The 115,343-nt window shown below is 42.8% G+C and carries 116 protein-coding genes and 2 riboswitches (1 of these 118 running past the window's edge); of the genes, 60 read left to right on the forward strand and 56 right to left on the reverse strand.

All coding sequences use genetic code 11. The features are described 5' to 3' along the window. Positions 1 to 51 precede the first annotated feature (51 nt). On the reverse strand, positions 52 to 441 hold the full coding sequence (locus tag EV146_RS06860) for a CidA/LrgA family protein (protein ID WP_132003809.1): 390 nt from the start codon (positions 439 to 441) through the stop codon (positions 52 to 54). A 251-nt stretch (positions 442 to 692) separates the two neighbouring features. Between EV146_RS06860 and EV146_RS06865 the strand changes: the two genes are divergently transcribed. The 4 genes from EV146_RS06865 to EV146_RS06880 all read left to right on the forward strand — a co-directional run bounded on the left by EV146_RS06865 (position 693) and on the right by EV146_RS06880 (position 4,112). Further along, positions 693 to 1,955, forward strand: a complete 1,263-nt coding sequence (locus tag EV146_RS06865) for a flavin-dependent oxidoreductase (protein ID WP_132003812.1) — start codon at positions 693 to 695, stop codon at positions 1,953 to 1,955. Between the two features lie 93 nt (positions 1,956 to 2,048). Then, entirely contained in the window at positions 2,049 to 2,204 is a 156-nt protein-coding gene (locus tag EV146_RS27815) for a Dabb family protein (RefSeq protein ID WP_132003816.1), read from the forward strand. A 364-nt stretch (positions 2,205 to 2,568) separates the two neighbouring features. Further along, positions 2,569 to 3,336 (forward strand): NAD-dependent protein deacylase, encoded by a 768-nt coding sequence (locus EV146_RS06875; protein WP_132003819.1) that lies wholly within the window; start codon positions 2,569 to 2,571, stop codon positions 3,334 to 3,336. A gap of 131 nt (positions 3,337 to 3,467) precedes the next feature. After that, positions 3,468 to 4,112: an SDR family oxidoreductase gene (locus EV146_RS06880; protein ID WP_132003822.1), complete on the forward strand. Its 645-nt coding sequence runs from the start codon at positions 3,468 to 3,470 to the stop codon at positions 4,110 to 4,112. A gap of 56 nt (positions 4,113 to 4,168) precedes the next feature. On the opposite strand, the gene ade is transcribed toward EV146_RS06880, so the two are convergent. Next, a complete protein-coding gene (gene ade / locus EV146_RS06885) occupies positions 4,169 to 6,142 on the reverse strand; it encodes an adenine deaminase (protein ID WP_132003825.1) in 1,974 nt (657 codons plus the stop codon). 24 nt (positions 6,143 to 6,166) lie between these two features. Beyond that, a complete protein-coding gene (locus EV146_RS06890) occupies positions 6,167 to 6,631 on the reverse strand; it encodes a nucleoside deaminase (protein WP_132003828.1) in 465 nt (154 codons plus the stop codon). A gap of 563 nt (positions 6,632 to 7,194) precedes the next feature. Between EV146_RS06890 and EV146_RS06895 the strand changes: the two genes are divergently transcribed. Next, complete coding sequence (locus EV146_RS06895; RefSeq protein WP_132003831.1) at positions 7,195 to 7,959, forward strand: alpha/beta hydrolase; 765 nt, start codon at positions 7,195 to 7,197, stop codon at positions 7,957 to 7,959. Positions 7,960 to 8,099: 140 nt separating this feature from the next. On the opposite strand, the gene EV146_RS06900 is transcribed toward EV146_RS06895, so the two are convergent. Both EV146_RS06900 and EV146_RS06905 read right to left on the reverse strand, forming a co-directional pair. Beyond that, positions 8,100 to 9,005, reverse strand: a complete 906-nt coding sequence (locus EV146_RS06900) for an AEC family transporter (RefSeq protein WP_132003834.1) — start codon at positions 9,003 to 9,005, stop codon at positions 8,100 to 8,102. 129 nt (positions 9,006 to 9,134) lie between these two features. Further along, positions 9,135 to 9,563 carry a cell wall hydrolase gene (locus tag EV146_RS06905; RefSeq protein WP_121613019.1) on the reverse strand — a complete coding sequence of 143 codons (429 nt, stop codon included), beginning with the start codon at positions 9,561 to 9,563 and terminating at the stop codon, positions 9,135 to 9,137. A gap of 304 nt (positions 9,564 to 9,867) precedes the next feature. Here EV146_RS06905 and EV146_RS06910 point away from each other — a divergent pair, with 304 nt between their 5' ends. From EV146_RS06910 to EV146_RS06930, 5 genes are all read left to right on the forward strand, one after another. Continuing rightward, positions 9,868 to 11,202, forward strand: a complete 1,335-nt coding sequence (locus tag EV146_RS06910) for a sodium-dependent transporter (RefSeq protein WP_132003838.1) — start codon at positions 9,868 to 9,870, stop codon at positions 11,200 to 11,202. Positions 11,203 to 11,426: 224 nt separating this feature from the next. Next, positions 11,427 to 11,846 (forward strand): SRPBCC family protein, encoded by a 420-nt coding sequence (locus tag EV146_RS06915; RefSeq protein WP_121613017.1) that lies wholly within the window; start codon positions 11,427 to 11,429, stop codon positions 11,844 to 11,846. 467 nt (positions 11,847 to 12,313) lie between these two features. Beyond that, on the forward strand, positions 12,314 to 13,345 hold the full coding sequence (gene desA, locus EV146_RS06920; protein WP_132003841.1) for a Delta(5) desaturase DesA: 1,032 nt from the start codon (positions 12,314 to 12,316) through the stop codon (positions 13,343 to 13,345). Positions 13,346 to 13,470: 125 nt separating this feature from the next. Next, complete coding sequence (locus EV146_RS06925; RefSeq protein WP_132003844.1) at positions 13,471 to 14,607, forward strand: sensor histidine kinase; 1,137 nt, start codon at positions 13,471 to 13,473, stop codon at positions 14,605 to 14,607. Beyond that, positions 14,604 to 15,203, forward strand: coding sequence for a response regulator transcription factor (locus tag EV146_RS06930; protein ID WP_121613014.1), 600 nt, complete (start codon positions 14,604 to 14,606; stop codon positions 15,201 to 15,203). Before EV146_RS06925 ends, EV146_RS06930 begins: the two co-directional genes overlap by 4 nt. A 78-nt stretch (positions 15,204 to 15,281) precedes the next feature. On the opposite strand, the gene EV146_RS06935 is transcribed toward EV146_RS06930, so the two are convergent. Continuing rightward, positions 15,282 to 16,124 (reverse strand): SDR family oxidoreductase, encoded by an 843-nt coding sequence (locus EV146_RS06935; protein WP_132004841.1) that lies wholly within the window; start codon positions 16,122 to 16,124, stop codon positions 15,282 to 15,284. A gap of 231 nt (positions 16,125 to 16,355) precedes the next feature. On the opposite strand from EV146_RS06935, the gene EV146_RS06940 reads away from it, so the two are divergent. Further along, positions 16,356 to 16,622: a hypothetical protein gene (locus EV146_RS06940; protein WP_132003847.1), complete on the forward strand. Its 267-nt coding sequence runs from the start codon at positions 16,356 to 16,358 to the stop codon at positions 16,620 to 16,622. Between the two features lie 34 nt (positions 16,623 to 16,656). Here the strand turns inward: EV146_RS06940 and EV146_RS06945 are convergent, their stop codons facing one another. Next, complete coding sequence (locus tag EV146_RS06945) at positions 16,657 to 17,880, reverse strand: ATP-grasp domain-containing protein (RefSeq protein ID WP_132003850.1); 1,224 nt, start codon at positions 17,878 to 17,880, stop codon at positions 16,657 to 16,659. 521 nt (positions 17,881 to 18,401) lie between these two features. Between EV146_RS06945 and EV146_RS06950 the strand changes: the two genes are divergently transcribed. Continuing rightward, on the forward strand, positions 18,402 to 19,040 hold the full coding sequence (locus EV146_RS06950; RefSeq protein WP_241993841.1) for a molybdopterin-dependent oxidoreductase: 639 nt from the start codon (positions 18,402 to 18,404) through the stop codon (positions 19,038 to 19,040). 44 nt (positions 19,041 to 19,084) lie between these two features. On the opposite strand, the gene EV146_RS28365 is transcribed toward EV146_RS06950, so the two are convergent. Continuing rightward, positions 19,085 to 19,285 carry a hypothetical protein gene (locus EV146_RS28365; RefSeq protein WP_158287028.1) on the reverse strand — a complete coding sequence of 67 codons (201 nt, stop codon included), beginning with the start codon at positions 19,283 to 19,285 and terminating at the stop codon, positions 19,085 to 19,087. A 167-nt stretch (positions 19,286 to 19,452) separates the two neighbouring features. Then, positions 19,453 to 19,596: a hypothetical protein gene (locus tag EV146_RS26845; RefSeq protein ID WP_162990330.1), complete on the reverse strand. Its 144-nt coding sequence runs from the start codon at positions 19,594 to 19,596 to the stop codon at positions 19,453 to 19,455. A 230-nt stretch (positions 19,597 to 19,826) separates the two neighbouring features. Between EV146_RS26845 and EV146_RS06955 the strand changes: the two genes are divergently transcribed. The 3 genes from EV146_RS06955 (at position 19,827) to EV146_RS06965 (ending at position 22,568) form a co-directional block, all read left to right on the forward strand. Continuing rightward, on the forward strand, positions 19,827 to 20,945 hold the full coding sequence (locus EV146_RS06955; RefSeq protein ID WP_132003856.1) for a GAF domain-containing sensor histidine kinase: 1,119 nt from the start codon (positions 19,827 to 19,829) through the stop codon (positions 20,943 to 20,945). 12 nt (positions 20,946 to 20,957) lie between these two features. After that, positions 20,958 to 21,599, forward strand: coding sequence for a response regulator (locus EV146_RS06960; RefSeq protein WP_132003859.1), 642 nt, complete (start codon positions 20,958 to 20,960; stop codon positions 21,597 to 21,599). Between the two features lie 165 nt (positions 21,600 to 21,764). Then, positions 21,765 to 22,568, forward strand: a complete 804-nt coding sequence (locus EV146_RS06965; RefSeq protein ID WP_132003862.1) for a thermonuclease family protein — start codon at positions 21,765 to 21,767, stop codon at positions 22,566 to 22,568. Between the two features lie 96 nt (positions 22,569 to 22,664). On the opposite strand, the gene EV146_RS06970 is transcribed toward EV146_RS06965, so the two are convergent. Further along, positions 22,665 to 23,720: a M14 family zinc carboxypeptidase gene (locus EV146_RS06970; protein ID WP_121613007.1), complete on the reverse strand. Its 1,056-nt coding sequence runs from the start codon at positions 23,718 to 23,720 to the stop codon at positions 22,665 to 22,667. Positions 23,721 to 23,944: 224 nt separating this feature from the next. Next, positions 23,945 to 24,109, reverse strand: a complete 165-nt coding sequence (locus EV146_RS26850) for a hypothetical protein (protein ID WP_158287030.1) — start codon at positions 24,107 to 24,109, stop codon at positions 23,945 to 23,947. 419 nt (positions 24,110 to 24,528) lie between these two features. Further along, positions 24,529 to 24,642, forward strand: a riboswitch (TPP riboswitch). A gap of 94 nt (positions 24,643 to 24,736) precedes the next feature. On the opposite strand from EV146_RS26850, the gene thiW reads away from it, so the two are divergent. The 3 genes from thiW to EV146_RS06985 all read left to right on the forward strand — a co-directional run bounded on the left by thiW (position 24,737) and on the right by EV146_RS06985 (position 27,048). After that, entirely contained in the window at positions 24,737 to 25,252 is a 516-nt protein-coding gene (gene thiW / locus EV146_RS06975; RefSeq protein ID WP_132003865.1) for an energy coupling factor transporter S component ThiW, read from the forward strand. 63 nt (positions 25,253 to 25,315) lie between these two features. After that, positions 25,316 to 25,425, forward strand: a riboswitch (SAM riboswitch). A gap of 62 nt (positions 25,426 to 25,487) precedes the next feature. Then, positions 25,488 to 25,682 carry a Fur-regulated basic protein FbpA gene (locus tag EV146_RS06980; protein WP_132003868.1) on the forward strand — a complete coding sequence of 65 codons (195 nt, stop codon included), beginning with the start codon at positions 25,488 to 25,490 and terminating at the stop codon, positions 25,680 to 25,682. Between the two features lie 427 nt (positions 25,683 to 26,109). Continuing rightward, the gene (locus EV146_RS06985) at positions 26,110 to 27,048 is read left to right on the forward strand and encodes a dipeptidase (protein WP_132004844.1); all 939 of its coding nucleotides are present in this window, start codon (positions 26,110 to 26,112) and stop codon (positions 27,046 to 27,048) included. Between the two features lie 277 nt (positions 27,049 to 27,325). Here the strand turns inward: EV146_RS06985 and EV146_RS06990 are convergent, their stop codons facing one another. Beyond that, entirely contained in the window at positions 27,326 to 28,411 is a 1,086-nt protein-coding gene (locus EV146_RS06990; RefSeq protein ID WP_158287031.1) for a MerR family transcriptional regulator, read from the reverse strand. 464 nt (positions 28,412 to 28,875) lie between these two features. On the opposite strand from EV146_RS06990, the gene aspA reads away from it, so the two are divergent. After that, the gene (gene aspA / locus EV146_RS06995) at positions 28,876 to 30,360 is read left to right on the forward strand and encodes an aspartate ammonia-lyase (protein ID WP_132003874.1); all 1,485 of its coding nucleotides are present in this window, start codon (positions 28,876 to 28,878) and stop codon (positions 30,358 to 30,360) included. A gap of 57 nt (positions 30,361 to 30,417) precedes the next feature. Here the strand turns inward: aspA and EV146_RS07000 are convergent, their stop codons facing one another. Beyond that, on the reverse strand, positions 30,418 to 31,206 hold the full coding sequence (locus EV146_RS07000; protein ID WP_132003877.1) for an HAD family hydrolase: 789 nt from the start codon (positions 31,204 to 31,206) through the stop codon (positions 30,418 to 30,420). Between the two features lie 120 nt (positions 31,207 to 31,326). Here EV146_RS07000 and EV146_RS07005 point away from each other — a divergent pair, with 120 nt between their 5' ends. Further along, entirely contained in the window at positions 31,327 to 31,947 is a 621-nt protein-coding gene (locus tag EV146_RS07005) for an NUDIX hydrolase (RefSeq protein WP_121613001.1), read from the forward strand. A gap of 173 nt (positions 31,948 to 32,120) precedes the next feature. Further along, entirely contained in the window at positions 32,121 to 33,482 is a 1,362-nt protein-coding gene (locus EV146_RS07010) for an aspartate kinase (protein ID WP_132003880.1), read from the forward strand. A gap of 59 nt (positions 33,483 to 33,541) precedes the next feature. Here the strand turns inward: EV146_RS07010 and EV146_RS07015 are convergent, their stop codons facing one another. Next, complete coding sequence (locus tag EV146_RS07015; RefSeq protein WP_132003883.1) at positions 33,542 to 33,844, reverse strand: hypothetical protein; 303 nt, start codon at positions 33,842 to 33,844, stop codon at positions 33,542 to 33,544. A gap of 154 nt (positions 33,845 to 33,998) precedes the next feature. Here EV146_RS07015 and EV146_RS07020 point away from each other — a divergent pair, with 154 nt between their 5' ends. From EV146_RS07020 to EV146_RS07035, 5 genes are all read left to right on the forward strand, one after another. Further along, positions 33,999 to 34,925 carry a S66 peptidase family protein gene (locus EV146_RS07020; protein WP_132003886.1) on the forward strand — a complete coding sequence of 309 codons (927 nt, stop codon included), beginning with the start codon at positions 33,999 to 34,001 and terminating at the stop codon, positions 34,923 to 34,925. Positions 34,926 to 35,700: 775 nt separating this feature from the next. Continuing rightward, a complete protein-coding gene (locus EV146_RS26855) occupies positions 35,701 to 35,847 on the forward strand; it encodes a hypothetical protein (RefSeq protein ID WP_158287032.1) in 147 nt (48 codons plus the stop codon). 201 nt (positions 35,848 to 36,048) lie between these two features. Further along, positions 36,049 to 36,921, forward strand: coding sequence for a carbon-nitrogen hydrolase family protein (locus EV146_RS07025; RefSeq protein WP_121612997.1), 873 nt, complete (start codon positions 36,049 to 36,051; stop codon positions 36,919 to 36,921). Between the two features lie 230 nt (positions 36,922 to 37,151). Next, entirely contained in the window at positions 37,152 to 37,868 is a 717-nt protein-coding gene (locus EV146_RS07030) for a 3-ketoacyl-ACP reductase (RefSeq protein WP_132003889.1), read from the forward strand. Between the two features lie 922 nt (positions 37,869 to 38,790). Next, positions 38,791 to 39,327 (forward strand): HD domain-containing protein, encoded by a 537-nt coding sequence (locus EV146_RS07035; RefSeq protein ID WP_121612995.1) that lies wholly within the window; start codon positions 38,791 to 38,793, stop codon positions 39,325 to 39,327. Positions 39,328 to 39,438: 111 nt separating this feature from the next. Here EV146_RS07035 and EV146_RS07040 read toward each other — a convergent pair whose 3' ends face one another. From EV146_RS07040 to EV146_RS07065, 6 genes are all read right to left on the reverse strand, one after another. Then, positions 39,439 to 40,518 (reverse strand): AI-2E family transporter, encoded by a 1,080-nt coding sequence (locus EV146_RS07040; protein WP_132003892.1) that lies wholly within the window; start codon positions 40,516 to 40,518, stop codon positions 39,439 to 39,441. A 111-nt stretch (positions 40,519 to 40,629) separates the two neighbouring features. Continuing rightward, positions 40,630 to 41,466 (reverse strand): PhnE/PtxC family ABC transporter permease, encoded by an 837-nt coding sequence (locus EV146_RS27825; protein WP_132003895.1) that lies wholly within the window; start codon positions 41,464 to 41,466, stop codon positions 40,630 to 40,632. After that, positions 41,463 to 42,251 (reverse strand): PhnE/PtxC family ABC transporter permease, encoded by a 789-nt coding sequence (locus EV146_RS27830; RefSeq protein ID WP_132003898.1) that lies wholly within the window; start codon positions 42,249 to 42,251, stop codon positions 41,463 to 41,465. Before EV146_RS27830 ends, EV146_RS27825 begins: the two co-directional genes overlap by 4 nt. Beyond that, complete coding sequence (gene phnC, locus EV146_RS07055; RefSeq protein ID WP_132003901.1) at positions 42,238 to 43,005, reverse strand: phosphonate ABC transporter ATP-binding protein; 768 nt, start codon at positions 43,003 to 43,005, stop codon at positions 42,238 to 42,240. The genes EV146_RS27830 and phnC overlap by 14 nt, the downstream gene beginning before the upstream one ends. 10 nt (positions 43,006 to 43,015) lie before the next feature. Continuing rightward, positions 43,016 to 43,906, reverse strand: a complete 891-nt coding sequence (locus tag EV146_RS07060; protein ID WP_132003904.1) for a putative selenate ABC transporter substrate-binding protein — start codon at positions 43,904 to 43,906, stop codon at positions 43,016 to 43,018. A gap of 163 nt (positions 43,907 to 44,069) precedes the next feature. Then, positions 44,070 to 45,620 (reverse strand): ABC-F family ATP-binding cassette domain-containing protein, encoded by a 1,551-nt coding sequence (locus EV146_RS07065; RefSeq protein WP_132003907.1) that lies wholly within the window; start codon positions 45,618 to 45,620, stop codon positions 44,070 to 44,072. Between the two features lie 485 nt (positions 45,621 to 46,105). Here EV146_RS07065 and EV146_RS07070 point away from each other — a divergent pair, with 485 nt between their 5' ends. The 5 genes from EV146_RS07070 to EV146_RS07090 all read left to right on the forward strand — a co-directional run bounded on the left by EV146_RS07070 (position 46,106) and on the right by EV146_RS07090 (position 50,635). Further along, positions 46,106 to 46,393: an AbrB/MazE/SpoVT family DNA-binding domain-containing protein gene (locus tag EV146_RS07070; RefSeq protein WP_121612989.1), complete on the forward strand. Its 288-nt coding sequence runs from the start codon at positions 46,106 to 46,108 to the stop codon at positions 46,391 to 46,393. A 212-nt stretch (positions 46,394 to 46,605) separates the two neighbouring features. Continuing rightward, a complete protein-coding gene (gene pssA / locus EV146_RS07075; protein WP_121612988.1) occupies positions 46,606 to 47,349 on the forward strand; it encodes a CDP-diacylglycerol--serine O-phosphatidyltransferase in 744 nt (247 codons plus the stop codon). A gap of 128 nt (positions 47,350 to 47,477) precedes the next feature. Further along, the gene (locus EV146_RS07080; protein WP_132003910.1) at positions 47,478 to 48,671 is read left to right on the forward strand and encodes a glycine C-acetyltransferase; all 1,194 of its coding nucleotides are present in this window, start codon (positions 47,478 to 47,480) and stop codon (positions 48,669 to 48,671) included. Positions 48,672 to 48,750: 79 nt separating this feature from the next. Further along, a complete protein-coding gene (locus EV146_RS07085; protein WP_132003913.1) occupies positions 48,751 to 49,692 on the forward strand; it encodes an NAD-dependent epimerase/dehydratase family protein in 942 nt (313 codons plus the stop codon). Between the two features lie 130 nt (positions 49,693 to 49,822). Further along, entirely contained in the window at positions 49,823 to 50,635 is an 813-nt protein-coding gene (locus EV146_RS07090) for a YitT family protein (RefSeq protein ID WP_132003916.1), read from the forward strand. 53 nt (positions 50,636 to 50,688) lie between these two features. Here EV146_RS07090 and selD read toward each other — a convergent pair whose 3' ends face one another. Further along, complete coding sequence (gene selD / locus EV146_RS07095; protein WP_132003919.1) at positions 50,689 to 51,741, reverse strand: selenide, water dikinase SelD; 1,053 nt, start codon at positions 51,739 to 51,741, stop codon at positions 50,689 to 50,691. Between the two features lie 163 nt (positions 51,742 to 51,904). Between selD and EV146_RS07100 the strand changes: the two genes are divergently transcribed. Further along, positions 51,905 to 52,108 carry a SelT/SelW/SelH family protein gene (locus tag EV146_RS07100; protein ID WP_158287055.1) on the forward strand — a complete coding sequence of 68 codons (204 nt, stop codon included), beginning with the start codon at positions 51,905 to 51,907 and terminating at the stop codon, positions 52,106 to 52,108. Between the two features lie 69 nt (positions 52,109 to 52,177). Here EV146_RS07100 and EV146_RS07105 read toward each other — a convergent pair whose 3' ends face one another. Further along, entirely contained in the window at positions 52,178 to 52,681 is a 504-nt protein-coding gene (locus EV146_RS07105; protein WP_306822077.1) for a DUF3231 family protein, read from the reverse strand. Positions 52,682 to 52,825: 144 nt separating this feature from the next. Then, positions 52,826 to 53,101 carry a YqhV family protein gene (locus tag EV146_RS07110; protein ID WP_121612981.1) on the reverse strand — a complete coding sequence of 92 codons (276 nt, stop codon included), beginning with the start codon at positions 53,099 to 53,101 and terminating at the stop codon, positions 52,826 to 52,828. A 154-nt stretch (positions 53,102 to 53,255) separates the two neighbouring features. Between EV146_RS07110 and selA the strand changes: the two genes are divergently transcribed. Further along, a complete protein-coding gene (gene selA, locus EV146_RS07115) occupies positions 53,256 to 54,671 on the forward strand; it encodes an L-seryl-tRNA(Sec) selenium transferase (protein WP_132003922.1) in 1,416 nt (471 codons plus the stop codon). A 59-nt stretch (positions 54,672 to 54,730) separates the two neighbouring features. Here the strand turns inward: selA and EV146_RS07120 are convergent, their stop codons facing one another. Next, positions 54,731 to 54,868 carry a small acid-soluble spore protein P gene (locus EV146_RS07120; protein WP_121612980.1) on the reverse strand — a complete coding sequence of 46 codons (138 nt, stop codon included), beginning with the start codon at positions 54,866 to 54,868 and terminating at the stop codon, positions 54,731 to 54,733. A 122-nt stretch (positions 54,869 to 54,990) separates the two neighbouring features. Between EV146_RS07120 and EV146_RS07125 the strand changes: the two genes are divergently transcribed. After that, positions 54,991 to 55,248: a hypothetical protein gene (locus tag EV146_RS07125; protein ID WP_121612979.1), complete on the forward strand. Its 258-nt coding sequence runs from the start codon at positions 54,991 to 54,993 to the stop codon at positions 55,246 to 55,248. Between the two features lie 62 nt (positions 55,249 to 55,310). On the opposite strand, the gene sspO is transcribed toward EV146_RS07125, so the two are convergent. Further along, entirely contained in the window at positions 55,311 to 55,460 is a 150-nt protein-coding gene (gene sspO / locus EV146_RS07130; protein ID WP_090740452.1) for a small acid-soluble spore protein O, read from the reverse strand. Between the two features lie 333 nt (positions 55,461 to 55,793). On the opposite strand from sspO, the gene acnA reads away from it, so the two are divergent. Further along, on the forward strand, positions 55,794 to 58,514 hold the full coding sequence (acnA, locus tag EV146_RS07135; RefSeq protein WP_132003925.1) for an aconitate hydratase AcnA: 2,721 nt from the start codon (positions 55,794 to 55,796) through the stop codon (positions 58,512 to 58,514). A 154-nt stretch (positions 58,515 to 58,668) separates the two neighbouring features. Here acnA and EV146_RS07140 read toward each other — a convergent pair whose 3' ends face one another. Further along, complete coding sequence (locus EV146_RS07140; protein ID WP_132003928.1) at positions 58,669 to 59,955, reverse strand: NCS2 family permease; 1,287 nt, start codon at positions 59,953 to 59,955, stop codon at positions 58,669 to 58,671. A 129-nt stretch (positions 59,956 to 60,084) separates the two neighbouring features. On the opposite strand from EV146_RS07140, the gene EV146_RS07145 reads away from it, so the two are divergent. The 9 genes from EV146_RS07145 to EV146_RS07185 all read left to right on the forward strand — a co-directional run bounded on the left by EV146_RS07145 (position 60,085) and on the right by EV146_RS07185 (position 66,006). Next, entirely contained in the window at positions 60,085 to 60,960 is an 876-nt protein-coding gene (locus EV146_RS07145) for a LysR family transcriptional regulator (protein ID WP_132003931.1), read from the forward strand. Positions 60,961 to 60,992: 32 nt separating this feature from the next. Beyond that, the gene (locus tag EV146_RS07150; RefSeq protein WP_132003934.1) at positions 60,993 to 61,409 is read left to right on the forward strand and encodes a hypothetical protein; all 417 of its coding nucleotides are present in this window, start codon (positions 60,993 to 60,995) and stop codon (positions 61,407 to 61,409) included. A gap of 42 nt (positions 61,410 to 61,451) precedes the next feature. Further along, positions 61,452 to 61,961: a redoxin domain-containing protein gene (locus EV146_RS07155; RefSeq protein WP_132003937.1), complete on the forward strand. Its 510-nt coding sequence runs from the start codon at positions 61,452 to 61,454 to the stop codon at positions 61,959 to 61,961. Positions 61,962 to 62,132: 171 nt separating this feature from the next. Continuing rightward, positions 62,133 to 62,264: an FbpB family small basic protein gene (locus EV146_RS07160; RefSeq protein WP_121612973.1), complete on the forward strand. Its 132-nt coding sequence runs from the start codon at positions 62,133 to 62,135 to the stop codon at positions 62,262 to 62,264. A gap of 68 nt (positions 62,265 to 62,332) precedes the next feature. Next, entirely contained in the window at positions 62,333 to 62,476 is a 144-nt protein-coding gene (locus EV146_RS07165; RefSeq protein WP_121612972.1) for an acid-soluble spore protein N, read from the forward strand. 141 nt (positions 62,477 to 62,617) lie between these two features. Further along, positions 62,618 to 62,848: a small acid-soluble spore protein Tlp gene (gene tlp / locus EV146_RS07170; RefSeq protein WP_121612971.1), complete on the forward strand. Its 231-nt coding sequence runs from the start codon at positions 62,618 to 62,620 to the stop codon at positions 62,846 to 62,848. A 101-nt stretch (positions 62,849 to 62,949) separates the two neighbouring features. Next, positions 62,950 to 65,271, forward strand: a complete 2,322-nt coding sequence (locus tag EV146_RS07175) for an AAA family ATPase (RefSeq protein ID WP_132003942.1) — start codon at positions 62,950 to 62,952, stop codon at positions 65,269 to 65,271. After that, on the forward strand, positions 65,271 to 65,708 hold the full coding sequence (locus EV146_RS07180) for an acyl-CoA thioesterase (RefSeq protein WP_132003945.1): 438 nt from the start codon (positions 65,271 to 65,273) through the stop codon (positions 65,706 to 65,708). Before EV146_RS07175 ends, EV146_RS07180 begins: the two co-directional genes overlap by 1 nt. Before the next feature lie 7 nt (positions 65,709 to 65,715). Beyond that, positions 65,716 to 66,006, forward strand: a complete 291-nt coding sequence (locus EV146_RS07185) for a hypothetical protein (RefSeq protein WP_132003948.1) — start codon at positions 65,716 to 65,718, stop codon at positions 66,004 to 66,006. Positions 66,007 to 66,067: 61 nt separating this feature from the next. On the opposite strand, the gene EV146_RS07190 is transcribed toward EV146_RS07185, so the two are convergent. From EV146_RS07190 to plsY, 5 genes are all read right to left on the reverse strand, one after another. Then, positions 66,068 to 66,529: a hypothetical protein gene (locus EV146_RS07190; RefSeq protein ID WP_132003951.1), complete on the reverse strand. Its 462-nt coding sequence runs from the start codon at positions 66,527 to 66,529 to the stop codon at positions 66,068 to 66,070. A 108-nt stretch (positions 66,530 to 66,637) separates the two neighbouring features. Beyond that, positions 66,638 to 66,928: a HesB/YadR/YfhF family protein gene (locus EV146_RS07195; protein WP_132003954.1), complete on the reverse strand. Its 291-nt coding sequence runs from the start codon at positions 66,926 to 66,928 to the stop codon at positions 66,638 to 66,640. Positions 66,929 to 67,033: 105 nt separating this feature from the next. Continuing rightward, positions 67,034 to 68,182, reverse strand: a complete 1,149-nt coding sequence (locus tag EV146_RS07200) for a CapA family protein (RefSeq protein ID WP_132003957.1) — start codon at positions 68,180 to 68,182, stop codon at positions 67,034 to 67,036. Between the two features lie 497 nt (positions 68,183 to 68,679). Continuing rightward, positions 68,680 to 69,456 (reverse strand): two-component system sensor histidine kinase NtrB, encoded by a 777-nt coding sequence (locus EV146_RS07205; RefSeq protein ID WP_158287033.1) that lies wholly within the window; start codon positions 69,454 to 69,456, stop codon positions 68,680 to 68,682. A 181-nt stretch (positions 69,457 to 69,637) separates the two neighbouring features. Next, positions 69,638 to 70,234 (reverse strand): glycerol-3-phosphate 1-O-acyltransferase PlsY, encoded by a 597-nt coding sequence (plsY, locus tag EV146_RS07210; RefSeq protein ID WP_132003963.1) that lies wholly within the window; start codon positions 70,232 to 70,234, stop codon positions 69,638 to 69,640. Between the two features lie 193 nt (positions 70,235 to 70,427). On the opposite strand from plsY, the gene EV146_RS07215 reads away from it, so the two are divergent. The 3 genes from EV146_RS07215 to helD (EV146_RS07225) all read left to right on the forward strand — a co-directional run bounded on the left by EV146_RS07215 (position 70,428) and on the right by helD (EV146_RS07225) (position 74,970). Continuing rightward, complete coding sequence (locus EV146_RS07215; protein WP_309136122.1) at positions 70,428 to 71,861, forward strand: phospholipase D family protein; 1,434 nt, start codon at positions 70,428 to 70,430, stop codon at positions 71,859 to 71,861. 103 nt (positions 71,862 to 71,964) lie between these two features. Further along, positions 71,965 to 72,378: a CoA-binding protein gene (locus tag EV146_RS07220; RefSeq protein WP_132003969.1), complete on the forward strand. Its 414-nt coding sequence runs from the start codon at positions 71,965 to 71,967 to the stop codon at positions 72,376 to 72,378. Between the two features lie 267 nt (positions 72,379 to 72,645). Continuing rightward, positions 72,646 to 74,970, forward strand: a complete 2,325-nt coding sequence (gene helD / locus EV146_RS07225; protein ID WP_132003972.1) for an RNA polymerase recycling motor HelD — start codon at positions 72,646 to 72,648, stop codon at positions 74,968 to 74,970. Positions 74,971 to 75,024: 54 nt separating this feature from the next. Here the strand turns inward: helD (EV146_RS07225) and EV146_RS07230 are convergent, their stop codons facing one another. Further along, positions 75,025 to 76,443: a S8 family peptidase gene (locus EV146_RS07230; protein ID WP_132003975.1), complete on the reverse strand. Its 1,419-nt coding sequence runs from the start codon at positions 76,441 to 76,443 to the stop codon at positions 75,025 to 75,027. Between the two features lie 358 nt (positions 76,444 to 76,801). Here EV146_RS07230 and parE point away from each other — a divergent pair, with 358 nt between their 5' ends. The 6 genes from parE to EV146_RS28100 all read left to right on the forward strand — a co-directional run bounded on the left by parE (position 76,802) and on the right by EV146_RS28100 (position 84,633). Next, a complete protein-coding gene (parE, locus tag EV146_RS07235) occupies positions 76,802 to 78,781 on the forward strand; it encodes a DNA topoisomerase IV subunit B (RefSeq protein WP_132003978.1) in 1,980 nt (659 codons plus the stop codon). Then, positions 78,778 to 81,237 (forward strand): DNA topoisomerase IV subunit A, encoded by a 2,460-nt coding sequence (parC, locus tag EV146_RS07240; RefSeq protein ID WP_132003981.1) that lies wholly within the window; start codon positions 78,778 to 78,780, stop codon positions 81,235 to 81,237. The genes parE and parC overlap by 4 nt, the downstream gene beginning before the upstream one ends. A gap of 240 nt (positions 81,238 to 81,477) precedes the next feature. Further along, on the forward strand, positions 81,478 to 82,914 hold the full coding sequence (locus tag EV146_RS07245) for an alanine/glycine:cation symporter family protein (RefSeq protein ID WP_121612958.1): 1,437 nt from the start codon (positions 81,478 to 81,480) through the stop codon (positions 82,912 to 82,914). A gap of 99 nt (positions 82,915 to 83,013) precedes the next feature. Then, positions 83,014 to 83,778: a hypothetical protein gene (locus tag EV146_RS07250; protein ID WP_132003984.1), complete on the forward strand. Its 765-nt coding sequence runs from the start codon at positions 83,014 to 83,016 to the stop codon at positions 83,776 to 83,778. A gap of 77 nt (positions 83,779 to 83,855) precedes the next feature. Then, the gene (locus EV146_RS07255) at positions 83,856 to 84,347 is read left to right on the forward strand and encodes a staygreen family protein (protein WP_121614039.1); all 492 of its coding nucleotides are present in this window, start codon (positions 83,856 to 83,858) and stop codon (positions 84,345 to 84,347) included. 61 nt (positions 84,348 to 84,408) lie between these two features. Then, positions 84,409 to 84,633 (forward strand): hypothetical protein, encoded by a 225-nt coding sequence (locus tag EV146_RS28100; RefSeq protein ID WP_132003987.1) that lies wholly within the window; start codon positions 84,409 to 84,411, stop codon positions 84,631 to 84,633. A gap of 1,100 nt (positions 84,634 to 85,733) precedes the next feature. Here EV146_RS28100 and EV146_RS07265 read toward each other — a convergent pair. Continuing rightward, positions 85,734 to 86,432: a vanadium-dependent haloperoxidase gene (locus EV146_RS07265; RefSeq protein WP_132003990.1), complete on the reverse strand. Its 699-nt coding sequence runs from the start codon at positions 86,430 to 86,432 to the stop codon at positions 85,734 to 85,736. A gap of 171 nt (positions 86,433 to 86,603) precedes the next feature. Between EV146_RS07265 and EV146_RS07270 the strand changes: the two genes are divergently transcribed. Beyond that, positions 86,604 to 86,768 (forward strand): CsbD family protein, encoded by a 165-nt coding sequence (locus EV146_RS07270; RefSeq protein WP_121612954.1) that lies wholly within the window; start codon positions 86,604 to 86,606, stop codon positions 86,766 to 86,768. 238 nt (positions 86,769 to 87,006) lie between these two features. Here the strand turns inward: EV146_RS07270 and EV146_RS07275 are convergent, their stop codons facing one another. Genes EV146_RS07275 through proC form a run of 3 tightly spaced genes read right to left on the reverse strand, consistent with a single transcriptional unit; the run spans position 87,007 to position 90,302 of the window. Next, complete coding sequence (locus EV146_RS07275; protein WP_132003993.1) at positions 87,007 to 88,269, reverse strand: glutamate-5-semialdehyde dehydrogenase; 1,263 nt, start codon at positions 88,267 to 88,269, stop codon at positions 87,007 to 87,009. A gap of 19 nt (positions 88,270 to 88,288) precedes the next feature. Continuing rightward, entirely contained in the window at positions 88,289 to 89,410 is a 1,122-nt protein-coding gene (gene proB, locus EV146_RS07280) for a glutamate 5-kinase (RefSeq protein WP_132003996.1), read from the reverse strand. A 37-nt stretch (positions 89,411 to 89,447) separates the two neighbouring features. Then, positions 89,448 to 90,302, reverse strand: coding sequence for a pyrroline-5-carboxylate reductase (gene proC, locus EV146_RS07285; RefSeq protein ID WP_132003999.1), 855 nt, complete (start codon positions 90,300 to 90,302; stop codon positions 89,448 to 89,450). 293 nt (positions 90,303 to 90,595) lie between these two features. Here proC and EV146_RS28105 point away from each other — a divergent pair, with 293 nt between their 5' ends. After that, positions 90,596 to 90,724, forward strand: a complete 129-nt coding sequence (locus tag EV146_RS28105; RefSeq protein WP_258235986.1) for a hypothetical protein — start codon at positions 90,596 to 90,598, stop codon at positions 90,722 to 90,724. A 50-nt stretch (positions 90,725 to 90,774) separates the two neighbouring features. Here the strand turns inward: EV146_RS28105 and EV146_RS07290 are convergent, their stop codons facing one another. The 3 genes from EV146_RS07290 to EV146_RS07300 form a co-directional block, all read right to left on the reverse strand. Continuing rightward, complete coding sequence (locus EV146_RS07290; RefSeq protein ID WP_241993843.1) at positions 90,775 to 91,671, reverse strand: deoxyribonuclease IV; 897 nt, start codon at positions 91,669 to 91,671, stop codon at positions 90,775 to 90,777. Between the two features lie 18 nt (positions 91,672 to 91,689). Next, entirely contained in the window at positions 91,690 to 93,036 is a 1,347-nt protein-coding gene (locus tag EV146_RS07295; protein ID WP_132004005.1) for an MATE family efflux transporter, read from the reverse strand. A gap of 209 nt (positions 93,037 to 93,245) precedes the next feature. Further along, complete coding sequence (locus EV146_RS07300; protein WP_132004008.1) at positions 93,246 to 93,431, reverse strand: hypothetical protein; 186 nt, start codon at positions 93,429 to 93,431, stop codon at positions 93,246 to 93,248. Between the two features lie 165 nt (positions 93,432 to 93,596). Here EV146_RS07300 and EV146_RS07305 point away from each other — a divergent pair, with 165 nt between their 5' ends. Then, the gene (locus tag EV146_RS07305; protein WP_132004011.1) at positions 93,597 to 94,085 is read left to right on the forward strand and encodes a DUF2243 domain-containing protein; all 489 of its coding nucleotides are present in this window, start codon (positions 93,597 to 93,599) and stop codon (positions 94,083 to 94,085) included. Further along, positions 94,072 to 94,872 carry a cytochrome c oxidase assembly protein gene (locus tag EV146_RS07310; protein ID WP_132004014.1) on the forward strand — a complete coding sequence of 267 codons (801 nt, stop codon included), beginning with the start codon at positions 94,072 to 94,074 and terminating at the stop codon, positions 94,870 to 94,872. The genes EV146_RS07305 and EV146_RS07310 overlap by 14 nt, the downstream gene beginning before the upstream one ends. Positions 94,873 to 94,904: 32 nt before the next feature. Here EV146_RS07310 and EV146_RS07315 read toward each other — a convergent pair whose 3' ends face one another. The 6 genes from EV146_RS07315 to EV146_RS07330 form a co-directional block, all read right to left on the reverse strand. Next, on the reverse strand, positions 94,905 to 95,108 hold the full coding sequence (locus EV146_RS07315) for an RNA-binding protein (RefSeq protein WP_132004017.1): 204 nt from the start codon (positions 95,106 to 95,108) through the stop codon (positions 94,905 to 94,907). Between the two features lie 55 nt (positions 95,109 to 95,163). Then, positions 95,164 to 95,295, reverse strand: coding sequence for a hypothetical protein (locus EV146_RS28110; protein WP_257535573.1), 132 nt, complete (start codon positions 95,293 to 95,295; stop codon positions 95,164 to 95,166). 18 nt (positions 95,296 to 95,313) lie between these two features. Next, a complete protein-coding gene (locus tag EV146_RS07320; protein WP_132004020.1) occupies positions 95,314 to 95,568 on the reverse strand; it encodes a DUF1292 domain-containing protein in 255 nt (84 codons plus the stop codon). A 74-nt stretch (positions 95,569 to 95,642) separates the two neighbouring features. After that, on the reverse strand, positions 95,643 to 95,801 hold the full coding sequence (locus EV146_RS26860) for a hypothetical protein (RefSeq protein ID WP_158287034.1): 159 nt from the start codon (positions 95,799 to 95,801) through the stop codon (positions 95,643 to 95,645). 98 nt (positions 95,802 to 95,899) lie between these two features. Further along, entirely contained in the window at positions 95,900 to 98,155 is a 2,256-nt protein-coding gene (helD, locus tag EV146_RS07325) for an RNA polymerase recycling motor HelD (protein ID WP_132004023.1), read from the reverse strand. 228 nt (positions 98,156 to 98,383) lie between these two features. Further along, positions 98,384 to 98,731 (reverse strand): rhodanese-like domain-containing protein, encoded by a 348-nt coding sequence (locus tag EV146_RS07330; RefSeq protein ID WP_132004026.1) that lies wholly within the window; start codon positions 98,729 to 98,731, stop codon positions 98,384 to 98,386. Between the two features lie 683 nt (positions 98,732 to 99,414). On the opposite strand from EV146_RS07330, the gene EV146_RS07335 reads away from it, so the two are divergent. Further along, positions 99,415 to 99,684, forward strand: coding sequence for a ferritin family protein (locus EV146_RS07335; RefSeq protein ID WP_132004029.1), 270 nt, complete (start codon positions 99,415 to 99,417; stop codon positions 99,682 to 99,684). A gap of 20 nt (positions 99,685 to 99,704) precedes the next feature. Further along, positions 99,705 to 100,052 carry a spore coat protein gene (locus EV146_RS07340; RefSeq protein WP_121612939.1) on the forward strand — a complete coding sequence of 116 codons (348 nt, stop codon included), beginning with the start codon at positions 99,705 to 99,707 and terminating at the stop codon, positions 100,050 to 100,052. Between the two features lie 123 nt (positions 100,053 to 100,175). Here the strand turns inward: EV146_RS07340 and EV146_RS07345 are convergent, their stop codons facing one another. From EV146_RS07345 to EV146_RS07355, 3 genes are all read right to left on the reverse strand, one after another. Further along, the gene (locus EV146_RS07345; protein ID WP_132004032.1) at positions 100,176 to 100,556 is read right to left on the reverse strand and encodes a hypothetical protein; all 381 of its coding nucleotides are present in this window, start codon (positions 100,554 to 100,556) and stop codon (positions 100,176 to 100,178) included. 49 nt (positions 100,557 to 100,605) lie between these two features. Next, positions 100,606 to 102,855: a DEAD/DEAH box helicase gene (locus EV146_RS07350; RefSeq protein ID WP_132004034.1), complete on the reverse strand. Its 2,250-nt coding sequence runs from the start codon at positions 102,853 to 102,855 to the stop codon at positions 100,606 to 100,608. 363 nt (positions 102,856 to 103,218) lie between these two features. Further along, positions 103,219 to 104,160 (reverse strand): SDR family oxidoreductase, encoded by a 942-nt coding sequence (locus EV146_RS07355; RefSeq protein ID WP_132004037.1) that lies wholly within the window; start codon positions 104,158 to 104,160, stop codon positions 103,219 to 103,221. Between the two features lie 156 nt (positions 104,161 to 104,316). Here EV146_RS07355 and EV146_RS27470 point away from each other — a divergent pair, with 156 nt between their 5' ends. After that, complete coding sequence (locus EV146_RS27470; protein ID WP_181215924.1) at positions 104,317 to 104,481, forward strand: hypothetical protein; 165 nt, start codon at positions 104,317 to 104,319, stop codon at positions 104,479 to 104,481. 73 nt (positions 104,482 to 104,554) lie between these two features. Here EV146_RS27470 and brnQ read toward each other — a convergent pair whose 3' ends face one another. The 8 genes from brnQ to EV146_RS07395 all read right to left on the reverse strand — a co-directional run. Continuing rightward, a complete protein-coding gene (gene brnQ, locus EV146_RS07360) occupies positions 104,555 to 105,922 on the reverse strand; it encodes a branched-chain amino acid transport system II carrier protein (protein ID WP_132004041.1) in 1,368 nt (455 codons plus the stop codon). Between the two features lie 239 nt (positions 105,923 to 106,161). Continuing rightward, the gene (gene ilvD, locus EV146_RS07365; RefSeq protein WP_132004044.1) at positions 106,162 to 107,847 is read right to left on the reverse strand and encodes a dihydroxy-acid dehydratase; all 1,686 of its coding nucleotides are present in this window, start codon (positions 107,845 to 107,847) and stop codon (positions 106,162 to 106,164) included. A gap of 181 nt (positions 107,848 to 108,028) precedes the next feature. Further along, positions 108,029 to 109,903 carry a molecular chaperone HtpG gene (htpG, locus tag EV146_RS07370; RefSeq protein WP_132004047.1) on the reverse strand — a complete coding sequence of 625 codons (1,875 nt, stop codon included), beginning with the start codon at positions 109,901 to 109,903 and terminating at the stop codon, positions 108,029 to 108,031. A gap of 195 nt (positions 109,904 to 110,098) precedes the next feature. Then, positions 110,099 to 110,848, reverse strand: coding sequence for an SDR family NAD(P)-dependent oxidoreductase (locus EV146_RS07375; RefSeq protein ID WP_132004050.1), 750 nt, complete (start codon positions 110,846 to 110,848; stop codon positions 110,099 to 110,101). Positions 110,849 to 110,977: 129 nt separating this feature from the next. Beyond that, positions 110,978 to 111,346: a replication termination protein gene (locus EV146_RS07380; RefSeq protein WP_132004054.1), complete on the reverse strand. Its 369-nt coding sequence runs from the start codon at positions 111,344 to 111,346 to the stop codon at positions 110,978 to 110,980. 429 nt (positions 111,347 to 111,775) lie between these two features. Beyond that, a complete protein-coding gene (locus EV146_RS07385) occupies positions 111,776 to 112,285 on the reverse strand; it encodes a flavin reductase family protein (protein ID WP_132004057.1) in 510 nt (169 codons plus the stop codon). A 197-nt stretch (positions 112,286 to 112,482) separates the two neighbouring features. Next, a complete protein-coding gene (gene fabF / locus EV146_RS07390) occupies positions 112,483 to 113,724 on the reverse strand; it encodes a beta-ketoacyl-ACP synthase II (protein ID WP_181215923.1) in 1,242 nt (413 codons plus the stop codon). A 293-nt stretch (positions 113,725 to 114,017) separates the two neighbouring features. Beyond that, positions 114,018 to 115,343, reverse strand: the 3' portion of a protein-coding gene (locus EV146_RS07395) for an electron transport protein (protein WP_132004064.1). The gene runs 624 nt beyond the window's last position; 1,326 of the gene's 1,950 nt are visible here — the last part of the coding sequence; its start codon lies beyond the right edge, outside the window — the gene reads right to left on this strand; it ends in the stop codon at positions 114,018 to 114,020.

Here is a 115,343-nt window from a genome sequence, read left to right on the forward strand (position 1 = left end):
GTCATTTCGCCACACGATTTGACACCCCGCATCATACCAAGAGGGCTCTTTTTATTTCAAGTCCCCGAAAATCCTTCTAACAGGAATGCTCCTTTTCATTTTTTCATAGAATTCAACCGTGAAGGCTGTGCCAAGCAAGCTGCTGATGCTGCTCACAATGATTATGACCAGGACAGGCCATTGAACTATACCAAGGAAGTTTCTAGAGATAAACAGGCCAACTATGGGCGGAATAAGCAATAAGGTAAGATGTTTTACTTGAAAGGAGGAAACCATCTCTATCCACTCGAGTTTGATCACCCCGGTAACCAGCGTCAATAGCAAAAGGATCATGCCAGCTACGCTTGCAGGAAGCGGGATCTGAAAAATGTTCACGATACCGTATCCTAAAAGGAGGAAGGCTGTTAGAATGAAAAACTGCCGCAGCCAGACAAAGTTCACAAATTTTCCCTCCCTTGGCCTTTATATGTATCAAGCTTAGAGTACAATCACAGTGCTGTCATTTAATTCGTAAGGGGATCTTACGCGAAATTTTAAGTGTATTGCAGAAAGATAAATAGAGGGGAAGTTATAAATTGCCGTCATAATAATGAAATGTATTGCTAAATTTTACTTTTGTGTAATAATTAAAAATGTCGAATTATCTGAATACATATTAGAATTGATTTGATTTAAACAGGGGGGAATATGTTTTGTCTAACATCAAGAGGGCAATAGTCATCGGTGGAGGCATTGGCGGGTTAGTGACCGCTCTTAAACTTCACCGCGTTGGTGTGTCAGTGCGTGTGTTTGAAACAGCAGATAATATTCAGGCTCTGGGAGTGGGAATCAATCTGCTGCCACATGCCGTAAAAGTCCTAACTGAATTGGGGCTGGCGGATGAGCTTGAAAAAGAAGGAATTCTCACTGAAGAACTTTGTTATTTCAACAAATTCGGCCAGAAGATATGGCATGAGCCCAGAGGACGTAAAGCAGGCTATTACTGGCCGCAGTATTCGATACACCGTGGCAGACTCCAGATGCTGCTGTTAAAGGCAGTTAAAAAGGAACTTGGGGAGAACGCAGTCTTTACCGGTCATCATCTGTCATCCTTTCAAATGTTTGGGGACGTGGTCATTGCCCATTTTGAAAACAGAAAAACAGGGATGCGTTTAGGTACCTATCATGCAGATATGATGATAGGGGCGGATGGTATCCATTCGGCTGTCCGCAAATTCTATTATCCAGATGAAGGCTTGCCGAAATTCAGCGGTCGGATGCTGTGGAGGGGGATTACGGAAACGGACCGTTTTTTGACTGGTCGCTCCATGATCATGGCCGGCTTTCAGGATCAAAAGTTTGTTGCCTATCCGGTTTGCCCTGAAGCAGAAAAGAGAGGCGTCTCTCTCGTTAACTGGATTGCAGAGCTCACTGTCAGCGATGAAATGTCTTCACGTGCTGATTGGAATCAAAAAATCGACAAGCAGAAATTTGCATCTAAGTTTGCTTCATGGGATTTCGGCTGGCTGAATGTTCCGAAGCTTATTGAAGAAACGGATTCAGTCTACGAATTTCCCATGGTTGATCGTGACCCGCTTCCGCAATGGACGTTTGGCAGAGTGACATTGCTGGGGGATGCGGCTCATCCAATGTACCCGATTGGCTCGAATGGAGCTTCCCAGGCAATATTGGACGCAGATGCTATTGGAGAGTCAATCAGGAATCAGCACAGTGTGGAACTTGCTCTGCAGGCATATGAAGAGATCCGTTTGGACCCTACTGCAGAGATTATATACAGCAATCGCCAGAATGGTCCTGAACGTGTTATGCAAATTGTGGAGGAGCGCGCTCCCGGTGGTTTTACCACAATCCGTGATATCATCACACAGCAGGAGCTCGAGGACATTGCCAATTCCTACAAACAAATTGCCGGTTTTGACCGCAATCGTCTATATGCCAAAGCAGGTGTGGTGTAGGTGGTTGAGCATATTGTTCTGATAATATTCGCTCCTGGCACAACAGAGGATGAGAAGCAGGAAATCATTTGAAAGACGTATGCCTTAAAAGAGGTGATCCCTGGGATTGTTGACCTGCTGCAGGGCATAAACTTTTCTGAACGGAGCAAGGGATACGAGGTAGGGCTTACAGTGCGATTTGAAGACCGGGATGCACTTGCAAACTACGGGCGTCATCCGAGACACCAGGAAATCGTCAGCTATTTATAGAAAATTGGTGCAGAGGACCATTTGATTGTTGACTTTGATATTAAATAAGTTTAATTTCTGTTATAGCTTCCGGCGCCGTGAAAGGTGTCGTCAGTTTGGGGATTTTCATGCTGGATTCCGGAGGGTGCTGCGAAAAGAGATCGTATCCCGGGAATATGATTAGCGGCTATTTTTAGAGGGAAGCTTCCGGATCATGTCATCATTGACTATTATCTGGCAAAATAATATAAAATCCTTATCGGCCTGTTTGGCTTATAAGGGTTTCTTTGTATTGGCTATAAGCATTAGAGTATGTTATTTAATATACGGGGTTTTAAATAGTATGCATGGGCATAATTTTATGTGGTGAGAGGAGTGTCCCTGAATGGAAAATCAACTAAAAACAACCTGCGGGAGTATCTTGAAAGCCGCAGAAAACATCGTGGTCTTAACAGGGGCGGGAATAAGTACAGAATCGGGAATTAAAGATTTCCGGTCACGAACCGGAATATATCAAATGGCTCCGGAAACCATTCTGTCGCTGGATTATTTTTATCGAAATCCGATGAAGTTTTATGAATTTGCCATTGAGAATCTATACCATCCTGAAGCAATGCCCAATACGGGGCATAACATTTTGGCTAAGTGGGAGAAGGAAGGCCGAATTCAGCAGATTATCACACAGAATATAGATGGCCTCCATGGCAAAGCCGGAAGCAATAAAGTCATTGAGTTTCATGGGACCATGAAAACAGCAACCTGCCAGAATTGCAGGGAGCAATATACCGCAGATCAAATGGTTCAGCGAATGCAGGATTTGAAGGATTTTTATATATGCAGCAGATGTACACCGGAAATGGAGAAAGCTAACTATATAAAGCCAGACGTCGTCCTGTTTGGCGATGCGGGCGATTGGTTTACACAAGAGGGCTTTACTTCTATAATCCGGACGATACAAAAGGCAGATTGCGTGCTTGTCCTTGGAACAAGCCTTCAGGTTACCCCGTTTTCTGCTTTTCCAGGCTACCGAACTGAAGGGACACCATTAATCATAATTAACAAAGGAGATACTCCATACGATCATGCTCCTAATACCTATGTCATTCAAGAACCTATAGGGAGCACCATGAAACAACTGGATGAAAGAGCATGATTGCGTGCCTGACCCCCTTCATTGCGCTAAAGGGGGTCAGGCACCATCTTTGTGATAGCCCGCTTTGTTTGAGATTGTTTTGGAACTTATATTAGAATGGAACCAGACATTCTGAAAGGGGTTGGTGAAGGATGAAGGTTTTAGTAGTAGGTGCCAATGGGCAGATTGGGCGTCACCTCGTGAATCTATTGCAAGATAGCGAGGAGCATACCGTCAGAGCCATGATAAGGAAAGAAGAGCAGCAGGATTACTTCAAAAGCCTGGGAATAGAGGCTGTTTTAGCAAGTCTTGAAGGAACTGTCGAAGAGATTGCCGAAGCAGCCAAAGGATGCGATGCCATCGTCTTTACTGCTGGTTCCGGCGGCCATACGGGTCTGGATAAAACTCTGCTGATCGACCTTGATGGTGCAGTTAAGACCGTAGAGGCTGCAGAGATGGCTGGTATCAAAAGGTTTGTAATGGTCAGCGCTCTGCAGGCCCACCGCCGGGAAAACTGGAATGAAAAAATCAGGCCTTATTATGTGGCTAAGCATTATGCTGACCGTGCCTTGCTTCAAAGTGGTCTAACTTATACCATTGTTCGTCCCGGAGGGCTTATAAATGAGCCGGGTACTGGCAAAATCACTGCCGCGGAAAACCTGGAGAGGGGAACCATACCAAGGGAAGATGTTGCACGGATTGTTTACAAATCACTTACAGAGGAACGCACTTTTAATACCTCTTTTGATGTAATAAGCGGCGAAAGTCCTATTGCCGACGCTTTAAAGACACTATAATTGATCAGCCATCGGAAAGGGGTCCGATGGCTTTTCTCTAGTCAGTGATGGGATTTTTATGACAGGTAGCAGGTGAAAGGCAATCTTGGAAGATCTTTATAAATGCCTATTATCATTACCGGGGATGCCCTTAAAGACTGGCTCAATCTAAAAATGCTATTAAGAGCGGTATTCCCGCATAATAACCAGTAAGCCCGGTTGTGACCGAAAAGATGCGATTTTTTCCTTATCAAACCGATTTGCAAAGAAAAGAGCAGAAGGTGCCGCCTTTTAAGGAAGCACATTATGAGGCATCTTCTGCATCTGTACCTATATGCAAGAAATGTCCCTGCATGGAATAATCCTTGCACTGTCAGTTTTACTTCTGGGATAACCGGCAGGGCAAGGAACGATAGTGTTAAAAATGGATTAAAGTCTTTGTTTGCACCAAGTTGTTCCAATGCTTTGTCGATGACTTTTAGTTTGCTGTACACTTCTTGGTATGAAAGAGGAGACATTAAGCCTGCAATGGGAAGTTCTAGCCTCGCAAGCACGTATCCATTTTTAACCACTATCAAGCCGCCCTGCATCTTCTTGATTTCATTTGCAGCCAAAATCATATCCTGGTCATTTGTACCGCAGAGGACCAAATTATGGGAGTCATGGGCAACAGTTGATGCAATCGCACCTGACTTGAGCCCTAAGCCTTTAACAATACCCAAACCAATATGCCCAGTCATTTTATGCCTTTCAATAAGAGCAACCTTCAGCTGGTCGTTTTCAATGGACGGCTCGAACATTCCGTCCTCATCAACCTCCACTTCTTCTACGATATGATGGGTGACCAGGCTGTTTGGGATAATTCCAATTAAATTGGACTTTCTGCCTTTTAGAGGAAGGTTCAAAAGCGTAGGTTCCAGTTCAGGAAACGAAACTGTTTCGCTCAAATTTGCAAAGTCTGTTGTGGAATCAGCAAGGTGATTGGGTAATAGCCTTCTGTTTGCCACCACCTCTCTTCCACTTTTAAAAACAGTTGAAATCGACATCTCCGTCAGGTTCTCTATCAGAAGCAAATCAGCTTCGTAGCCTGGTGCAACCGCTCCCTTGTTTGTTAATCCATAACATTCGGCAGCATTGAAAGTGGCCATCTGAATGGCTGTGATTGGGCTGATTCCCGATTGAATGGCAAGCTTGACATTAAAATCTATGCTGCCTTCATCCATGATGTCATCAAGATGTTTATCATCTGTGACAAAAAGGCAGCGCCGGGAATTCTGCTGATTTACTACTCCAATCACGTTTTTCAAATCCTTAGCCACTGTTCCTTCGCGGATCATTAAATACATCCCTTTTTGGAGACGTTCCCTGGCTTCCATCACTGTTGTGCATTCATGGTCAGTACGTATTCCGGAGGCCATATAAACATTGAGGTCATCAGCTGACAGGCCGGCTGCATGACCATCGATTCGTTTACCTGCCTTTTTAGCCTCTTTAATTTTGGCGAGCATTTTTTTATCAGCGGTTTTAACACCTGGAAAGTTCATGACCTCTGCCAGACCCAGCACCCTCGGCTCCTGGTAAAATGGCTTTAAGTCTTCGGATTCAAGGGATGCACCTGCGTGCTCAAAATCAGCCGCAGGCACACTGGAGGGGAGCATGATAAAGATATCCACGGGCAAATCTTTAGAGGATTCGAGCATATATTGAATTCCTTTCTTTCCGGCAACATTAGCAATTTCATGAGGGTCCGAAATCACTGATGTAACGCCGTGAATGAGAAGGACTTTGGCAAATTCCTGCGGCGTAACCATGGAGGATTCAATATGGACGTGGCCATCAATCAGACCTGGTGAAATATAACAGCCATCAGCATCGATTTCTCTTTCTCCCGAATATTTGCCAACCCCGGCGATAAAGCCGTCAACAATGGCAACATCGCCATTAATGATATCAGCGTTAAAGACATCAATAATCTTTCCATTTTTGATTACAAGGTCGGCTTTCTTACGGCCAGCAGCCACTTCGATTCTTTTCCCTAGATCAATCTCCATAAGATTCACACCTTCTTTATAAGATTAGTAGTTAATTTTACTCTCGGAAGCAGCCCACTCATTAAATGGAGTGCCAGCTTCTTTGGGATAGAGCCGGATCATCGGAATTTTACGTTCTTTATGCGGGACCTCAAGCTGTTCGTATATAAATTGATCGTCAAACCCAATCTTCGCAGCATCCTCTTTGGTACATGCAAAATAAACGGCTTTTGGCCGAGCCCAAAAAATGGCCCCAAGGCACATCGGACAAGGTTCACAGCTGGAATATATCTCACAGCCATCAAGCTGGAAAGTATTCAAGAGTCTACATGCATCCCGGATGGCCTGGATTTCTGCATGGGCGGTCGGATCCTTTAAACGGGTGACTTGGTTTTGTCCCGTCCCAACAATCTTCCCATCTTTAACAACTACTGCCCCGAAAGGCCCTCCAGTACTTCCTGTTACATTAGCAAGAGCGAGCTGAATTGCCATATCGATAAAATTTTCCATTCTTTTCACTCCAGTCCATTTTTATATAAAATAGAAATAAGAGAGTTTTTTTTGTCAATGTTCCTTCCTAAAAATATATTCAAATATTGCACATCCAACCCTAAAACTAATTTTGACCTTAATCTTAAAGTTAGTATAATTTCCTTTAAGGAAAAATCCTCAATACTTGGAAGGAAACTTTACACGTTTTTTTTGCAAGACAGATAATAGTCCATAATTGGGGACTAGGGAAAAAAGCCCTTTTCTTCGAGCTTCAAACTTGTCAGTAGGTACATGACAGATCCCTATTTTATTAAACATAAAAACTTGTTTGTCTTGCTGCTAGGAGGGTAAGCAAAGATTCTGTAAAAACCTTATCAAAACATATTTATTGGCCAGCAAGTATCCGGATACTTTTCGCTCCAAACAGGGTATTAAGTAAAAAGGTGGAATCCTTATTTTGATTGTGCATGGAAGTGCTTTAATTCACACTTGACAACTCGGAATACTAAGATTAATATGAAAGTAATAAATTTCGTAGCGTGGAACTTAAGTGAAAGATAGGTTTTGAGGAGGACTTAATAGTGGTGGAAAATTACCCTGTCATTGAAGGCGCAGAAGCATTTTTTTATAAAGGAAACGAAGTGGGGATCCTGATTTCCCATGGATTTGTCGGGACGCCGCAAAGTGTGCGATTTATTGGGGAAAGCCTGGCTGGGTACGGGTATACAGTGCTTGCGCCGCGTCTGCCCGGGCATGGAACCCATTACTCTGATTTGGAGTCGGTGACTTATAAAGATTGGTTTGAAGAGCTGGAAAAGAACTATATTCTGTTGGCGGGACAATGCAAAAAGGTTTTTGTGATTGGGCAATCCATGGGTGGAACACTGACCTTAAGGCTGGCTCATAAATATCCTCAAATCCGCGGGATTGCTACTGTAAATGCAGCCTTGACCATCCCTTGCTTTGAAAATCTGAAAGGTGATAACCAGCCGAGATATATAAAAGAAGGTGAACCGGATATTAAAGCCAGGGGTGTACATGAAATCACATACCAGAAAACTCCATTGCATGCGGTTCGGCAGCTGCAGGCTTTGATGGAAGGAACTCCTTCTTTATTTTCGGGCATCACGGTTCCCATCCTATGCATAAAATCTGTCGAGGATCATGTAGTGCCTCCAGCGAACACCGAGTGGATTTACAGCAGTGTAAAATCGGAGAGAAAGGAAATCGTCACCCTTCCAAACTCATATCACGTTGCCTCGATGGACAATGATAAAGAGATGATTGTGGAAAAGTTCGTTCATTTCGTCGAACAGGTAACGGCGGTATCCGTTTCCTCCTGTTAAACCCAGAGCGGCAGGCTGTTCTTTTTGGTCCTGTTCGACGGACGCAGGGATATAATAAAAAAAAGCGAGATTGCAATTAGCCTGCTGGTGTAACGCCAGCAGGCTTTTTAGGGCTAATAAACGGCTAAAGGATATTGGGGTCAGACCACCAGGCTGGCAAATAGATACAATATGAGCATGCTGATCATGATACAGAGATTCGAGATGGTTCCGATTAAAGAAGTTGTTTTAAAATTGAACTCATAGGAATAAGGAATGACAGATAGCCCGATTGGAAGCAGAAATCCAATTAGTATGGTAAACCTGAACATTTCATCATAAGGAAGGATAAAAAATAAAGCAAGCCCAAAAAGCAATCCGAAGCCATAGCGGAACAGTAAATATTTATTGATTGGCCTGATGGAATTCTTATCAAACGAGAAACTGAGATAAAGTCCCAAAAGGATTAGGGATAACGGCATGTTGGCCTTAGAGAGTATGGAAGTGACATCGATGACACCGGCTGGCAAATGAATATTCAGGATGTTTAGGAGGCTCATCACGATATATGTCATAAAAGGTATGGACCTGCCAAATTTTTTTAAAATGCCTATTGGCTTCAGGGCTAACCCCTCCTCTGAATAATAGCTGCCCACGAGATAGGATAGCCCAAAAACAAGGAAGGAGTTTCCGATGTCAAACATCCCGAAATAAAGGAGCCCTTTTGATCCCCAGATAGCCTCAACGAGCGGGTATGCAAATAACCCGACATTGTAGCCGGTTGCCAGCATCATGAGTGTTCCTCTAATATCTTTTTCTTCTTTTCTAAAAACGAAGAATGCTAGAGTAACAGAGACAAATCCAAAGACCATGACTATGGCCGGCAGCAGGAATAAAGAAGGTTCAATCTGCACGGAGTTGAGAGAAACGATGATCAATGCCGGCAGGGTAATATTGAAGATAACCCTGGATATGACTTCTCCATCCCTCTCTTTTAAAATATCAAAGCGCTTAAAAAGGTAGCCGATTCCAATTAATATAATAATGTAGAGAAATTCCTGGTTCATTCCATATCTGTTCTCCTACTGCATGTATTGAAGGGATAAAGCGGTAATCTAAGCCTATCATAACTTATTTCCGTTGAGAACAGACAATTTGCCTGACTTCTTCATTAATAAAAGGGTCAGGCAGATTGTTTAATAAGTTTTATAAATTTCTTCACATTCCTCGCCTGTTGGCTGATAGAAGCAGTGAAGTTTGTATCGTCCGACTAATGGCTGATTGTACCATGTAGGCGGACAGTCGCCCGAAGGTCTGAAGTACCATAGACTGTATTTCGCCGGCCATTGCCTGTGCCCGCGAACGGCTTTGCGTGCTAACCTTTTTTCTGATTCTCTTGCCCTCTGATAAAAATATCCCTTTTGGACTGCCTCAAATGCATGCTCCTGATACACCATTTGAGGGATGGTTCGCAGGCCTCTAAAATCTGAACAATTTCCCCGAATCCGATTTATGCCCACTGCTCCAATATGCATCATGCCAAGCTGTCCTTCGCTTTCACCTTCTGCCCTAAGCAACCTGGCCAGAAGATTAATATCGGCTTCTGTATGCTTTACAACTGCCATAGACTCACCTCCGATTTCCCTTTATCATATTGTTTTTCCCAGCAGATGTTTACTTCTTTCCTTTGATGACCTCAGATTGGCAAAAGGGGTTTGCACAAACAGCTGATCCCAGGAGCAAAAGTGAATTGAGGTTCCAGTTTAAGTGAGGTGAAAAAGTAATGTACTTGTGATAAAAAATTTACTTCTGGCCGAACTCGACATACATTGACAATCTCCGCAGAAAATACTACTATTTTCCCAAAATTCATAGTAACATGGAAAAATGGAAAACCGTCATCGCGAAATATGTTAAGGAGCTATGTAAATGAAGAAACAAGAACAATGGACTTCCAAGCTCGGTTTCATACTGGCGGCAGCCGGATCTGCCATTGGGCTGGGAGCAATATGGAAGTTTCCCTATATGGCCGGAACAAATGGGGGCGGCATCTTTTTCGTTATTTTTCTGCTATTAACCCTCATTGTAGGTGCCCCCATCTTGATTGCCGAATTTATCATTGGCCGGAAAACCCAGAAGGATGCTGTCAGAGCCTATCAGACACTGGCGCCAGGGTCAAAGTGGCATTGGCTTGGCATTGGCGGGGTAATCGCAAGCTTTATCCTGCTCTCTTTTTACGGGGTGGTAGGAGGATGGATTCTTTCCTATCTGGCCAGAAGTTTTACAGGATCTTTGGCTAATGCCGACTATGCCACTCTGTTTGAAGAGATTATTACTGACCCCATCGAGGTAGTCATTAGCCAATTTGTTTTTATGCTTATGACCATCTGGGTAGTTCAGGGCGGGGTACAGAAAGGCATCGAGCGTGCCAGCAAATATATGATGCCCGCTTTATTTATTTTATTTATTGTATTGGCCGTTAGGGCATTAACTCTGGATGGAGCATCTGAAGGAGTTGAGTTTTTATTAAAACCTGACTTTTCCGCGATAACTGGGGAGACGATCCTGTTGGCACTCGGACAATCCTTCTTTGCCTTGAGTGTTGGTATTTCCGTCATGGTTACGTATGCCTCCTATTTGTCAAAAACGGAAAATATAATGAAATCGGCCTTTTCAGTCGTGGGTCTCAATATTTTTATTTCCTTGCTTGCGGGACTTGTTATTTTCCCCGCGGTATTTGCACTTGGATACGAACCAGGGGAGGGTCCTGGACTAGTATTCGTTGTGTTGCCAGCAGTATTTAACGAAATGGCTTTTGGTGGTTTTTTCCTTGCCATTTTCATGGTCCTTCTTTTATTTGCTACCCTGACATCGGCCTTCTCGATTCTTGAAATCGTTGTTGCCGTTTTAGTGAAGGGAAATGCAGGGAAACGTGGCGTTACAGCATGGATCAGCGGTCTGCTGATTTTCCTTGCCGGAGTTCCAAGCGCCCTTTCTTTTGGCGTCTGGTCCAATATCAAAATTGCAGGTAAATCCATATTTGACTTCGCTGATTTCTTGACAAGCAATATTGCTTTGCCTATGGGAGCGCTCTTTATTTCATTGTTTGTTGCCTACAGGCTTCCGCGCCAGCTGGTCAAGGAAGAGCTCTCTAAGGGTGCCAATGGAATCGGTGTCCTGTTCAATGTTTGGTACTTTTCAATTCGTTATATTGTTCCTGTTGGAATTTTATTTGTGTTTCTGCGTTCACTCGGAATTCTGTAATATCACTAAAAAGGGCTGTCTAGTTTGACAGCCCTTTTCATATGAATGAATAATGTGAGCAGCCAGTAGAGATTGAACAAAGCTCACTCCGATTGAAACCTACTTAATTGCCGTTCATCACGCTATCCATAGATTGGTATTTTCAGCCTCAATACATTTGATGTATACGGCTTACTTGTTATGTTTGCTTCTATAAAGTTCAGAACGCTATAGGGGGAATGAACATGGAGAAATCAAAAGCATTAGCTCCCATCGAGTTGAATAGGAGCTACGATGCTCCCATAGAGGAGGTATGGAAAGCTGTTGCCACATCAGAAGGCCTGGCTGGGTGGTTTATGCCAAATGATTTTCAACCTGTCGAAGGGTCTAGATTTGACCTGAATTCAGGTCAATTTGGTATGTCTCCCTGTATCGTAAAAGCTCTAAATCCTCCCAAACACCTTTCTTTTAGCTGGGGAAAGGATTGGGTTCTTTCTTTCGACCTGAAGGGCTTAAATGGGAAAACGGAACTTGCACTTACTCATAGTGGGTGGGATTCCAGTAAATTGACAGAGTTCAATGCTCCTCATCCTGCAGTCCGGGAAAATATGGCGAGAGGCTGGGCGAACCTGTTGGAAAAGCTGCGTGATTATGTGGAAGGATAGGGTACTGAATTTATACTCATATTAATGAGCAATAGAAAAAAATTTAACACAGCCAGTCAAAGCGGGCAGCATTAGCTGCCTGCTTTTTTGCTATTTTAAGGAATGAAAAACAGAAAAACGGGGTAAGCAAACATTAGAATATCCAGCACTCCAATAGACCACAGCACGAAAGCGGGTCAGGCACGCGGCGTTGGTTTAATATGTTAAAGAAAGGAAGCGACATGAAAAAGATGAGTAAGAGTGGGAAAATAAAGGGAAGCGCCATTAGGATTAGGAATCATATCCAGGAAACCATTATGTAGAGGTATTTCTGTTTATTGTTAATAGGGGCAGATAAAAAATTTTAAAATAAAACGGACAAACATGACATTTGTCATATATGTCACATGACACCTGAGACTTCAAAGCCTCATGTGACTCCTCTATAATCAAATTAACAACATTACGGAAGGGGAAATTGTAATATTATGAATGAACGTAACCCTAGAGCATTAAGGAAGCAGGTCGCACCATATGAGAAATCAGATTTGCAGCACAGCGTCATGCAAATCTTTAATACAATATTGCCATTCTTTGTACTCTGGTTCCTGGCATACCAAAGTTTGTCTGTTTCCTACTTGTTAACTTTAGGCATTTCAGTGGTAGCTGCAGGCTTTCTGGTACGAATTTTCATTATATTTCATGATTGTACCCACCATTCTTTCTTTAAGAATCGGAAAGCAAATCGGGTTCTTGGAACCATTACTGGTATTTTGACGTTTTTCCCATATGACCAATGGGGACATGAGCATGCGGTACACCATGCAACATCGAGCAATCTCGACAAGCGGGGAACAGGAGACCTTTGGATGATGACAATTGATGAGTATCTGGAAGCCCCATTCTGGACCAAAGTAGCTTATCGACTCTATCGAAACCCATTTGTAATGTTCATTATTGGACCAATCTACGTCTTTGGGATTACAAATCGTTTTAATCGAAAAGGTGCCAAAAAGAAAGAGAGAATGAACACTTATTTTACCAATGTCATGATTGTCGTAATTATCGCACTGTTATGCTGGGCCATTGGCTGGCAGGCGTTCCTGCTGGTTCAGGTCCCGATTTTTATGATATCTGGTTCCCTTGGAGTCTGGCTGTTTTACATTCAGCATACTTTCGAGGACTCTTACTTTGAAGAAGACGAACATTGGGAATATGTTAAAGCAGCAGTAGAAGGAAGTTCTTATTATAAGCTTCCGAAACTTCTTCAATGGCTGACAGGAAATATCGGATACCACCATGTCCACCATCTAAGCCCAAGAGTTCCAAACTATAAGCTGGAGGAAGTGCACAATAATACAGAACCATTGCAAAATGTTCCAACGATTACTTTGGCTACAAGCTTAAGTTCACTTAAATTCCGCCTTTATGATGAGGAAAACAAGCGGTTTGTCGGCTTTAATTATCTTAAAAAGGCTGCCCGAAAAAATGTCTCTTCCCATGCAAAGCCTGAGGTATAAATATCGAAAACAGCTCCCCTTACGAAGCAGTAAGGGGAGCTGTTTGATTGTTCAGGCAGGAATCCTGATTTTTCCTTAAAATATGTTAAAATAGAGTTACTAATTTAATTCAGAAGGATTCTTATATGATTAAAAAACATTGGAGTACATTAAAGAGCACTGGGATTTCGCCTTATATTTGGACCATTCTTGCAATTTTGCCGTTTTACTTTATTTTCCAGGAGACCTCCACCGTCTTAATCATTGCAGGAATTGTCCTGACGCTCTTATTTTTTTTATTTTATCGTTTTGCTTTTATCTCAACAGGCTGGCCCCTGTATTTGTGGACCATCATTCTAGTTGGGATCTCTATTACTCTGACCACTATGTTCAGTTATGTGTACTTTGCCTTTTTTTTGGCGTACCTCATTGGCAACATTAAGGATAAAATCGCTTTTTTCGTATTGTATTTTATCACGCTGTTCAGTACCTCTCTTATCATAAACTTTGGATTGATTTTGAAGACCGAAGAGTTGATACGGCAGCTGCCCTTTGTCATCATTGTCTGGATCAGTGTGATCCTGCTGCCGTTAAGTATGCGGAATAAAAAGGTGTATGGGGTGCTGGAAGAGAAGCTTGAGGACGCAAACAAGAGAATCGAGGAGCTAGTCAAGATCGAAGAACGGCAGAGAATTGCGAGGGATCTGCATGACACCCTTGGACAAAAGCTGTCTCTCATAGGTCTGAAAAGTGATCTTGCGAGTAGATTAGTTTATAAGGATCCGGAACAGGCCAGGTCTGAACTCAAGGATGTCCAGCAAACAGCCAGAACCGCTTTGAACGAAGTCCGGAAAATGGTTGCCCAAATGCGGGGAATCCGTTTAAAGGAGGAGTTCGAACGTGTTAAACAGATACTGGATGCAGCGGAAATTAACTTTATCTATGATCAAAATATAACCTTGAAAAATGTATCTTTATTGACTGAAAACATATTGAGTATGTGCCTTAAGGAAGCGGTGAACAATGTCGTTAAGCACAGTGATGCCTTTTCCTGCACCGTAAAAGTAGAGCAAAAGCCAAATGAAGTGATACTCAAAGTTAAGGATGATGGAATTGGCAATGTAACCGAAGAGGACTTCTCGAAAGGGAGCGGCCTGAACGGAATGAGGGAACGGCTGGAATTTGTTAATGGCAGCCTTGAAGTGATCAACAAGGATGGAACTATGATAGTTATTAGAGTGCCAAATATTAGAAGGCAGCCTGAAAAGGAGGGACTGGCATGATCAGGATCGTTCTTGCAGAAGACCAGCGAATGCTGCTCGGGGCCTTGGGTTCACTGCTCAGCCTGGAAGAAGATATGGAAGTGATAGGAAAAGCAGGTAACGGAGAAGAAGCGATTGAACTTGTCAAGAAGCATCAGCCCGATATTTGTATTATGGATATTGAAATGCCAGGCAAAACAGGTCTGGAGGCAGCAGAAGAGCTTAAGCAGTGCGATTGCAAAGTAATCATCCTTACCACCTTTGCAAGGTCCGGCTACTTTCAGCGGGCCCTCAAAGCGGGCGTAAAAGGATATTTACTTAAAGACAGCCCAAGTGAAGAACTCGCAAGCTCCATTCGCAGCGTCATGGCAGGAAGGCGGGTTTATGCTCCGGAACTTATGGACGATATCTACAGTGAAGAAAATCCCTTGACAGACAGGGAAATGGAGGTGCTCGGCCTGGTTGCTGACGGCAAAAATACCAAGGATATCGCCAGCGAACTGACACTTTCCGCCGGGACTGTCCGCAATTATATCTCGACCATCCTCGATAAGCTGGAAGTCACGAATCGAATCGAAGCTATCCGTCAATCTAAGGAAAAAGGCTGGTTCAAATAAAAAAAGGGGGATGCGCCCGGTGCTATGATAACGAATCATGGCAACAGGCGTGTCCCCTTTGGTCTGTAAAAAAGCCAATTATTTAGTTTTAATGAGTTTGCCAAGTATTGCTGCTTCAATAACCTTCCATGGAGCCAGGCTTTTTATCAACAGGTTCCGTTTGACTCCCTTGCCAATTGGGTACCTAAGATCTGGGCTGTTAGGCTGCAGGGCAATCCTGGTGACCAGTTTGGCTACATCCTCAGGGTTGCCATGGTCCGCTTTCCCTTTTTCTACTTCCGTTTTTAATGATTCCATAAAAGACCTGTAAGGGGAATCTGCCCGTATAATGATTTCTTCCATACCTGACCATATACTTGTTTGGTAGGAACCGGGCTCGACCAGAACTACATCAATGCCCATTGGCTTCAGTTCGAGTCGAAGGCTTTCGCTATAACCTTCAAGAGCGTGTTTGGAAGAAGCATAAGGTGACAAACCGGGAAACCCGATTCTGCCGCTGATGCTGCTCATATTTATAATTTTGCCGCTCCCTTTTTTACGCATGAAGGGAAGGACCGCCTGTGTCACCCCGATGACACCAAAAAAATTTGTTTCAAATTGCCTTCTGTATTCCTCAACGGAAACCTCCTCGGAGAATCCTCCCATCGCAAATCCGGCATTGTTGACAAGGAGATCGACTGATTCAAGCGTATTTAAATAATTCTTGAATTGGTCAATTGATTCCTTAGAAGTGACATCAAGTGGTTGAATATGTACGGAATTTTCGATATCATGCCTGGCTGCCTCATCAAGAACAGACTTAGCCTTGCCGGTATTTCTCATTGTAGCAATAACCTCAAATCCGGCCTTTGCCAGCTCCAGTACACATAAAAGGCCAAAACCGCTGGAAGACCCTGTTACGATTGCTATTTTTTTATCCATCATTGACTCCCTGTCCGTATTGTTTCTTTTATTTTAATCGCTGTTTGCAGATGAGTCGACCGAAATGAAAGGCTTATTTTAAAACTTGGTATGACATGGTTTGAAAATCGCCAAATTAAAGTTGAACCAGCGTGTTTAGTTTTAAGATGATTTTAAAACCCAAGGGCAGAAGAACAGCTTAGAGCATATTTGATTTACCAGGTAACAAAAATCGGGCCAGGGGGTTCATCAATGACGAAAGAAGAGGTAGTACACCTTTTTGTATTAATTGAAATGGTATATCCCTATTGTGTACCTAAAAGCGAGACCGTTTCACACTGGTTTGACCATTGCAGGCAACTGGACTTTGTAAAGGTGATAGCAAATTTAAAGAGGCACATGAAACGGAGTCCTTATCCACCGGCTTTTATTGAACTGGCAGAGTTTTCATCCAGGGCAGGCACCGAGAACTGCATTGCTTCGTGGATGGAAGAATACGAACCACGGAAAGGTGCCTGACCCCCTTTAGTTTGATAAAGGGGGTCAGGCACGATTATTCACGGAGGCACAGGCCATCCGCAGTCATTTGCTTAAGGATGTGTTCTGCTTCTGCAACAGTGTGGCCTATTACAAGGCCGACTGCTTTGGATATGGATTCTTGGTTAGGCACATAGGCAGCATCCAGCAAGCTGAGCGGGATAAATTGTCCCTTGGCCAGGTATTTTTCAACAAGAGGGATAAGGGAATTAAAATTCCCGGTCCATTCGAGGTTGCAAAGCCTCATGACAGCTTTTCCATATTTATTGCGCACATCAGGATATAATAGGAGGCCGCACGTTGATGCGTTGAATCGAACATTTAAGTCAATAAAATAATACCTGCTGCCACGGATGAGTACATCAAAACCGGCGACTCCCACGTATCCTTTATCGGCGATTTTTTTCATAACCCAGTAGCCTGTTTCGACTATTTTAGCTAGTTGTTCATCAACGTCCACAGAAATCCAGCTTCCGCGGAAGCAGCCATCTTTGTTGACGATTTGTTCTGATTTTCCCAGGAACTTGATTTCCCCTTGTTTATTTACAGAATAATGAACCGAAATGTTTTGGTCGTAAGGAATAAACTCTTCGACAATGAGCTGTGATAAATCACAGAACGTTTCGTCCAATTCATGGAGCTGTTTTTCATTTTCAATGAACATTACTCCACAGCCTCCGGAAGTTGGCTGGCCGTCCCCAGATTTTAACACAACCGGCAGTTCAGGTTTTTCAAGTAATAGTTCTTTTAGGCTCATTGTTCTTCGTAGTGGAACGTTTTGCGGAGGCACTAGATCGGGGATACTCCGTTTATCGCATAAATAGGCCTGTATCTCCGGCTCCACCCATGACAATTGAGGAGGAACATCTTCGGGAGGGTGAGGATATTGAAAAATCAGCTTTTTATTCCGCTGGTGAAGGGTTTCTAGCAGCTGCAGATATTCCGCTTCTGTTCTGTAAGTGTACAGCACTTCAGGTAAATTAAGCCCTGCCTCACGGAGAAGCCGTAAAGCAGGCTCCGTAGCTGCCCCGGCATGGCAGATAACCGGTGCCTCTCCTGCAATGCATAATTCCCTGCCTGTTAAAGCCTCAAGGCTGAGCATGTCATTAGAGAAATGGCTGTAATCACGAGAATAAAGCTTTGGATTGTAAATGAAATTTTCTCCATAGATTTCTTGAATGCTTTGTGAAGGGCGAATAGGGATGCTCAGCTGTTCTTTTAAAAAAGCCAATTCTTCCATTTGTCATTCCTCCTGGTGTTTGTCATCTAATAAAACAACACAATCAGGGTGCCTGAAACTTCCGGCAAACACCCTGCATTAAAACTGGCTCTGTTAATCTTTTTTTATAATGATTTACTAATCTATTAATACACCAATTTAAGCGCTTTCAAACCTTTATCTAAAAGAATAGTCTGTCCAAATCTGTGGATATAGCTCCCTTAATTCAAAGAGAAGCTGAATACAAATCTGAAAGGGAATACCGTGGATAAAAACTACACACAAGGCGAGACGCGAGGTAAAAATCATCAAATGGCATGTTTACTAGTAGTGCAAGCGGCCTTGAAAGAGTATTTGCACCTAGCATTTATGGGATGAGATAAATTATTTTCTGCCCGTAAAAGAGGGGATTAGGTTTTTCTTAAAGATAGGGAAATAATAGTCCTTTACATTTTGTGCTGTCAGGATTTTTCTGACTCCGGTACAGCAGTTTAACTGGAAATAAAGATTGGATTATTTGAAATTTCTTTTATAAAACTACTATGGTGTATGATAGTAGAAGTGCTAGTAACAAGAGAAAGGATGAGATGACGGCAAAGCAGCTGCCGCCTGGCCAGTTCGAAACAGATAAATGGCCGATTCTTCATGTAGGTGATGTTTATGAATTCCATGAGGAGACATGGGATTTCCAGCTTTTTGGAGAAGTGAAAGAAAACGTAACACTTAGTTATGACGAGATTATAAAACTGCCACGTACAATTTCTACGATTGATATGCATTGTGTGACAACCTGGTCCAAGTTTGGAACCAGCTTTGAAGGAATTGCCTTTAGGGAGCTGCTAAAGCTTGTCCAGCTTGAGGAAGATGTGAATTACGTCCAGATCTACGGCTATTACGAAGGTGACAGGTTTGGCTACTGTGCCAATTTGCCGCTGGCTTCTCTCTTAGGGGATAATGCCTTATTTGTCTTTAGATGGAAGGATGAAAAGCATGAGTGGCAGGAACTTGATCCTAAGCATGGATATCCGTTGCGTTTTATTCCGCCGGAAACATTTTATTTGTGGAAAGGAACCAAATGGGTATCTGGCATACGTTTTATGAAAGAGGATGAAGCCGGATTTTGGGAAGAAATGGGTTATTCCATTACAGCAAATCCTTTCAAGGAAGAACGCTACCGGTAAGTGAGAGTACCAGAATCCCTCTTTTTTCTCATAGGAGTGCAGGATTAGCCTGTGATATAATGGACTGGTACAGCAAGTGCAGGGTAGGGCAGCGGCCGCCTCCATTTTCTAAGGAAGGGGGTGGTGCCGCTGGTCGTGACGTATGAAGCGATGAATTTAATGATTAGCTTCGCAACATTGATTGTTGCCGTAATTGCGATAGGTATTTCTGTGAATAAAAAGAAATAACCTACCCTGCACGCCATTGTTAGAGTAGGCTATTTCTATTCAAATATGGGCCGCTGCACTGCTTGCAGCTTGCTGTGCAGGAGAGCTCCCGGTTGCAGCCGGAGCTCTTTTTTACTATATGGAATCATTAATTAGATTATAAATCGAAAATTCCCCTAATGCAAAGGGAATGATTTTTCAGCATTTACTCCATCCGTTCAATACTTAAACTATAGCCTAAAATTGTCAATGAGTATTTCTTTGGATTTGTTTGATAGAGTTTATATGTTTCGACAAAACGCATTTCCCGTTCCTGTTCTTCCTGTCTGCTTCTTGCTAACTTCTCCAAAGTGTATATATTTAAATTCATCGATCAATCCCTCCTTGTATAAGTAAAGTATATTTTATATGGAAGCCAGCCTCATTGATCCTTGGTTTGATTTTTTTTCAAACTTTCTATTCAATATTTTGTTAAAAAAATTACACCTAAAGTCTTAGTCAAAATCAGCATTTTTTTCGAGACCCATTTGACTTTTAGAAGCTATAATGAAGGGATGAAATAAAAACGGGGGAGAAGGCATGCCTAGGAAAGTACGATTGGAAGAAATCAGCATTTTGAAGGAAATAGCGGAGCTTCTAAACGAAGGGACCGAGATGAATGCTGTATTGGCCGAGGTTTTAAAAAAACTGCTTCAACTTACCGGCCTTAAAACTGGCTGGATCTTTTTGATTGATGAAGAAGGAGTTCATCAGCTGGCGGCTTTCGAAGCACTGCCGCCAGCTTTAACTTATGACAGCAATCATAGAATGTGCAAGGGAGAATGCTGGTGTGTAAATCGGTATCGTAATAAGAAGCTGACAAATGCTACTAATATCATTGAGTGCAAGCGGATTGAAGAGGCAATCGCAGCTAAAGCGGGCGACACGTTAGGGCTGACTCACCACGCAACGGTGCCATTGCGTGCAGGAAATGAGCGGTTTGGTCTTTTAAATGTAGGATCGCCAAACAAAACCTATTTTCAACAGGAGGAGCTAGCCCTGCTGGAATCAGTAGCATTCCAAATCGGTACAGCAGTTAAAAGAATCATGCTGAACAAGAGAGAGCAGGAAACCGCCCTCGTTGCTGAGCGAAATCGGCTTGCAAGAGATCTTCATGATTCTGTCAATCAGCTGCTATTTTCCCTTAGCCTGACGGCAAGAGCAGGGACTGAGATGGCAGAAGGTGCTGAAATCGGGCAAACTTTTCATTATATTCAAGACCTTGCCCAGGAGGCACTTGGCGAGATGCGGGCCTTGATTTGGCAGTTAAAACCTCAGGGACTGGAGAATGGGATTCTATGTGCTTTAAAGGGCTATGCTGAAATGCTTGGCCTTTTAATTGAGATAAAAGTTGCTGGAGTTGCTAGCTTTCCGGGCAAAGTGGAAGAAACCTTATGGCGGATTGGGCAGGAAGCTCTTGCTAATTGTAAAAAACATTCCCAATCCTCACATGTTTACCTAAGTTTGGACAGAAACTCCAAATCCGTAACGATGGTCATCAAAGACCATGGCTGCGGGTTCCATTATAGCCAATGCAACGATATTCCTTCCTATGGTTTAAAAAATATGAAGGCACGTACTGAGGCTCTTGATGGAAAGTTCCAATTAACCAGTGCCCCGGGCACCGGAACAGAGATTAAAGTTTACATACCAGTCTAGGGGGAGAGGACATTGGAGATTTCCATAGTCATAGCAGATGACCATCATGTTGTCAGAAGGGGGTTGGTCTTTTTCCTTCATACGCAAAAAGATATTAAGGTCATTGGAGAAGCGGCAAACGGGAAGGAAGCGGTTGAGCTGGCAAAGTCCCTCAAGCCGGACATCATTTTAATGGACCTGGTAATGCCTGTAATGGACGGAATTGAGGCAACAAAGCTTATCAAGCAAGAACTGCCAGAGATCAAAATCTTGATGCTGACCAGTTTTTCGGATCAGGACCATGTAATTCCGGCACTGGAAGCAGGTGCATCAGGATACCAGCTTAAAGATATCCAGCCAGATGACCTTGTCCAATGCATTAAAAATATTATAAAGGGAGAAAATCAGCTGCATCCTAAGGCAACCTCCCATTTGCTTGCTAGTTTGTCAAACAAAAGCCGCCAGGGACCAAATCCGCTTGACAGTCTTACAAAAAGAGAATTAGAGGTTCTAAGAGAAATTGCCAAAGGGAAAAGCAATAAAGAAATCGCTGGAGATTTGTTCATCACCGAAAAAACAGTCAAAACCCATGTGTCCAATCTGCTGGCGAAATTAGAGCTAGCCGATCGGACCCAGGCAGCATTATTTGCCGTTCGAAACAGCCTGGTCGACTAAGTCGCTTTCTTTTGGGAAACACCATAGTGGCTTACTAGTGCGCTAAATAACTAAAGCGTGCTGACCCCCTTTAGTGGGTGAAGTTTTTTTTGTTCTGTGAAGAGGTTTGTATGGTACAATAGCCAACGGGTAAAATACTGAATTACATCAAATAGGGGTGCTTATATGAAAGCCTGTTTGGCTATGATTGCCCTGTTGATTTCCGTTGTTTTTGCCGGTTGTGCGCCGGCAGAGGAGCAGTCCGGCAATAGCCAGGATGTTGAAAATACGGGAGTGGAGGAAACTCAACAGGAACAAGCCTGGACCGGGGACGAGAAATCACCATACAATCAAGATCTTAAAGGGCTTAAGGCAGAAGTACTGTCTGTAATAGATGGGGATACCTTAAAAGTAAGGCTAGAAAACGGGAGAGAGGAAAGAGTCCGGCTGACCCTTATTGATACACCTGAGACGAAACATCCGAAGGTGGGAGTTCAGCCATTTGGAAAGGAAGCCTCCAAATTTACCACAGCTCAGTTAAACGGGAAAAATATCCTCCTTGAAATGGATGTACAGGAAAGGGACCGATACGGGCGAATCCTTGCTTATGTATGGACAGGAGACCAGTTATTTAATGAAATCCTGATTGAAAGAGGGCTGGCCAGGGTGGCGGAATACCCGCCGAACATAAAATACGTGGACCGCTTCCGAAGCATTCAGAAAAAAGCACAAGCCGCAGAAATAGGAATATGGAGCCTTGAAAATTATGCCCAGGAGGACGGCTATAATACAACTGTACCATCGGACCGAAAGGACAGTGAGTCAGCAGAAGAAGCTGCATGCAAAGGGAAAATTAAAGGCAATGAAAACTCTTATATCTATCATCTGCCTGACGGAGACTATTATGATACCGTACACGCAAACAATATCATCTGGTTCTGCACAGAAGAAGAGGCAAAAGCAGCCGGCTTTCGCGCATCAACGAGATAAAGTGGGTCAGGCACCGCTTGCTGTTTTAAACCAATAAAGGGGGTCAGGCACCGTTCAATGCTTTAGCAGAGTGAACGATGCCTGACCCCTTATTCCTTATTCAGATTCTTCTTCGGACGATGGGCGGGTTGTTTGCTCTGCCAGGCTATCCCAGAATGAGATGTCCTGATTTTCGATGGATCCGTCGGCAATGGCACGAACAGCTGCATCGAGTGTGGTGATGGTTTGCTTAATCAAATAACCATTGCTTTTTTGTCCAAGGGCATATGACTCATAGTAGTGGTCAGACATCCCTCGCATTTCAAATAGGAGGGTAGAGATGCCATATTGAACAGCGGCGCCATTGCGGCCGATATTTTCACCTGTTCCCCCGACATATTTGCCCAGATGGCCCCAGCCAGTTGAATCCACAGCATTAAATACTACCGCACCGAGCTTCTTTGAATTCTCCAACACTTCAGGAGCGACATTTGGATTTGTTGGATAGAGAATGGAACCCGAAACCAGTTTTCCATCGCGTTCGCTTTGAGTACCTTGATGATGGAGATCGATCATGTAATCAATCTTATACTTTTTGAAGACATTTTCATGAAGTGCCTGAGTTTCAGGCTGAGCTTTTTCAACATGGTCACGGTTTAAATCTACCTCAACTGCATTATAGCGGGTAAGATGACGTCCCCCATCCGCTACATAGTCTTCCAGTGAAAAGTTCACATCTCCCATCGCACCATCAGCATTCAGCATCGGAAGAATAAGAATGTTTACGTTTTCAAGAACTCCTTTTGTCTTATTCGTTCCAAGGTGCTTAATAAACTCCAAGGCACCTTCTGTCGTGAGCTGTTCATTTCCATGCTGCTGCGTCAAGAAGAGAATTGTCGGATTAGAAGGGTTTGAAATATATTTTACTAGATGGATATCACGGCCTTTGACCGTCTTGCCAATCACTTCAAGCTCCATGGCAGATTGTTTGGCTTCCTGGGTTTTGAGATAGTCAACCATTTCCTCATATGTATGTAATATTGAAGTCTGGATGGATTCGTTTCCTCCATAGTTCGGGCCTTCCCCGACTGCATAAGCTGGCAATGAAACAGAGGTAACAGCTCCCAGGGACATCAGCCCAGTTAAAGATAATGCCAATACTTTCTTTTTCATAGAATCCCTCCATAGTCTGATAGGTTGCAGGAAATAAATAAAGATTCCTACTAAAATCATAGCTGTTTAGAGAATTTCAGTATATAGATAAAAAGACTGATTATTCTAAATTTACCGGAGGCCTTTTTACATATTTTTTGGCTTAAACTGCTACCTATTTAGCTCAACAGGAGAAGAGGCCTGGGAAAATAGTACGATTTACGAAATACCCAAAAAAAAGCCTATCAAACGATAAGCTTTCCGCGAGCGGTGTTCAGCAGCTCCATTAACTCTCGATCGTCCAAGGACAGGATATCGTCATGCGACAGGCCTTCTATTGTATCAAATACGGTTGCTTCCATTTTAAGACGGTCTTTTTCACTTAAGAAATAAGATTTCATTACTAACATTCTCATCCACCCCTAAATTTGATTGCTGTGCAAGTAAGCTGCAAAGCTAATATCACTAAAACAGATGAAAGCCAACTACGTAAAACGCTTACAAAAAGGGTGTAACCATAAATTTCCTTTATTATACTGTATTACCTCGAGCACTTCAATATATTTATATAATTCATGCTAAAATTCTTTAATTTTCCGATAATTAATGCGTGTCTAAGAAGAAGCGTTGTTAAATTAAGAAAATACGTGATCACAGTGTGTTGCGAGGAATAAAAAAAATCTTTATTTAAAATTGTAATAAAAATATATGAAAATAACTTTTTATAAATTCCGGAATCATTTACTAATTATTTGATAGACACTAGGAGAAATTCAAACCTGTTTTTTCTTTTTCAAAAAGACAGCTTATGTTATATTGAAATTAAAAATATGTGCACTGGGGGTGCCGGGAAATGGCCGGCTGAGAGGAAGACCCAACCTGTCTTCGACCCTTTTTACCTGATCTGGTTAATGCCAGCGTAGGGAAGTATTTTTGCTGTGTTTTATGGGAACCCATAAACCTTATGCGTGAGTTGCTGAATCTATAGTATGAGTCACTTCTCTCCTCAGTGCATGTTCACTTAGGAGGAGACTTTTTTGAATTCAACAAAGAGCTTAACATTAACAGCCATGCTTGTGGCAATTGGAACCCTGACAAGTCATTTATTCTACATTCCAATCGGTATGGCAAAGGTATTTCCGACCCAGCACCTGATTAACGTTTTTTCAGCTGTTCTACTAGGACCCTATTATGCGGTGATACAGGCATTTTCTGTTTCTCTGTTGCGAAATTTCATGGGGACTGGCTCCATTTTTGCCTTTCCAGGAAGCGTTTTTGGTGCTTTATTAGCGGCCTTTCTATATAAAAAAACACGCCGGCTTTGGGCTGCTTTTAGCGGGGAGGTAATCGGTACGGGCTTGCTCGGTGCTCTTGCGACTTATCCCATAGCAACTCTTTTCATGGGAAAGGAAGCAGCTCTATTTGGGTTTGTACCTGCCTTTTTCTTAAGCTCCATTACGGGTGCAATGATTGGCTTTGCAATATTGACGTTGCTTTTTAAAAATTCTGCAGTGAAAAGCAGAATTGACAGCCAGTCTCTTATTCATAAATAATCGTCAAATATATTTGACACTTTAGCTAAAGTTCAATACTATAAAATAACAATTACATAATTCTTCTTATCAAGAGAGGTGGAGGGACTTGGCCCTTTGAAGCCTCGGCAGCAGACTCAGCATATGGGAACTGTGCCAATTCCAGCAAGCACTAGTGGCTTGAAAGATAAGAAGGGCATATAACCACACCAGGCCTCTTCTTATTGTATGAAGCACATGATAAGAAGAGGTTTTTATGTTTACGGAGGTGGAAAAATTGGCCGAACAAAAGAAGGCAGCACATAATAATTTAGAACAACTTGAGAAAGACATATTAATTGAGCAATTAATTTCAATGGGTATTTTTAAAAGCGGGAACAGCCAGTTATTTGAACTATCTGTTACCGACTTGAGAAAGGAATATGAACAGTACTCTAAAAACGAGCAATAGGGTGACGAAAGGGGGTTTTTATCGGAAAGGGTAAAGGCTTCTTTTTCGTTCGCTACAATTGCCACCCTAAAAAGGATACATGCTTATAAATGGGCAAAAGTCCAGAAAAACATAAAGAACAAGCAATACAATTTTTCGACCGGTCTTAAAACCTGGTCTGTTTCTATAGATAATTAATGTAAGGCCGCAGGTTTTTTTAGAACCAAAGAATAACTGATGATACTTTGCCGCGTAAGTGTAATACGTTGTCGAAGTTTTCCGCGTATAAGGCATTGGAGCTTTCAACCCCTATAGCCATAAAAAAGTAGGTCTTTTGCATAATTATTAAAGCAAACGAAACAACTTAAGTGTTTTGTTAGAGGGCCGGTACCTAAAAAAATGACCACGGTAAATTTAGGAGAAAACTGTTATGAGAGGAAATTACCAAATGAAAATAATTGATCTGCACTGTGATGTTTTGTTAAAGCTGCAGGAATCAAAAGGAATATTAAGGTTTATGGATGCGCCTGAATTGGATTCTAATAAACTCAGGCTGAAAAAAGGGGGAGTCAGCGCCCAATGTTTTGCGGTTTTTATTGATCCTGATATTAAGCAGGATCAAAAGTTCGATGCTGCACTCGGACAGATAGACCTTTTTTACACGGAAGTGTTAGGTAAGCATCCTGACATCAAACAAATTAAGGAGTGGGAGGACTTTGATCGCCTTCAAGAAGGTGAAATTGGCGCGATGCTCACTCTTGAAGGAGTCGATGCTATTGGGAACGACATTGGGAAACTTGGAATCCTGTATCAGCTTGGTGTCCGTTCCGTTGGTCTTACCTGGAATCATGCAAATCTGGCTGCGGACGGAGCTGGTGAACCAAGAGGGGCAGGCCTAACCCTCTTTGGGAAAGATATCGTAAAATTTAATAATGACTATCAAATTCTCACTGATGTTTCTCATTTATCCGAGAACGCCTTCTGGGATGTGATGGAGATTGCGAGGTACCCTATTGCAAGTCACTCCAATTCAAGACATTTATGCAATCATCCACGCAATTTGACCGGTAATCAAGCTAGGGCACTTTTTCAAAAGGATGGAATGATCCATATTGTTTTTTGCCCGCCATTCGTAAAAGAGGATGGAAGTGCCAATATTTCCGATGTAGTAAGGCATATTGATTATTTCTGTACACTTGGTGGTGTGAAAAATATCGGGCTTGGGTCTGATTTTGACGGGATTGCCACACATGTTGAGGGGCTGGAGCATGCAGGGAGGTACCAGAACCTGATTAATGAACTTCTTAAGCATTTTTCTGCAGAAGAGGTCAGAGGATTTGCCTGTCAAAATTTCCTTGATCATCGTCCTTCTTCCAGGAAACAGTAAGCAACCTGGAACGAGAATATCTACGCCCCTGGTATTTGTATTAATAACAATCAAGACAGTTGTTTAATTCCCTTTCATCAGCCGGAAGCATTTATAACTGCCGCGCAGCGCAAAAATAAGGTATGAGGTAAGAAGCAGATACTTAAGGTATTAAGAAGGAACAAAGTTAAGGAACACAAAGAAGGGGTGGGCACATCGCGTGTAACAAGTGAGGAGTCATGAACGTAGCCGTCAATGGAAGAAGCAGTGGTCTAATTTCCGACCACTGCTTTTATTTTTATTTCCAAAGCTGCCACCACTTTTTTGAATCTTCTTTATCAGCTGCCGCCTGACGGAAGCTCCCGACCAGATCCTTGAAGATTTCATCCCGCTCCCTGATTTCACTTCTAAAATGCTCTCGTTCCAGTTTTATGGATTCAAGAAAATATTCCCTGTCCATAGCAAGCTGCTCATTCATCGTATGAAGTTCAGAATGAGTCATTTCCTTGCTTTCGGATATATAGTCAGTAAAAATTTTAAATTCCTCGGCCGATTCGTCTAACTTTGAGGACAAAGCATGTATTTCTTCGGAAGTCCCTTTCGAAAGGTTCGCAAAGGAACTCGACAAGGTGGAAAGCTCTTTTACAGTGCCTTTTGATAGTTTCGAAACATTTTCTGATAGGGAAGACAAAGTTTTATTTGTTCCTTTCGAAAGTTTCGTAACGTTTTCCGACAGGTTTGTGATTTTCTCTGTTGTTCCCTTGTTGGATTTTGCCACTCGCCGATGCAGAGTTTCGAGCGATTCAGAGGTCTGTTCCGAGGTTTTCACAACCTGCTGGGAAAGCTCATCAAGGTCAGCCTTCATTTTCTCTTTAGAACGGCTGATTGACAGGGAAATGGCCTTGATCGTCTGCAGTGAACCAGAGGCGATATCCTTTTTAACTTCCTCTACAATTTCCGTTCGCAGCCCATTCTGAATTTCTGTTTTCATGTCCTTAAGCAGTCCTTGCTTATAATCTTCCAGTGCATCAAAGAATCCCTGGATATCGAGTTCCGGCTGCTGCTGAGGAGCTGGCTGCTGGTGTTCGTGAACAGCAGGAAGGGTGATTCCGGATTCTTCGGAACTTACTTCCGAGGTGTCCATATGCTTGCGAAGGAGCTCCCGAATCATATCTTTGCTTAAGTTCTTATCCCGCATTTGTTTAATTTTCTTTAGCATTTCAATTTCCTGATCAGTGTAAAACCTTGCACCCTGTCTAGTTCTCGGGATGGAAAGAAGTCCGTCCAGATCCTTTTCCCATTGGCGTATGGTCCCGGATGGAACATTGATGCTCCTGGAAACTTCCTTGATCGTGTACGCTTTTACGAATTGAGATTCCTTCATATTCGCCAGCCCTTTCTGCATTTAAGATAAATTATGACCAAAAATAGAACCATAGGTTTATAATTCATTTCAGCATGATGGCACCCATTTTCCTGCCTAGTGACAAAACCTATCAAAAGAAGTGTGTTTTCACCAGAACCCCTTATAAACCAACACTCAGTTGTTTCATTTGACAAAATACATAAAAAAAGACGCCATTGCGGCGCCTCACTCGATCATTCGCTATCGATGAAACCTTCTTCTTTTACGGCAAAATAATTTAATCCCGCCGCTGTCAAGAAGGCTAGTCCTACAGTCATAAATGTTACGATCATATGTATCCGCTCCTGTCTTTGGTGTTATTGCACTTTTCCCATTTTAATAATCATTTAAACTGCCTTTTGCCTGTAAGTAGCACTTCACTCACCCTTCATTCCACGAGATAGTTGAATAAAAGCAGGAGCAATCATGCAAAATGACATAAAATGCATTTTCGGCTGGACAGCTATCAGCCAATAACGAAACACAAACCAGGAGGGCTTGGTGTGGCAGGGAATTCGGTAAGAATAGAAAGAGACTTTTTAGGAGAAAAGGAAGTGCCTGCAGAGGCCTACTATGGAATCCAGACTATTAGGGCCGTGGAAAATTTTCCTATCACCGGCTACAGGATTCACGGAGACTTAATTACAGCAATGGCAATGGTAAAAAAAGCAGCAGCACTTGCCAATATGGAGATCGGAAGGCTATACAAAGGTCTCGGAGAAGTAATTGTAAAAGCTGCTGATGAAATTATCGGAGGGGAATGGCATGATCAGTTTATTGTCGACCCTATCCAGGGAGGTGCAGGAACCTCCATTAATATGAATACAAATGAAGTGATTGCAAACCGGGGGCTGGAGCTGCTTGGTAAAGAAAAAGGCGACTACTTTACTTTAAGTCCCAATACTCATGTTAATATGGCCCAATCGACAAATGATGCATTTCCCACTGCTATGCATCTTTCGGTTTTATCACTTCTCGACAAATTGCTGGGTACCATGAACAGCATGTATGAAGAATTTGAGCAAAAAGCGAATGAGTTTGATTCAATCATAAAAATGGGACGCACTCACCTTCAGGATGCCGTGCCTATTCGTTTGGGCCAGGAATTTAAGGCTTATAGCAGGGTGATAGCAAGAGATATCAAACGGATAGAACATACTAGAACCCATCTTCACGAAGTCAATATGGGCGCCACTGCAGTCGGAACCGGGTTAAATGCCAACCCAAAGTATATTGTCTCTGTGGTCAAGCATCTTGCTGAAATCAGCGGTTTTCCAGTGATAAATGCCGAACATCTTGTAGATGCCACCCAGAATACCGATGCCTATACAGAAGTATCTGCAGCTTTAAAAGTATGCATGATGAATATGTCCAAGATTGCCAATGATCTTCGTCTAATGGCCTCAGGTCCTCGAGTTGGTTTTAATGAAATATTCCTGCCGCCGCGCCAGCCGGGTTCTTCGATAATGCCAGGGAAGGTTAATCCAGTGATGCCAGAGCTTATAAACCAGGTTGCCTTCCAGGTCATCGGGAACGACCATACTATCTGCCATGCTTCGGAGGCAGGCCAGCTTGAGCTAAATGTAATGGAACCTGTACTTATTTTTAATTTGATCCAATCCATTTCAATTATGAATAATGCCTTTCGCGTATTTACCGAACATTGCGTCTCCGGTATTGAAGCAAATAAGGATAAGCTTCAGCATGATGTTGATCACAGTGTCGGAATTATCACAGCAGTCAATCCTCATCTCGGTTACGAAGTAGTTTCAAGAATTGCAAGGGAAGCCATTCTGACAGGAAAGCCTGTACGTGAACTGTGCCTGGCCCATGATGTATTAACGGAAGCTGAACTTGACCTGATCCTTAATCCCTTTGAGATGACCAAACCGGGAATTGCAGGGGAAGAGCTGCTCAACAAAGACTGACGCTTCGTTCCGAGAAAAAAAGGCAGGCATGGAAGGACCCATGCTGCCTTTTGCTTTTTAATCCCATAATCCTAGGGACTTCAATCCATTGTAAATCCCTGAGTCTGTTACGGATGTCGTTCGATGCTTTGCGTAGGCAAAAAGATTTTCATGGGCATTGGCCATTGCGAACCCTTCGCCAACATAGGAGAGCATTTCTTTATCATTCATTCCATCGCCAAAAGCAATCGCATCCTTCGGTGATATTCCCAGTCTGTCAAGCAAAAACTTGATTCCAACGCCTTTGTTAACCTGCTTGCGGATAACATCAAAGCAATGGCCCATTCCCGGGATGTTGACCTGAGAGAGGTGGATTTCATCGTCGAATTGATAGTACTTTCCGTCCTGATCACTCGCAGAAATAATGGTAATTCCGAGGATGTTTCCGATTACCTCAGAGGTATATTCTGCATTCTGCCTTAAGTGGAACACTTCGATAAATAGGTTGACTTTCGGGGAACTCATGGCAGTAAAATAATTTTTATTGTCCGTATAGAGAACAAGTTCATGCCCGTATTTTGCTGCAGTATCCAGTATGTATTGCACACTGCCAGGATCCATAGGTTCAGAATATATCGTCTCGCCCCTGTATATGGCAAGAGCCCCGTTATATCCTATATAGGAATGGACATTCAATGCCTCACCAATTTCTGCAATTTCATGAATTGGCCTTCCCGTCGCAAGAACAGTCTCAATTCCAATTTCTTTCGTCTTGGCAACAGCCTTCTTTGTAGAATCCTGAATGGTGTTGTCAGGGGTAATAATGGTACCGTCGATATCAAGAAATAACATTTTGAAATGGTTCATTATGGTTTCTCCTTTTAAGAATAGTTTGATTAATTTCTACACCATCATACCCTTTTTAAACGGAGTTTCACAAATAATGTATAATTAATAAGCAAAGAAGTGAATCGAGGTGATCGGAAAATGAACGCTGATAAACTGCTTGATGAGATAAGCGGACGGAAACCCGGGATACTGGGGGAAAATGGATTTCTTCGTTTTGCCGTACTGCTGCCTTTAGTCGATATGGATGGGGAAATTCATGTCCTTTTTGAAGTCAGGGCAAGCCACTTGCGGAGACAGCCTGGTGAAGTCTGTTTTCCAGGTGGGAAAATGGATAAAGGCGATCCTGACGAAAAGCATTGTGCCATAAGAGAGACTACCGAGGAACTGGGAATTTTCGAGAATGATATTCAAAAGGTCATCCCTCTTGATTACATGGTTTCAGCATATGGAACGATTATTTATCCTTTTGTGGGGATCATTGCCAATACAGAAGACATGAGACCTAACGAGGATGAAGTAGGTGAGATTTTTACTGTACCTTTGTCCTTTTTTCTGAACACCAAACCGGACATACATACAATTCATTACCACGTGAAACCGGAAGATGGTTTTCCGTTCGATTTAATTGTTGGCGGAGAAAATTACAAATGGCAGACAAGGCAGATGGATGAGTACTTTTATCATTATGATGGAAAAGTGATTTGGGGATTAACCGCTCGAGTTTTGCTTCACTTTATTGATTTAATAAAGAACAAATAGTCTGTATTTAGATTTTATATTCTTTCGTTCCAGGTTTTTTTAAAACTATTCAAAATCATATGAGGATTCTGTCTTTCGTAAAAATACAATTGTTCATATAAGGAAGAAAATTCTTGCATCTTTTAAACTTTAGAGCGATAATAAAAAATAAAACTTTTACGGAGGATGGCAGAATGAAAGTCGTTAAATTCGGAGGTTCTTCCTTGGCTTCCGGCGAGCAGCTTGAAAAGGTCTTTAATATTGTTGTTTCGGACCCAGAGCGTAAAATAGTTGTCGTATCCGCACCAGGGAAACGCTACCCTGAGGATATAAAAGTAACGGACATGCTGATTGCCTGTGCTGAACAGGTTTTGGAAAAAGGCGAAGCAGGCGAATATGTGGATGACGTCATTCAACGCTATTCGTCCATTGCAAGTGAATTGAACCTGTCTCAAGACATCATTGAAAGGATTACGGACGATTTGCTTCAGCTGCTATCGGATCAGTCCATTAAGCGTGACCGCTTCCTGGAGGCAGTAAAAGCGAGCGGGGAAGATAATAATGCCAAGCTGGTTGCCGCTTACTTTCAGTCTAAGGGGGTTGAAGCCCATTACATCAATCCTAAAGATGCAGGGTTAATCGTGAGCGACGAACCAGGAAATGCACAGGTTCTCCCTGAAACCTATGACCACTTGTACAAGCTTCGTGAAAAGTCGGGCATTCTCATTTTTCCAGGGTTCTTCGGATATACAAGAAGTGGGGATATTGTTACATTTTCACGGAGCGGGTCTGATATTACAGGTTCAATTGTGGCGAACGGTGTGAAAGCGTCGGTCTATGAGAATTTTACCGACGTGGACGCTGTTTACTCAGTCAATCCGAATATCGTTAAAAATCCAAAGGAAATAAAGGAGCTAACATACAGGGAAATGCGTGAACTTTCCTATGCCGGGTTCTCGGTTTTCCACGATGAAGCCCTTATGCCTGCATTCCGCGCAGAAATTCCGGTCCATGTAAAGAATACCAACAATCCGGATGCTGCGGGCACGAGGATCGTCAATGAAAGACAGAACCAGAATGGACCAGTTATTGGAATCGCAAGTGATGGCGGCTTCTGCAGCATTTATGTAAGCAAATATTTGATGAACCGCGAAATAGGCTTCGGGCGTCACCTCCTGCAAATCCTTGAGGAGTTTGGCTTGTCCTATGAACACTTGCCATCCGGTATTGATGATATTTCAATCATCCTTAGACAGAATCAGCTTGGCTTTGGATCTGAAAAAGATATACTGCAGCGGATTAAAGAGGAACTTAAAGCTGACGAAGTTAAAATCCAGCATAATCTCAGCCTGATCATGGTGGTAGGAGAAGGTATGCGCTGCAATGTTGGAACAATGGCACGTGCTGCAGAAGCTCTCGCCCAAATCGGTGTTAATATTGAAATGATCAATCAGGGCTCCTCAGAGGTCAGCATGATGTTCGGCGTTAATGAGACGGATGAAAAGAAAGCCGTCAATGCCCTTTATGAAGAATTCTTTGCCGGCGTAACCGTCTAATTTGTCTATAACTTATTCGAAAAGCACTGCCATCAGCATTCGGCAGTGCTTTTTATGCATTATTCAATTTTATATCGGATATAGTCAAAATTGGCTGTTGGTACTTCTTTTACGACTTCTCCGCTGTCATTTTTGTATACCTCATATTCCCTGTAAGTTTCAACAATATAGCCGCTTACCTCATCCTGGTCAACAAGGTGCATCTCTAAAGAAGGAATATTCTCTTGATTCATTTCATCCTCACTTTTAAAAGAGGTGACAGTAACAGCGTCGTCATTTTTAAAAAATTCATTTATAGTAAGTTCTATGACCCCTAAAAGCAATAGGCAGAACAGGGCAAATTTCAAAATGGTTTGGACCAACGCTTTTCTCCTCCCTCTGAGCTTCCTGTAATAAATATATGCTTGTACCCTCCTATTAGGACAATTAATTACTTTATAGAGCAGATACTTTAGAAGGGCTGCATATATACAGAAATGAATCATATAGATAACCTCTAATGAGGGGGGAAGCAATATGAGTATTAAACCAGTTTGCTTGAAAAAAGGGGACACCGTTGGCATTATTGCTCCAGCGGGATCTCCCCGCCGGGACGCTCTTGCCAGGGGGGTGAATTTCCTTGAGGGCCGGGGTCTTAACATTAAGCTTGGCCGCTATGTCCATTCTGAACATGGGTACCTTGCCGGGACTGACGAGGAGCGGCTTGAGGATCTTCATTCAATGTTCAGGGATAAAGAGATCAAAGCGATTTTTTGTGCCCGTGGCGGATACGGCACTGCCAGAATTGCTTCAATGATAGATTACGAGCTTCTTAGATCAAATCCAAAGATTTTTTGGGGCTATAGTGATATTACATTCCTCCATTTGGCCATTATGAAGCAATGCGAGATGGTCACTTTTCACGGTCCCATGATTGCATCCGACTTCGGAAGGGAAAAAGTCCATTCAGAAACAGAGGACACCTTCCTGCAAGTTTTTGGGGCAGCCCCCGCTATCTATACAAAGGAACAGCTGTTATTAGAATCGATTGTGGAAGGCAGTGCAGCTGGCAGCTTAACAGGTGGAAATTTAACACTGATCACCAGCACGCTGGGCACAAAATTTGAGATAGAGACGGATGGACGAATTTTATTTATAGAAGAAATAAATGAAGAACCCCGTGCAGTTGACCGGATGCTGAACCAATTATACATGGCCGGAAAGTTAGAGAAAGCCTCTGCAATCATTGTCGGAGATTTTCATAATTGTATCCCGGATTCCGAACCGTCATTTAGTGTTGAAGAAGTGGTTTCCCATTATTTGCATTTGGCCGGTAAACCGGCTATAAAAGGTTTGAAAATTGGTCATTGTACTCCGAACATAGCTATTCCACTTGGTTCGAAGGCATTCATGGATACAAGCAGAAAAGTAGTGTTTGTCGAAAGCGGCACGACAATGAATTAGCAGGAAAATAAATTTAATGTTTTCATAGACACAAGAAAATCAAGATGTTAAGCCTCACACTAGAAGGGAAAAAGAGTAATTATTTCTCGGGGAAGCGCATAAACTGACAATTAACTGAAAATTAAAAAAGTTTTTCGACGATATTTTCCTTAACACTGTGAGTGCGGGGAGTGACGGACAATGCGAAAGAGTAACTGGCAAGGCAACCTCGGTCAAAAGAAATCATTCATTATATCTTAGAGTATTATTTCATTCTACTTTAAATCAAAAAGCCAAATTTGATCACAAGAGATCTGCTGGAACCGTCCTGTCCCGCAAGTGAACACTACTCATCAAACTTGGCGGAGTTTATGGCTGCGGGTATTACTATAACAACAAATAGGTGACAGCGAGTAATTTTAATAACTAGTATATATGGTGTAAGGGACTCGTAAAAATGGGAGCCATCCATTAGATAACATTAATTTAAATTGTTTGTTATTGGAGTATTAATCAAACGTTTGATTCGTATCCAGAGAAGGTGATAGTACTTGCTATCAAATAAATAGCGGTTGATAGTAATAAGATAAACTATCCATCTCAAATGTTTTACTATCCAAGAAGTTCTTTAACAATTGGTTATATGTGGAACAACAGTAGTAAAAGGCTGCTTTCTATTCCAGTAAACTACTAAAGACGTAAAGTATATTTCCATATTTTTTCTCGCTCGTACGGGTTTATTTGGAGCTGGAATTGTCAATATAAAAAGAAAAAAACAAAGGGAAGGAGGAGAATTATGGAAATCTCAAAAGCTGTTGAGGTAATTAAACGTGAGCGGTTTACTCAAGAGGATGTTGAAAATACAGTCGCCATCCTTGCTGAAACAAAAGGGCTTGATCTATTTACAGCCAAGCATTTACTAGAAGATACAAAAGCAAATTGAGGATGTTTTGCCTGGCATGGCTGGCCAGGCTTTTCTTTTGCGCCAATCCCGTGATTTCTGCCCATTTACGTATAGAAAAAACCCTTTTTTATAAAAAGAATAGAAAATCATATTCAATCGCAATAAAATGTTTTATAATAATTTTCGATTCTTTTTTTTTGGATCGAATCTTTATAAGTAAAGCCACAAGGGGGAATGGAGATGAAAATAAGAGTTTCCGCCGTTCAATATCATCTTCACACGATTGCTTCGTTTGAAGATTTTGCGGCACAATGCGAACATTATATAAAAACAGCCCAGGAATATGGTTCAGAATTTGTATTGTTTCCTGAATTCTTTACAACACAGCTTCTGTCAATTGGAAGTGAGCAGGGAACAAGATTAACTATAAATGAATTGCCCGGATTTACTGAAGCTTATTTAAATCTGTTCCAGGCATTTGCCATTGAGACAGGCATGCATATTATTGGGGGAACCCATGTAATTGCCAGAGAAGGCAAGCTATACAATGTTGCCCATTTATTTTATCCAAATGGCCGGATTGAAGAGCAGGCAAAGCTTCATATTACTCCTACAGAAGTTCATGAATGGAATATGAATGCAGGAGATCACTTCAGGGTATTTGATACCGAAAAAGGACGGATTGCACTGTTGACCTGCTATGACATCGAGTTCCCGGAAATCGTCAGGATGGCGAAGGCTAAAGGTGCAGATGTGATTTTCTGCCCATCCTGTACAGACGACCGGCATGGTTTTCACCGAGTCCGCTATACCAGCCACGCACGTGCTATTGAAAATCAGGTTTATGTCGTATTGACAGGGACTGTTGGAGCTTTGCCGACAGTTGATTTTATGCGTGCAAACTTTGGCCAGGCAGCCGTGATTACACCAAATGATATTCCATTCCCTCCGAAAGGGCTTCTGGCAGAGGGAGAGCTTAATAACGATATGATCGTAACAGCTGATTTAGATCTTTCCTTATTGTACGAAGTGCGGGAGAGAGGCTCCGTAACCACGTGGCGCGACCGCCGTACAGATTTGTATCCCGACTGGGAACAAATGAAACAATACTAAAAGAGAAGAGGGACTGTTTTCATGGTTCACATCTCAGTAACTCAGGGGTGATTTCTGAACAAACAATAGGAAGCAGTTCTTTCTTAAAAATGAACAAAGAGCAATGCGGGCCAACCGTGTTGGTCTTTTTTTTGTTGTTATTAGCAGAAGGTGAGCACAATAATTTGTGTTCCCTCTCTTGTTTTCCTATAATAGTTTTTTGAAGTGAGCATTTGAAAGGAGTCGAAAACATGCAAGATCTTAAAGGAAAAACGGCCTTGATTACGGGAGCGGGCAGAGGCATCGGGCGTGCGGCAGCCATTGCACTCGCACAGGAAGGAGTAAACATCGGCCTTCTGGGAAGAACCTTGGAGAACCTGGAAAAAGTAACCGACGAGCTTGAACAGTATGGAGTCAATGTTTCAGGTGCAGCTGCAGATGTAGCAGATATGAATTCTGTTCATCATGCAGTGGATCATATTATTTCAGAACTTGGACCTATCGATATTTTGATCAATAATGCTGGAACCGCGAAGTTTGGCGGTTTTCTTGAACTGGAGCCAGAGGAATGGGAAAAGATCATTCAGGTCAATCTGATGGGTACATACTATGTAACCAGAGCGGTACTGCCTGGTATGATCGAGAGGAAGACAGGAGATATTATCAATATTTCCTCAACTGCCGGCCAAAAAGGTGCACCCGTTACAAGTGCATACAGTGCCTCTAAATTCGGAGTTCTGGGATTGACTGAGTCCCTGATGATGGAAGTAAGGAAGCACAATATCAGAGTCACGGCAATGACCCCTAGCACTGTTGCGACAGACCTTGCAGTTGAGAATAATCTTGTTGGTGAAAATACAGAGAGAGTCATGCAGGCCGAAGATTTAGCTGAAATGATGGTTGCCCAGCTAAAGCTGCATCCTCGTGTGTTTGTAAAATCAGCGGGATTATGGTCGACAAATCCATAAAGATTATAGATGAAGAGGGACTCTTACAACGGTTAATATGTTTAAAATAATAAAATTATGTAAACTTAATGCATAATTAAAAGGAAAAAAGGTGCAAACCAATCGGTTTGCACCTTTTTTTTCGTCCATTTGAACAGGACGAGTGAGGCAATGGCTAGGTGGGGTTGAGGCGATCTTAAATATATCGATTCAAGACCAGTGTCCCAGTCGCCCTATCAGCAAATGCTGCCTCTGGTTTTGCAATGCCAAATACTAACCTTGAAGTCGCTGTTAAATCTTCCAATTTAACCAGTCCCTCCTGTTTTTTATTGGCCTTGCACTCTCTGTATACCACTTTGAGACAAGCAAAAACATCTAAAGATAAATTCAGTCCCAAAGACCCGGGTGTCCATGAGGAAAATACATTGCACTCTTAGTGTTAGTACCTGATACTATGACCGATAAGATTTAATCATCTATCGAAATAATTCCTAGAGAGTAGGGGTTAAATTAAATGGTTGACAGGTGTAAAGTTACCCTTTAGATTTTTGTGGAATATTGGCGCTTTCTGCGAAGGAATTAGGCGGGATTCCCATTTACGGAGCATCTATTCAGAATTTTTAGACTGCCTATTGCCTTGATTGCTATTTTATGTTATCCTCCTGAAAATACCTTTACAAGGTATGTTATGCAATCTGACATCTATTGGACCAGCTTCACCACTGTATATAAATGCACCACAAAAAACTAGTTACCATTAAGGATTTTAAGGGTACAGACTGAATATCTGCTATCATTCACTCATCAATGCCATTGTTATGAGATATAAAAAATTTATTACCAATTATTTTTTTACTGCTTAAGTGAGAAAAGTGGGCAGACTGCCCTTGTAATATGAACGAATGATGACGAATGATAAAAAATATAAAAGGGAGGAATCTAGATGAGGGATGTGACCTTGTTAGATATTTTTGAACACCATATCACCCAGAAATACGTGAAGCGGTCAGGATTTGCCCATGCAATCGCTGTTGCTTACCATGCCTTTCATTTAGCAAAGGAGCATAATGAAGATGTCGACATGGCGGCTAAGGCTGGATTTCTCCATGATATAGGACACTTCACTTGGTATCGGAACGGAAAGTGGGATTATGATTTGTACCGGCAAAATGACATTCATGCTATTAAAGGGGCTGAGCGTGCCCATAAATTGTTGATTCGGCTTGGCGAAAATCCAGTCAGGGCCAAAGCTACTGCCCTTGCCATTTTGTTTCATACTGACTCATTCCTGCCCACTAACGATATTACCAGGACTACCTTGCAGCAAATCGTTAAATGGGCGGATGAAAGAGATGAAGAAGAGGGAGGCGCCCATCATTACCGGACCATTAAAAAAGAGCGCGCAAGAGAAAGTATCATCCGGCTGGATCGAATGATTGACGAAGAACTAGGACTGGAACAAAATAAACAGCTCTCATAATAAAACCCGGAAGCGGCGCTTCCGGGTTTTCCTGCGACTTTCCATATTTTTAGATGCCGGGAAATCCTCGAATAATTACGGGTCCCCTGAAAAGCACCTTGGTAGGCTTTCTTAATTCGCTTCGATGAACTTCTTTTTCCTTCTAAGTCTATAAAATTTCCGGATGTCCTTCACGATTATTTTAAGGACGGAATAAAGCGGAATGGCAATCAGGATGCCGATAAATCCATACAGGGAACCTGCGGCCAAAAGCAGTAGGATAACTGTAATAGGATGGAGGTTAAGCCTTTTCCCCATTACAAAAGGAGTGATTAGATTTCCTTCTAGCTGCTGAACAATAACAAGGACGGCCAGGACCTTTAGCGCCTGTATGGGGGAAGCCATCAGGGCGATGAAAAGGGCTGGAAGAATCCCAATCATTGGTCCAAAAAAGGGAACGATTGTCATGAACATAGCAAAAACCGCCAGGATTAAGGCAAATTCGAGACCGATTATTTTATATCCTATATACATTAATGTACCGTCTGCAATGGCAATGATGAATTGACCGGTAACATAGGTAAACAGTGTCTTATCAATGTCCTTTAGTATTTTATTCCCTTCGTCTTCATGTTCCTCCGGGATGAGCTTGATAATATAAGGCCTTAGCTTGTCATCGTCCTTTAAAAAATAAAACAGAAGGAAAGGCACCACGATCAGGACAGTAGCGATACTGGTGAGAGTTGAAACTAGCCTGCCAATATTTTTTGTCAGGTTTTCCGTAAACGAACGCAAGTAGGAAAAAATACGATCCTCCATGCCAGTCATATTTACTCCGAATTTTTGTTCCTCAATGGCCTTCTTTGATTCCTCCGTCATTTCTTCCACTTTATTCGGAAATTCATCAGATAAACCCGACAGCTGCTCCTTAAGCATAGAACCTCCATAGTATGAAAACGCAGAAAACAGACCTGCGACAAGGGCAAACACAATGAGGATGCTGACAGGCTTAGGGAGATAATGGGCTAGCCATCTTACAGGTGTCCTTAAAATATAGTAAAAGAGTCCTGAAATGAGAACCGGAAAAAAAATAACTGTAATGAAATCCAGAAGCAAGCTGCTTAAATAGTCAATCTTTCCAAAAAGGAAAATAATCAGCAGGACCAGAATCGCTGCTGTTGCGTATTTGAAAAATGATTTATGAATCCACATTGGAGCCTCCTGCAAATGATCATGATTCTATTCATTTCCTTCTTTTGGCCCAATCTAAACAAATCATACTCAAATAAATTAAAAAGACCACCACGGACGACACCGTGATGGCTATTTTACAAAGTATCTGGACCTTTCCGAGAGGAAGTCAGCAATTAGTACAAGGACTATATAACAAACCAGCAGCAAAGTGATCTCAGTATAATGGAAAAAACTCATGCTGAGCTTGAATTGCTGTCCAAGACCACCGGCTCCCACAAACCCGACGACGATTGTCGTCCTCATAATGACTTCCCACCTGTACAGGATATAGGTCAAAAATTGAGGCAGAACAGAAGGCAGGACGCCGTAGAGGAGTATTTGCATCCGCCCTGCTCCGGCAGAAGCAAGATTGCGGATCGGACGGCTGTCAGTATCTTCAATCACTTCGGCACACAGCTTCCCTAAAATGCCAAAGTTATGAAGGGCAAGGGCGATGGCTCCTGGGAGGATGCCGGGCTTAAAAATGAATATGACGATCATCGCCCAAACTAGCTCGGGAATAGCACGGCTAAAGATGTAGGAGATCCTGATTAGGCCGAACAATAGGAAGCTGTACCATTTTTTCGACAGTGTCAAGGTTCCGTCGGCGACATTCCGGGCCGCAGGCAGGACGGTCAAAAACATGACAACCGTAGAAAATCCAATCGCCATAATGCTCATTTGAAGGGTTTCGACCGTTAGTTTTATAGCCTCTGACCAGCTGTCCTTGCTTAAAAAGGCTATTTTTTCCTCACCCACACCAACTAGTCCCTTAAAAAATTTCCCGGCATACTGTAAATTTTCTCTAGAGAATAACTCGATAAGGCTCGCTTTTTCTACTCCAACAACAAAGTACCAGGAAGCCGCTATTAAAAAGAGAAAGACATAGACTGAAAAGGTCAGGAACGTGAATTTTGGTTTTCTCATATTGAAATCCTCTTTCTTAGCATAGTGCTCCAGCCATCAATCAGAACGACAAGCACGATCAGAAAATACATAAAAGACCAGACCTCATGATAATTTAAGTCATTCAAGGAGAGCTGTATCTGATAACCAAGCCCACCTAGGCCGACGAAGCTCATAATGGCGGAAGATCGGACGGCGCATTCAAAACGGTACATGGAATAGCTGATCATGCTGGCCTTTACAGCGGGAAGGTAGCCGTAGAGAAGGCATTGCAGCCTTGATGCGCCAGAAGCCCGCAGTGCCTCAATTGGCTCATCTGGAACGTCATTGAGCATATCTGCAAAAATCCTGCCCAAAATCCCGCCATAGGGGATGGCTAATGCAAATACAGCCGCAAAAGGAGAAAGGCCGAAGGAGGCAACAAAGAACAAAGCCCAAACCAGTTCATGTATGGCCCGCATGAAACCGAGGATCCCCCGAAACGTTCCTTTCATGAACGTTCGTGAACGTTTCCCCGAAGCCAGCACGCCAGATCCGAGTATACCGAATAGTAAAGCGAGTATTAAGGCAAGGCTCATACCAGCAGTTGCATAGGCAAGGGTGATCCAGGATGATTCTATTCCGAGCGCTACAATTTCCGCTGAGAAATCAGGCTGCAGCATGGCGGCGAAAACTTGTCCTGCGGTCGCCATACCGCCAGTATGAAAAAGCTCGGGACCCCAATGAATCCCAAGAAGGCTCCAGATAAAAATAAGTAGCAGAAAAACAGTTAACAGCTTGCGTTTATGAAGGTCAAACGAGAGCATTTTGATCAAGCTCCTTTAGCTGGTAAAGCTCTTTAAGCAGTTCGTCTGTTACTTTTTCAACCGGGAGGTCAAAGAGAATTTCACCATTTTTCAGTGCAATCAGCCTGGTAAAATACCGTTTGGCATACTCGACTGAGTGCAGGCTCGCGATAACGGTCTGACCTTCTTCACGTGCCAGCCTTGTGAGTGTTTCAAGAATGTCTTCCGCACGTGCTGGGTCAAGCGAAGCGACTGGTTCATCTGCGAGAATAATTTCCGGTCTCTGGACAAGCAGGCGGGCGAGAGCAACCCGTTGCTGCTCACCGCCAGATAGCTTAGAGGTCCGTTCATAAGTCTTATCTGGCAATCCCACCCTTTCAAGGGCTGAAATAGCTGTTTGTTTATCCTGTGGAAATAAAAGAGAGATGAAGGATTTAACGAATCCCCATTCTGACAAACGGCCGGCAAGAACATTATGAATGACAGCCAGCTGTCCGACCAAATCAAATTGCTGGCGAATGATTCCAATCTTTCTGGCCCGGGTTTTTTGGTTGGTGATTTTACGTAAATCAAGGCCATCAATTAAAATTTCTCCGCTGTCTGGCTCTATGATGGCAGCCAGTGTATTGAGCAGTGTTGTCTTTCCAGCGCCGCTTGGCCCAATCAGGGCGACCATCTCTCCTTTTTCCACCACAAAAGAAAGGGAAGATAATGCTATCTTCCGCTCATAATGTTTCGATATTTGGTTGACTTCTATTATGTTATTTTTAGACACGCCGTGTCACCTACTTGATAATCTTTAATTCTTTTGCCACTTTTTCAATTGCTTCGTAGTTCTCGTTGTTTGTCTCAATGAATTGATCAGTGGAGAGGAGGTTCATTACTTCGTTATCCTCAGCTTTCATGGACAGGATGGCTTCCTTCAATTTCTTCTTTGTCTCTTCATCCATTTTATTGACGGTCCAATTGTAATCATAGTATTCGGGAGTTGTATAGAATACTTTCACTTTATTTGTGTCAACTTTGCCTTCTTCCACAGCAGCTTCCCATACGGAAATATTAAGTGCCCCTGTCTGGTAGGCGCCGGATTCGACAAGCTTATAGGTTTTGTCATGGGAACCGGAGTAATTAGGGTTTCCATCAAGGTCAGTGTCCGCATTGATGCCAGATTCCATCATAAAATAGCGTGGCATCAAATGTCCTGAAGTGGAGCTTTCGCTTCCAAAGGTAAAGGTTTTGCCTTTAATCTGTTCCAGGGAATCAATTTCCAGATTGCTCTGAGCAATGAATACAGACTTGAATTCTTTGTCAATAGGCCTTTGAGCAATGGCTTCTGCTTCCGGAACAAGACTTCTTGCCTGTACTCCAGTAAGGCCTCCAAACCAAGCGAGCTGTATTTCTCCGCGATCAAAAGCAGTCACCAGGGCGGAGTAGTCAACAGATGGAACAAATTCCACTTTGAATCCGGTCTTATCAGCGAGATCCTTTGCAAAATCATCCATGCTCCGATTTAAATCCGCTGTATTTTGATCGGGAATCATTCCTATTTTAATCGTTGTGGTTTCTTTCTTTTCACTAGAATTATCTTTTTCTGTTTCGTCATTGGAATTCCCCGAACAGGCGGCCAGGATTAAAATGAACATAAGGCTCAATAATAGAGCGCAAGATTTTTTCATGTGCAGTCTCCTCATCAGTAAAGTACCTAACAAATATTACACTTATGCACAGGAGACAAACAATTCATTTAATCGATATAATAGATGAATTCCGATAGATAGAAACGATGAAAGAAAGGGCCTGTCTAAAGACAGGTCCTTTCATCCAGGTTAAATCATCTATTTAAGCTTTTTCTGCCCATTCTTCAACATTCCAGACTTTTGTTACCCAGTCTTCATAAAAATCGGGCTCGTGGCTGACGAGTACGATTGTGCCTTTGTAATCCTTCATGGCCTTTTTCAGCTCTTCTTTAGCCGTAACATCAAGGTGGTTGGTCGGCTCGTCAAAGAGAAGCCAGTTGCTTTCTTCCATCATTAATTTACAGAGTCGGACCTTCGCCTGCTCTCCGCCGCTCAGCTGGTTTAACGGGCGTGAAATATGCTCGTTTTTCAGTCCGCAGCGGGCCAGGGCTGCACGTACCTGGTGCTGGTCAAGGCTTGGATAGGAATTCCACACATCATCAATCGGCGTTAAGCTTCCTGCTTTTACTTCCTGTTCAAAATAGGAAGGGAAGAGGAAGTCGCCGCGCTCGATCTTGCCGCTCAAGGCAGGGATTTTTCCCAGAATGGTTTTTAAAAGGGTCGATTTCCCGACACCATTCATTCCAACAATGGCAATCTTTTCCCCCCGTTCAATAGTCATTGTCAGCTTAGGCAGCAGAGGGTGGGTATAGCCGATTTCAAAGTCCGTTCCTTCAAAAACATAGCGGGAGCTGCTCCGGGACTCTTTGAATTCAAAGGTTGGTTTTGCTGCTGTTTCAGGACGGTCGATCCGCTCCATCCGGTCCAGCTGCTTTTGACGGCTTTTTGCACGCCCTGTAGTTGAATAGCGCGCCTTATTTTTGGCAATAAAATCCTCTTGTTTTTTTATAAATTCCTGCTGTTTTTCGTATGCATTTAGATGCTGGTTCTTATTTATCTCTGCAAGTTCAAGGAATTTTTCATAAGTAGCTGTGTATCGTGACAGCTTGGAGAATTCCAGGTGGAAAATCACATTGGAGACAGAGTTCATAAATTCGGTATCGTGAGAAATCAGCAGAAACGCATATGGGTACTCCTTGAGATAACCGGACAGCCAGCGGATATGCTCGACATCCAGATAGTTCGTCGGTTCATCTAGCAAGAGGACCTTCGGCTGCTCAAGCAGGAGCTTGGCAAGCAAAACCTTGGTCCGTTGACCGCCGCTCAATGCGGATACATCCCGGTCAAGTCCGATAGCGTCAAGACCAAGTCCTCGCGCTGCTTCTTCCACTTTCATATCAAGAGTATAAAAACCTCCGGCATCCAATTCATCCTGAATTGATGCCATTTGCTCAAGAAGCTCTTCCAGTTCTTCCGGTGTCGCATCCCCCATTTTGGAGGTCACTTCGTTTAGTTCCTCTTCTTTTTTAAAAAGAGGCAAAAAGGCATCGTTCAGAACATCGCGAATTGTCCTGCCTCGAGACAGAACAGTATGCTGATCCAAATATCCATAATGTGTTCCAGGTGTCCATTCCACTTTCCCTGAATCATGGATCAGCTGGTTGGTAATGATGTTCATCAGTGTGGATTTGCCGACGCCATTTGCGCCCACAAGGCCTGCATGGTCCTCTGCAAGGAGTCTGAAGGAAACATCTTTAAATAGCGTTCGATCTCCAAAAGTATGGCTTAATTTATCAACAGTCAATAGACTCATATACTAATTCCTCGCTTTTACTGTAATAATTCAATACACTCATTATTCGATGATACTAAATTCTCCAGGTTCCGACCAGTCTAAATCAATGGAAATATTGAAATCTGCAGGAGAAGTTTTGAGATAAATTTGTACCCAGACAAAGAATGACACTAAAAAACCTGAATTTTGGAAAAGGAGATTTCTGCAGCGGAAGCAATCGGGAATGATTTGTGTATTCCTGAATGATGACTTCATGAGACAGGGGACTCGAAGTAAACCACATCATCGCAAAGGGGAAAAGGTCATAAACAAGAAGATGAAATTCATTCCAGTTTTGTTTTTGGGGGTTAATGCCAAAGAAGCTAGGACAAGAAGGAAGAGAGAAATAATTTCTTTCATGGAGTAAATGGAGGAGCCGGAGAAAGCCCCTAAAAAGTCAAGGAATTGTAATGTTAAAATCTCCCTCCATTTGCTATAATTGTGTTAGCGAAGGAGGAATAGAGATGAAAGCGACTGGCATAGTTAGAAAAACGGACCAGCTTGGCCGGATTGTCATCCCAATGGAATTGCGGAAAAGCATGGGCATACAGGAAAATGATCCGCTTGAGATTTTCGTGGATGAAGACAAGATCATCCTCCAAAAATACCAGCCAGACAGAACTTGTCTTGTAACCGGCATAATCAGCCAAAGCAATCTTGAATTTGCAGAGGGAAAAATCATTTTGAGCCCGGATGGGGCAAAACAGCTTGTCAAGGAAATAGAAGCATTATTCCCAAAGGTTTCAACCTGATTCATTCATATAAATGGAGAGCGGCGTAAAAATGCGCCGCTGTTTTTTTCGAAATTTTTTTTATTTGTAGGAAATTTCGTATCCAACTAGAATAAGAATGTAAGGATGGAAAAAATTTTTTTTATTGCCTCTTTTGGAAGGCAACTAACATTTTCCCTGAGAATTAGGGAATAAAGGCTACAATACTGAAATGTTTACGAAAGGCGTGCGACATGAAAAAACACATACCTAACCTACTCACCTTCGGGAATTTATTCTGCGGCTTTTTAGCCATCAACTATATCATCAACGGCGATATAAGAAATGCTTCCATACTGATTTTTATTGCCATCATGCTTGATGCGGTCGATGGCAGGGTTGCCCGGATCCTTGGTGTTTCCAATGAATTGGGGATGGAACTCGACTCCCTTGCCGATATTGTTTCGTTTGGCGTTGTTCCCGCTTTCCTGGCAGCGAATACGTATTTCCATGACTTTGGAATGTACGGAGTCGTCATGTCTGGCCTGTTTCCTTTGTTTGGAGCGTATCGGCTGGCAAGATTTAATGTTACATCCCAGACAGATTCTTTAAAGCATTTTAAAGGGATCCCGATTACCCTCGCTGGAGGGATTGTTACTTTTCTGGTATTGTTTGCCGGCAGGATTCCTGTATGGGTGTTCCTGATCATATTTTATTTACTGGCCATTTTAATGGTCAGCACGATTAAAATTCCGAGCTTCAAGAAAGTGGGCTTGCCAAGATACGGATTTCTAATCACTCTTTTCTTATTTTACATGCTGTATTTATTTGCGAGGTCCAGATTTGAGCAAGTTCCCATCTATTTTTATGTGGCTTTAGGAGTGTATATCCTATACGTGGTTGTCCGATTCTTTAAAGAAAAGGAAACACGGATTCCAATCAGGAGAAGGACGCTGCCGAAACGATTTAAATGGAAATTGCGAAAAACTAAAGATTGATGTTTCAATGTAGGTAAATAGGGGACTTTGGTTAGTCTCCTTCTTTTTTTAGGAAAATTATTTGAGAGACGCATTCCTTTCAAGCCAAGAGAACAATGGTCGAAAAATAAAATAAAGGGGAGAGGGTAATGTCCTGCAGGCAATTGTCCCAATTTTTATCTGAGAATCTTGGAGATTTAAAAACCAAGGGTCTCTATAATGTCATTGACCCGCTTCAAAGTGCAAATGGGCCGACCATTATTATAAAGGGCAGAGAATTAATCAATCTTTCATCAAATAATTACCTGGGCTTGGCTACGGATTCCCGTTTAAAGCAATCTGCAGTGGAGGCCATTCAGAAGTATGGGGTTGGAGCTGGAGCAGTACGGACGATAAACGGCACCTTCGAACTCCATCTAGAGCTTGAAGAAAAGCTGGCTAAGTTCAAAAGGACCGAGGCAGCGGTCGCCTATCAGTCCGGGTTTAATTGTAATATGGCTGCCATCTCGGCTGTCATGGATAAAAATGATGCTATTTTATCTGATGAACTGAACCATGCTTCCATTATTGACGGGTGCCGATTGTCAAAGGCCAAAATCATAGCTTATAAGCATTCAGACATGGACGATTTAAGGATGAAAGCAGAGCAGGCAAGGAACCTTGGTGCATATAACAAAATTATGGTGATAACGGATGGAGTTTTCTCAATGGACGGGGATATAGCAAGTCTTCCGGAAATCGTGGACATTGCTGAAGAATTCGACTTGATTACTTATGTGGATGACGCACATGGCTCAGGAGTCCTTGGTGAGGGTGCCGGTACTGTGAAACATTTTGGTCTTTCCGGAAAAGTTGATTTTCAAATCGGCACCTTGTCAAAAGCAATTGGTGTCGTAGGCGGATATGTAGCTGGTAAGCAGGAGTTGATTGACTGGCTCAAGGCCCGCAGCCGGCCTTTTCTGTTCTCTACCTCTTTATCACCAGCCGATGTCGCAGCCTCCATCAAAGCGATTGATCTTTTATCCAATAGTACTGAACAGATCAGGCAGCTGTGGGAAAATGCCGATTACTTAAAAGCAGGATTAAAGAAGCTTGGTTTTGACATTGGGAATAGTCAAACACCGATTACACCCTGCATTCTTGGAGATGAAATCATTACCCAGGAGTTCAGCAGGCAGCTTAACGCTGAAGGAGTCTACGCTAAAGCCATTGTTTTCCCGACTGTCCCCAGAGGCACAGGACGTATCCGAAACATGCCATCAGCCTCACACACCTACCAGATGCTAGATACAGCAATTGCCGTTTATGCCAAAGTCGGCAGGAATCTGAGAGTGATTCACTAATTCCATCTACGGAAGAATCAGCATAGAAATAGAGGTAAAATAATTCCTTTTGATCGGAAAGAGATGGAGGAACCGTAAGATGAAAAGAATCATGATCACTGGGGCTCTTGGACAAATAGGTTCAGAACTGACCTTGAGACTAAGGGACCTTTATGGTGCCAATCATGTCCTTGCTACTGATGTCAGAATGAATGACAGTGAAGCAGCTAAAGGCGGTCCATTTGAGCGTGTAGACGTGCTGGAAGGGAAAAGACTGGGCGAGGTCGCCACCAGCTATCATATTGATACCATTATTCATCTGGCCGCACTGCTTTCGGCCACCGGAGAAAGCAACCCCGTCTTTGCCTGGAACCTGAATATGGGAGGCCTGCTAAATGCCCTCGAAACAGCAAGGGAACTGAATTGTCAATTCTTCTCGGCCAGTTCTATTGGTGCTTTTGGACCGGATACACCAAAAGTACAGACCCCGCAAATCACGATACAAAGGCCGAACACTATGTATGGCGTGAACAAGGTTGCCGGTGAGCTCCTCTCCCAGTATTATTTTACGCGGTTTGGAGTCGATACAAGAGGACTGAGGTTTCCTGGTCTAATCTCCTATGTCACACCGCCAGGGGGTGGGACAACGGACTACGCTGTCGAAATTTTCTATGAAGCGGTCAGAAGTGGTTCTTATATCTCCTATATTGCCAAGGACACCTATATGGATATGATGTATATGCCAGATGCACTTGATGCGATCATTCAGCTGATGGAGGCAGACGGAAGCATGCTGAACCACCGGAATGCCTATAATGTCAGTGCCATGAGTGTGGATCCGGAAGAAATTGCAGCATCCATCAGAAAGGTAATGCCACATTTTACACTCTCCTATAAGGTGGATCCAATTCGGCAAAGGATTGCCGAAAGCTGGCCAAATTGTATCGATTCCACAGCAGCAAAGCAGGAATGGGGTTTCGATCCCAAGTTCAGGCTGGAGGAAATGACTCGGGATATGCTTCAAAAGCTAGCGTTAAAGTGATAGAGTTTATCCTTTTAAAAATGACTGACTTATTAAAATTATTGTAAAAAACTGTTAAGTTTACATTGGGCAATGCAGTTTGTATTCTTCTAAGTAGAGAGATAGTGAGAGGAGACAGGAGGATACAAATATGCAATTCCTTGGAATCATTTTTGGATCGTTTATTGTTGCTGTCGCGTTTAATCTTTTTCTGATCCCGCATGAAACAATGAGCAGCGGCTTAAGCGGGGTTTCGATGATCATCGGGATATTGACCCCATTGAATACAGGGATTGCAAACTTTCTGCTGAATCTTCCGCTTTTAGTGATCGGATACCTAAAATTAGGACGGAGATTTATCTGTAATACCATCCTTTCTGTATTGGTTGTTTCCCTTGGCCTTTATTTTATTCCTGTTATCGAAATAGCTCATGACATCATCCTTTCTTCCATCTTCGGAGGGGCAATAACCGGTTTCGGAATCGGAGTGATTTTACGGTGCTCCGGATCTTCAGGAGGCTTCGATATCATCAGCATGCTTTTAGCCAGAAAAATGGATTTCCCGATTGGAACCATGCTTTCAGCCATGAATGCCATAGTGATTTTAATCAGCGGCTTCTTGTTTGACTGGGATTCTGCCCTGTATACGATGGTGTCAATCTTCGTGACCGGCAAAGTGGTAGATGCCATTTATACCCACCACGTAAAGCTTACTCTGATGATAATAACGGAAAAAGGGGAGGAAATGCGCCAGCATTTACTTGATAATGTTTATCGCGGGCTGACTGTTCTGGATGGTATTGGAGGCTATTCCAATCAGAAGCGCAATGTGTTAATGACGGTGATCACCAGGTACCAGCTTGGTGAAGTCAAAAACTTGATTACAGAGGTTGATCCTGCTGCCTTCGTAAATATTACAGAGACCGTTGAAGTAATAGGGTTATTTCATAAGACAACACAATGAAAAAATAAGCAGCATGCCAATGGGCATACTGCTTATTTTGTTATTCCGTCAATTTAACGGATTACCTTTATTAATTTGTCCTGCTGCACAGTAACTTTCCCAATCACAGCCGCCTGGGTAAGGCCGCGTTTTCGGCACTCATCGACATAATGGGCTGCTTCACTTTCAGGGAGGGAGACCAGCAGACCTCCTGATGTGATCGCATCACAAAGGACAAGCTGTTCTTCAGGAGAAATATCCTCATAGGATACGTCGTTTTCGAGCCACTTATGGTTGGACTTGGACCCGCCGGGAACGATGCCTTTGGCAGCAAGATTAAAGGTACCATCAAGAACAGGTACTTTGGATAGAGAGATTTCTAAGCTTACTTCGCTGCCGCGTGCCATTTCGCTGCCGTGACCTAAAAGGCCAAAACCAGTTACATCAGTGACTGCATGGGGGTGAAGCGGCATTAAAGCTTCTGCACCAGATTTATTCAGCAGGGCCATTGTTTCAGTTACGGCTTTTTCCTGCTCTGGTGTAACTGCTCCCCGTTTAATGCCCGTCGTTAAGATCCCGACCCCAATCGGTTTTGTCAGTACCAGAACATCTCTTGGTCTTGCACCGACGTTTTTCCAAATTGCATCAGGATGAGCGATTCCGGTTACAGACAGCCCGAATTTAGGCTCCTGATCGTCAACAGAATGCCCGCCAACCGTTACTGCCCCAGCTTCCTTTACTTTGTCAGCAGCCCCTCTCATAATCTCTGAAAGAATATCAGGCCCCAGCTTTTTCACTGGATAACCAACAATATTAAGGACTGTTTTGGGTTCTCCACCCATTGCATATACGTCGCTAAGTGCATTTGCAGCAGCAATCTGGCCAAACATGTATGGATCATCCACAACCGGTGTGAAATAATCAACGGTCTGAATGAGTGCGATTGAATCGGTCAGGCGGTATACGCCGGCATCGTCGGAAGTCTCGTTTCCAACCAGAAGTTCTGGCACTGGTTCTTGTTTTGGTAAAAGACGCAGGACCTGCGCCAAGTCCTCAGGACTGATCTTGCATCCTCAGCCAGCTTTCGTTGACAGGGATGTAAGACGGATTTTTTCATGTTCAGTCAAAGTAATCACCTCCAGAACTAGTATACAGGAGCTTGTTTTCAAAAGCACCTTTCGAATATCTCTATTTGAATTTATGTCCAGCTTTTATTAAAATGGCGATAAGACAACTAATGTACAGGGGGTAAGAATATTGAAAACCTTCCAGTTAACAATTGAGTTCTGCATGCAATGAAACTACGCGCCAAAAGCTGCGGGTCTCGCAGAAGAATTGTTCACCCACTTTCGAAGCAAAATTGAAAGTTTGGAGCTTATTCCAGCTTCGGGCGGAGTCTTTGAAGTGACGGTCAATGGGCAAAAAGTCTATTCAAAGAATGAAACCGGTATTTTCCCATCCGCTGGGGAAATCATTAAGAAAATGGAAGCTTAAAAACGCCAGGCAGCGCCAGGCGTTTTTATTTAGGGCTTTCCTTTATTCATGGTAACTATTTTAAACCGCTCATCGAGTGTTCAGAGGAGGCGGGACAAGCCATCCTTTATCTTTGTTCATCTTCAAGAGCTTACCGTGATATTCAGTCCTTTTAGAGTGGAACTGGTCATACATTTCTCCGATATCTTCACGGATTGCAATACTCATTACATAGCTGCAGAATAGTTTCCCTGCCATAAGCATTTGACCAACCAGGACACTGATTTCCGGATCATGGAATCGGGCGCCTGCAGGAATGTCATCGACGTTTACCATTGGACGGTCCGGGGGTGCGGGCGGAAGCCGAATGCCATTCTCTTTTAAAATGGTTTCTACCTTTTCTGCTTCTTCCTTAATGCAGCTTTCTGAGAATTGATCGAGGAACGCTTTTAAATCATGGTCCCCTGCATGGCTGTTGAGTACCTGCATGGTAACAAGCAGCCCTTTCAATTCAAATAAATGTGTCCACAAATTATACACTTCACCGGCATGAAGCGGTTCATCCTTAGGGTTGCCGCTCAAAATCCCCATCATAATCCCTCCTGAATTTAGCTCTGCTATAGTTTTTGATATAACAGACCCAATTATGATGGGAATTATGCCTAATCTCCGTATCGGGCAGGCCTTGGAAAGCTTATGTCATTAACCGGGAAAATGAGCGGATAGGACACCTATGGGTCAGCTGCTTTTCACTCCGTACAAAATACATCCGACCCCTAGCAGGACCCAAAACATCTTCATGAAGGAAATTTTATCAGCAAGGCCCAGCAGCCCAATCGTTGTCGTTAAAATGAGAATAACCGGCCCGACCAATGCAAGAGAGCTATTGACAACCAATGCTTTCCCAACATCATTGAACTTTAACATAAGTAGCGCAGCAAAAATTTCAATGCTTCCGGATAAAATTCGCAATGAGGCCATCCCAAGCACCGCTTTCTCAATTAAATTGAACATAGTTCCCTCCTGAAGACATTTATTCTTCACAGTATATGCGGAGACATGCTTAATGAGGACAAGATTCCGTATTGAAGCTCTAATTAGCCATTAAAAGCATTTAAATGACTGAGATGGTATAATGGAGGACAAAGAATTCCCGGAGGTAAGGAAAGTGAAAGACATTTTAAGGCAGATGCCCCCAGTACACGAGATTCAACGAGATGAACGTTTTGAGCAGCTTATAATGGAATACGGGGTGGACGCAGGCATCGTGACTCAAACCATTCAAAAGGTTCTCGGCGGTATTCGTCAAACGATCTTGAATGGGGAGTGGGATGGCCCTGCGCCGGGTGATTCATCATTTACCCGAAATCTGTTTAAGAAGGCATCCGAGCTACTTGAAAAACAGCAGGGCTATACACTGAAAAGAGTCATTAATGGCACCGGAACGATCTTACATACAAACCTTGGACGAGCACGCCTTAGTGATCGGGCGGTTCAGCATGTAGTTCAGACAGCCCAGCATTATTCCAACCTTGAATATAACCTTGAGCGAGGAGAACGGGGGTCAAGGCACACTCATGCAGAGGAACTTTTAAAGGAAATCACTGGGGCAGAAGCTGCCATGGTTGTTAATAATAATGCGGCAGCTGTATTTCTGATCCTAAAGGCCCTTGCTGAAAAAAAGGAAGTGATCGTGTCGCGCGGGCAGCTAGTGGAGATCGGGGGATCTTTCAGAATTTCCTCCATTATGGAGGAGAGCGGTGCTGAACTTGTGGAAGTTGGGACAACGAATAAAACCCATAAAAGTGACTATGAACAAAATATTAATGAAAATACAGCAATGATCCTAAAGGTTCACACAAGTAATTTTAAAATAATGGGCTTTACCGAAACAGTTGAAACAGAAGAGCTTGCTGAGATTGCTCAAAGGCATGAAGGTGTTGTTTTTTACGAGGACTTGGGCAGCGGAGCGCTGTATGACTTTCAAAAGCACGGAATAAGTGACGAGCCTGTTATCAGTGAAGTTCTGAAGAAGGGAGCGGACATTGTTTCTTTTAGTGGCGATAAACTCCTTGGAGGGCCGCAGGCGGGGTTAATTGCCGGAAGAAAGGATCTGATCGAGATCTTGAAGAAACATCAGCTGGCCCGCGTCCTGCGTGTAGATAAAATGACGCTGGCAGCCATTGAAGGAACATTGGCGGATTATGCCAGGGGAGAGACTGGGATTAGAAACATTCCCTCTATCCGTGATTTGCTGGCAACTCCTGAATACATCAAGCGAAGAGCTGAAAAGTTTATTGAGTATTTGGAAGGCAGCTGGAGCCCTTACAGAGTCAGAATCCTTGAAGGGACTAGCCAGGTTGGCGGAGGAACAATGCCGGATGTTGAGCTGCCGACATTTTTGATTGGCCTGTCACATCCGAAATGGAATGCATCCGCCCTTGCGCGAAAACTGAGGCTGGAAGCAAGTCCTGCTGTTATTGTTAGGATCCAGCAGGAAGAGGTTCAGATTGATCTTCGTACAGTAAAAGAAGAAGAGGAGAAATTAGTGGTTGAGGCGCTAAAAACTTTTTGCTCCCAATAACGAAAAGTCCCCGCAGCAAAATGCAGGGACTTCGTAATCGGGCAGGGAGAAAAGTCCGGTTAGATTCTCCCTGCATGATTTGCTCTTGTATGGTTGCGGTTCTTTACTTTCTTAGAACCGCTTAATGGCTCGGGCTGTCCGCCCTGATTGCCCTTTGGTGCATTTTTCCTCATATCTCTGCCATCATTCTTGTTCATTTGCATCCCTCCTCCTGATTATAGGTTGTTATCGCCTGCACAGTTTTATACCGTATAGTTTGGGCAAAAGCTGCACAGTTTAAGGCTATAACACCATGAAATACACTCAGGAGGTAAATCAAATGCCTTATCATAAAAACAAACAGCAGGCCTACCAGGCTGCCCAGCAGGGATATGAGGATGTACAGGATCTGTATAGGGAAATTATACAGGACAGTGCAAGCTATGGCCATCAGCTTAAGCATATAAAAAATGAAGTAAACGAGGCCTATCAGCAGATTGAAAATGCTCTCGAAGTCGCATCAGAAACACAGCGTCTGCAGCTTGAACGCTTTCAGCAGGACCTTAAAAGAATTGTCGAAGAAGTAAACCTCGATTAAAATATATGCGGAAGGGAAGCATCCTTCCGCTTTTTTTCGTAAAAGTGGTTATTTTAATCCGTTTACTGGTTCTTCTTCCGTTTTTTATTGTTTTGTTTTTGAAGCTCTGTCAATGGTTCATTTGATAGTTCTTCATTAAAGCCAGCCCCTTTTCCCTGAGCACTAGCGGCATTCATTCCGGGAATGACATGATTAGCTTTCCGTTTCGCCAATTTTCTCACCTCCATGGCACCTAGTTTTTCCTACATTGCCACCCTCATACAAAAGAATCTATACTTTCTTGGAATAATGATAGTCGCTTTTTAGAATATTACAGCCACTATTTTGGCTCCCGGAAAATCCATATCAATCCTGTTTTTATGCTGTTAATGAATATAACTATAAGTTTTACTTATCATTAACAATAACTTTCTTTTTATTTACTTATCTAGCAGATTATATTAAGATTAGAATTGTGAGAAAAGTTAACATACGCAATATTATTCTGACTTTTCGACATTTACATTTATATGGTTCACGTTGGTATGATTAAAGGGGGTAAACGCATGACGAAACAACTCACTAACAATGACGTATTTAAAGCCCGCAGCTCATTTGAAATCAGCGGGAAACGCTATCACTACTACCGTTTGGCTGCGCTTGAGGAAGCAGGGATTGGAAATGTATCCAAACTGCCTTATTCCATCAAGGTTTTGCTCGAATCCGTTCTTCGCCAGCTTGATGGGCGTGTGATCACAAAAGAACATGTTGAAAACCTGGCAAAATGGGGAACTGCCGGAGTGCAGGAAATCGATGTCCCATTCAAGCCTTCACGTGTTATTCTGCAGGACTTCACAGGTGTTCCTGCTGTCGTCGACCTTGCTTCTTTAAGGAAGGCAATGGCGGACCTGGGCGGAAATCCAGACAAAATCAATCCGGAAAAGCCGGTTGATCTTGTCATTGACCACTCAGTCCAAGTTGATAAATATGGCACTCCGGATGCTTTAAATGCGAATATGGAGCTTGAATTCGAGCGGAACGCAGAGCGTTATCAATTCCTGAGCTGGGCTCAAAAGGCATTTGACAACTACCGTGCTGTTCCGCCGGCAACTGGTATCGTTCACCAGGTCAACCTGGAGTTTCTTGCAAACGTTGTCCACTCTATTGAGAATGAGGACGGCGAATTTGAATCCTTCCCTGATTCTCTAGTAGGAACAGATTCCCATACAACAATGATCAATGGTATTGGCGTTCTCGGATGGGGAGTTGGCGGTATTGAAGCAGAGGCAGGCATGCTTGGCCAGCCTTCATACTTCCCGGTACCAGAAGTGGTAGGGGTAAAATTAGTCGGAGATATGCCTAACGGTTCAACAGCTACGGACCTAGCATTGAAGGTAACTCAGGTTCTCCGCAGCCATGGTGTGGTTGGGAAATTTGTCGAGTTCTTCGGCCCTGGGGTAACAAGCCTTCCGCTCGCCGACCGTGCGACCGTAGCCAACATGGCTCCTGAATATGGTGCAACTTGCGGATTCTTCCCGGTTGATGGTGAATCTCTGGATTATATGCGCCTGACTGGCCGTACAGAAGAGCAAGTTCAGCTTGTTGAGGCTTACTGCAAGGAGAATGGCTTGTTCTTCAACCCTGATCTTGAACCTGTCTACACTGATGTGATTGAAATCGATCTTTCCGGCATTGAAGCAAATCTTTCAGGACCTAAGCGTCCTCAGGATTTGATTCCTTTATCACAAATGCAAAAGAGCTTCCAGGACGCTTTAACAGCTCCAGCTGGAAACCAGGGCTTCGGTCTTGATAAGAAAGAAATTGAAAAAGAAGCGGTTGTTGAGTTCCATAACGGCGACAAGTCAACAATGAAAACGGGTGCCATTGCCATTGCCTCCATCACCAGCTGTACCAATACTTCCAACCCATATGTTCTAGTGGGTGCTGGATTAGTAGCGAAAAAAGCAGTCGAGCTTGGCATGGAAGTTCCTAAATTTGTTAAAACTTCTTTGGCTCCTGGATCCAAGGTAGTTACCGGCTATCTCCGTGATTCCGGCCTGCTTCCATATTTGGAGTCCATCGGTTTCAACCTTGTAGGCTACGGCTGTACCACATGTATCGGAAACTCTGGCCCATTGCTTCCTGAAATCGAAAAGTCCATTGCTGACAGCGACTTGCTGGTAACCTCTGTACTTTCGGGCAACCGTAACTTTGAAGGCCGTATCCATCCGCTTGTAAAAGCGAACTATCTTGCATCTCCACCGCTTGTAGTTGCTTATGCTTTGGCTGGTACTGTCAACATTGATCTGCAGAACGATCCAATTGGAAAAGATAAAGACGGGAATGACGTTTTCTTCAAAGATATCTGGCCATCCACTGCTGAAGTCAACGAGGTTGTCAACAAGGTTGTTACACCTGAATTGTTCCGCAGTGAATATGAAACTGTATTCAGCGATAATGAGCGCTGGAATGAAATCCAGACTAGCAACGATCCGCTTTATACTTGGGATGAAGATTCCACTTACATTGCAAACCCGCCATTCTTTGAGGGTCTCAGCCCGGAAGCAGGCACTGTAGAGCCATTAGCAGGCCTTCGTGTCGTTGGTAAGTTCGGCGATTCTGTTACAACAGACCACATTTCTCCTGCAGGGGCAATTGGCAAAGATACACCTGCTGGAAGATACCTTCGTGAAAAAGGCGTTGAGCCTCGCGATTTCAACTCATACGGTTCACGCCGCGGTAACCATGAGGTCATGATGCGCGGTACATTCGCAAACATCCGCATTAAGAACCAGATCGCTCCAGGAACAGAAGGCGGTTATACAACTTACTGGCCAACAGGCGAAGTTACTTCCATTTATGATGCATGCATGAAGTATAAAGAAGATGGAACTGGCCTAATGGTTATTGCCGGCAAGGATTATGGAATGGGATCTTCCCGTGACTGGGCGGCAAAAGGTACGAACCTCCTTGGCATCAAGACGGTTATTGCAGAAAGCTTCGAGCGTATCCACCGTTCAAATCTTGTACTGATGGGTGTTCTTCCTCTGCAGTTCAAGGCTGGGGAAAGCGCTGAATCCCTTGGATTAACAGGAAAAGAAACATTCGATGTCCAGGTTGATGAAACGGTCAGACCGCGTGATATCGTAACTGTTACTGCAACTGACGAAGCCGGAAACAAACTCACGTTTGAAGCTGTTGTTCGTTTTGACTCCGAAGTCGAAATTGACTATTACCGTCATGGCGGAATCCTTCAGATGGTTCTGCGTGAAAAATTGAAAGCTTAATTTTAATAGGAAAAGACTCCCGTCATTTTGATGGGAGTCTTCTTTTTAATGTCTGTGTCTTCCTTAGTATCAGATCTTAGTTATCACCTAACAGCCTTACTTGAAAAATTAATATAAAATGACCTCCAATGCCATTGCATTGGAGGTCATTTTATTAAAAGGCATATTGCAGGACAAAGTTACTAATAAATAGAAATGCAATCATGTAGAGTGCAGGATGTATTTCTTTTCCTTTCCCCATAAGCAGTTTGATCAAGGGGTAAAGAATAAAGCCTATCGCCATCCCGTCGGCAATACTGTATGTGAGCGGGATCAGGACAATGATCAGGAGGGCAGGGGCGCTCTCCGTCAAATCATCAATCGGTATGTTAACGATATTTTGAAGCATGAGGACTCCAATTAAAATTAATACTGGAGAAACAGCGCTCGCCGGCACGATTTTTATGAGCGGGATCAGCAACAATGAAGCTAAAAACAAGAAGCCTGTCACTATACTGGTTAAACCTGTCCTTCCACCCGCTGTTATACCTGCTGCGCTTTCCACAGAAGCTACAGTCGGGCTGGTTCCAAATACTCCTGAACTTAAGACAGAAACAGCTGTCGCCTGTAGTGCCGTTTTGCTGCTTTCTGGCCGATTGATCAATTTAGTATGGCCATGGATCAGGCCAATGTTTTCAAACACAAGTACCATCGCCAAAGATACGGAAGTGAGCCAGAAAACAATATTTCCAGCCTGAGCCCAGGAAAGCTGTCCAAATACACCGATGTATTCATCAAAGGATGGAGCCTTGAAAGACAAGGAAGTAAATTCGGAGCTTCCAAACAGGAAGGACAGAATAGAAGTTATCATGATGCTTAAAAGGAGATTCCCAGGCACATTTTTCATAAACAGAACAAACGTTATGACTAATCCGGCCAACGTAATGATGGCTTCTGGGCTCCCCAAATTGCCTATGGCAAGAAGAGTATGGTCTGAATTGGTAATAATTCCGCTGTTATCAAATCCTATTAATATCAACAGAATTCCAATACCGACTGTTATGGCTTCTTTTAAAGAATCAGGGATGGATGATGTAATTGTTTTTGCCAATGGGGTAAAGGCAATCAGAATGAAAAATACTCCAGCTAGGAAAACCATTGCGAGTGCCTCCTGCCAGGAAAATCCGCCAGACTGGACAATCGTGTAGGTAAACATTGCATTCAGTCCCATTCCCGGAATTAAAAGGATGGGGGTATTGCTCCAAAGTCCGGTGATCAGGCACCCGAAAAAGCTGGTCAGGATTGTAGCGATAATGCCTGCTTCCATTGGAATCCCTGCTACTGCAAGAATAGTAGCATTAACAATAATGATATACACGACCGTAATATACGAAATAAGGCCTGCAGAAACTTCTTTCCCTAATGTTGTTTCATGATGAGTAAGCTTAAAAAACCGTTCCATAATATAATCACCTTTCAATAAACTAATACGATTCAAAACGAACTTTTTCATCATAGCATGGACAGTTCTATATGAAAAATATATAATTTATATTAAAACTATATATTTTTTAAATACCAGGAGATTATTATGGATATCAAACAATTATCGTATTTCGTTGCTATAGCCGAGGAAAAAAATATCACTGCCGCTGCCAATAGGCTGCATATGTCACAGCCGCCGCTCAGTATCCAATTAAAGCAGCTGGAAGAAGAGCTCGGTGTGCGTCTTATCGAAAGGAACGGCAAAAGGTTTGACTTAACGGACAAGGGGCTGGTTCTCTATAAGCACGCTTTGACCTTAATTAATGAAATGGAAGAAATCAAAAACGAACTAAAGGAGACGGAGGAGGGAACAAAAGGAACACTCTCAGTTGGGATTAATACCCTGTCTGTCCCAGGTTTCACGGAAATCCTGGAGGCTTTTCATCAAAAATATCCAAAGGTCGCATTAAAAATTGTTCAAAATGATTCTTTTCATTTGACTGAACTGGTAAAAAACAGGGTTGTGGAGCTGGCTTTCGTTCGATTGCCTCTGGAGCATCAAGGTTTGGCCTACCACCATCTTTTCAGCGAGTCTTTTGTATTTATCAGCACAGAGCCTGTTCATAATATTTCCCTAAAGGATTTGACTAATGTCCCTCTCATTATGCCGAGTACCGAAGGCTTGGGCATCTATAACCTCATATTAGATGCTTTTTCAAAAGAACAGGTTCAGCCTACCAGGATTGGTGAATGCTCGGATATGAAGATCCTAATGGAAATGGTTACAGCAGGAATGGGGGCCACAATTGTCCCTCAGTCGGTGATGGATGTTCATGGCAATAAAAGCCTTTATTCTTGCAAAGTTTCTGAATCAACGCTTGTTTCCTCACTCGGAATGATTTGGCTGGAGCATCATTTTATTTCAGGTCCGGCGAAAAATTTCCTCAAGCTAGTAAGAGAAAAAATGAAAATAAGGCATTAGCATGGAAGTAATTTTTTGGGGGAGTTGTTTAGATGGATGCCTTGAAATTGGGCCCCCTGATCATAAAGTACAATGTACTATTTGCGTTAGGGGCCGGGATTGCTGTTTATGCTATCTTAAAAAGGGTAACCGCCAAAGATCAGGTTTTTCAAAAGCAGTTTTTTGATGTTTTAATCAATAGTGTCCTGCTTTTCATTATTTTTTATAAAGGAAGTATATTAGTATTTCACCCTGATCTGCTGCAGGTTCATCTCCTTGGAGCTCTGTCTCTGAATGGGGGTGTAAAGGAAGGGCTTGCAGGACTGGCTGCAGGGGGGATGTACTTTTTTTACCAATACAAGAAGAAGAGATGGCTGCAAAAAGATGCAGGCAGAGCCATTCTGTATGCAGCAGTCACCTACATTACTGCCTATTGGTTTCTTCAAACCTTATTTTTTCTTGTCGTTTAGGGTAAGTTATACCTAACAAAGATAACGGAGGAAGTATATAAGGTGAAAAGAGGTTTATTGCTAATCATAGTCTTTACGGCCTTAATATTTGCAGCAACACCCGGGATGACACAAAAATGGAACATGGGAGCTTTCCCAAGTGCGAAAGCTGCAGGTATCCAGGCTCCGGAATTTTCATTGAAAAATCTCCAGAATGAAACTATTCAGCTATCTCAGTATAAAGGAAAAAAAGTTCTGATTAATTTTTGGGCAACCTGGTGTCCGCCCTGCAAAGCGGAGATGCCAGTCATGCAGGATCTTTACGAACGGAACATGGACAAAATTGAATTCCTGGCCATTAACATTGATCCTGAAAATAATGTTAAGAGCTACGTGAAGAAGATGGAGCTAACATTTCCGATCCTTCTGGACAAGTCTGGCACTATCAACGAACAGTATGGAATTATTTCAATCCCCACCACATTCTTAGTGGACGAAAACGGGAATATCATTAAAAAACAAATTGGTGCCATGAATGCAGAACAAATGCAGGAATTTATTAACACACCCTAAGACAATCCATACGATTGTCTTTTTTTTACTTTTAGGTAAAGACACCTATCGAAAAGAAATAACGTACTTATAAAAAGATAAAAATGAATTAAATTTTCAAAAAGTTGTAATAATTAAAACGCATATTGGGCATAATTATTGTTAGAATAATGCTAAGGGATGGTGAACAATATGAGAAAACCAAGAAAACGTTCTTTTGAAGAACTGGTTCTAGAAAATAAATTGCAAATCTTAAATGATCGTGATGCGATGGAAAAGCTTGAAGCGAAACTTGAGCTTAAGCGGCTGGGCAAGGCTGAATAAAAAGCATTCTTTACCATTAATGAATCTTCTCTGAACAGGAAAGACTTTGAATAGAGGAGGGGATCATCATGGGAAATCCGAATCGCAAAAGTAAATACTTTGTTCCTGATCATATTGGAACGCAGCCAAGAGGATTTGGCGGCAATAATGGAAAAAAAATGCAGGACACTTCAGGTAAACATGCCCAGGTCATTCAGACTAAAGGGGAGTAAAGATACCGCCCGCCATTCAGGCGGGTTTTATTTTTTTCGGTCATTCAAAAAACTATTTCGGAATTTACACTGATTTCCTAAGATATTTTACTGACAGCAGACACAAACTAATAAACGATCATATTAAAGGGGGTAGAAGAAATGGCCTACAATAAGCCAAAACCGGATGACAGAAGCGATAATGTTGAAAAACTGCAATCCATGATCCAGAATACCATTGAGAATATGGAAGAAGCTGAAGCTACAATGGAATTCTCGACTCCAGAGGAACGCGCAAATATAGAAGCCAAAAATGAGCGCCGCCGTGAAAGCATCGAGGGATACCGCGCGGAAATCAAGGATGAAGCTGCCTTTTCACGTAAAAATCAATAAGGATTCATTGTAGACCTGCCTTATAGGCGGGTCTTTTTCCTGTTTTTAAGGAAATATGGTAAGATACGAAGGATAACTTATAAAAAAAAGAGTGATAATGAATGGAACAGCAACGAAAAATACCAAATCCACGGGAACAAATTAGAAACTGGGAGCAGGAACTGGACAACAATGGGCGCATACAGGATGAAGGGGCCCTTTTATCTTTTATAAAAACTCTGGCAGGTGAGGAATGGCAAATAAAAGCGGATTTGCTTGCTATGGCAGCCATTTCAAGGTCCCGGACAATCGGACATGATGCACTCGTCCTTAATTGGATGGAAAAATCGCTTGAATTAGATCCCCGAAACGAGAAGGCAAAACACTATTTATCCGCTCATAAATGGAAGGGAATGAGTGATCTTTTTGATGAGCTGACCTTTCCGCCCCTGCGGGAAACAGATAATCGCGCAGCAAAAAAGAACACAGCGGAACAATTCGTACTCATCTGCCGTCAATTTCTCGACCATGCAGAAGCTGGCCTTGAACAGCTTAGAACTCAATTACATAAAGAAAATGGCTTCAAAGAGCGGTATCAGTCGCTAAGTGTCATCCTTTCAGAAGCCATCGAGGAAACGTCCGCCCTGCTTAAAGCCTCGGAAGGGTATGAGCAGTCCATTATCGGCGTTTTCCATACCTCCGTGCACTATGAGGAAATGAAGGCTAAAATCAAAAAACTGGAAGAATTGAAGAAGGATTGGGAAAAACAGTTTATTGATGAAAAGTCCCGCACTTCGGAAGAAACCGATCCCCTTGAAGACTTAAAAGGAATGGTGGGACTGGAAACGGTGAAGGACCGTGTCAATGACTTTTACAGGTTCCTAAAGTATCAGAAGAAACGGAAGGAGCTTGGTTTTCAGACCAGGGATGAACTTAGCCTGAACATGATCTTAACCGGGAACCCCGGTACAGGCAAAACAACACTTGCAAGGCTTCTGGCCAAAATTTATTACCGCCTTGGCGTGCTGCCCAGGGCAGAAGTAATAGAAGCAGACCGGTCACAGCTTGTCGGTGCTTATGTAGGTCAGACGGAAGAAAATGTCCGGAAGGTTGTTGAGAAGGCGATTGGCGGAGTGCTGTTCATTGATGAAGCCTACAGTCTAAAAAGAGAGGGACAAACAGGGAATGATTATGGACAGACAGCAATCGATACATTGGTGTCCCTGATGACGGGACATGAATATGGTGATCGGTTTGCAGTAATCCTTGCAGGATATCCAGAGGAAATGAGGCAGTTCCTTGATGCGAATCCAGGCCTGCGAAGCCGTTTTCCTCAATCAAATCTCATCCAGCTTCCAGACTACTCCGATGAGGAGCTCCTGAAGATAGGGGAACAGGCTGCCAGCGATAACGATTATCTCCTTTCCAAGGACGCCAGGATGGAGCTGCTTCGCCGCATCGAACGTGAACGAGTGGACGATACGTTTGGGAATGCCCGTACCGTCCGGAATATCATCCTTGATGCTATTTTTAAAAAAGGAGCCCAAACTGGAGGAGAATCTGATATTTTCCAGTATTCGCTGCTGGACAAAGAGGATTTTGAGCTCGACGAGGAGCGGAAGGAAAAGAATGCGAAGGATAAACTGGAACAGCTAATCGGATTGGAGAATGTAAAAAATGAAGTGAAGTCACTCATTTCATTCGTCCAGATGCAGCAGTTCAGAGTGCATAAAGGGCTGCCTGCTGTGCCAATCCAGCTTCATTCCGTATTCACAGGGAACCCTGGAACCGGGAAAACAACTGTCGCTCAAATCTATGCTGAGCTCCTTAAGGAATGCGGGATCCTAAAACGAGGGCATTTAATCATCGGAAGCCGTGCGGACTTTGTTGCAGGGTATGTTGGCCAGACTGCCATTAAAACTAAAAAGAAGATAAGGGAAGCTCTCGGCGGCGTCCTGTTTATTGATGAAGCCTACTCTCTGTTGAGCCAGGGAAATGGAGACTTTGGCAAAGAAGTAATTGATACACTTGTGGATGAAATGACCCGGCACAATGAGAATCTGGTGGTCATTCTGGCAGGTTACCCCCAGGAAATGAATGAGCTTCTTGAAAGTAATCCCGGCCTGCGCTCTAGATTTAAAAAGTTCTTTCACTTCCCTGACTACACTGTGGAAGAATTGCTGGAAATTATGGAAGGCTACGCTTCTAAATATGAGTATAGGCTTACGGATGCCGGAAAGTCGTTTATCCACAAGGCTTTAAAAGTTGATGTAATCGGCGGGAACGGCAGGCTTGCCGCAAATCTGATTGATGAAGCCATTCAGGCTCAAGCATTCAGGCTGATGGATGAAGCTCCTCTTACTGATTTTACTGATGAAGCTGTAAGCCTGGAGGATTCAGATTTTGAAAGAGCACTGGAGAAAATAAAAAAAGGGGAATCATAATGCATATATCCATCAAAGAGATTGAAGTTCGATACGCAGAAACGGACCAGATGGGAGTCGTCTATCATTCCAACTATCTTGTTTGGATGGAGCTTGGGCGCACACAGTTAATCGAGGATCTAGGATTTAATTATGCATCGATGGAAAAGGAGGGAGTGATATCTCCGGTAATTGATATCCAGGCCTCCTATAAACATCCTGTCCGTTACGGGGAAAAAGCGGTAGTTAAAACCTGGATAGACGAATATGACGGCTTGCGGGTTGTCTATGGATATGAAATATTCAATGGTTCAGGAGAGCTTGCCCTCACAGGGAGCTCCCGCCATGTTTGTGTTAAAAAAGACTCTTTCCGGCCGATATCCATTAAAAGGTCTTATCCGGATTGGCATGCTGCCTACATGAGCGCCAAAGCACAGCCACAAAGCGCAAAGGGTTGATGTTACAGTGGCATTCGGGATAAACAGGCGAGAGCTGGTCAGCTGGAAGGAGGCTGTGGCCCGTGGGGAAATCGCCTTTATTACGCATTATTGGCTTGATGACCGTTTCCCGGGCTGCAAGACTGTTACAAAGGTAGGCTGCAGTGACCTCCCTAAACTGATTGAGTGGGGAGGAAAATATGGACTGCAGCCGGAATGGATAGACAGACGAAAGAAGGCGCTGCCGCATTTCGACCTGTTTGGTGAAAGACGGGATAAAATTTTAAAAGAAGAAGGAATGGACCATTTAATCTGGTGACCTATCTACGATAAAGATAAGAAAGCAGACCGTTGTTGTCTGCTTTTTTGTTATCATTTTTTTAAATCCTTTCTTCAAGGGAGCGAATCCAACGGTAAAACTTGATCAGAATGTAGAATAGAAAAGGGTCCAGGATGGCAGCGTACCATAGATTCCACCAGCCATAATGGAAGTATCCCCATGGCTCAGGGAGCAGGGTCAATAATTCATAGCCCATGATGGCGGCCACCCAAATTAGTGTATAGAGGATTCGGCTTCTCAGTCTGCCCTGGAGTGGATACCAGTTTAAAAATATCATATTGACGGGCGGTATCAGAAGGGTGTGGGCGAGAAGGCCGAGCCAGTCTACCTCTTTGTCAAAATACCAGTAACCATGATATTTAAATTCAATCATGGTATCGAAAATCAGCTGGAAGGCAATGGTGAACAGCCATATGTGGAGTATGGAGTTTTGCGTATGCCGCCTATTTGTTTTAAAAGCAATAAAATTAAACAGGATTATGGCCAGGATAAGTCCAATCATAAAATTCCCTTTTTATTTTACTATTCCATATAATCGGGGGGAAAATACCATAAAAAAAAAGAGTTGCCAAAAAGGCGGGCGCCTATTACTTGGCGCCTGCCTTTTTAATCAGTTATAGCTGAATTCAGGTTCTCCAAAGGTGTCATTGTATTCAACTACCAAATCATGGCCATCAAAATACCAAAGATCTTTTTCGAGGATGTAGAAAGTAATTCCTTTTTTATTGGTCTGTACGCCAATTTCGGCTTCGGCTTCTTCTCTTGAAACCCCTAACGAAAAGCCTTTTTGTACTGTACTGCAGCCACCGTATCGGACAAAAAATCGGATGGAACTTCCCTCAGTGAGCTCCATTTCTGATTGATACCATGCTGCAGCCTCGTCGCTAATTTTTAATTGCATAGCCGAACTCCCTTCATGTTGCATTACCACTTTATTATAAGATTGATTTAAAGGACTGTCGAATATTCTGCTGGAGGTGAATTTGTTTGTACCATTTATCGTTTCCTAGTTTAGGTTGCCAGTCATATGCGACATGATTTCCTGATATTTTTTCTCAGCATTATCAAGTCCGTGGCTTCCTGCTTCCTCAAGGGGAACGACCCGGTAATTTCGCTCCTTGCTGCTTGAGACATAGGTAGGGAAAAATTGAGGGTCTTCCAGCTGCACAGTGGTCCCAGCCGGCCCAACCTTCTTGATTACATCCACTGATACCATGCCGCCAATATCCTTGTAATCCCATATCTGGCCAGACAGAAAGTTCCCTAATGAATAGACGACCAACCCTTGACGGCCGTCCCCGGCGGTTATCCATTCCATTGGCTGGAGGACATGGGGGTGGTGGCCGAAAACGACGTCTACCCCTTCATTTACGAGGAAGCGGGCGAGCTCTTTCTGGATATCATCAGGAAAACGCTGATATTCATTTCCCCAATGGATGCTCATCACTACGACATCTGCCTGTTTATTGGCACGGTGAATTTCCTCTTTCATCGCTTCTTTGTCAATTAAGTTTACCAGGTAATCCTTCCCTTCAGGAACCGGGATTCCATTCGTTCCGTAGGTATAAGATAAATAGGCAATATCTACACCGTTTTTATTTAAAATCCGAAGCCTGTCCTTGTCATCGGGGTTCTTAAAAGAGCCTACATAGGGAAGGCCGGCTTTCGTCATATAGCCTATAGCACTCTGGATGGCTTTTTCGCCGCGGTCCAGTGTATGATTATTTGCAGTGGAAACAATGTCGACACCGGCATCAATAATAGCATCTCCCACTTCAATGGGGCTGTTGAACGACGGGTAGCTTGAAAGACCAATTTCTGTGCCGCCCAGCACCGTTTCCTGGTTCGCCAGCAGGAGGTCGGGCTCCACAAGCTTGTCTTTGACGGAAGCAAGCATTGGCTTGAAATCATAGCCTGTTTTTGTTTTTGCATCTTCGTACACTCGGTCATGGATTAAAATATCGCCGATTGCTGCGATTGTCACTTTTTCTTTAATGATTTTTCCTTCAACAGAAATATTTCGCTGGGTGTGGGCAGCCTCTACAGTATAGGGCTGTGCCTTTTTGTCTTCCTGGTGCGGAAAGCCCCAGAAGGTTGTCGCAGATACGAATACAGCTGCCCCAAAAGCGGCCAGCATACCATGTTTTTTATTCATTATGATCTCCCTTAGCTAAAACTTGAGCATATTTATTTTGCCTGTTATAAGGATAATATAATATGGATGATGAGTTGTGTGATATTTTAGCGAAAAAGTTCCGTTATTTGTCATATTTTCACCAAAAAAGGTGTATTTGTGGCAGGAGAGGGGAATAAAACGCGGAGGTGATTCACATGTTCAATATTACTGGGAGTGCTTATCAAAAATTAAAAGAGGCAGTAGACCGGGAGCAGGGAGACAAGGAAAAGCTGTTGGTCCGTCTTTCTATGGGAATTGGCTGAGGGGGTCCAAAGCTTCAGCTGTCTCTGGAAGAGCAGCCAATAACAGATGACCGTCAATTTGAGTTTGATGAAATCTCCATCTTGATCCATGAACAGGATTTTGTTTATTTTGACCGGACAAAACTGGATTATGTACAGGATGTCCTCGGCTCGGGAAGATTCCAATTGCTGAGGGTATGAAGAAGAAGAGGACCTAATGCCTCTTCTTTTTTGTTAACTTTCTTTTGTGTGTAATGGCAGGGACAAAGTGAATGTTGTCCCTTTGCCGGGAGTGCTTTCCACTCCAATCCTTCCGCCATGATCCTCAATAATGTTTTTGCAGATTGTGAGCCCTATACCCGTTCCAGACTGTTTCGTTGTATAAAAGGGGAGGAATAATGCATTGAGTTGTTGCACGTGGATCCCGGGACCATTGTCCTCAACGGAAATGAACGCTTCTGCCTGATTTCGATACATCCTCAAGTGTACAAGTCCGTTATTCCGTGGGCCGGAAGCTTCAATGGCATCCAGTGCGTTTTTTATCAAGTTGATCAGTACCTGTTTGATCTGATCTGAATGCCCTGCAACCATAATGTCTTCCTGTTCACAAGTTTCGGTCAGGGCAATGCCCCGGATCTTTGCCTCCCCCTCAAAAATCGCAGGGATGTTTTTTACGATTTTGTGAAGCGGGAAAGGTTTCTTGGAGGCATTGGGCTTATGAACATCTAAAAATGTATTGATTAGCTGGGTGGCACGGTCGATCTCTTCAATCAATATTTCTGCCTGCTGCTGTTTTCCCATTTTGATCAGTTCAGGTTCTAACAACTGGATGAAGCCCTTTACAGTTGTAAGCGGATTTTTCAATTCATGCGCTAGCCCCGCTGCTTTTACATAGCTGGTATTATCACGGTACTTTCCGCAAACAGCCTCGAAAGTATAATGCGTTATTGCAGAGGGGTTGTCATAGCAGGGAGTAAGGGAGCAGCCAGATGATGAAAATCGGTTTATCATAGTAGTCATCCTTCTTTTTTGGATATGTTATTTCTGTCAGTCCATGCTGATACTTGTAAATAAATATGCAAACTTAAAGGAAATATGACTTTTGTCGAATGAAGAGGGGTGGTTTTGATAATATTCCCGAGATTTAAACTGGAAAAACCCACCGGATCGCTAATCCGATGGGAATTTGAAGTTATTTTTTCTTATCGAACCATTTTACTTTTGGCTCTGTTTTATTACGTATTCTCCGGATATTGGCCCGGTGACGATATATGACAAAAGCGGCCAGCAAGGTAACAACAATAATCAGTGGTACATCTCTGGTGAAGAGAGACAAGATAAAAGTTGCTGCCGATGTGAGCATGGAAGACAAAGATACCATCTTTGTTATGTAGAGGCTCACTAAAAAGAAAACAAGGATGAATAAGAACAATAAAGGCGCATAGGCGAGCAGGATACCTCCCGAAGTTGCCACCGCCTTGCCGCCCCTGAACCCGGCAAATACAGGATACATATGTCCAATTACCGCGAAGATGCCTGCCAGCAGCATATGCAATTCAGAACCCAGAAGCAATGGAAGGCTTGCGGCCAGCGTTCCTTTTAAAATGTCCGCGAGTGTCACAGCCACACCTGCCTTAACTCCAAGAGTCCGGAAGGTGTTCGTCCCGCCAAGGTTGCCGCTCCCATGTTCCCGGATGTCGGTCTTGTAAAATAGCTTGCCCACAATCAGGCCGGAGGGAATGGAACCCAGTAAATAAGCTAATAAAAGTATAAGAACGTTTACTGCCATCAAAATTCTCCTTTATATAAATTACCGTAACGATATTGTACCACGTTATCAACAAAACTCCATGTTGAAATTCGTGAATAGATGAAATCCTAATAGTTCAAAACAGGGCATATTCCTGATTTATTATATCCGATATGTTTAGGTAAACTGCTCAGTGTCTAAAGAGTAAGAAACAGATAGAGAGGTCATGGACTTGAAACTGAGGAGACTACAATTAAAGAGAAAGAGATTCTGGCTCCCGCTGCTGCTTGTTTTTATCATTGGAAGTATAATTGCCTATCACTCGTTTAAACCCCTTCCTGCGGGACTTTCATACGAGGGTGAGATCCATCAGCTGGGTAATATATCTTTTCTATATGATTTAACTTACAAAGATCTGGAAGGCAAGAAAAAAACAGAACAGCAAATATTTAAAAGAATGCTGGAAGCAGCTGGAGAAGCAGAAGAATTTATTGTGCTGGATATGTTCTTGTTTAATGGGTATGACATGGGGAAAGGGAATTTGCCAAATATCAGTGAAAAGCTGACAAACAAATTGCTGGAATTAAAACAAGAGAAGAATCTTGATATTTACCTTATAACAGACGAAATCAACCTGACGTATGGAGCCCATCCGTCTCACCATATGCAAAAATTAAGAGATCATGGAGTTAAAGTAATCTTTACAGATCTAAAGCCGCTTCGGGATTCTAATCCGCTGTATTCAGGAATATGGCGCACGTTTTTTCAGTGGTTCGGTGAAACGGGGAATGGATGGCTGCCAAATCCCATGGCAAAGAAGGCACCGGACGTTACCCTCCGTTCCTATTTGGAGTTATTGAATTTAAAGGCCAACCACCGGAAAGTGTTTATAACAGATAAAACTGCGATTGTGGCATCTGCAAATCCACATGATGCGAGCGGACTCAATTCGAACATTGCTATTGAAGCAGGAGGCAATGTGATTGGAGACCTCCTAAAGACAGAACAGGCAGTAGCTGATTTTTCAGGCGGCGTCAAGCTTCCCGAAATATCAGAGCGGAAGGAAAGGGGTGCCATGAAAGCCCAGGTCCTGACAGAGGGTAAAATCCGCAAACATATTGCGATGGAGCTGGACTCATCAAAAAAAGGAGATACCGTCTGGATTGGAATGTTTTATCTGGCAGACCGGAAAATCATTGATCATATTGATTCTGCAGCAGACCGAGGCGTAAAAGTCCGTATCATTCTCGATCCCAACAAGAATGCGTTTGGCAATCAAAAGGCAGGTCTTCCCAATGTCCCGGTGGCAGCTGAACTTCAAAGGCTGGGGAACAAGAATATCGAGATCAAATGGTATAATGTTAGCGAGGAGCAATATCATCCCAAAATGATTTACTTTGACAGAAAACAGGAAGGATTGGTTATTGGTGGCTCTGCAAACTATACCAGGAGGAATCTCGATGACTACAATCCGGAAACAGACCTGAAGTATTGGGGGCCTTCTGACACAAAAGGCATCCAGGAGGTCAATTCCTATTTTAAGCGAATCTGGGAAAACCAAGGCGGAAATTATACACTTGAGTATGAAGAAAATGAAGATGCCTTGACACCTGCAAAATATATCATTTACTGGCTGCAAAAAATGCTTCGGTTTACTACCTACTAGAGTAACTCCTTAATAAAGTAAATGGCGTAAAGCTCTTCAGTACATTTCTCGCGTCTTGTACGTTAATATTAAGAAGTAAATACTCTTAGGGAGTGTGATGAAGATGTCAATGACCTATCCAAGCCGTGATGAGATCGGCAAAATTCTAAAAAAATCTAAGCGAATTGCAGTAGTTGGACTGAGTGAAAATCCAGAGCGGACTTCCCACATGGTTTCCAAAGCTATGCAGAATGCCGGGTATGAAATTATCCCTGTTAATCCGGGGGCCGATGAAATCTTAGGTGTTAAAGCGGTTAATTCTTTGAAGGAAATCGACGGCCATGTGGACATCGTCAATGTTTTCCGCCGATCAGAATATCTTCCTGAAGTTGCAAAAGAGTTCGCCGAAATTGATGCTGATGTTTTCTGGGCTCAGCTGGGGCTTGAAAATCAGGAGGCTTACGATTTTCTTAAAGAAAAAGGCTATACTGTCATTATGGACCGCTGCATTAAAGTCGAGCATGCTCTAACTAGGTGAAACATCAATCATGCAGGACCGTTTGTGTTCTGCATGATTCTTTATGTAATATTAATCCATTGTTTGAGGAATACCGCATAATTTTGATTGTCTATTGGATATTTAGGCATAAAAAAAACACCTTGAACAGAATGGGGAGGTGTGATAAAGTGATTTATATTGTTTTTTATACATAAAAGCGATTTTAATATTAATAACCTATAATAACATTAACACAAATATTGGCGGGATGTCAAGTAATCTGTTGATTTTTTAAGGAGTGATTTGATGAGCAATGAAAAAGAGCTGCAAATGGAACAAAATCGAGTGGATTGGATTACTTCGGAAATTAGCAAGAAGGCTCAGCATCTAGAGAAGCATGCAGGGAAAATTGGTACTGAGGCTCTTGATATCCGCAAAACCTTCTGGGAAGATGTGACGGTGAACTTTGATGAGCCTGATGATCTTGCAGAGACTTATACGAGCATTAAGCAGCAGGCAGAGCTTTTATCCGAAAGGGAAAGAAGTCATTCCCAAATTGACAAGCAGCTGAAAACGCTCGGAAGACTGAAGAATTCTCCTTATTTTGGCCGGATTGATTTCACAGAGGAAGGGGAAGCGGCATCCGAAACGATCTACATTGGAATTGCTTCATTTATGGATGAGAAGGACGAAGAATTTCTCATTTATGATTGGAGAGCACCCATTTCCAGTCTATATTACGATTTTGCGCCTGGTCCAGCACAATACGAAACCAGCCTTGAGAAGGTCACCGGGGTAATGGATTTAAAGAGGCAGTTCGTCATCAGGGAAGCCACGATTAAATCCATGTTTGATACAGGAGTTACAATTGGGGATGAAATGCTGCAGGAGGTTCTGGGCAATAATGCGGATACCCAGATGAAAAGCATTGTTGCCACTATCCAAAAGGAGCAGAACCAAATCATCCGGAATGAACAAAGCAAACTTTTAATCGTTAAGGGTGTTGCCGGGAGCGGAAAGACTTCTGCGGCCATGCAACGAATCGCTTATCTGCTCTACCGGTACCGAAATATTATTAAGTCCGAAAATATCATGCTGTTTTCACCTAATCCAATGTTCAATAGCTATGTAGCAACAGTCCTGCCTGAGCTTGGGGAAGAGAATATGCAGCAGGCAACTTTTCAGGAATATCTTCACTCCCGTATAGGAAAAAGGTTTGATCTGGAAGATATTTTTAGCCAGATGGAGTATTTACTTGCCAAAAGGGAGGATCCGGACTATCCTGCTCGTATAAAAAGCATTCGCTATAAATCAGGGCTGGACTTCAAAGAACTGATTGATTCCTATGCGAAAAGGCTCTCTGTGGAAGGACTTATTTTCAAGGATATCAAGTTCCGGAAAAGAATACTTTTCAGCAAGGAAGTGCTCCATGATTATTTTTACTCTCTCGATCGCTCTTATTCCATTCCAAATCGCATCCAGATTATGAAGGATTGGCTTCGGAAAGAGCTAAAGCGGAAAGTAAAACAGGAACAGAAGGCTGAATGGGTGGAAGAGGAAATCCAGTTCCTTGATAAGGATGAGTATCTTGATGCATTTAAAGAGCTTCAGGATAAGAAGGAGTTCACTGAAAACAGCTTCGATGACTTTGACCGGGAGAAAAAAGTGCTGTCAAGAATGCTGGTCACCAAACGGTTCAAACCGGTTTTTAATGCAGTTAAGGGATTGAAATTCATTGATTTGAATGCTATTTACATGCAGCTGTTTTTAGTTCCGCCACAGGAACCACAGCTTCATGATACCTGGACTGATATCAGCCAATTAACAGTCCGGGTGATTCAGGAGCGCAAACTTTTCTATGAGGATGCCACCCCTTTCCTTTACCTTCAGGATTTGATCGAGGGTCGCAAATCCAGCACAGGCATACGCCATGTCTTTATTGATGAAGCACAGGATTATACGCCCTTTCAATTTGCCTTTATTCGCCAGCTTTTCCCCTACAGCAGGATGACACTTTTGGGAGACCTGAACCAGGCGGTCTATTCCGGACCTACTGGCTCTGAAACAGTCCTTGCGGAAGATGCGCTGGGATTTCAGGATAAAGAAACCATCCTGCTTTCACGGACGTATCGTTCTACAAGACAAATTGTTGAGTTTACCAGGCAGTTAATACAAGGAGGGGACAGGATTGAGCCTTTCAACCGCAATGGAGATAGACCCGTTGTCAGCATTCTGGGGAACCAGGACTCCCTGTCAATTGCAATCAATAAAGCTGTGAAGGAATTAAAACTGGCAGGACATAAAACAATCGCAGTCATCTGCCGCACGGAGGCTGAAAGCCGGCAGGCATTTGAATCCATTGAACCCGGTTTGGATGCACGACTGATTCAAAAGGGGACAATCGCCTACGAAAAAGGAATCAGCATTATCCCCGCTTATTTGGCGAAGGGAATTGAATTTGATGCCGTCATTATCTACGACGCTTCAGCCTATGGAGATGAAGGCGAACGCAAGCTTTTTTATACTGCGTGTACAAGAGCCATGCATGAACTGTATCTGTTTGCCAGTCAATCACCTGTCCCCTTGCTTGAAGGGGCAGATAATAGCACTTATATCCTTAACCGTGAATAACATAAAACAGGCTGGTCCTAGCTAAAGGGCCAGCCTGTTTTATGCGTTATCAATTTATTTTAGTATGCCCAGGCCCTCCCGGATTCTCCCTCTGACAGACTTGCTTTCTTGAGCGTCCTCCAAAGCCTGGTTTACATCGATGAGGCCATTGCCAAATTCAATGTCTTTGCCTTTTCTGCCAAGATCAATTGCCGATTTTTGAATGATGGACATCACCTCTTTATTGGAGAGGTCCGGATTAGCTGACTTTATTAAACCGGCCAGACCGGATACATGCGGAGCGGCCATGGAAGTTCCCGACAGCGCGGCATATTGCTTTTGGTAATAAGTGCTTGGAATATACACGCCAGGTGCGGCAATATCCACATAGTCGCCATAGTTTGAGAACGAGGCTCTCTTGCCGTCATAATCAATGGCTGATACACTTAGAACTTCAGGGTAGGCTGATGGAAAAGAAGGCTGATTAGAACTGTCATTTCCGGCCGCAGCGATCATGACGACATCCTTTTTAAATGCGTACCGAATTGCTTGTTTTAGAACATTGGATTCCTGATAATTCCCCAAGCTTAAATTAATGACATCTGCCCCGTGGTCAACGGCCCAGACGATTCCTTTTGCTATATCAAATGTGGTTCCATACCCTTTTGCCCCCATTGCTTTGACAGGCATAATCTGGTTATACCATGTTACTCCTGCAGTTCCCTCCCGATTATTTGTTTCAGAAGCTATGATTCCTGCTACGTGGGTTCCATGTCCGTTGTCATCATCAGGGTTGTCGCTGTCTTCAATGACATTATAGCCATCCACAAGTCTGTTCTCGAGATCCGGGTGGTCTAAATCCACTCCTGTATCCACTATCGCAATTTTAATATCCTCGGTTCCACGGGAGATCTCCCACCCCTGCTCCGTACCTATAGCAGGGAGGTTCCACTGGTACCTTTCCTGGTACAGCTGGTCATTGGGCATCGAAATATCGTTCTGCATTAAAATATAGTGAGGCTCAGCAAAGGATACGTTTGGGCGCCGATTAAAATAATCAAGCATCTCTCTTGTTTCTAGAGAAGATGATTTGAAAATATAGGTTGAATCTCTTTGTTTGAGTACTTTGCCATTAATATCGGCGGTGATTTGCTTTATCTCCTGCCTGGTTGGCTCTTTGGTGAAATCTACTGCAGCTTCATGGTCATAATAGTGGCTTGTCTCATGTTCGGTGTGGTGAAAGTGAGTGACTTCCGCCTGATTATCAAGCCTGTTTTTAAGCTTGTATCCTTGCTCGACATTGTTTATTTCCACCATGTGCGGTCGTTTTTCTCTGTTGCCTTCTAGTATACGTGGCTGCTGTTCAATATTCCGGACACGTGCTGAGGAATCATCACGTACATTCGTCTCATTTTGAAATAATAGCCCGGAGGCAAGTGTCAATAATAAAAGGGACACTGCAGTGAGTAAAATTATTCGATACCTTTTCTTCATGAATCGTGCACCTCCGAATTTAATACCTGTATCTTTATCTTGGTGTACATCTGTAAAAAATACCGAGGGAATCATTGGAACAATATTCATTTTCAGTACCCAAAAGTGCCCGGATTTATGACAATTTTTAATTGAATATCGGAATTCAATTTGCCAAATGTGCAGAAATCGATACAATATAGCTTATACGTCTATTGGAGATATGTTAAAATATAGTGAAGAACATTCGTTCTGTATTGTCCGATTTCCTTAATTTGAAAGGATTTCTAAAAAGGGCGGACAAATACTAACCAAAAACATTGACGGTAGAGAAACAAATGTCGATGTTTGCTTTGCTCGTAATGAAAGGGGTAGTTTTGTGGCTAGAAACCAGCAAGCTTTTGATTACAATGATGATGCCATCCAGGTATTGGAGGGCCTTGAGGCTGTACGGAAAAGACCTGGCATGTACATCGGGAGCACAGACAGCAGAGGACTCCATCATCTTGTCTATGAAATCGTCGACAACTCAGTCGATGAAGTTCTGGCAGGCTATGGGGACCATATCATTGTAAAAATACACAAGGATAATTCAATTACTGTTCAGGATAAAGGCCGCGGTATGCCGACTGGAATGCACAGGATGGGGAAACCGACACCCGAAATCATCCTTACTGTTCTCCACGCCGGTGGAAAGTTCGGCCAGGGCGGCTATAAAACAAGCGGAGGCCTGCATGGTGTTGGCGCCTCTGTCGTTAATGCCCTATCAGAGAAACTGGTAGTTACCATCAAGCGTGACGGCTTTGTATACGAACAGAGATTTGAAAACGGCGGGAAGCCTGTAACAACACTTGAAAAAATCGGGAAAACCAATCAGACTGGCACAACCATCCATTTTAAGCCGGATCCTGCCATTTTCTCCACTTTGACCTACAATTACGATACTTTATGTGAAAGGCTCCGTGAATCCGCCTTCCTGCTTAAAGGCCTAAAAATTGAAATAATTGATGAACGGCATGATGCCAGAGAGGTTTTCCATTATGAAACCGGCATCGAGGCATTTGTTGAATATTTAAACGAAGAGAAAGACACCCTTCATCCTGTTGTCAGCTTTGAAGGGGCAAACAGCGGCATTGAAGTGGAATTTGCGTTTCAGTTTAACGACGGGTATTCAGAGAACGTCCTCAGCTTTGTCAATAATGTCCGGACAAAGGATGGAGGAACCCATGAGGCAGGATCCAAAACGGCGATGACCAGGGCCTTTAACGAATATGCACGTAAGGTCGGACTCCTGAAGGAGAAAGATAAAAATCTCGATGGCGCCGATATACGGGAAGGCCTTGCTGCCATTATTTCGGTCCGCATCCCGGAGGAGCTGCTTCAGTTTGAAGGCCAGACCAAAGGGAAACTCGGAACCAGTGAAGCTCGCTCGGCTGTCGATTCAGTTATATCCGAGCATCTTGCCTATTTTCTTGAAGAGAATCCGGATTCCAGCTCTCTGCTTATAAAAAAAGCAATCAAAGCCTACCAGGCAAGAGAAGCGGCAAGGAAGGCAAGGGAAGACGCCCGGAGCGGGAAAAAGCGCAAACGCTCGGAAACGATGCTGTCCGGAAAACTGACTCCTGCACAAAGTAAGAACGCAGCAAAAAACGAGTTGTATCTTGTCGAAGGGGACTCTGCTGGAGGTTCAGCAAAGCAGGGACGTGACCGCAAGTTCCAGGCAGTCCTCCCTTTGCGGGGAAAGGTTATCAATACGGAAAAAGCCAAATTGCAGGATATTTTTAAGAACGAGGAAATTAATACGATCATCCATGCCATCGGTGCTGGTGTTGGGACAGACTTCAGTCTCGATGATGTAAATTACGACAAGATTGTGATCATGACCGATGCAGATACCGATGGAGCTCATATTCAGGTCCTGCTCCTGACCTTCTTTTATCGTTATATGAGGCCGCTTGTGGAAGCAGGCAAGGTTTTCATCGCCCTGCCACCCCTTTACAAGGTATCCCGCGGCACTGGCAAAAAAGAAGTAATTGAATATGCCTGGAATGACGACGAGCTCAAGGGGGCAATCCAGAAGGTTGGAAGGGGCTATATAATCCAGCGCTACAAAGGTCTCGGGGAAATGAATGCGGACCAGCTTTGGGAAACGACGATGAATCCTGAGACAAGGACACTGATTCGCGTTAAGATTGATGACGCAGCCCGCGCTGAACGAAGGGTAACGACCCTTATGGGGGATAAAGTCGAGCCCCGACGCAAATGGATTGAATCCAATGTGGCATTCACATTAGAAGAAGGCGATACAATTTTGGAAAATGAAAATATATCTGTTGCAGAGGAGGTTGCAGAAGGATGAGTTTTGTTGAAAAATTCCGTGACCTGCCCCTCGAGGAAGTACTGGGAGACCGATTCGGGCGCTACAGTAAATATATCATTCAGGAACGGGCCCTTCCTGATGCCCGCGACGGTTTAAAGCCGGTTCAGAGAAGAATTCTATATGCCATGCATGTCGAGGGAAACACTCATGATAAAGGCTTCAGAAAGTCTGCCAAAACAGTTGGTAATGTAATAGGCAATTACCATCCGCATGGTGACTCATCGGTTTATGAAGCCATGGTAAGGATGAGCCAGGAGTGGAAGGTTCGAAACCTGCTTATCGAAATGCATGGGAATAACGGGAGCATTGATGGAGATCCCCCGGCAGCCATGCGTTATACGGAAGCGAGAATCTCGGCGATCGCTTCCGAATTGTTAAGGGATATTGATAAAAAGACAGTAGAGTTTATTCCTAACTTTGATGACACGTCTAAAGAACCCACCGTTCTCCCATCCCGTTTTCCCAACCTCCTAGTTAATGGTTCAACGGGAATTTCTGCCGGATATGCTACAGATATTCCTCCACACTCTCTTGAAGAAGTCATAGAGGGTGTCTTTATGAGAATGGATAATCCTAATTGTACGGTTGAAGACCTGATGACGGTTGTCAAAGGGCCGGATTTTCCTACCGGAGGCATCATACAGGGTGTTGACGGCATCTTAAAAGCCTATAAAACGGGAAAGGGAAAGGTCATCGTCCGAGGGAAGACAGAAATAGAATCGCTCAGGGGCGGAAGACAGCAAATTGTCATTACTGAAATCCCGTTCGAAATGAATAAAGCCAATCTCGTAAAAAGAATCGATGAACTTCGCCTTGACCGAAAAGTGGAAGGAATATCGGAAGTAAGGGATGACACCGACCGCACCGGGCTGCGAATCGTGATAGAACTGAAAAAAGAGGCTGATGCCAATGGTGTCCTGAACTTTTTATTCAAAAACACAGACCTGCAGGTTCCCTACAATTTCAACATGGTGGCCATCCATAATAAACGGCCAAAATTGATGGGGCTGATCGAGCTTCTCGATGCCTATATTGGACATCAGAAGGAAGTTGTAACGAAGCGGTCGGAATATGATCTGCAAAAGGCACGCGAAAGACAGCATATTGTTGCCGGTTTAATTAAAGCCCTCTCCATTTTGGATGAGGTAATTGCCACTATCCGGGCTTCCAAGGACAAGCGTGATGCCAAACAGAATTTGATTAAGGAGTTTGATTTTACAGAGCCTCAGTCGGAAGCCATCGTTTCCTTGCAGCTATACAGGCTGACCAACACGGATGTTACTGCCCTGAGAGCGGAGGATGAAGAGCTTTCGAAAAAAATTGCCGAGCTAGTTTCCATATTGGAGAGCGAAAAGAAACTCAATTCGGTCATCAAGAAAGAACTTAAAGATGTTAAAAAGCGCTTTGCTGATGGACGGAGGACTAAGATTGAAGCAGAAATCGAAGAAATCAAAATTAATCTTGAAGTCCTGATTGCCAGTGAAGATGTGATCGTAACGGTAACGAAAGATGGATATATCAAACGGACCAGTCAGCGTTCCTATGCGGCTTCCAACGGCCTTGACTTTGCCATGAAGGACACGGACAGACTGCTGGCGCAAATGGACTTGAACACGAAAGATGTCCTCTTGTTGTTCACGAATAAAGGCAGCTACCTTTATCTTCCTGTTCACGAACTTCCCGACATCCGCTGGAAAGACCTTGGCCAGCATATTGCCAATATTGTTCCCATTGACCGGGCTGAACATATTATCAAAGCCATCCCTGTCAAAGATTTCGAACAGCCCGTATACCTTCTTTTCGTTACGAAAAATGGCATGGTGAAAAAGACTGAACTAAAGCAATACAAGGCACAGAGATACTCTAAAACGCTGACAGCCATCAATGTCAAAGGTGAAGACGAAGTCGTCGATATTCACCTGACCAATGGTTCCAATACGCTGTTTCTGGCAACCGAGCAAGGATACGCACTCTGGTTCAATGAAGAGGAAGTCAGTCCAATAGGGATCAGGGCGGCTGGAGTAAAAGGGATCAATTTAAAAGAAGAGGATATGGTGATTGGCGGAAAAATAGTTGAAAATCCAGCTGAGCAGGCGATCATTCTTGCAACACATCGGGGAGCGGTTAAAAAAATGAAGTTAGCCGAGTTTGAATTAAGCTCCCGCGCCAAGCGAGGACTTGTGATGCTGCGAGAATTAAAAGCAAACCCTCACAGAGTGGCAGGCATCGCAGTTGCCAGAAGTGGGGAGGAAGTCATACTCCAGACAGAGAAGCATCAAAGCATTTCTGTGAAGCCTGAGGCGCTCCGTTTTGCCGACCGTTATTCAAATGGCTCGTTTTTGCTGGATGAAAGTGATAGCGGGAGAATCACAGAGGTTTGGAAGGCAGATAACCCTAGTGGAACAGTTTTAAGCACAGAAACTAAAAAGAACTAGTCGCTGAAAAATAAACCCCTGTTGCGTGGGTAACAGGGGTTTATTTTTAAATATTATGGGTAAAGGTAAAATTGGCTTCAATTGAAGAACATAATACATAGATTGGAAAGTTTAAGATACCGATTTAACATAGGTGATAGGCGGAATATTAAAGTTTGGATTGTGCAACAGGCTATAATCTGATAAATTAAAATTATACCAAAATAATTTTAAAGAAAATATTTATAAAGGAGTCTTTTAATGGGGAATTTTTTGGAGTTATTGAATGAAGGTGTTAGTTATTTAAATAACATCATGTGGACTTATGTCCTTATCGCATTATTGATAATCGCAGGTTTGTATTTTTCATCTATTACTAAATTTGTACAGTTGCGTTACTTTGGTGAAATGTTTAGGGTTATCAGCGATAAAGCAACAGTCTCGGCTGATGGCAAAAGAGGTCTCTCTTCTTTCCAGGCATTCTGTATTTCCGCAGCTTCCCGCGTAGGAACAGGAAACCTTGCGGGTGTTGCGACAGCCATTGCCGCAGGTGGCCCCGGCGCTGTTTTCTGGATGTGGCTGATCGCTTTTATCGGGGCGGGATCCAGCTTTATTGAGAGCACTCTCGCTCAGATTTATAAGGTAAAAGATAAAGATGAGTTTCGCGGCGGTCCTGCCTACTATATGGAAAAGGGATTAAATAAGCGGTGGATGGGGATTCTCTTCGCAATCATCATTACGTTTTGCTTCGGCCTTGTTTTTAATTCTGTCCAGTCCAATACGATATCTCTTGCTCTTAATGGTGCATACGGAATGGATCGCTTCTGGATCGGAATCGTTCTTTCTGTGTTGACTGCTGCTGTCATTTTTGGCGGTGTAAAGCGCATAGCCAACGTTTCATCTGTCATTGTTCCAATTATGGCTGTACTTTATCTAATTCTGGCCTTCTACATTTTAATTATGAATATAAGTGAAGTGCCCGCAATGATTGGCCTTATATTAGAAAATGCTTTTGGCATTCGTGAAGCAGCCGGCGGAACTTTGGGTGCAGCCATGATGATGGGGATCAAACGAGGATTATTCTCCAATGAGGCCGGCATGGGTAGTGCACCGAATGCAGCTGCTACTGCTGCGGTTTCCCATCCTGTTAAACAGGGATTGATCCAGACTCTTGGTGTATTTGTCGATACGATCTTAATCTGTTCGGCAACAGCATTTATCATCATTCTCTCCGGCACTTATGCGAGCTCGGATCTCGACGGAATCCAGCTGACTCAAGCTGCTCTTTCAAGCCATGTGGGAGCATGGGCGCCATCCTTCATCTCTGTGGCGATTTTCCTTTTTGCTTTCTCATCAATTGTTGGAAATTACTACTATGGTGAAACCAATATTGAATTTATCAAGAAAAGCCGCCCTGCTTTATTTATTTACAGGATAGCGGTAATAGGAATGGTCCTTTTCGGTTCTGTAGTAGATTTAGCGGTTGTCTGGAATCTTGCCGATTTGTTTATGGGAATAATGGCCATCATCAATATAATCGCGATCACATTGCTTGCCAAAATTGCATTGGCTGCTCTAAAAGATTATCGGAACCAGCGTAAGGAAGGGAAGGACCCTGTTTTTTACGCAGACAGTATTCCAGGTCTGACAGGAATCGAATCCTGGGAGACGCGTAAGTCACAAAAGCCAAATTCATAAAAAGTCATTAGCCTTCCAAATAAATGGAAGGCTTTTTACTGCATATATTTCCCACCATTGGGCATGTTAGTAGCATATGGATTATTGAGGAGGATACCGATGAGAAAAGGAATAATTTTGCCGCTAACTGTATTGATTGCCTTATTGCTGCCTGCCATCTCTGGTGTCTACGTACTTGCACAAGCTGAGCCGCTGGAGACCATTTACAAAAAGGAAATAGATATAACGGGTGATGGTAAAAAGGATCTCATCGAAATGATTGGAGTGCCATTTGAAAAAGGCACACTGTTTTTAAAAGAAATCTATGTAACGGCAAAAACATCAGAAGGTAAAAATATAAAAATAGATTTCGAAGGGGGATATGAACCCAGCCTTCAAATCAAAGATCTTGACCATGATGGAGTGAAAGATTTATTTGTCGGTGTAGCCACCGGGGGAAGTGGAGGTCTTTCAAATTATTACTTATACTCATTAAAAGGTTCCAATTTGTCTGACTTGACAGTACCTGACCCCTTGACAATAAGCAGTACGTTTGAAAACAATTATAAAGCAACAATTAAACTAGATGACGTTGGCGAGAGCTATCAATTTAATCTTTCTAACCGAAAGAAGGAATATGACCGATTAGGTCTTTATCACAATGGAAAGTTAAATGAACCGGCCGAGCTTATGGTTTTTCCCTTTAGTACTTTAAAAGCCGTAAAGGTAAAGGGAAACAAGGCAGGGGTTAAAGGTGTTCAAAGGTTCAGTGGAGTTTCAAATGGAGACACAATTGGTTTTGTGGAATCTTCCTGGTATTTGGAAGATGGAAAGTGGAAGCTGATAAATACATCCGTACAAAAAACCCTGGAGAAGAAAAAGTAGGCAATGGGAACGGATTTGCCTTTTTAATCATAGGCTATGGTAAGTTAAGGAAACATCCTGAAAGGAGTATGCTTACCATGAGTGAATTTAATCCGGACAAATTATCAAAAAAATATTTACCTCCCGCCAATATGTTCGGACCTCTGGAAAAGAGAAGATATACGTTAACCCATTCCGATTACTCAGCTGAACTTTTCCTGACAATCGGAACAAGATATGATTTAGAAGCTGTAAATGAAAAACTGAGGGATGAAGTCCTGGCGGAATGGAAAACACGCGATGGAGAATACATTCTATTGGGAAAAGTCCATGTCAGCAATGGCGATTATGATAAAAACTTTTCGAGAATCCGTTATTTGATTTTTAAAAAGGAATTGCCGCTTGCCCTGACTGGAATCATTTATGGGGACAAGGATTTTTTTATCCACTATCCTTGGCTTCTAGACAGTCCCATCATTATTCATTTTGAATCCGTCTATCCAGAATATAATGACGTTTTATATTATGGTACACCCAGACAGTACCTTTCAGACGCTGCAATCAAGAAACTAACTAAAACACAGGCATAGCTTGTGTTTTTTGTATTCATATAAATCTTTCATTCATTACAAATTATTGTGGGAGCCCTTGATGATAAAGATAAACAAGAAACCAGGATGGGTGATGAAACAGCAAGCTTTTCAAGCTGGGGGGCAAACTATCTATGGGAAAGAAGAGCAGGATAATCATGCACCTGGGGTGAAAATCATCTCGCTGAAGTCACCCAATTTATATATAGATACATTGCAAGTGATTATTTTATTATGTCAGGTACGTCAATATTTGTACCAATTTGTGTGGGAATTGCAGCCATAATCAAGCAGCGCAGACCAGATGCAACACGACAGGAAATGGGCGGACGAAAATCCAAATGTATACGGAGCAGGCTATATGAATGGAGAAAAATCGATTCCAGAGTAAGGGTAGCGTAAATTCGGCAAAATAGTAGATATTGATAATAACATTATGTAAACAATGAAATGTTCAAAAAAATAAGATGTTCAGTAGCGGACTTTTAAGATTATAAAAAACTGTGTTTAATATAAGAGCAGATATTAGTAACGATAACTGTAGCAGTAAATTTATTTATGATTCAAACTAAATCAAATGTTTGAGAATCTTAGCTATTATAGAAACTCTAAGCAAAGATTATATCAGAGACGCAAAATTTTTATTTCGTCTCACTAACATGAGAATACTTAGGATATGAGACCACATAAATAAAGGTTTCTATGACTTCCGAGAATATATATTATGTAAACCTAGAAAAATTTTAAATTCTAAAGAACCAGCTTTATCCTCCCCAGGCTTCTGGAAACACTTTTAACCCTACCGCCAAACATCGCTCTATGATTATCTGTTTCTTCATCATCATACGTTATAATTCAGTATGATTGGCGCTTTTACTGGAGCCAAAATACTGATGCTTGCTAGAATTTATTTTTGCCGATGACATTCTATTTAAAATTACTAACACCAGCTGATTAGCATGATCTAGTTTAATCGTAACTGTTTTAATGTAACTCTAACAGCAATTTCAATTCAAACGAAAATCTTGTTGGCTAATTTGGTTATTGTTTCTGTGATCCTTGTAATTGTGTTTACATTAGTTTTAGCAATGATAAAAAAAGCCCCATCCAGGAGCCTTAATGTTCTTATAATACCTGGAACCTGTATGTTTACAGCGGTGAGAATGTTTGTTCTGATTTGCTGAAATCCGATACTTAGAAAAATTATACCTTTAAAAGCAATAGATTCAGTTACGTTAGCATATTTTTTCTTTGTCGCTATTTTATCAGCCTGTGCTTGAATGCGACACGTGTTATCTTGTTGCGTTACGGGAATATATGTTCGGAACATTATTTATTTTATGCAATGACTTTAATACAGATAAAAACACCGGGAATTGTATCTAATCATCCCCGGGATCTTAGCACTCGAACGACGATCTCCCCTATCTGTCTCCCCAGCACCACCCCTTCTTCATTGTCTGCATTAAAATGAACGCCAGCGTACAACCGGGACATCGTGCTTTGAGCAAGTAAAGACCGGATCCTGGGGGATTCCTGCGGGAAAAAGTAACTTAGGACCACTTCAGCACAGCCTGAGACACTCGCATGTGCTGACGGATAAGAAGGAAACAAAGGTGTGGCCAAAACGGCAGGAAGAATTAAGCCATACTGATTTGGCCGTGCCACATCCCACATATATTTCATATACCAAGTTACTACAAAAACATCATTCATCGCTGCATGGAAATAACCAAGGATTCTGGCTAATTGCGGTGACCCTATGCGGTATATATCTGCAAAACGAAGAATGATTGATGATATCTTGGTAATTAATTCACCTGTTCCCCAATACTTTGCAATCCTTATTTGCTCTGGTGTCAAAGTCGTCAGTGTGCGCTGAACGATTTGAAGCTCTCTTCCCCAATTAATCCCATAAGGATGTTTTATGAGCCAGTCGATAGGCCTGCCCCACGGATCAAGAAAACGGGTGGCCCCCCTTTTTATAAAAATCATCGGCCAATAACCAGCCTGCCAATGTCCAGGAGGCGGGATTTCTCCATTCTCATAGGGATGCTCAGACCATTTTCTATAAAATGTCCGCATTAAATCCCCCCCTTCTAGAATGTATCATTTTTCTTATATGAGGGTGATTGCATAAAAAGTACCTACTATTGATTTTCCCACAAGCAAAAACCTGTAACTTTAGCATGAATGTTTTGTCCTATCCGTCATCGGGTACATGTATAGTACACTTCAGGCAAGGAGGAATAAAACATGAGCAATCTATCTGACAAAGTGAAAAGTACAGTGAATAAAGTAAAAGGCGAGACGAAAGATCAGGTCGGTAACGCTAAAAATGACCCTAACCTTCAGGCTGAAGGAAAATTGGATAAATTAAAGGGCGAGGTACAAGAAGGAATCGGCAAACTTAAAGATTAATTTCTACCATGCCAGATTAGCAAAATACATCACTAAAGAAGTCCCTGAGCACGGTTCTCCTACCATGCTTAGGGACTTCTTATTTATAATTATAAAGCGAACGCATATTCCCGTCTGGGTGAAAACCTCACTAATCGATGCCTAAAAACCGCCCGGTATCTAGTTCTGTCGCTGTATTTCGAGATGCCCTGTAAAATAAATTACAGCACCCTGTTCATGGAGTGCTGTCTCTTTTCATTTATCTTACTTGCCCATTGCCCCGCATTTTAAATTTCACGGTTGTCAGTGCTGGCAGACCCATAGGCCCGCGGGCATGCAGCTTTTGGGTGGATATGCCGATCTCTGCCCCGAAGCCAAGGGCACCGCCATCTGTAAACCTTGTTGATGCGTTATGGTAAAGAGCGGAAGCATCCACAAGGTTCATGAACGTTTCAGCGTTCTCTTTATTTTCAGTGATGATGGCTTCAGAATGTTTAGTGCCATACTGATCAATATGATCAATCGCTTCCTCCATGTTCCCGACAGTTTTAACAGCGAGATCCAGACTTAAGTACTCGCTGCTCCAGTCCTCTTCTCCAGCCGGCAACGCGTTTGGGATGAGAGCAACAGCTGTCCTGTCGCCATGGACGGCAATCTGATGTTCGTTCAATGTATCGATGAGTAAGGATAAATGGCTGTTTAGCCATTCCTTGTGAACAATCACTGTTTCTGCTGCGTTACAGACAGCAGGTCTGTCTGTTTTTGCATTTACAAGGATCTTCATCGCTTTAACAGGGTCTGCATCTTTGTCAATATATATATGGCAATTGCCAACTCCTGTTTCAAGAACTGGCACTGTTGCATTTTGAACGACTGAATTAATTAACGAAGCTCCTCCCCGGGGTATCAGTACGTCAATATGTTCTTTCATCGTAAATAGCTGTTGCGTGGCTTCCCGGTCCGTGGTGGAAATGAACTGAACCGCATCCTCAGGTATCTTGGTGGAACTAAGTGCAGCATGGATCACTTCAACAATGGCCTTGTTCGAATGAATGGCCGAAGAACCCCCTTTTAAAATTATGGAGTTGCCAGATTTTAATGCCAGTCCGGTTGCATCCACTGTCACATTAGGGCGTGCTTCGTAAATCATGCCAATGACACCAAGTGGAACTGTCACCTTTTCTACCTGCAGACCATTGTCGAGTGCCCAGCTGGAGACAATCCTTCCAGTTGGGTCATTCAGTTTGGCAACGTCTCTAAGACCTTCTGCGAAATCCTGAATTCGTTCTTTCGTCAGCTTTAGGCGGTCCATAAAGGCAGCTTCATACCCTTTAGCGATCCCTGCCTGAAGGTCTGATTCATTGGCATTCAAAATGCTTTGGTATTCATTTTCGAGAGCTTCCGCCATGTCCATTAACGCTTCATCTTTCTCTTCCGACGTTAGCAGGCTTAATTGGCGGGCTGCTTTTTTTGCCTTTTTCGCCTGTTCCTCTACATTTACGTGTACCTTTGCTATTGCCATCCAATCCCTCCGATATAATTTAAATGGTTAGAGATAAAGAATAATCAAGATTACATACCAAGTCTTCCTTACAGACAACGGGTTTTTGTTTAACCGATTTACTAAAGTCCAGATCAACTAATTCCTCTGTGGAAAAATTAACAACACCAAGACCAATCTCATTCCCGATTGTATCAACAATCCTGATGACTGCCCCCTTCTCAAATTGACCATTAACACTGATAATCCCTGAAGGAAGCAGACTCTGCTGCTTTTCCAAGATCATTGCTTTTGCATCCTGATCAACCGTAATTTCACCCTCAGGGCCAGAATTAAAAGCAATCCACTTTTTTTTCTGGTCGAGGCTGGTTCCATTCGTTCCCCCATTGAAGTAAGTGCCTCTGGCCTGTTTATTAACGGCATCAGCTAATATATTTGGTACACCTGCTTTTCCTAAAAAAGTGGAAATCCCAGAGGCCATTGCAATTTTGACGGCCTCTATTTTTGATTTCATTCCGCCCGTTCCAACCGTACTCCCGGAACCACCAGCAGCTGCTTCAATTTCTGGTGTAATTTCAGTCACATTCTCAAGCAGCCGGGCATCCTGGTGCTTGTTAGGATCGGCATTATATAATCCATCTATATCAGAGAGGATCAGTAGCTGATCAGAATCCACCAGTCCTGCTACTTTTGCTGATAAGGTATCGTTATCGCCGAATTTCAACCGGTCTACCGTCACTGTATCATTTTCATTGACGATTGGAATGATTCCCCGTTCGAGTAAAACATTCAGTGTATTCCGGACATTTTTATACCGAACCTCGTTTGAAAAATCACTTCTTGTGATTAAAATTTGGGATGCGACATAGCCATGGGATAAAAATAGCTCTGAGTAGGCTTCCATTAATAATCCCTGGCCAATTGAGGCAGCTGCTTGTTTTTCTGGTAAAGTATCCGGGCGATCAAGACATCCGAGTTTCCGGTAGCCTGCCGCCACAGCACCCGAAGAAACAAGGACGACTTCATGGCCGGCATCCTTTAACATAACAATTTCATCTGTAAGCTTTTCAAGCTTTCGTCTGCTTATTTCTCCATGTCTGCTTGTGATCGAGCTGCTGCCGATCTTAATGACGATTCTCTGTAGCCTGGTGTCTGGGGCCATTCTATCACTCCTGATTTAGTTTATCTGTCCGTTTCTTTTACACAGTTTGCAGTTTGCTGCTTTGCCCTTTTTCAAGGTCGGAACTGATCTCTCTCGATCTTTTGGCTGCACTCAGAACGGCCGCCGCAATAGCCTTTCCCCCGCCATTGCGGCTTAAAGCATCTAACCCTGCAGCTGTCGTCCCATTGGGAGAAGTGACATTCTCTCTTAAGACTCCAGGATCTTCATATTGCTCCATAATCATTCGTGCCGCTCCCAGGACTGTCTGCGCAATAATTTCCCTGGTTGTTTCCATATCAAGGCTGCCTTCCACCCCTGCCTGCTCCATATGCTCCATTAAATAATAGAAATAGGCTGGTCCGCTACCTGCCAGGCCAGTGAAAATATCCATTTGATCCTCTGTGATCATAAAGACTTTACCAATACACTCAAGCAGCTCTTTTGCAAGTTTGGTGTTATTTTGTGTGGTGTGAGTTCCAGGGGACATCGCTGTTGCGGATTCTCCTATCATGCTGGATGTGTTAGGCATGACACGGATCACTTGCTGTCCTGAGGGCAGATGGTTTTCCATAAATGAGGTAGAGATTCCGGCTAAAACGGATAGAATAAGGTGATCTTGATTTAACTCATGTTTCAGTGATGTTAATACATTCTCAGCATCCTTAGGCTTCATTGCAAGAATGATTAAGTCCATTTCATCAAAAGGGATGTCATTTCTGTGGAGTCCTTTTATTCCATATTTGCGTTTAAGCTCATCCAGTCGCTGACTGTTGCTTTTGTTGGTTACAATTACCTGACTGGGCGAAATTAATCCACTGTCGACAATGCCTGCGATCATGGCTTCGGCCATCGATCCGGCACCTAGAAAAGCAATTTTTTTCGTCTTTAACATCTCAACACTCCCGTAACTGTTCGTATTTTTGTTCTGTTTTTACCGTTTTTATACTAACATGCTCATAAATAGAATCAAGGGGATCTGGGAAAGTCATAAGCATAAGGGCCATAAAGTAAGTGTAAGCGTTGACATTTGGCGGTGAATGCAACTGAAGCTCTCTCAAGAAGAAATAGCAGGGCTCAGGGCAAAATATGGGAATAAACTCTATTGTCTGAAAGTTTGTCCCTATCTGTTCTTTCATCATAAATTTTTGGGACAAGGAACATACTAATCACCCGGAGGTGAAAAGCATGAATGAAAAAGAAGAAAGTTTCCCGAATGTAAGCCTGGGCGGTAAGATAAATAAACAAAAAGGAGAAACAGACTCGGGTCACCTGCGATATGGGCAAAATGGAAAAAAAGATAAAAGCCGTAAATAAAGCGAAAAAGGCAGACTATCCTGCCTTTTTCGCTCTTTTAAAAATTAATATTACCTTCCCCATGTTTCAAGGATCTTGTCAATTTCCTCCTTATGGGAGATGCCTTCATCATCTGGAGTTTCCAGAATGAAAGGAACATCTTTAAATAATGGCGATGTGACCAGTGAATCGAGCTCCTTATGTTGAATGAAACCATTAGAAAAGATGTTTGCATGCCGATCCTTTTTAGAACCAGTTGGATATTTTGAGTTATTAAGATGAACCACCTTTAAATGTTCCCAATAGCCTAGCTCCTCGCCCTTCGCTATTAATGCATCCGTATTGGTGCCGTCCCACAGTCCGCTTGCAAAAGCGTGGCAGGTATCAAAACAAAATCCGATTTTTCCCGGATCGTCACACAGACTCCGTATTTGTATCAATTCTTCAAAAGTTGTGCCTAAAGCCCCTTTTGTTCCTGCATTATTTTCCAATAAAATCAAGCACTCTCCGTTCCATTGGCTCAGGACGGCATTTAACATTTTCAGCATTAAGTGATAGCTGGCCAGCGGATCTGTCTTGCTGATCTGGCTACCATAATGGACAACCACCCCAATCGATCCGCAGTCATTGGCGATTTCCAAATCATTCAGCAGTGAACGAATGGTCATCTCAGCCTTCTCCTCAGGGGGTGTTAGGCTTGTTGAGTATGGCGTGTGTGCAACCGATTGAATCTGATGCTTTTTACAGAATTTTTTGCAGCTGGCAGCATCCTCCTTATCATAGTTCTTTATGGATAGGCTTCTCGGGTTCTTTGGAAAGTATTGAAAAGCGGATGCATGGTTGGCAACCGCTCGCTGTGCACTCCCTAAATATCCATTTCTGATACTTACATGGCTTCCAACGATCATGCAGATTCCCCGTCCGTTTCTACTATTTATCATAATGTTTGCAGGAGGCAGGATTTTCATTCCAAACCTGTGTGAATGTTATTCTGCTGCTTTCTTGGTAAACAGGCTTTTCTGTTTCCATTTTCCAAATTTGAAATAAACAAACGAGATAACACTGCTTAGAACAAAACTGATGCCCATTCCGAGCGAAATACCGTTTTGGCCCAGCCATTCAGAACCGATAAGGGTTAACGGATAACGAAGGATCCAAAAAGAGATAAGGTTAAGAACCAATATTTGATACATGGCTCCAGCCCCTCTGACTATCCCATTCAAGATAAAGTTCAGACCGATGAATGGATAGAAGAAAGCGATGATTTTTAAATAATCCTTTCCAAATAACACGGCCTCCTTCTGCTGGATAAAAAGTGCAGTTAAAAATTCTGCCAAAGAGAATACAAGGATGGCGATGAGCAGCATGATGGTAAAATTATAAATGGCCCCATAGATGGCAATTTGCCGAACCCTGTCCCAGCGGCCCGCGCCGATATTCTGCCCTGCCATGCTATTGACAGCAGTCCCAAGTGCCATGGCTGGCAAAGTGATGAGACTGTCAATTCGCTGGGATGCACCAAAACCAGCCACTACATCTTTTCCAAAACTGTTTACCACGCTCATGATGGCCAATACACCGGCATGGATCACCATCATCTGTAAACCCGAAGGAATCCCTAATTTTAGAATAAGGAACACCTCTTCTTTATTCGGAATTGACGGAAGAGTAAAAAGAACAAGTTTCCGGCGAATCGTATAAACAACACCCAGCAAGAATGATAAACCCTGTGAGAGAATCGTCGCCAGCGCTGCTCCTTCAATTCCCATATCAAACAGGGAGATGAATACGGGATCCAGCACAGTGTTCAGCAGAACAGCCACCATGACGAATTTCAGCGGTGTTTTGCTGTCGCCCATTGCCCTCAACACAGTGCTGATAAAATTGTAGCCTAACAGGAAAAGGATTCCGATTAGATTTATCCGGAGATAAGCAGCTGCGCCTGCCATCATTTCCGCAGGAGTATCCAGCATCATTAATATCCATTCAGAGAAAAAATAGCCAATTGTTCCTGCCAAAACAGATAGGGTGGATAATACGACTACAAGCGCATTAAGATATGATCTTAATCCTTCGTCATTTTTCCTCCCGCGCTGCTGGGAGAGTATCGTCAGTGTTGCATGATTGATTCCGATGATGAACGAAAGCATTGTGACAATAACGGTGCTCGATATGGTAACGGCTCCAAGTGCATTCCCACCCAGCAGGTTTCCAATCCAAAGGCTGTCAATGAATTGATATGATACCTGCAAAAGGTTGGTCAGCATGATAGGGGTAGAGAAATAAAACATATGTTTGGCAATCGAACCGGCAGTAAAATCGTGTTGTGACATGTGATAGCACTCCTTTTTTCGGTCAGGCATTTCAATATTCTATCACAATGAAACGTCACCATTATCAGAAGATGCTTGTGCGGATTTTTCCAAGCAAAAAGAACAATACTTCAGCATTGTCCTTCTTTACTCTCCCTATTCTCAAAAATTAGTCCTTTGCCCTTTCACTTAGTTTCAAGGAGGTCGCGAGAAAAGCCGGGTTCGCCGACTTATCCCATTCCGGGCTGATGCTCCCTCAATTGTTTCTCGATCACTTCGTCCCTTTCCCCGCCGTCAGAAAGTTCCTCGGAGAATTCGTGTGTGTTTAACCCCTTTTTGCCTATTATTTTGGAAGTCTTTATGGTTTCAGCCTGAAGATTATTGTTTGGAACGCCTTGTTTATTCCAATCACTCATATTCTAGCAGCTCCTTTTTTTCTTTAATATCCGTTTAAACTCTCTGGAATATGCAGTTTATCCGTTCATCAGCACAGGATCTTAACGTTTCTTGATTGTCAATGAGAAATGGAGGGTAAAATGGAGAAGGTAAGAATGGAATCTTTGTGATTAGGAGAGGGTTTTATGTCTGTTCATAATCAAGCAAACCTTTTGAAACGGAATCTATTTTCGGGTGTCCTGTTTGGGATTGGATTGGCTGCATTTATCGATGAAACGGTTTTCCATCAGCTCCTGCACTGGCATCATTTTTATGATAAGTCCACTACCGCATTAGGACTCGTCTCAGATGGGGTTTTCCATGCTTTTAGCTGGTTTGCAACGATTGCTTCTTTATTTATGTTCGCGGACCTTAGGAGGAAAAGTGCACTGAACTTTCTGCGGTGGCTAGGGGGAGTCTTCCTTGGTTACGGCCTTTTCCAGCTATATGATGGCACGGTCCAGCATAAGGTGATGCGGATCCACCAAATCCGGTACAATGTTGATATCCTTCCATATGACATGATATGGAACGCTGTTGCATTGGCCAGCGTCATTATCGGCTTCCGTCTTCTTTCTCGTTCCCGAAGCAAATCTCAGCAAAATAAAGGAAACAAGACTAATGAATCATCATGAGCACCATATTCATGGCGGTCTAATTCCTTTTGTTCATTTGGTTCTGGGCCTTTTTCTGATCCTGGTCATCTTTTTTTATCTACTTGCTGCTAACCGTTCGAGCCGGAAGTATAAAAAATGGCCCATTCACCGTACGCTTTTCTGGTGCCTGGGGGTTACTTGCATCGGTGCTTCCATCATGGGGCCTGTGGGAGAAAAAGCACATACGGAATTTACATGGCATATGGGCGGCCATTTATTGCTCGGAATGCTGGCTCCCTTTTTACTAGTTCTAAGTGCCCCGGTGACATTAGTGCTACATACGCTTCCTGTCAGGATGGCACGGCAATTGTCCTGCTTTCTCAGAAGGAGGCTGACTCATTTGGTCAGCAGCCCCCTTGCAGCATCCATTCTCAATATTGGCGGCCTGTGGGTGCTCTACACAACAAGCCTGTATGGTTCTATGCACCAAAGTGTTTCTCTATACCTCCTCGTACATGTTCATATCTTCTTGGCCGGCTACCTATATACAGCGGCAATGATTTATATAGATCCTGTTTCTAATCGTTTCAGCTTTGGGCACCGTGCAGCTGTTTTAATCTTATCCCTTGCTGGCCATGGAATTCTGTCAAAATGGATTTATGCCAACCCTCCAACAGGAGTGCCGCGAGCCCAGGCGGAGCTTGGAGGCATGCTTATGTACTATGGCGGGGATGCCATTGAACTAATGATTATTTTTATCCTTTGTTTACAATGGTATAAGTCGGCCCGGCCGCGGACCAGTATGAGTGTTGCCTATAAAGGATAGTACATCCCGGCAGGCCGGGCGTTAGAAACATTTTATCTTTTAACTCTTTGATTCACGATATCAAATATGGTTAAAAGCTTATGGGGAGTACTCGCTGAATAGAAATCATTGAGTGTTTTACTTCCCGTTTTCAAATCATCAACCACGGATTTGATTTCATCCTTAATATCTGTATCAATTTCGCCGGCCGAAAGCATATTCTCCAGCTCCCTGGCCATCTGATTGGTACGGTCCATAGGCATCCTCCAAATAGGAAAGAGCTGACTTTCATTCTCATCAGCTCTTCTTTTATTAGATTAAAGGTTTTCCTGCATCCGGGGAAAGGTTAGCATCTCCCTTTCCAATAATTCGGAGCCCTTTATCGGTATTTTTAATGGCATTTGTTTCCGAGTGTTTTTGATTGCTCTTACGGTGATTCTTCAAAGGTATTCACCTCTACTTTTATTCAGCAGGAGCTGCATCGACTGCTACCTGATAAGCATCAAGAATTGCATCCTTATCATCCTTGTCCGAAAGTCCCACTAAATATTGTTCCTTGCCATCCTCTTCCACACGCATCAGCACTGTCTCTTCATTGGATCTTAGTAGGGCATATGACTCTCCTTGCATTTCAAAGAGTGCCTCAACCTCATAAGATAAGAGGTTGCCCTGATCATCTTCAACGGTAACAAGGTCTCGGATTGAATCCTGTTCCATTGCCTCACCCCCATTTTTGCATATACCTGAATGTTTACGTTTCCCTGATTTTAAAGGAAAAATCCTTATTCTTTTCAGCTCGGATCTACTTCATCGAAGGAAAGATTTGTCACCTCGGTGTATTCGCCTTTTTGCCGATCAGATTGTGATGCTTTTTGTCCCAGTTCTTCGGAGTCATCCATTCCTGGAGCGATACTCGGCTGTTGATTTTGTTTTCCGCTATTATTCTTCACCTTAGCCAACTCCTTTCATGCTTACACTTTTCCCGAACAAATTGAAATTATACGAGCGAAAAAAGCGGTCCTTAGAACAGGACCGCTTAAGGCTATTATTACTCTTCAAATAAAAAATCACTTGCTTTTTCCCCAATAAAATATAAACGATGGAGAGGTCTTGTCATGACAACATAGAGAAGTTTAATATCCAGATCGTTTTGTTTGGAATAGGTTTCATTAAGAGAAATTGCAAACACCCCGTCAAATTCCAGCCCTTTAGCAAGATACGAAGGCAGGATGACGAGCTGGTCTTTCGGAATGGAAGCTTCTTCTTCCAGAAGGGTAACTTTTTCATCCATTTCCTGCAGAACCCGATAAGCTTCCCGGCAATCTCCTGCCGTTTTACCAATCACAGCAAATGTCCGAAGCCCTTGTTCCTTCATGGTTTTCATTTCGTTCAGTAACCTTTCGCCCCATTCCGAATTTATTCTTTGAATGAATTTTGGTCGATCCCCATGGCGGACCACCGGTTCTACCTGGGGAAACCGATAAGGCAAAAGCTCAAGCAGCTTATTGGCTTCATTCATAATCTCGACTGTTGTTCGATAGCTTTTCTTTAGCTCCGTATAGGTGGCCCGGGGAAAGATGCTGTGATGGACCTCTTCCCAGTCCTCCAATCCCCGGTAAGAATAAATTCCTTGAGCCAAATCGCCCACAAGAGTAAACATATCTGTATCGGAAGCGGTTTTGAGTGCCTGAAGCTGCATGAAGCTATAATCCTGCGCCTCATCAATCACGATGTTGCGGGCGCGTTTATCCTTCTCCACTCCAAACAATAAAGCATACAAATAAAGCAGCGGGCCCAGGTCTTCCAGTTCATAGTTCTTTTTGATGAAAAGGCCGCTTTGATACCTGCAAAGTTTGTGAGCTTCCTCTATATTGATACCGCCCTCGCTAAAAGTCACCAGATTTTCGGGATTGGAAAATAACTCCTGATAATACTCCAGGACTGTTTTCTTTTCAAAGTGTTTAAAGTATTGTTTTACGCAGGTTGAAATTGCTTTTTGGATATCTGCTGTCCGTTCTGCTTTTTTATCCAGGCATTTTGACACATATTCTTTCCGCACAGCCGGATTGCCTTTCTTATCCAATGCTGACTGTATTTTTTGATCATAGGTATCCGTTATCCGGGCAAGCATGATTTTCTTCTTGGATCTCACCTGGCTTTGAAGGATTTTCTTCAGTTTATCGACTCGGGCATAGACCGGTAAATACCAGTACTCATCAACCAGCAGCTTCTTAAATTTCTTCGAAGAGTACAGCCGGTATTTGTCGCAGTAGAAGTCCTCACTTGGAAAAAAACGAGTGATAATTTCTCCGACAAAGTAGTCCAATACCTTTTTGAAGGTAGACGAGCCTTTAATGCCTGAGGCCCATGCTGCAGTTTGGGTCTCCTCGCTTTTATTTTCAAGCAGTTGGATGAGTTTTTTATCGGGAACAATGGTTAATTTCTTTTTAATGGCGAATTGAACATACTCACTAAAAGTGAACTGCTTTGCTTTTTCCACACCTAGCTCGGGCAAAGCCTCAGAAATATAATCGATAAACAGACGGCTTGGGGCTAAGATCATTAAATCCCTGGGATCAAAGGTCTCCTTGTATTGATAAATAAAATAGGAAATCCTGTGCAGGGCAATGGTTGTTTTTCCGCTTCCTGCTGCCCCTTGGACAATGATCGGCTTGTTTAGGTCAGCGCGGATGATTTTATTCTGTTCCTCCTGTATGGTTGAGACAATTTCAGTCAACCGATTGCTGGAGCTTTTAGCCAGGGAGTCCTGAAGCAGCTCATCCGTGGTGGTTAAATCAATGTCACGGATCTCAGTCAGCTCACCCTCTTCAATCATCAACTGGCGCTTCAAAGAGATGTTTCCTGAGAAGTGTTCGCCTTCAGCCTCGTATGCTACGGGACCAATGCGGCCTTCATAGTATAGGTTGGCAATGGGTGAACGCCAGTCAACGATGATTTGTTCCTGGCTTTCTCGCTGATACAGGGAAGTTTTCCCGAAGTAGAGGACCTCTTCTTGTTGATTTTCATCCCTGGTAAAATCTACTCGGGCAAAATAAGGCTTGCCTCGTGCTTTTTTTAAATTTTCCAGCTCAGCCTTCGACATATCAAAAAAGTTGGCCGTTGTCAGTAATTCTGTATACCTTCCTGATTCCTGCCAGTCTTCATCGCCGAACATCTCCTGCATGATCCTCCTGAACTGATCCTTGCTTGTCTCTGCCGTTTTTACAATGACCTCAATATAACGTTTGGTAAAATCGAGTCTTTCCTCCTCGATATGTAAATCCGGGTGCTGCTTCGATGTCATGAACTTCTCCCCTTATTTTCGAAATTATGCCGTGACGATCGTTAACAGCGGTGAAATGGAAATCTATATTACCAAAAATATCCGGTCCGTACAATGGGTATTTGCCATTTTGGTTCTAATTATTAAAAATTTTCAATGAAGTCCTATTAGCCGAATAAAAAGTGGCACCCTTTAAGAATGCCACTCCAATGGAATAATTCTATAATTTTTCTCTTTAGGTTGGATTACTTACTGGCACTGACAGTCAGTCAGGGTATATCCATTCACTTTAAACCCCTTTTTCCTTAAGTAACGTACTCCAACGTTCTTTTCCAGCTGGTTGGCGGCAACGATATGGACTTCCTTAGACGGAATCTCATCAGAAAACCTTTTAAGGTAAGCAGTCGGGATAACGATTGCTCCATTCACTGGATTTTTGGTGGAGACATTATAATCCCTTATATCGACGATCGTATTTGTATGTTTATTCTGTCCATTGGCAAGATCCTTACAAGGAACACCGAAAACAGGAAAATAGCGTGTATACAAAATAACAACAAGCAAAACAATTAGCAAAGCAATCGCAGTAATCATCATTACCCCCGAGTCTTTATCTGTTTTCCGAAGTTAATAATATACCATGACAGGTATATTGTAAATAGGTTGATTGTTCTCATCCCAATTAAAAATCTAATTTTTTCGATTATTTTTCATACTTTATCATACTAAAAAAACACCAGGCTGAAAAGAATTTAGTTTGGTGTTTTTTTAGTATCATAAAGCTTTTTTTATGCATCATTCCATTAATCGATTTTTAATATCCTCAGCCATCGTCTTGACCTCTTTGTCTTCCGGCATACTGAAGTGGGATGTTGGTTTTCGGCATTCTCCATTTTCGCTCGTTCCCGGATTTAAAAAATTGTATTTTGGATGGGAGAATACATCCTGCCAGCATGACTTCCATTAGAACCCTTTCAACTCCCTTAGGATTACATACCTCAAGAACAAAGGTCTCCTCGTACAGGCCGACTTCAATCTCGTGTCAATCCTATGTCTAAAATACACTGTTGGTGTCCTAGCAGAGGGAAAAATAAATTGCATGACCTAAGAGCAGGGTTTTCGAAATGATGGTTCAAGTAAAACCTCTGGACAAACCAGCTTAGTCTGCTATCCAAACATACGCTGCCACTGACGGCTGTTACTGGCATAATTAGCATAACTTTTACCCTCTTTGCTAAACCTAGAATGTGTGAAATCATAAAAGTAAGGAGAGGTAAAATATGGACCAAACCCAAGCACAGATTCCTTATCCTCCAAGGGCTATTACGACAAAGGATATTCTTTATTTAAAGGATGCTCTATCCTGGGAGCTCCTGGCTTTTAAAAAGTTTCATTTTCTGGCCGAACATGCAGAAAATCCAGAAATCAAGGCAGCCCTTGATAAAGCCGGGAAATTGCATCAGGATCACTTTGAACGGCTGCTCATCCACTTTCAGGTTGATAACAACGCTGCCATGTCCAGCCTGCCTAATACAAATAAGCCAAATTAATTCAGAAGAGAGGTCATTTCATGCAAAATCAGCAATCCCAAAACACTAGCAAGATTGCCAATCCACAGACGGGTGAATTGCCAAAAGTGAAAAGCCCCGAAATGAACGATAGGGATTTTTTGAATGATGGGCTCAGCACTTGTAAATACTTAACCGACAGCTTGAATATTGCCGTTCGGGAAGCAAGTCATGAACAGCTTTACAACGATATGGTTCAAATCCTCAAAGAAACACATGACAGCTGCCGTGAAATGTATAATATGATGTTCCAGCATGGCTGGTACAAACTAGAAGCTGAAGAACAGCAAAAAATTGATCAAGCTCACAAACAATTTAGCAACTATTCCTCCCAGTTCCCTTATCAATGATCGTTTAAAAAATAGGCAAACCGATTTCAGACTGCTCATGGCTAGAGTAATTTGAAATCGGTTTTCTATTTCCTTTAAAAAACAAAAAAGACCGACAGTATGTACACCGTTCGGTCTGTAAAATCACTTTTCCGATGAGCGATAAACAGCCTGATAGGAATTTTCTCCCGCATGGACCGATAAAAGGGTGTCCGCGTAACCTACAAGGCGATTGACGATTTCGTCGGCAATGGCGTAGACAAGCGAATGCAGTGTCGATATATACAACTCCGGATCGTCGAAAATTATCGTGGTATTGATGTAAATATCTCGATTGCCATATAAATCGTAATGGATGATCGCTTTCCCTGCCGCACCGCCTGATTGAGGATCGCGATAACTTGGAAGAAATAGATACCATTCTTCAGCAGTCGCTGAACGGAAATTTTTGGTGAATTTTAGGTCGTCCACTTCATGGTCAATTTTTTCTTTAATGGCTGGTGGTATAACCTCTAACCCCTCCATGTTTTTCCTCACTTTTCGGTCATTATTCAGATCCTTTTCCTCCACAGTTTTATTTTTCCAAAAGAGAAATCTGCCCTAAAAAATACTCGCTAATGGCCCTGGAATTCAATCTGGCCGCGACATATGGAGGAAGCACTTGATCGGCTCCTTCCAGTGGAAGTCCAAGCCAGAGAATACTGTTGTCAATCATGACGAAAGGGAATGGAAATGAACCCTCCTCATTTCGACTGGGCTGGAGCTCCTCCCACGTTCCTGAGGAAAGAATGGTCAAATCCACTCTTTTATTTCTATTGAGTAGTTTTTCCTTCCATTCCCTGGTTAGTCCTGTTTTTTGGGGAAGTGAAATAATAAGTGAGGACCTTGCGTTTTCAATATCGATAAAGATCCTCTCCAGCTTTTTGGCATGAACCCAGTTGAGTCTGGAATGCTGATTTTGAATCCAGGTTCCGATGTCACTTGTTGTTACTCTTTGTTGATTATTTGCCTGATAATCGGCGAGCTGGCGAAGAGTTTTTCCTCGGTAAACATGATTCTGGATAAAATGATGGCTCGCAACATGGACAAACTTCCCTCTTGTTCTCGTGATCGCTACATTGATCAATCGTTCGCTGTCTTTCCCTGTGAGAAGCATCCCTGCCCTGCTTTGCGGGGCATCATCGACGCTATCAAAGATCATGATGTCACGTTCACTTCCCTGGAATTTATGGACGGTTGCAGCCGTGATATCTGCCTGGCTTTGTTCGTCTTCGTATAAATCATTCAAAAGAAGCTCCATTAAACTGGCCTGTGCCCGGTACGGACTCATATATCCGATTGATGTTGCTCCGCCAAGATAGGATTCATGAATTAACTGGAAAGACAGAAGCAGCTGCCAGAGATTATACCTTGATTGAGATGTTTTCTCGCTCATGCAGTGCTTGCCTGAAAAACTCGTATCTAAAAGTAATGAGGCCCTGCCTGGAAAAGGTTTTTGATTTACGATTTGATTCCTGCTGGTTTTGACACTTTCATGGTCGCCTACAAGAGAATGGTAGATATACTTGTTTGTGAAGGCTGAAATATCAGGGTGCATCCGTCGCTGTTCTTTAAGCAGGAAGAGATGTGGGTGCAGTTCCCCATCTTTTACCCAGTCGACCACTCCGGCTCTGTGAAAAATATCTTCTTTAAGCCACTTCGTAATAAGGGAATCCCTGCCTGACGCAATCGGAGGAAGCTGTTTAAAATCACCGCAGATGATGACACGCTTGCCAAGGCTCGCAGCAAAGGCAGCCTGCGGAACATAAGCCATGCTCGCTTCATCCACAATAACCAGGTCAAATTCCTTTTCATAGACGGAACTGTCCATTGCAGCTTTAGCCAAAGTGGTTCCTACAATGTAGGCTTCGTTCAGGAATTCGGTTTCTTTTTGCCTGATTTTTTCGAGGATCCTGGCGAGTTTCGTTTCAATCTCCAATAGCTCATCGGAGTCTCTTTTGCTGAAGGATGTGGAGAGATCATTTTTTATCATTCGTCTTTCTTCCCACAGTCTTTCTTTGTCTGCTGCAAGCAGTGGATCCTGTTTCTCGAGGAGCTGCTTGGACGTAATTGAGTTTTGAAACAAAATTCCCTCTGCGGCCTGTCCTCCGTAGCGTAGAACATCCCCCTCGCGAAAACGATTCTTTTGTTCAATAAAGGCTGCTGCTTCCCCTATCAGAACATCCACTGCCTGATTGCTATGAGCCAAAATCAGCACCCGTTTATCCTGAAAATACTTATTTGCCGCAGTTCTTGCAAGTGTATAGGTTTTCCCTGTGCCCGGCGGCCCCCAAACAAAGGTCACTGGGTTGTATTTTGACCGTAAAATCAGTTCGTGGACATTGCTCTTTATTTTGTCCGCCGGATGCCTGGCATCCATGGATGGTTCCATTACATTTTTTATCCTGAGCCTTTTCCTTTTGCTTTTCTTAATTTCATCCAGTCGCTGGATGAGGTGCTCGAGGAGCTCCCAGGGGTCGTGCAGCAACACCGCTTCAGGAACTAAATCCCCAAAGCTTTTTTCAAGTTCGAGGATGAGTCCTTTCCCCTCGGATGACAGAACCCGTCCGCTGCTCTTCATGCTGCCCCATTCGAGTCTGATTGTTGCGCCAATGGGAACCCTTAAAAAAGAGGTGGTGTCAAAGTAGTAGGTATAATGGACATCGTTTGATACCAAACGCCCATTCATTATGGTATACCTGTTTCCTCCATATTTTTTCAAGTAATTAATTTCCTTTTGGAGCGCCTGCTGCCATTCGCGGATATATATTTTCGTGGATGTCATTTTTTCTTCCTTTTAATGAATTTGAATCTTTTAATAGTATTACACATTGAACAATATGTAAATTTGATCGATATATTTTTTTTATGCTGTTTCGATCCTTGCCTTTAAGTTCAATACAAATACTTTTGAATCCTCTGCGACTAAATGCCTCCAGTGGAACGAAGGTGCATACCCCGAAGATTTTTTCTTCTAGAATCCTTTAGGTATAAAGGCTGGACAATTATCGATAGCTTTGTTTCGGGCAGGTTCCCATGATCCCAGTCTTTGTCCTGACGATAAAACAAAACAAACTAACTATTTTTAAGAAAATAAATAGATAGGCGGGAAAACCGACCCGCCATAATATGAAGCAGGTGTGTTATTTTACGATGAAGTCATTTCTCCGCCGTTCACATGCAGAGTTTGTCCGGTAACAAATCGGGAGTCGTCAGAAGCAAGAAATACATAAGCTGGTGCCAGTTCAAATGGCTGTGCCTGGCGCTGCATCGGGTTATCCACCAGCGGCACCTGGTCTGCAGAAAAGCTGGAAGGAATAAGAGGGGTCCATACTCTTCCTGGGGCAACTGCGTTTACACGGATTCCCTTCTTTGCAAGGTTATTTGCCAGTGCCCGGGTAAAACCAACATTCGCTGCTTTTGTTGTCGAATAATCAATCAATTGTTCATTTCCATAGTAGGCGACCACGGAGGCTGTATTGATGATCGAACTGCCAGTTTTAAGGTGACGGAGAGCGGCCCGTGTTGTGTAAAAATGGGAGTAAACGTTTACCTTGAATGTATCATCAAATTGTTCATCGCTGATATCCAGCAAGCTTAGCTGCTGGAACTGTATGCCAACATGATTGCACAAGACATCCAACTTTCCGAAATTCCTAATCGTTTCTTCCACGATGTGTATACACTGTTCCTTAATTCTTAAATCCCCTGGAAGCAATATACAGCGCTGTCCAAGTTCCTCTATTCTCCTCTTAGTTCGCTCGGCATCCTCGTGCTCATCTAAATAGGAAATGGCAACATCGGCACCTTCTTTTGCAAAGGCAATAGCTGCTGCTGCCCCGATTCCACTGTCACCACCTGTAATGAGGGCGGTCTTCCCTTTTAATTTTCCGCTTCCGGAATAGTGCGGGTTTTCAATAATGGGGCGCGGAACCATCTTTTGTTCAACGCCAGGCTGCCGGAGCTGCCTTTGCTCCGGAACGGTAAGAGGAATATCTTCAATACGCGTGATCTTTCCATAGTGAGGGTACAAGGGATATTCCTGACCTGAAGCTATATCTCTTCGTTTTCTTTCATCATCTTTCGGCATGGCCATCCTCCTTGAAGAAACCATTTCAGAAATACATTATGTTTTTGGGCTATTATTGTGCATGTTTCTATACCCGAAAAGACCATATAATGCAATGACTCAGGCTTAGTAGAATGAATAGACTGTGTTATAAAGAAAAGAAGGAGGAATGGACGAATGCTATATCATCCACAGGTACAATTTTTATTGATTTCCCATTCAACCGAGAAAGAGAGGGTTTTATATGATCAGAATTCTCACCCCTATCTTTTGCCTAAAATTGGACCAAGACCCCCTTTTTACTGGAATCCACGCTATGAACCCTTTTTCCCGAAAATCTAAGCCACAAAATGAAAAAGCCGGCTCTTTTAAGAGACCGGCTTTAAAAATGATTATTAAACGATCAATTCACTGCTTAGTTTTGTTCTTCGTACCTGCTGATAACCCTACCTGCAATACGCGCATAAATACCAGTCAAAAGAATGATGATTAAGATAGGGAGAAGCCAGCCTAATCCTTCGTTATAGAGAGGCAAGTGAGACTCATAGAAAGTGACGATTGGTTTCATCCAGCCAAAATACTCGATTTCAAACAGCTGACAGAACGTTTTTAGCCCATCTATCAGGCTGATCATGAAGGTAACAGCCGTAGCAGAAGCATAAACAAGTCTCGAGTCATTAAACAAAGGCGACAAGAATGTCAGCAGCATCAGAACGATGGCTAAAGGATATAAAAGCATCAGTACTGGAATTGAAAAGTTAATAATATTTGCAAGACCAAAATTTGCGACGATAAAGGATAATGCAGAAAAGAAAAGCACGAACTTTTTATAGCTGATTTTCGGTACTAACATGTGGAAATATTCCCCGCAGGCTGACATCAGACCGATGCTTGTAGTCAAACATGCCAGCGTAATGATTATGGTCAGCATCATGGTGCCGAAACGGCCAAAATAATAGGAAGATGCTTCACTGAGCACCGGCCCTCCCGTTTCCTGAAGTCCGAAGGTACCCGTACTGGTTGCACCTAAGTAGGCAATGCCGACATAGATAATGCCTAAAAATATGGTTGCGACCATTCCTGATTTGGCTGTCGCGAGAAGGATCCCTTTCTTAGTAGTAACACCCATTGAACGGACGGCATTAATAACAATGATCCCAAAGACCAGAGAAGCAAGAGCATCCATGGTATTGTATCCTTCCGTAAAACCTTTCATGAAGGCTCCGGAAGCATAGGCATCCTGGGGAGCTTGTACGGAGCCAACAGGATTTATAATCGACATAGCCAGAAGGATTAATAGGAGTATAATAATTCCAGGTGATAATATTTTTCCGACACGGTCAACAAGCTTGTCCGGATTCAAGGAGAACCATAGCGTGACACTAAAAAATAAAACAGTGAAAATCAATAATCCAGCCTGATTAAATTCCGAGCCTACAAACGGTGCCACCCCGATATCATATGCGACTGCTCCAGTTCTGGGAGCGGCAAAAAAAGGACCAATAGTTAAATAAAGAAGGGAGGTGAAAATAATCCCGTATAGCGGATGGATACGGCCAGAAAGCTCCTGAAGGTTGCGACTTCCAGATACACCCATAGCCAATATTCCAAGGAACGGCAATCCTATCCCGGTAATTAAAAATCCAGTCACCGCCATCCAGACGTTTGACCCGGCATTCTGCCCAAGTGATGCCGGAAATATTAAGTTGCCCGCCCCGAAAAATAGGGCAAACAGCATAACTCCAATGACAAAATAAGATGAAAAAGGCAATTTTTTTTGCATGTATCTTTCCCCCTACATAATAAAACAAACAATAAAAGCTTGATAATTTATTTTTCTAATAAAGCTTTTTACACAGCATGTGAATAATATTACCTGTTTCATTCATGAAATGCAAGACTTCATTTTCGATAATTTTGATAATTTGGAAATGACAAAAATTGTATCCTGTTCACTAAAGCAGGAAGGATTTCGTAAAAAATAAAAAACAGCAGGAGAACCTCCTGCTGTTTTGCTTACTATCAGAACTTCATGACACCGCCATTGCTGGCATTTGTAACAAGCTTGGAATAGCGTGCCAAGTATCCTCTTTTCACTTTTGATTCGAAACCTTTCCAATTCGCTTTCCGTTTTTCGAATTCTTCATCAGAGATTTCCAAATTAATCGTTCGATTGTTCAAGTCCAACTCGATGATATCGCCGTCTTCAACAAAAGCAATTGGGCCTCCTTCAGCTGCTTCTGGAGAAATATGCCCAATGCTGATTCCTCGGGAAGCCCCCGAGAAACGGCCGTCGGTTATTAACCCAACCTTTGCGCCAAGACCCATTCCGACAATCTGGGAAGTTGGAGCAAGCATTTCAGGCATTCCAGGCCCACCTTTAGGACCTTCATAACGAATGACAACAACATGGCCTTCTTTTACTTTTTTATTGATAATGCCAGACAAAGCTTCTTCCTGGGAATCAAAACAGATGGCAGGACCTCTGTGGTATCCGCCAACAGCCGGGTCAACAGCTCCTACTTTGATGATTGAGCCTTCAGGTGCTAAGTTTCCAAATAAAACCGCGAGTCCCCCACGTTCGGAATGAGGGTTTTCCAAAGGACGGATGACATCCTTATTAAGGATGTCGCTTCCGGCAACATTTTCACGAAGCGTCTTCCCTGACACCGTGATGCATTCCCCATTAAGGGCTCCTGGCTTTTTAAGAAGTTCGTTGATAATAGCACTGACGCCGCCCGCATTATGTACATCCTCAATGTGATAGTCAGAAGCCGGTGCAATTTTGGCTAAATGCGGTACGCGATTGGCAATTTCATTGATTCTTTCCACAGGATATTCAAAACCTGCTTCATGAGCAAGCGCTAATGTGTGAAGTACCGTATTTGTAGATCCGCCCATCGCCATATCAAGGGCAAATGCATTATCAATGGCATCGATCGTAACGATGTCGCGCGGCTTGATATCCTGTTTGATCAGCTCCATTAATTGTGTTGCAGAAGTTCTGACAAATTCTTTTCTTTTTTCTGAAACTGCCAGGATGGTACCATTGCCAGGCAGTGCAAGTCCAAGTCCTTCTGCAAGGCAGTTCATGGAGTTAGCAGTAAACATTCCTGAACATGAACCACATGTCGGGCAAGCAAATTGTTCAAGCTCCTGCAAGCCTTCATCGTCAATTTTCCCTGCCTGGTACGCCCCCACTCCTTCGAAAACAGAAGATAAAGAAAGCGGTTTGCCGTTTTTATCCACCCCGGCTTTCATTGGTCCTCCACTGACAAAAAGGGTTGGAATGTTGACTCGAAGTGCGGCCATCATCATGCCAGGAGTGATTTTGTCGCAGTTTGGAATACAGACCATTCCGTCAAACCAGTGTGCGGAAACGACTGTTTCAATGGAATCTGCAATAATTTCACGGCTGGGAAGTGAATAGCGCATGCCGATGTGGCCCATTGCAATTCCGTCATCGACCCCAATGGTATTAAATTCGAATGGAACACCGCCTGCTTCGCGAATAGCTTCTTTAACAATTTTTCCAAACTCCTGCAAGTGTACATGGCCGGGAACAATATCTATATAAGAGTTACAAACGGCAATAAACGGTTTGCCGAAATCCTCCTCTTTAACGCCGGCTGCACGCAGCAAACTGCGGTGTGGAGCGCGGTCATAACCTTTTTTAATCATGTCACTTCTCATATTTGTCTCGGACATATGATGTAAGACCTCCAATTTCCCTCTGTTATTTAATAATATAGTACTATTATTCTATGAAAATTCTAACACATAAAAAAAGAAATTTAAATGTTCGAACAAATAAAAATAAAAAAACTAGTTTAGGACTGAAAAAATGGATGGAAAAACCCCTATCTTTTCAAAGATAGGGGCTGCTGTTTTATACCATGACCTTGCAAATATTATTTGTGAACTCAACTGGATCCTGAATCGGAAGGCCTTCAATCAGTAAGGCTTGATTGTAAAGAAGGTTGGTATATAGATTTAATTTGTCTTTATCATTTTCAAAAGCTGCTTGGAGAGAGCTGTATACATCATGATGAATGTTGATTTCCAGCACCTTGTCAGCTTTGATATTTTGATTGTCAGGCATTGCCTTGAGGATTTTTTCCATTTCAATGGTTACCTCCCCGTCGGCAGAAAGACACACTGGGTGGGATTTTAATCTTTTAGAGATTCGGACATCCTTCACTTTGTCCCCTAATACTTCCTTCATATAAGAGAAGAGCTCTTTATTCTCATTTTCATCTTGCAAGTCTTGCTCTTTGTCTTCTTCCTCTAAACCTAAATCGCTGCTTGAAACGGACCTGAATTCTTTTTCTTTATAGTTCATTAACATTTTAATGGCAAATTCATCAATTTCGTCGGTGAAATACAAAATTTCAAAGCCTTTATCTGCAACAACTTCAGTCTGAGGAAGTTTTTCTATTCTCTCATTTGATTCCCCGGCAGCATAATAGATATATTTTTGATCCTCCGGCATTCTAGAAACATATTCATCCAGCGTGACCAGTTTCTTTTCTTTGGAAGAGTAGAACATAAGCAGATCCTGCAGCAATTCTTTATTGCTTCCAAAATCACTGTAGACGCCATATTTCAATTGTCTTCCAAAGGATTGATAAAACCCGGTGTATTTGTCTCGTTCATTTTTCAGTAATGCCTGTAATTCGCTTTTTATTTTTTTGCTGATGTTTTTGGCAATCAGCTTTAATTGCCGGTCATGCTGAAGCATTTCTCTTGAAATGTTCAATGAGAGGTCCTCTGAATCGACCATCCCTTTTACAAAGCTGAAGTAATCAGGGAGCAGATCACCGCATTTGTTCATGATCAAGACGCCGTTTGAATATAGCTCCAAACCTTTTTCGTATTCCTTGGAATAATAGTCAAATGGAATTTTTTCAGGTATGAACAGGATTGCATTATACCTTATGGAACCATCTACACTGATATGAATATGCTTAATGGGCTTGTCGAAGCCATAATGTTTTTCCTGATAGAACTTTTCATAGTCTTCGGCTGAAAGCTCATTTTTATTTTTTCGCCAGATAGGCACCATTGAATTGATGATTTGTTCTTCCTTATAATCTTCTAATTCCTCACTGCCTTCTTTTGGCCTTTTACCGGAAATATCCATTTTTATCGGATAGCGAATGAAGTCCGAATATTTTTTTATGATTGATTTTAGACGATATTCGTCCAAGTATTCATCATACTTTTCATCTTCAGTGTTTTCCTTGATTTTTAAGTATATTTCAGTCCCGACATCTGACTTATCACATGGTTCAATCGTATAGCCATCGGCACCTTCTGATTGCCATTTGTATGCTTCGTCACTGCCTAAAGCTCTGCTTATGACTGTTACAACATCAGCTACCATAAATGCAGCATAGAATCCTACCCCGAACTGGCCAATAATATCGTGACCATCTTTCAATTCATTTTCGTTTTTAAAAGCTAAAGAACCACTTTTGGCAATGATGCCAAGATTGTTTTCCAGCTCATCTTTTGTCATCCCGATTCCGGTATCGGAAATTGTCAATGTTCTTGTTTCCTTGTCGGCAGCGACTTTTATGTAATAATCCTCTTTATTAAAATGCAAGGAATCGTCGGATAGTGCTCTGTAATAAATTTTGTCTATGGCATCACTTGCGTTGGAAATTAACTCCCGCAGAAAGACCTCCCGTTGTGAGTAAATGGAATTGATCATCATTTCAAGTAGTCTTTTTGATTCTGCCTTAAATTGCATTTTTTCCATTGACTGTTCTCCTTCCCATATATAAACCTTAAATCCTCTTTATTAGCACTCTCTTTCGGGGAGTGCCAACCAATAATTTAATATCATATTTTTAGATAAGTGTCAATAAATAATACAGGATCACTGACAACCTTCCGTCTGTGGTCCAGGTACGGCTTTTTTTGAACCTCTCCTGGTTTTGAATATGTACACCAGTTATTCTTCATAGATCATTTTTCTGGTCATTCCACCATCGATGATAAGATTAACTCCTGTTACAAAATCATTCTCTTTAGAGGTCAAATACAAGCATGCCCGTGCGATGTCTTCTGGTTTCCCTACGCGTTTGGATAGATGCTGTTCATGGTCTGCCCCACGAAGGTTTGAATAATCACCGGTCTCGATCCATCCCGGTGATATCGCATTCACAGTTATCCTGTCTTCGCTTAATGAAGCTGCCAAGGCATGAGTCACTGCTACAATGCCTCCTTTAGTAGCTGCATAGCCCTCTGAATTCGGTTCAGACATTATGGCTCTTGTTGAAGCGATGTTCACAATTGAACCGCCTTCCTTGTTCTTTCGCATATATTTGGCAGCTTCCCGTGAGCCAAGAAAGACACTTCTTAGATTGGTATGGATAACATCGTCCCATTCCTCAATTGTGACTTCATACGGAGATTTAAATAGCCCTTTGCCTGCGTTATTAATTAAAATATCAATATGGCCATATTTGTCATATGCTGTCTTCATTAAAAGGACGATATCGGGCTCCTTTCTTACGTCCGTAAGAACAAAAGCTGCTTTTCCGCCCTCCTCTTCAATGGCCGAAGCCGCCTTGTTCCCGCTTTCCTCTTCCAGGTCCGCTAAAATGACAGTAGCCCCCTTCTCTGCATAAAGCCGGGCGACTCCTTTTCCAATACCATTGGCAGCACCTGTTACGATCACGGTCTTATTTGTAAAATCCATGCCTTTTCACCTTCCCTTCATATTTCATTTAAAATAACATAAAAACAGAGAATTTTATAATAGCTGGACTAATGCCGAATTGAAGCTGGAAAAAACGTAATTCAGTGTTCGGGCTAATTAGCGATTATATTAAGAAAAGTTATCTTTCAGAGCTTTTCTAAGCAGCTGTTCACACCGGTCCAAATCTGCTTTGACAAGCTTTTTATAGGCTTTGGCTTCTTCTTTGTTTGCAATGGAGTAGACGGCAACTTCTTTATATTTTGAACCATCTTCTTTTATCTTTCGCCTGCTTAAAATGCCATCCTCAAGTAAATCATGCAATGCGCGGTAAACCTCTGAATGCTGGGGCTCAAAACCGAATGGCTTGAATGATTCTCGGAGCTCGTCCAATAGCTGCATGCCGTACCAGCGTTCTTTTTCGATACTGGTCAACAGATATAATTTTAAAAACGCACGCTGTTTAATAAGAAATCCTGTACTTTCTCTTTTTTCACCCACATCATTCACCTCCAGATTTTAGAAAAGAAAAACATTACATACCAGGTTATTAGATATCAAATAGTGAAAGATATGATAGAACTCGTTTTTAAAACACGGAATATTCTAACTAATTTCTAACTAATTATAACACAATGTGCAGATTACACACCAGTATATACCATTTCGCAGGCAGCTTAATTGCCATTTACGTCGGTAGATTTATTTTTTAAACTTTGATTATTGGGCGAGTGCAAAAATAAGATGTATGTGTATTTAGCACATTGTGCCAAATACACATACCTCTTACCTCTACTCATACCTACTATGTTAAATTTAACCAGTAACTAGCTCCTACATAAGGCAACTAACGTCAAAACAATTCCGATTCAATTCATGATAGAGGAATCTTTTAATTTGGTAAAGATAAGAATGTTAAAAGTTTTGGATTTAAGATTGCCGAGGATAAGCAGGCCAATGATCCGGGATGGTACCTATATTCCGGCTATAATACAATAATGGTTCTTTGTCTTCTGCCTTAAGGCCGATTACCTCACCCAAAAGAATTACATGATCACCTGCATCGATTTGCTGGTCAGTTTTACATTCAAGTGTTCCTAATGAATCAGAAATGATTGGCAAACCATTAACAGAAAGCTCCCATTTCACCTTTGAGAACCGGTCAGGCTCCTTGCCGGCAAATGCCCAGCATGCATCTGCCTGTTCAGCAGAAAGTATGTGGACCGCAAACTTTTCTGCCTTCAAAAAGGCAGCGAAAGAGGAAAACCGTTTATCAAGACACCAAAGGATCAAGAGAGGCTCCAGAGATACAGAGGTAAAGGAATTAACTGTTAATCCTGTTGGAGTGCCATTCGCATCCAGGGTGGTCACAATGGTAACTCCTGTCGGATATTTCCCCATGATTCTTTTAAATTTATCAACCCTTTCATTTTTACTCATCCACTCTTCCCCCTTGTCTATATCCCATTTTATTTTGCATGCAACCCAAATCTGTTGAGTTTTATCTCCCTTCTCATCAATTTATGATTTATGCGGAAGAATCATTACGATTACGACCAAGGAGGCATATGCACATGGATATTTATAGGATGAAAAAAAGAACACACCAATGTTTAAAGTGTGTTCTTTGTATAATATTAGTTCGTATATTTTTTAAAAATGAGTGAAACATTATGGCCGCCAAAACCTAAAGAATTGGACAGAACCACGTCAACCTGTCCCTCTTTTGAAGTATTTGGAATATAATCCAGGTCCAATTCCGGGTCAGGTGTTTCATAATTAATAGTAGGGGGCATGATCCCTTCCTTTATAGCTAAAAGTGAAAGCATCGCTTCAACTGCTCCAGCTGCACCCAGCATATGGCCCGTCATCGACTTTGTTGAACTAATGGAAAGTTTGTACGCATGCTCTCCAAAAATTTCTTTGATTGCCTGCGTTTCATATAGATCATTATATGGTGTGCTTGTTCCGTGGGCGTTGATATAATCCACGGTTGATGGCTCCAGGCCTGCATCATTCAGTGCCAGGCTCATTGCCCGCTGAGCGCCCTCGCCCTGCGGAGCTGGAGCAGTGATGTGGTGGGCATCTCCTGTTGCACCGTAACCAACCATTTCTCCGTATATCTTTGCTCCACGTTTAAGTGCGTGTTCCAATTCTTCAAGAATCAGGATTCCTGCACCTTCTGCTATCACAAAGCCATCCCGGTTCTGATCGAACGGCCGGCTGGCTGTGGCAGGATCAGGGTTGGTAGATAAAGCTGTCATATTTGTAAATCCAGCTACCGTCATTTCCGTAATAGCAGCTTCCGTCCCTCCAGAAATCATAATATCAGCATCTCCGTTCTGGATGACCCGAAAAGCATCCCCAATGGAATTAGCTCCGGACGCACAGGCAGTCACTGAACAGTTATTGATCCCTTTCGCTCCCAGTTCGATGGATACACGGCCAGATGCCATATCCGGAATGAACATTGGAATTGTGAAAGGATTAACACGGCGAGGACCTTTATCCATAAACCGTTTATGCTGGTCTTCAAACTCTCCTAAGCCGCCAATCCCGGATCCGATCCAAACGCCGATACTTTCAGGAGAAACAGTTTCACCTACTTTCACTTCAGCATCACTGATAGCCATTCTGCTTGCCGCAACAGCAAATTGTGTAAAACGGCCCATTCTTTTGGCTTCTTTTGCATCCATATATTTTTCAGGGGCAAAGTCTTTTACTTCACCCGCCAATCGAACATTATATCTTTCCGTATCGAACTTCGTTAAAGCTCCAATGCCTGATACGCCATTTTTAATATTTTCCCATGTAGTTAACGCATCATTTCCTGATGGAGTAACTGCCCCTATGCCTGTAACCACAACTCGTTTCTTCATAATGCTTCCTCCCCCAAGAACCCCAATTTATTACTAGGTATTAATATCATATAATAAGTAATTATACGCACTTTTTTTAAAAATAGAAAGAATAAACCCTGCCAAATCTGGCAAGTCCATTCAAGTTATACATATACATTCCTGTTTAGAGCTAATTTCACCATTATCAATGTTAAAGCCTAAATCTACAATTTCCCACGTTTTAGTTGATCAAATCCGCCTTAATAATTTCCATTAAGTTTTTAGGAGAATAAAGAAAAAATAAAATGAACAAGAAATTCAACTCTCCTTGTTCATTTTATTTTGTATAGAGATAATAAATAAGAAATCAATTGATCTTGTTCCTCTTGGGAAAAACCTGTTGTTTGGTCAACCCAGTATTCATGCCCTTCTCCTGTCACATGCATGAGCTGCAAATCAGCGGACTTCCTATTAGCCTTTATCACTTTTTCTCTAAGCTGACTGTCAATTAAAGCTCTTAAACTGTTCTTTGGGTCAGGAAACATTCCTGTAGAAATCGTTCCGGGGACTCCAATGTCAGTCCGTGGATTTGCCCCGACTGCAACGCCCCCATCATGCAAATAAGGCGCTGTCCAATATAAGCCGATCAGACTTGGAACCTTATATCCCCCCGAAGAGCCTTTAAGCCCAAAGGCAAGGCGGATCTGCTCAGGATCCAAGTTATTGGTGGGCACCTTTATACGTTTTGGATTTTTAGGCAAAGGTACAGCAGTATCATATGTGTATATAATAGGGTCCGTTAAAAGGTTTTCAACCACAGAAAAAGATTTAGCCCTTGAAGGCTCCGTTTTAATGGTTTCAGCAGGGACAATTTTATTGTTGGTCAACGCTTCGCCAGCATGGCAAGAAATACATTTTGCCCTTTCAAAGACCTTTCTTCCGGACGCGATCGTCTCCTTCTCCACTCTAACCTTTGGTTTAGGGGGCTGGAGAGTATTCTGCCAGGCAGATACCCCATTGTTCTGTTGATAAAATTTATAATTTGGGCTGTTTGCAATCACTCCGCTGGGGGCGATAATTGAAACCTTCGGATAGGAAGGAAGTTCCACAGCCTGAAGTACACCAGCTGTATTGGGAGTTGGGTCGATTTTTTTAAAAAACGCGGACGGTTTCAAACCCTTTGAGGGCTTATACCGAAAATCTGAATTGGCAGCATTCTGCAAAATCGTTCCCAGGTAAACCTCTTTGTCAATGCCGAATAATTCACTGCTAGCCTGAGACACTGTCGTGGCATCTGCATTTTGTGCATGGACATTATTGCTGAACGTGCTAAGTCCATTAAAGGGGCCTGCCATTGCCATTCCGCTCCAGCTGTACGGGTGGTCTCTTAACGTGAACGAATCAGGTATTTGTATAGGATTACTGATCAAATCAATGGTCGTATCAAAATTTCCCCTTGGCCATTTCACCAGGATGGAGTCCACTGCATTCTCCAGTTTCCCTGGGTCCGGCAATGAAGCAGGTTCACCCTTGGAATCGATGATGGCCCGAGAGTTTTTCTGCATGTATTTTTTTATATTGCTGATCTCAGCGTGGGAAAAATAAGAGGCGGAATTCGTTGAAAGAGCTAGCAGAAGACCCCCATTTAGATCGGAATT

Origin of the sequence: Mesobacillus foraminis (genome assembly GCF_004340465.1) — a bacterium.
Taxonomy (GTDB): domain Bacteria; phylum Bacillota; class Bacilli; order Bacillales; family Cytobacillaceae; genus Mesobacillus_B; species Mesobacillus_B foraminis.

Bases quoted from the DNA above. Each gene is read 5' to 3' on its own strand.
- EV146_RS07110 (WP_121612981.1), bottom strand. From the start codon at position 53,101: ATGTTCAATTTAATTGAGAAAGCGGTGCTTGGGATGGCCTCATTGCGA.
- ade (WP_132003825.1), bottom strand. From the start codon at position 6,142: ATGGAGATTGATCTAGGGAAAAGAATCGAAGTGGCTGCTGGCCGTAAG.
- EV146_RS07265 (WP_132003990.1), bottom strand. From the start codon at position 86,432: ATGCGGACATTTTATAGAAAATGGTCTGAGCATCCCTATGAGAATGGA.
- EV146_RS06945 (WP_132003850.1), bottom strand. From the start codon at position 17,880: ATGGAAGAATTGGCTTTTTTAAAAGAACAGCTGAGCATCCCTATTCGC.
- EV146_RS07350 (WP_132004034.1), bottom strand. From the start codon at position 102,855: ATGACATCCACGAAAATATATATCCGCGAATGGCAGCAGGCGCTCCAA.
- EV146_RS07245 (WP_121612958.1), top strand. From the start codon at position 81,478: ATGGGGAATTTTTTGGAGTTATTGAATGAAGGTGTTAGTTATTTAAAT.
- EV146_RS28365 (WP_158287028.1), bottom strand. From the start codon at position 19,285: ATGGCGTGCAGGGTAGGTTATTTCTTTTTATTCACAGAAATACCTATC.
- EV146_RS06890 (WP_132003828.1), bottom strand. From the start codon at position 6,631: ATGGAAAATTTTATCGATATGGCAATTCAGCTCGCTCTTGCTAATGTA.
- EV146_RS07315 (WP_132004017.1), bottom strand. From the start codon at position 95,108: ATGGACCGTACCAATCAGATGGCCAGGGAGCTGGAGAATATGCTTTCG.
- tlp (WP_121612971.1), top strand. From the start codon at position 62,618: ATGGCCTACAATAAGCCAAAACCGGATGACAGAAGCGATAATGTTGAA.
- proC (WP_132003999.1), bottom strand. From the start codon at position 90,302: ATGTTAAAGACGAAAAAAATTGCTTTTCTAGGTGCCGGATCGATGGCC.
- EV146_RS06990 (WP_158287031.1), bottom strand. From the start codon at position 28,411: ATGAAGGAATCTCAATTCGTAAAAGCGTACACGATCAAGGAAGTTTCC.
- EV146_RS07375 (WP_132004050.1), bottom strand. From the start codon at position 110,848: ATGGATTTTACAAATAAGACCGTGATCGTAACAGGTGCTGCCAATGGT.
- EV146_RS07220 (WP_132003969.1), top strand. From the start codon at position 71,965: ATGTCAATGACCTATCCAAGCCGTGATGAGATCGGCAAAATTCTAAAA.
- EV146_RS07165 (WP_121612972.1), top strand. From the start codon at position 62,333: ATGGGAAATCCGAATCGCAAAAGTAAATACTTTGTTCCTGATCATATT.
- EV146_RS06925 (WP_132003844.1), top strand. From the start codon at position 13,471: ATGATTAAAAAACATTGGAGTACATTAAAGAGCACTGGGATTTCGCCT.
- EV146_RS07345 (WP_132004032.1), bottom strand. From the start codon at position 100,556: ATGGAGGGGTTAGAGGTTATACCACCAGCCATTAAAGAAAAAATTGAC.
- EV146_RS07175 (WP_132003942.1), top strand. From the start codon at position 62,950: ATGGAACAGCAACGAAAAATACCAAATCCACGGGAACAAATTAGAAAC.
- EV146_RS07040 (WP_132003892.1), bottom strand. From the start codon at position 40,518: ATGTGGATTCATAAATCATTTTTCAAATACGCAACAGCAGCGATTCTG.
- acnA (WP_132003925.1), top strand. From the start codon at position 55,794: ATGACGAAACAACTCACTAACAATGACGTATTTAAAGCCCGCAGCTCA.
- proB (WP_132003996.1), bottom strand. From the start codon at position 89,410: ATGGCCCCAGACACCAGGCTACAGAGAATCGTCATTAAGATCGGCAGC.
- EV146_RS07120 (WP_121612980.1), bottom strand. From the start codon at position 54,868: ATGAACAAGAATGATGGCAGAGATATGAGGAAAAATGCACCAAAGGGC.
- EV146_RS06970 (WP_121613007.1), bottom strand. From the start codon at position 23,720: ATGAAAAAGAAAGTATTGGCATTATCTTTAACTGGGCTGATGTCCCTG.
- EV146_RS06900 (WP_132003834.1), bottom strand. From the start codon at position 9,005: ATGAACCAGGAATTTCTCTACATTATTATATTAATTGGAATCGGCTAC.
- EV146_RS06875 (WP_132003819.1), top strand. From the start codon at position 2,569: ATGGAAAATCAACTAAAAACAACCTGCGGGAGTATCTTGAAAGCCGCA.
- EV146_RS07355 (WP_132004037.1), bottom strand. From the start codon at position 104,160: ATGCCGAAAGATGATGAAAGAAAACGAAGAGATATAGCTTCAGGTCAG.
- EV146_RS06980 (WP_132003868.1), top strand. From the start codon at position 25,488: ATGTTTACGGAGGTGGAAAAATTGGCCGAACAAAAGAAGGCAGCACAT.
- EV146_RS06940 (WP_132003847.1), top strand. From the start codon at position 16,356: ATGACGAAAGAAGAGGTAGTACACCTTTTTGTATTAATTGAAATGGTA.
- EV146_RS06955 (WP_132003856.1), top strand. From the start codon at position 19,827: ATGCCTAGGAAAGTACGATTGGAAGAAATCAGCATTTTGAAGGAAATA.
- EV146_RS07305 (WP_132004011.1), top strand. From the start codon at position 93,597: ATGTCTGTTCATAATCAAGCAAACCTTTTGAAACGGAATCTATTTTCG.
- EV146_RS27830 (WP_132003898.1), bottom strand. From the start codon at position 42,251: ATGCTCTCGTTTGACCTTCATAAACGCAAGCTGTTAACTGTTTTTCTG.
- EV146_RS07140 (WP_132003928.1), bottom strand. From the start codon at position 59,955: ATGGAACGGTTTTTTAAGCTTACTCATCATGAAACAACATTAGGGAAA.
- EV146_RS07295 (WP_132004005.1), bottom strand. From the start codon at position 93,036: ATGTCACAACACGATTTTACTGCCGGTTCGATTGCCAAACATATGTTT.
- EV146_RS07150 (WP_132003934.1), top strand. From the start codon at position 60,993: ATGGATGCCTTGAAATTGGGCCCCCTGATCATAAAGTACAATGTACTA.
- EV146_RS06930 (WP_121613014.1), top strand. From the start codon at position 14,604: ATGATCAGGATCGTTCTTGCAGAAGACCAGCGAATGCTGCTCGGGGCC.
- EV146_RS07030 (WP_132003889.1), top strand. From the start codon at position 37,152: ATGCAAGATCTTAAAGGAAAAACGGCCTTGATTACGGGAGCGGGCAGA.
- EV146_RS06935 (WP_132004841.1), bottom strand. From the start codon at position 16,124: ATGGATAAAAAAATAGCAATCGTAACAGGGTCTTCCAGCGGTTTTGGC.
- EV146_RS07300 (WP_132004008.1), bottom strand. From the start codon at position 93,431: ATGAGTGATTGGAATAAACAAGGCGTTCCAAACAATAATCTTCAGGCT.
- EV146_RS26850 (WP_158287030.1), bottom strand. From the start codon at position 24,109: ATGTTAGTAATGAAATCTTATTTCTTAAGTGAAAAAGACCGTCTTAAA.
- EV146_RS07160 (WP_121612973.1), top strand. From the start codon at position 62,133: ATGAGAAAACCAAGAAAACGTTCTTTTGAAGAACTGGTTCTAGAAAAT.
- EV146_RS06965 (WP_132003862.1), top strand. From the start codon at position 21,765: ATGAAAGCCTGTTTGGCTATGATTGCCCTGTTGATTTCCGTTGTTTTT.
- EV146_RS28100 (WP_132003987.1), top strand. From the start codon at position 84,409: ATGATAAAGATAAACAAGAAACCAGGATGGGTGATGAAACAGCAAGCT.
- parC (WP_132003981.1), top strand. From the start codon at position 78,778: ATGAGTTTTGTTGAAAAATTCCGTGACCTGCCCCTCGAGGAAGTACTG.
- EV146_RS07005 (WP_121613001.1), top strand. From the start codon at position 31,327: ATGAACGCTGATAAACTGCTTGATGAGATAAGCGGACGGAAACCCGGG.
- EV146_RS07125 (WP_121612979.1), top strand. From the start codon at position 54,991: ATGCCTTATCATAAAAACAAACAGCAGGCCTACCAGGCTGCCCAGCAG.
- EV146_RS07180 (WP_132003945.1), top strand. From the start codon at position 65,271: ATGCATATATCCATCAAAGAGATTGAAGTTCGATACGCAGAAACGGAC.
- EV146_RS06985 (WP_132004844.1), top strand. From the start codon at position 26,110: ATGAAAATAATTGATCTGCACTGTGATGTTTTGTTAAAGCTGCAGGAA.
- EV146_RS07020 (WP_132003886.1), top strand. From the start codon at position 33,999: ATGAGTATTAAACCAGTTTGCTTGAAAAAAGGGGACACCGTTGGCATT.
- EV146_RS28105 (WP_258235986.1), top strand. From the start codon at position 90,596: ATGAATGAAAAAGAAGAAAGTTTCCCGAATGTAAGCCTGGGCGGTAAG.
- EV146_RS07290 (WP_241993843.1), bottom strand. From the start codon at position 91,671: ATGAAAATCCTGCCTCCTGCAAACATTATGATAAATAGTAGAAACGGA.
- brnQ (WP_132004041.1), bottom strand. From the start codon at position 105,922: ATGCAAAAAAAATTGCCTTTTTCATCTTATTTTGTCATTGGAGTTATG.
- plsY (WP_132003963.1), bottom strand. From the start codon at position 70,234: ATGGCAGTAAACGTTCTTATACTTTTATTAGCTTATTTACTGGGTTCC.
- desA (WP_132003841.1), top strand. From the start codon at position 12,314: ATGAATGAACGTAACCCTAGAGCATTAAGGAAGCAGGTCGCACCATAT.
- EV146_RS07090 (WP_132003916.1), top strand. From the start codon at position 49,823: ATGCAATTCCTTGGAATCATTTTTGGATCGTTTATTGTTGCTGTCGCG.
- EV146_RS07035 (WP_121612995.1), top strand. From the start codon at position 38,791: ATGAGGGATGTGACCTTGTTAGATATTTTTGAACACCATATCACCCAG.
- EV146_RS27470 (WP_181215924.1), top strand. From the start codon at position 104,317: ATGCTATATCATCCACAGGTACAATTTTTATTGATTTCCCATTCAACC.
- EV146_RS07275 (WP_132003993.1), bottom strand. From the start codon at position 88,269: ATGGCAATAGCAAAGGTACACGTAAATGTAGAGGAACAGGCGAAAAAG.
- EV146_RS06905 (WP_121613019.1), bottom strand. From the start codon at position 9,563: ATGGCAGTTGTAAAGCATACAGAAGCCGATATTAATCTTCTGGCCAGG.
- fabF (WP_181215923.1), bottom strand. From the start codon at position 113,724: ATGAAGAAACGAGTTGTGGTTACAGGCATAGGGGCAGTTACTCCATCA.
- EV146_RS07025 (WP_121612997.1), top strand. From the start codon at position 36,049: ATGAAAATAAGAGTTTCCGCCGTTCAATATCATCTTCACACGATTGCT.
- helD (WP_132003972.1), top strand. From the start codon at position 72,646: ATGAGCAATGAAAAAGAGCTGCAAATGGAACAAAATCGAGTGGATTGG.
- EV146_RS07085 (WP_132003913.1), top strand. From the start codon at position 48,751: ATGAAAAGAATCATGATCACTGGGGCTCTTGGACAAATAGGTTCAGAA.
- EV146_RS06915 (WP_121613017.1), top strand. From the start codon at position 11,427: ATGGAGAAATCAAAAGCATTAGCTCCCATCGAGTTGAATAGGAGCTAC.
- EV146_RS07070 (WP_121612989.1), top strand. From the start codon at position 46,106: ATGAAAGCGACTGGCATAGTTAGAAAAACGGACCAGCTTGGCCGGATT.
- EV146_RS07190 (WP_132003951.1), bottom strand. From the start codon at position 66,529: ATGATTGGACTTATCCTGGCCATAATCCTGTTTAATTTTATTGCTTTT.
- pssA (WP_121612988.1), top strand. From the start codon at position 46,606: ATGAAAAAACACATACCTAACCTACTCACCTTCGGGAATTTATTCTGC.
- EV146_RS07320 (WP_132004020.1), bottom strand. From the start codon at position 95,568: ATGGAACAGGATTCAATCCGAGACCTTGTTACCGTTGAAGATGATCAG.
- helD (WP_132004023.1), bottom strand. From the start codon at position 98,155: ATGACATCGAAGCAGCACCCGGATTTACATATCGAGGAGGAAAGACTC.
- EV146_RS27825 (WP_132003895.1), bottom strand. From the start codon at position 41,466: ATGAGAAAACCAAAATTCACGTTCCTGACCTTTTCAGTCTATGTCTTT.
- EV146_RS07255 (WP_121614039.1), top strand. From the start codon at position 83,856: ATGAGTGAATTTAATCCGGACAAATTATCAAAAAAATATTTACCTCCC.
- htpG (WP_132004047.1), bottom strand. From the start codon at position 109,903: ATGGAAAAAATGCAATTTAAGGCAGAATCAAAAAGACTACTTGAAATG.
- EV146_RS07270 (WP_121612954.1), top strand. From the start codon at position 86,604: ATGAGCAATCTATCTGACAAAGTGAAAAGTACAGTGAATAAAGTAAAA.
- EV146_RS07195 (WP_132003954.1), bottom strand. From the start codon at position 66,928: ATGCAATTAAAAATTAGCGACGAGGCTGCAGCATGGTATCAATCAGAA.
- aspA (WP_132003874.1), top strand. From the start codon at position 28,876: ATGCATTTTCGGCTGGACAGCTATCAGCCAATAACGAAACACAAACCA.
- EV146_RS07335 (WP_132004029.1), top strand. From the start codon at position 99,415: ATGGACCAAACCCAAGCACAGATTCCTTATCCTCCAAGGGCTATTACG.
- EV146_RS07080 (WP_132003910.1), top strand. From the start codon at position 47,478: ATGTCCTGCAGGCAATTGTCCCAATTTTTATCTGAGAATCTTGGAGAT.
- EV146_RS06910 (WP_132003838.1), top strand. From the start codon at position 9,868: ATGAAGAAACAAGAACAATGGACTTCCAAGCTCGGTTTCATACTGGCG.
- EV146_RS07205 (WP_158287033.1), bottom strand. From the start codon at position 69,456: ATGATAAACCGATTTTCATCATCTGGCTGCTCCCTTACTCCCTGCTAT.
- EV146_RS07105 (WP_306822077.1), bottom strand. From the start codon at position 52,681: ATGATGGGGATTTTGAGCGGCAACCCTAAGGATGAACCGCTTCATGCC.
- EV146_RS07230 (WP_132003975.1), bottom strand. From the start codon at position 76,443: ATGAAGAAAAGGTATCGAATAATTTTACTCACTGCAGTGTCCCTTTTA.
- EV146_RS07250 (WP_132003984.1), top strand. From the start codon at position 83,014: ATGAGAAAAGGAATAATTTTGCCGCTAACTGTATTGATTGCCTTATTG.
- EV146_RS06950 (WP_241993841.1), top strand. From the start codon at position 18,402: ATGGTGTATGATAGTAGAAGTGCTAGTAACAAGAGAAAGGATGAGATG.
- EV146_RS07340 (WP_121612939.1), top strand. From the start codon at position 99,705: ATGCAAAATCAGCAATCCCAAAACACTAGCAAGATTGCCAATCCACAG.
- EV146_RS07145 (WP_132003931.1), top strand. From the start codon at position 60,085: ATGGATATCAAACAATTATCGTATTTCGTTGCTATAGCCGAGGAAAAA.
- EV146_RS26855 (WP_158287032.1), top strand. From the start codon at position 35,701: ATGGAAATCTCAAAAGCTGTTGAGGTAATTAAACGTGAGCGGTTTACT.
- EV146_RS07330 (WP_132004026.1), bottom strand. From the start codon at position 98,731: ATGATGATTACTGCGATTGCTTTGCTAATTGTTTTGCTTGTTGTTATT.
- EV146_RS06880 (WP_132003822.1), top strand. From the start codon at position 3,468: ATGAAGGTTTTAGTAGTAGGTGCCAATGGGCAGATTGGGCGTCACCTC.
- EV146_RS07385 (WP_132004057.1), bottom strand. From the start codon at position 112,285: ATGAGTAAAAATGAAAGGGTTGATAAATTTAAAAGAATCATGGGGAAA.
- EV146_RS07010 (WP_132003880.1), top strand. From the start codon at position 32,121: ATGAAAGTCGTTAAATTCGGAGGTTCTTCCTTGGCTTCCGGCGAGCAG.
- EV146_RS07065 (WP_132003907.1), bottom strand. From the start codon at position 45,620: ATGAGTCTATTGACTGTTGATAAATTAAGCCATACTTTTGGAGATCGA.
- EV146_RS07000 (WP_132003877.1), bottom strand. From the start codon at position 31,206: ATGAACCATTTCAAAATGTTATTTCTTGATATCGACGGTACCATTATT.
- ilvD (WP_132004044.1), bottom strand. From the start codon at position 107,847: ATGTCCGAGACAAATATGAGAAGTGACATGATTAAAAAAGGTTATGAC.
- EV146_RS07200 (WP_132003957.1), bottom strand. From the start codon at position 68,182: ATGAATAAAAAACATGGTATGCTGGCCGCTTTTGGGGCAGCTGTATTC.
- EV146_RS07060 (WP_132003904.1), bottom strand. From the start codon at position 43,906: ATGAAAAAATCTTGCGCTCTATTATTGAGCCTTATGTTCATTTTAATC.
- EV146_RS07310 (WP_132004014.1), top strand. From the start codon at position 94,072: ATGAATCATCATGAGCACCATATTCATGGCGGTCTAATTCCTTTTGTT.